Origin of the sequence: Sinosporangium siamense, from assembly GCF_016863435.1 — a bacterium.
Lineage (GTDB): Bacteria > Actinomycetota > Actinomycetes > Streptosporangiales > Streptosporangiaceae > Sinosporangium > Sinosporangium siamense.
On record NZ_BOOW01000041.1, the window covers coordinates 57,672 to 155,384 of the forward strand.

Annotated in this window: 85 protein-coding genes; 32 read left to right on the top strand and 53 right to left on the bottom strand. The window is 68.4% G+C overall.

Features of this window, described 5'->3' with window-relative positions; all coding sequences use genetic code 11:
- Positions 1 to 10: 10 nt before the first annotated feature.
- From Ssi02_RS40135 to Ssi02_RS30510, 11 genes are all read right to left on the bottom strand, one after another.
- The gene (locus tag Ssi02_RS40135; protein WP_204031015.1) at positions 11 to 901 is read right to left on the bottom strand and encodes an NAD(P)-dependent oxidoreductase; all 891 of its coding nucleotides are present in this window, start codon (positions 899 to 901) and stop codon (positions 11 to 13) included.
- 66 nt (positions 902 to 967) lie between these two features.
- Positions 968 to 1,948 (bottom strand): alpha-ketoacid dehydrogenase subunit beta, encoded by a 981-nt coding sequence (locus tag Ssi02_RS30465; protein WP_204031016.1) that lies wholly within the window; start codon positions 1,946 to 1,948, stop codon positions 968 to 970.
- Between the two features lie 173 nt (positions 1,949 to 2,121).
- On the bottom strand, positions 2,122 to 2,361 hold the full coding sequence (locus tag Ssi02_RS30470) for a biotin/lipoyl-containing protein (protein ID WP_239130103.1): 240 nt from the start codon (positions 2,359 to 2,361) through the stop codon (positions 2,122 to 2,124).
- An 87-nt stretch (positions 2,362 to 2,448) separates the two neighbouring features.
- A complete protein-coding gene (locus tag Ssi02_RS30475; RefSeq protein WP_204031017.1) occupies positions 2,449 to 3,441 on the bottom strand; it encodes a thiamine pyrophosphate-dependent dehydrogenase E1 component subunit alpha in 993 nt (330 codons plus the stop codon).
- Positions 3,442 to 3,449: 8 nt separating this feature from the next.
- On the bottom strand, positions 3,450 to 4,697 hold the full coding sequence (locus Ssi02_RS30480; protein WP_204031018.1) for a M24 family metallopeptidase: 1,248 nt from the start codon (positions 4,695 to 4,697) through the stop codon (positions 3,450 to 3,452).
- An 81-nt stretch (positions 4,698 to 4,778) separates the two neighbouring features.
- Complete coding sequence (locus tag Ssi02_RS30485) at positions 4,779 to 5,822, bottom strand: ABC transporter ATP-binding protein (RefSeq protein WP_204031019.1); 1,044 nt, start codon at positions 5,820 to 5,822, stop codon at positions 4,779 to 4,781.
- 44 nt (positions 5,823 to 5,866) lie between these two features.
- Positions 5,867 to 7,849, bottom strand: a complete 1,983-nt coding sequence (locus Ssi02_RS30490) for a dipeptide/oligopeptide/nickel ABC transporter permease/ATP-binding protein (RefSeq protein ID WP_239130126.1) — start codon at positions 7,847 to 7,849, stop codon at positions 5,867 to 5,869.
- A 2-nt stretch (positions 7,850 to 7,851) separates the two neighbouring features.
- Positions 7,852 to 8,796: an ABC transporter permease gene (locus Ssi02_RS30495; RefSeq protein WP_204031021.1), complete on the bottom strand. Its 945-nt coding sequence runs from the start codon at positions 8,794 to 8,796 to the stop codon at positions 7,852 to 7,854.
- Positions 8,793 to 10,157, bottom strand: a complete 1,365-nt coding sequence (locus tag Ssi02_RS30500) for an amidohydrolase family protein (protein WP_204031022.1) — start codon at positions 10,155 to 10,157, stop codon at positions 8,793 to 8,795. Before Ssi02_RS30500 ends, Ssi02_RS30495 begins: the two co-directional genes overlap by 4 nt.
- Positions 10,150 to 11,832, bottom strand: a complete 1,683-nt coding sequence (locus Ssi02_RS30505) for an amidohydrolase (RefSeq protein WP_204031023.1) — start codon at positions 11,830 to 11,832, stop codon at positions 10,150 to 10,152. Before Ssi02_RS30505 ends, Ssi02_RS30500 begins: the two co-directional genes overlap by 8 nt.
- A 70-nt stretch (positions 11,833 to 11,902) precedes the next feature.
- Positions 11,903 to 13,498 carry an ABC transporter substrate-binding protein gene (locus Ssi02_RS30510; RefSeq protein WP_204031024.1) on the bottom strand — a complete coding sequence of 532 codons (1,596 nt, stop codon included), beginning with the start codon at positions 13,496 to 13,498 and terminating at the stop codon, positions 11,903 to 11,905.
- Positions 13,499 to 13,745: 247 nt separating this feature from the next.
- Between Ssi02_RS30510 and Ssi02_RS30515 the strand changes: the two genes are divergently transcribed.
- Positions 13,746 to 14,564 carry a helix-turn-helix domain-containing protein gene (locus Ssi02_RS30515; RefSeq protein WP_204031025.1) on the top strand — a complete coding sequence of 273 codons (819 nt, stop codon included), beginning with the start codon at positions 13,746 to 13,748 and terminating at the stop codon, positions 14,562 to 14,564.
- 60 nt (positions 14,565 to 14,624) lie between these two features.
- Here Ssi02_RS30515 and Ssi02_RS30520 read toward each other — a convergent pair whose 3' ends face one another.
- Entirely contained in the window at positions 14,625 to 15,845 is a 1,221-nt protein-coding gene (locus Ssi02_RS30520; protein WP_204031026.1) for a cytochrome P450, read from the bottom strand.
- 473 nt (positions 15,846 to 16,318) lie between these two features.
- Between Ssi02_RS30520 and Ssi02_RS30525 the strand changes: the two genes are divergently transcribed.
- Entirely contained in the window at positions 16,319 to 16,492 is a 174-nt protein-coding gene (locus Ssi02_RS30525) for a DUF3073 family protein (RefSeq protein WP_204031027.1), read from the top strand.
- A 133-nt stretch (positions 16,493 to 16,625) separates the two neighbouring features.
- Positions 16,626 to 16,976 (top strand): ArsR/SmtB family transcription factor, encoded by a 351-nt coding sequence (locus Ssi02_RS30530; RefSeq protein ID WP_204031028.1) that lies wholly within the window; start codon positions 16,626 to 16,628, stop codon positions 16,974 to 16,976.
- A 98-nt stretch (positions 16,977 to 17,074) separates the two neighbouring features.
- On the opposite strand, the gene Ssi02_RS30535 is transcribed toward Ssi02_RS30530, so the two are convergent.
- From Ssi02_RS30535 to Ssi02_RS30560, 6 genes are all read right to left on the bottom strand, one after another.
- Positions 17,075 to 18,928, bottom strand: coding sequence for a tetratricopeptide repeat protein (locus Ssi02_RS30535; RefSeq protein WP_204031029.1), 1,854 nt, complete (start codon positions 18,926 to 18,928; stop codon positions 17,075 to 17,077).
- Between the two features lie 301 nt (positions 18,929 to 19,229).
- Positions 19,230 to 20,567: a serine hydrolase domain-containing protein gene (locus Ssi02_RS30540; protein WP_204031030.1), complete on the bottom strand. Its 1,338-nt coding sequence runs from the start codon at positions 20,565 to 20,567 to the stop codon at positions 19,230 to 19,232.
- 192 nt (positions 20,568 to 20,759) lie between these two features.
- Positions 20,760 to 21,200, bottom strand: a complete 441-nt coding sequence (locus Ssi02_RS30545) for an acyl-CoA thioesterase (protein ID WP_204031031.1) — start codon at positions 21,198 to 21,200, stop codon at positions 20,760 to 20,762.
- A 2-nt stretch (positions 21,201 to 21,202) separates the two neighbouring features.
- On the bottom strand, positions 21,203 to 21,835 hold the full coding sequence (locus Ssi02_RS30550) for a TetR/AcrR family transcriptional regulator (RefSeq protein WP_204031032.1): 633 nt from the start codon (positions 21,833 to 21,835) through the stop codon (positions 21,203 to 21,205).
- A gap of 112 nt (positions 21,836 to 21,947) precedes the next feature.
- Positions 21,948 to 23,300, bottom strand: a complete 1,353-nt coding sequence (locus Ssi02_RS30555) for a serine hydrolase domain-containing protein (protein ID WP_204031033.1) — start codon at positions 23,298 to 23,300, stop codon at positions 21,948 to 21,950.
- 27 nt (positions 23,301 to 23,327) lie between these two features.
- Positions 23,328 to 24,683 (bottom strand): serine hydrolase domain-containing protein, encoded by a 1,356-nt coding sequence (locus Ssi02_RS30560; protein ID WP_204031034.1) that lies wholly within the window; start codon positions 24,681 to 24,683, stop codon positions 23,328 to 23,330.
- Positions 24,684 to 24,821: 138 nt separating this feature from the next.
- On the opposite strand from Ssi02_RS30560, the gene Ssi02_RS30565 reads away from it, so the two are divergent.
- Positions 24,822 to 25,487 carry a TetR/AcrR family transcriptional regulator gene (locus tag Ssi02_RS30565; protein ID WP_204031035.1) on the top strand — a complete coding sequence of 222 codons (666 nt, stop codon included), beginning with the start codon at positions 24,822 to 24,824 and terminating at the stop codon, positions 25,485 to 25,487.
- A gap of 188 nt (positions 25,488 to 25,675) precedes the next feature.
- On the opposite strand, the gene Ssi02_RS30570 is transcribed toward Ssi02_RS30565, so the two are convergent.
- The 6 genes from Ssi02_RS30570 to Ssi02_RS30595 all read right to left on the bottom strand — a co-directional run bounded on the left by Ssi02_RS30570 (position 25,676) and on the right by Ssi02_RS30595 (position 32,269).
- A complete protein-coding gene (locus tag Ssi02_RS30570) occupies positions 25,676 to 26,380 on the bottom strand; it encodes an HAD family hydrolase (RefSeq protein ID WP_239130105.1) in 705 nt (234 codons plus the stop codon).
- A gap of 152 nt (positions 26,381 to 26,532) precedes the next feature.
- Complete coding sequence (locus Ssi02_RS30575; RefSeq protein WP_204031036.1) at positions 26,533 to 27,318, bottom strand: FadR/GntR family transcriptional regulator; 786 nt, start codon at positions 27,316 to 27,318, stop codon at positions 26,533 to 26,535.
- 160 nt (positions 27,319 to 27,478) lie between these two features.
- Entirely contained in the window at positions 27,479 to 29,146 is a 1,668-nt protein-coding gene (locus tag Ssi02_RS30580) for a SulP family inorganic anion transporter (RefSeq protein ID WP_204031094.1), read from the bottom strand.
- A gap of 250 nt (positions 29,147 to 29,396) precedes the next feature.
- Positions 29,397 to 30,062 (bottom strand): helix-turn-helix domain-containing protein, encoded by a 666-nt coding sequence (locus Ssi02_RS30585; RefSeq protein WP_204031037.1) that lies wholly within the window; start codon positions 30,060 to 30,062, stop codon positions 29,397 to 29,399.
- Between the two features lie 168 nt (positions 30,063 to 30,230).
- A complete protein-coding gene (locus Ssi02_RS30590) occupies positions 30,231 to 31,373 on the bottom strand; it encodes a PucR family transcriptional regulator (RefSeq protein WP_204031038.1) in 1,143 nt (380 codons plus the stop codon).
- A gap of 302 nt (positions 31,374 to 31,675) precedes the next feature.
- The gene (locus Ssi02_RS30595; RefSeq protein WP_204031039.1) at positions 31,676 to 32,269 is read right to left on the bottom strand and encodes a TetR/AcrR family transcriptional regulator; all 594 of its coding nucleotides are present in this window, start codon (positions 32,267 to 32,269) and stop codon (positions 31,676 to 31,678) included.
- A 76-nt stretch (positions 32,270 to 32,345) separates the two neighbouring features.
- Here Ssi02_RS30595 and Ssi02_RS30600 point away from each other — a divergent pair, with 76 nt between their 5' ends.
- Complete coding sequence (locus Ssi02_RS30600; protein ID WP_204031040.1) at positions 32,346 to 33,485, top strand: FAD-dependent monooxygenase; 1,140 nt, start codon at positions 32,346 to 32,348, stop codon at positions 33,483 to 33,485.
- Between the two features lie 157 nt (positions 33,486 to 33,642).
- On the opposite strand, the gene Ssi02_RS30605 is transcribed toward Ssi02_RS30600, so the two are convergent.
- Positions 33,643 to 35,391, bottom strand: coding sequence for a carboxylesterase/lipase family protein (locus tag Ssi02_RS30605; protein WP_307825830.1), 1,749 nt, complete (start codon positions 35,389 to 35,391; stop codon positions 33,643 to 33,645).
- Positions 35,392 to 35,754: 363 nt separating this feature from the next.
- On the bottom strand, positions 35,755 to 37,299 hold the full coding sequence (locus Ssi02_RS30610; protein WP_204031042.1) for a carboxylesterase/lipase family protein: 1,545 nt from the start codon (positions 37,297 to 37,299) through the stop codon (positions 35,755 to 35,757).
- A 495-nt stretch (positions 37,300 to 37,794) separates the two neighbouring features.
- On the opposite strand from Ssi02_RS30610, the gene Ssi02_RS30615 reads away from it, so the two are divergent.
- On the top strand, positions 37,795 to 38,241 hold the full coding sequence (locus Ssi02_RS30615) for a serine hydrolase (protein ID WP_204031043.1): 447 nt from the start codon (positions 37,795 to 37,797) through the stop codon (positions 38,239 to 38,241).
- Positions 38,242 to 38,295: 54 nt separating this feature from the next.
- Here Ssi02_RS30615 and glyA read toward each other — a convergent pair whose 3' ends face one another.
- Both glyA and Ssi02_RS30625 read right to left on the bottom strand, forming a co-directional pair.
- A complete protein-coding gene (gene glyA, locus Ssi02_RS30620; protein ID WP_275410766.1) occupies positions 38,296 to 39,603 on the bottom strand; it encodes a serine hydroxymethyltransferase in 1,308 nt (435 codons plus the stop codon).
- Between the two features lie 93 nt (positions 39,604 to 39,696).
- Positions 39,697 to 40,812, bottom strand: a complete 1,116-nt coding sequence (locus Ssi02_RS30625) for a M20 family metallopeptidase (protein WP_204031045.1) — start codon at positions 40,810 to 40,812, stop codon at positions 39,697 to 39,699.
- A gap of 71 nt (positions 40,813 to 40,883) precedes the next feature.
- Here Ssi02_RS30625 and Ssi02_RS30630 point away from each other — a divergent pair, with 71 nt between their 5' ends.
- Positions 40,884 to 41,876, top strand: a complete 993-nt coding sequence (locus Ssi02_RS30630; RefSeq protein ID WP_204031046.1) for a GlxA family transcriptional regulator — start codon at positions 40,884 to 40,886, stop codon at positions 41,874 to 41,876.
- 54 nt (positions 41,877 to 41,930) lie between these two features.
- Here Ssi02_RS30630 and Ssi02_RS30635 read toward each other — a convergent pair whose 3' ends face one another.
- The 6 genes from Ssi02_RS30635 to Ssi02_RS30660 form a co-directional block, all read right to left on the bottom strand.
- On the bottom strand, positions 41,931 to 42,650 hold the full coding sequence (locus tag Ssi02_RS30635; protein WP_204031047.1) for a DJ-1/PfpI family protein: 720 nt from the start codon (positions 42,648 to 42,650) through the stop codon (positions 41,931 to 41,933).
- 69 nt (positions 42,651 to 42,719) lie between these two features.
- Positions 42,720 to 43,247 carry a YbhB/YbcL family Raf kinase inhibitor-like protein gene (locus tag Ssi02_RS30640; protein ID WP_204031048.1) on the bottom strand — a complete coding sequence of 176 codons (528 nt, stop codon included), beginning with the start codon at positions 43,245 to 43,247 and terminating at the stop codon, positions 42,720 to 42,722.
- Positions 43,244 to 44,848 (bottom strand): monocarboxylic acid transporter, encoded by a 1,605-nt coding sequence (locus Ssi02_RS30645; protein WP_204031049.1) that lies wholly within the window; start codon positions 44,846 to 44,848, stop codon positions 43,244 to 43,246. The genes Ssi02_RS30640 and Ssi02_RS30645 overlap by 4 nt, the downstream gene beginning before the upstream one ends.
- A 4-nt stretch (positions 44,849 to 44,852) precedes the next feature.
- Positions 44,853 to 45,209, bottom strand: coding sequence for a DUF485 domain-containing protein (locus tag Ssi02_RS30650; protein WP_307825831.1), 357 nt, complete (start codon positions 45,207 to 45,209; stop codon positions 44,853 to 44,855).
- 180 nt (positions 45,210 to 45,389) lie between these two features.
- Positions 45,390 to 45,626 carry a hypothetical protein gene (locus tag Ssi02_RS30655; protein ID WP_204031050.1) on the bottom strand — a complete coding sequence of 79 codons (237 nt, stop codon included), beginning with the start codon at positions 45,624 to 45,626 and terminating at the stop codon, positions 45,390 to 45,392.
- Positions 45,627 to 45,964: 338 nt separating this feature from the next.
- Positions 45,965 to 46,114, bottom strand: coding sequence for a GPGG-motif small membrane protein (locus Ssi02_RS30660; RefSeq protein WP_204031051.1), 150 nt, complete (start codon positions 46,112 to 46,114; stop codon positions 45,965 to 45,967).
- Between the two features lie 148 nt (positions 46,115 to 46,262).
- Between Ssi02_RS30660 and Ssi02_RS30665 the strand changes: the two genes are divergently transcribed.
- On the top strand, positions 46,263 to 47,216 hold the full coding sequence (locus Ssi02_RS30665; RefSeq protein WP_204031052.1) for a TIGR03557 family F420-dependent LLM class oxidoreductase: 954 nt from the start codon (positions 46,263 to 46,265) through the stop codon (positions 47,214 to 47,216).
- Between the two features lie 18 nt (positions 47,217 to 47,234).
- Entirely contained in the window at positions 47,235 to 47,783 is a 549-nt protein-coding gene (locus Ssi02_RS30670; protein ID WP_204031053.1) for a hypothetical protein, read from the top strand.
- A gap of 111 nt (positions 47,784 to 47,894) precedes the next feature.
- Here the strand turns inward: Ssi02_RS30670 and Ssi02_RS30675 are convergent, their stop codons facing one another.
- Positions 47,895 to 48,116, bottom strand: coding sequence for a hypothetical protein (locus tag Ssi02_RS30675; protein WP_204031054.1), 222 nt, complete (start codon positions 48,114 to 48,116; stop codon positions 47,895 to 47,897).
- 448 nt (positions 48,117 to 48,564) lie between these two features.
- On the opposite strand from Ssi02_RS30675, the gene Ssi02_RS30680 reads away from it, so the two are divergent.
- Entirely contained in the window at positions 48,565 to 48,726 is a 162-nt protein-coding gene (locus Ssi02_RS30680; protein ID WP_204031055.1) for a hypothetical protein, read from the top strand.
- Positions 48,727 to 48,728: 2 nt separating this feature from the next.
- Positions 48,729 to 50,066, top strand: a complete 1,338-nt coding sequence (locus Ssi02_RS30685; protein ID WP_204031056.1) for a glycosyltransferase family 2 protein — start codon at positions 48,729 to 48,731, stop codon at positions 50,064 to 50,066.
- On the opposite strand, the gene Ssi02_RS30690 is transcribed toward Ssi02_RS30685, so the two are convergent.
- Both Ssi02_RS30690 and Ssi02_RS30695 read right to left on the bottom strand, forming a co-directional pair.
- On the bottom strand, positions 50,047 to 50,832 hold the full coding sequence (locus Ssi02_RS30690; protein ID WP_204031057.1) for an ABC transporter permease: 786 nt from the start codon (positions 50,830 to 50,832) through the stop codon (positions 50,047 to 50,049). The two genes, Ssi02_RS30685 and Ssi02_RS30690, sit on opposite strands and share 20 nt — an antisense overlap.
- Entirely contained in the window at positions 50,822 to 51,724 is a 903-nt protein-coding gene (locus Ssi02_RS30695) for an ABC transporter ATP-binding protein (RefSeq protein ID WP_204031058.1), read from the bottom strand. Before Ssi02_RS30695 ends, Ssi02_RS30690 begins: the two co-directional genes overlap by 11 nt.
- Positions 51,725 to 52,077: 353 nt before the next feature.
- On the opposite strand from Ssi02_RS30695, the gene Ssi02_RS30700 reads away from it, so the two are divergent.
- Positions 52,078 to 52,974: a CU044_5270 family protein gene (locus Ssi02_RS30700; RefSeq protein WP_275410767.1), complete on the top strand. Its 897-nt coding sequence runs from the start codon at positions 52,078 to 52,080 to the stop codon at positions 52,972 to 52,974.
- A gap of 355 nt (positions 52,975 to 53,329) precedes the next feature.
- Here Ssi02_RS30700 and metH read toward each other — a convergent pair whose 3' ends face one another.
- Positions 53,330 to 56,968: a methionine synthase gene (metH, locus tag Ssi02_RS30705; RefSeq protein WP_239130109.1), complete on the bottom strand. Its 3,639-nt coding sequence runs from the start codon at positions 56,966 to 56,968 to the stop codon at positions 53,330 to 53,332.
- 689 nt (positions 56,969 to 57,657) lie between these two features.
- On the opposite strand from metH, the gene Ssi02_RS30710 reads away from it, so the two are divergent.
- Positions 57,658 to 57,894 carry a hypothetical protein gene (locus Ssi02_RS30710; protein ID WP_204031059.1) on the top strand — a complete coding sequence of 79 codons (237 nt, stop codon included), beginning with the start codon at positions 57,658 to 57,660 and terminating at the stop codon, positions 57,892 to 57,894.
- Between the two features lie 870 nt (positions 57,895 to 58,764).
- Here the strand turns inward: Ssi02_RS30710 and Ssi02_RS30715 are convergent.
- On the bottom strand, positions 58,765 to 61,101 hold the full coding sequence (locus Ssi02_RS30715) for an ABC transporter permease (protein WP_204031060.1): 2,337 nt from the start codon (positions 61,099 to 61,101) through the stop codon (positions 58,765 to 58,767).
- Positions 61,102 to 62,149: 1,048 nt separating this feature from the next.
- Entirely contained in the window at positions 62,150 to 62,893 is a 744-nt protein-coding gene (locus Ssi02_RS30720; RefSeq protein ID WP_204031061.1) for an ABC transporter ATP-binding protein, read from the bottom strand.
- Between the two features lie 110 nt (positions 62,894 to 63,003).
- On the opposite strand from Ssi02_RS30720, the gene Ssi02_RS30725 reads away from it, so the two are divergent.
- From Ssi02_RS30725 to Ssi02_RS30740, 4 genes are all read left to right on the top strand, one after another.
- Entirely contained in the window at positions 63,004 to 64,212 is a 1,209-nt protein-coding gene (locus Ssi02_RS30725) for a sensor histidine kinase (protein WP_204031062.1), read from the top strand.
- Positions 64,194 to 64,844: a response regulator gene (locus tag Ssi02_RS30730; protein ID WP_204031063.1), complete on the top strand. Its 651-nt coding sequence runs from the start codon at positions 64,194 to 64,196 to the stop codon at positions 64,842 to 64,844. Before Ssi02_RS30725 ends, Ssi02_RS30730 begins: the two co-directional genes overlap by 19 nt.
- A gap of 161 nt (positions 64,845 to 65,005) precedes the next feature.
- A complete protein-coding gene (locus Ssi02_RS30735) occupies positions 65,006 to 65,197 on the top strand; it encodes a tetratricopeptide repeat protein (protein ID WP_204031064.1) in 192 nt (63 codons plus the stop codon).
- Between the two features lie 137 nt (positions 65,198 to 65,334).
- On the top strand, positions 65,335 to 65,805 hold the full coding sequence (locus tag Ssi02_RS30740) for a hypothetical protein (protein ID WP_204031065.1): 471 nt from the start codon (positions 65,335 to 65,337) through the stop codon (positions 65,803 to 65,805).
- 12 nt (positions 65,806 to 65,817) lie between these two features.
- On the opposite strand, the gene Ssi02_RS30745 is transcribed toward Ssi02_RS30740, so the two are convergent.
- Both Ssi02_RS30745 and atpB read right to left on the bottom strand, forming a co-directional pair.
- Entirely contained in the window at positions 65,818 to 66,267 is a 450-nt protein-coding gene (locus Ssi02_RS30745; protein WP_204031066.1) for an RDD family protein, read from the bottom strand.
- A 475-nt stretch (positions 66,268 to 66,742) separates the two neighbouring features.
- On the bottom strand, positions 66,743 to 67,516 hold the full coding sequence (gene atpB, locus Ssi02_RS30750) for a F0F1 ATP synthase subunit A (RefSeq protein ID WP_239130112.1): 774 nt from the start codon (positions 67,514 to 67,516) through the stop codon (positions 66,743 to 66,745).
- Positions 67,517 to 67,636: 120 nt separating this feature from the next.
- Between atpB and Ssi02_RS30755 the strand changes: the two genes are divergently transcribed.
- On the top strand, positions 67,637 to 68,368 hold the full coding sequence (locus tag Ssi02_RS30755) for a TetR/AcrR family transcriptional regulator (protein WP_204031067.1): 732 nt from the start codon (positions 67,637 to 67,639) through the stop codon (positions 68,366 to 68,368).
- Between the two features lie 244 nt (positions 68,369 to 68,612).
- Positions 68,613 to 69,410, top strand: a complete 798-nt coding sequence (locus Ssi02_RS30760; RefSeq protein WP_204031068.1) for an alpha/beta fold hydrolase — start codon at positions 68,613 to 68,615, stop codon at positions 69,408 to 69,410.
- Between the two features lie 42 nt (positions 69,411 to 69,452).
- Here Ssi02_RS30760 and Ssi02_RS30765 read toward each other — a convergent pair whose 3' ends face one another.
- Positions 69,453 to 69,797 (bottom strand): MmcQ/YjbR family DNA-binding protein, encoded by a 345-nt coding sequence (locus tag Ssi02_RS30765; RefSeq protein WP_204031069.1) that lies wholly within the window; start codon positions 69,795 to 69,797, stop codon positions 69,453 to 69,455.
- A 191-nt stretch (positions 69,798 to 69,988) separates the two neighbouring features.
- Between Ssi02_RS30765 and Ssi02_RS30770 the strand changes: the two genes are divergently transcribed.
- Together Ssi02_RS30770 and Ssi02_RS30775 are read left to right on the top strand one after the other, a co-directional pair.
- Entirely contained in the window at positions 69,989 to 70,534 is a 546-nt protein-coding gene (locus Ssi02_RS30770; RefSeq protein WP_204031070.1) for a flavoprotein, read from the top strand.
- A 4-nt stretch (positions 70,535 to 70,538) separates the two neighbouring features.
- Positions 70,539 to 71,756 carry a helix-turn-helix domain-containing protein gene (locus Ssi02_RS30775; RefSeq protein WP_239130113.1) on the top strand — a complete coding sequence of 406 codons (1,218 nt, stop codon included), beginning with the start codon at positions 70,539 to 70,541 and terminating at the stop codon, positions 71,754 to 71,756.
- 500 nt (positions 71,757 to 72,256) lie between these two features.
- Here the strand turns inward: Ssi02_RS30775 and Ssi02_RS30780 are convergent, their stop codons facing one another.
- Entirely contained in the window at positions 72,257 to 73,414 is a 1,158-nt protein-coding gene (locus tag Ssi02_RS30780) for an FAD-dependent oxidoreductase (protein ID WP_204031071.1), read from the bottom strand.
- Positions 73,415 to 73,470: 56 nt separating this feature from the next.
- Complete coding sequence (locus Ssi02_RS30785; protein WP_204031072.1) at positions 73,471 to 74,040, bottom strand: TetR/AcrR family transcriptional regulator; 570 nt, start codon at positions 74,038 to 74,040, stop codon at positions 73,471 to 73,473.
- Positions 74,041 to 74,185: 145 nt separating this feature from the next.
- Between Ssi02_RS30785 and Ssi02_RS30790 the strand changes: the two genes are divergently transcribed.
- The gene (locus tag Ssi02_RS30790) at positions 74,186 to 75,466 is read left to right on the top strand and encodes a cytochrome P450 family protein (protein WP_204031073.1); all 1,281 of its coding nucleotides are present in this window, start codon (positions 74,186 to 74,188) and stop codon (positions 75,464 to 75,466) included.
- Positions 75,467 to 75,512: 46 nt separating this feature from the next.
- Here Ssi02_RS30790 and Ssi02_RS30795 read toward each other — a convergent pair whose 3' ends face one another.
- The 3 genes from Ssi02_RS30795 to Ssi02_RS30805 form a co-directional block, all read right to left on the bottom strand.
- A complete protein-coding gene (locus tag Ssi02_RS30795) occupies positions 75,513 to 76,880 on the bottom strand; it encodes a sensor histidine kinase (protein ID WP_204031074.1) in 1,368 nt (455 codons plus the stop codon).
- On the bottom strand, positions 76,880 to 77,545 hold the full coding sequence (locus tag Ssi02_RS30800) for a response regulator transcription factor (protein WP_204031075.1): 666 nt from the start codon (positions 77,543 to 77,545) through the stop codon (positions 76,880 to 76,882). The genes Ssi02_RS30795 and Ssi02_RS30800 overlap by 1 nt, the downstream gene beginning before the upstream one ends.
- A gap of 144 nt (positions 77,546 to 77,689) precedes the next feature.
- On the bottom strand, positions 77,690 to 78,238 hold the full coding sequence (locus Ssi02_RS30805) for a hypothetical protein (protein WP_204031076.1): 549 nt from the start codon (positions 78,236 to 78,238) through the stop codon (positions 77,690 to 77,692).
- A 393-nt stretch (positions 78,239 to 78,631) separates the two neighbouring features.
- Between Ssi02_RS30805 and Ssi02_RS30810 the strand changes: the two genes are divergently transcribed.
- The 3 genes from Ssi02_RS30810 (at position 78,632) to Ssi02_RS30820 (ending at position 82,397) form a co-directional block, all read left to right on the top strand.
- Entirely contained in the window at positions 78,632 to 79,909 is a 1,278-nt protein-coding gene (locus tag Ssi02_RS30810; RefSeq protein WP_204031077.1) for an FAD-dependent oxidoreductase, read from the top strand.
- Between the two features lie 83 nt (positions 79,910 to 79,992).
- A complete protein-coding gene (locus tag Ssi02_RS30815; protein WP_204031078.1) occupies positions 79,993 to 81,012 on the top strand; it encodes a terpene synthase family protein in 1,020 nt (339 codons plus the stop codon).
- 158 nt (positions 81,013 to 81,170) lie between these two features.
- Positions 81,171 to 82,397, top strand: coding sequence for an FAD-dependent oxidoreductase (locus tag Ssi02_RS30820; protein WP_239130114.1), 1,227 nt, complete (start codon positions 81,171 to 81,173; stop codon positions 82,395 to 82,397).
- Here Ssi02_RS30820 and Ssi02_RS30825 read toward each other — a convergent pair.
- Positions 82,278 to 82,895 (bottom strand): LGFP repeat-containing protein, encoded by a 618-nt coding sequence (locus Ssi02_RS30825; protein ID WP_204031079.1) that lies wholly within the window; start codon positions 82,893 to 82,895, stop codon positions 82,278 to 82,280. The genes Ssi02_RS30820 and Ssi02_RS30825 overlap by 120 nt on opposite strands.
- A gap of 35 nt (positions 82,896 to 82,930) precedes the next feature.
- Complete coding sequence (locus Ssi02_RS30830; RefSeq protein ID WP_204031080.1) at positions 82,931 to 83,974, bottom strand: SH3 domain-containing protein; 1,044 nt, start codon at positions 83,972 to 83,974, stop codon at positions 82,931 to 82,933.
- 215 nt (positions 83,975 to 84,189) lie between these two features.
- Here Ssi02_RS30830 and Ssi02_RS30835 point away from each other — a divergent pair, with 215 nt between their 5' ends.
- The 4 genes from Ssi02_RS30835 to Ssi02_RS30850 all read left to right on the top strand — a co-directional run bounded on the left by Ssi02_RS30835 (position 84,190) and on the right by Ssi02_RS30850 (position 88,449).
- Entirely contained in the window at positions 84,190 to 84,552 is a 363-nt protein-coding gene (locus Ssi02_RS30835) for a response regulator (protein WP_204031081.1), read from the top strand.
- Between the two features lie 122 nt (positions 84,553 to 84,674).
- Positions 84,675 to 86,390, top strand: a complete 1,716-nt coding sequence (locus Ssi02_RS30840; RefSeq protein ID WP_204031082.1) for a sensor histidine kinase — start codon at positions 84,675 to 84,677, stop codon at positions 86,388 to 86,390.
- Positions 86,377 to 87,048 (top strand): response regulator transcription factor, encoded by a 672-nt coding sequence (locus tag Ssi02_RS30845; protein ID WP_239130116.1) that lies wholly within the window; start codon positions 86,377 to 86,379, stop codon positions 87,046 to 87,048. Before Ssi02_RS30840 ends, Ssi02_RS30845 begins: the two co-directional genes overlap by 14 nt.
- 174 nt (positions 87,049 to 87,222) lie before the next feature.
- Positions 87,223 to 88,449, top strand: a complete 1,227-nt coding sequence (locus Ssi02_RS30850; RefSeq protein WP_204031083.1) for a beta-ketoacyl-[acyl-carrier-protein] synthase family protein — start codon at positions 87,223 to 87,225, stop codon at positions 88,447 to 88,449.
- A 161-nt stretch (positions 88,450 to 88,610) separates the two neighbouring features.
- Here the strand turns inward: Ssi02_RS30850 and Ssi02_RS30855 are convergent, their stop codons facing one another.
- On the bottom strand, positions 88,611 to 88,892 hold the full coding sequence (locus Ssi02_RS30855) for a Fic family protein (protein WP_204031084.1): 282 nt from the start codon (positions 88,890 to 88,892) through the stop codon (positions 88,611 to 88,613).
- Between the two features lie 345 nt (positions 88,893 to 89,237).
- Positions 89,238 to 89,972: a hypothetical protein gene (locus Ssi02_RS30860; RefSeq protein ID WP_204031085.1), complete on the bottom strand. Its 735-nt coding sequence runs from the start codon at positions 89,970 to 89,972 to the stop codon at positions 89,238 to 89,240.
- A gap of 507 nt (positions 89,973 to 90,479) precedes the next feature.
- On the opposite strand from Ssi02_RS30860, the gene Ssi02_RS30865 reads away from it, so the two are divergent.
- From Ssi02_RS30865 to Ssi02_RS30875, 3 genes are all read left to right on the top strand, one after another.
- On the top strand, positions 90,480 to 91,697 hold the full coding sequence (locus Ssi02_RS30865; RefSeq protein ID WP_204031102.1) for an IS701 family transposase: 1,218 nt from the start codon (positions 90,480 to 90,482) through the stop codon (positions 91,695 to 91,697).
- Positions 91,698 to 92,233: 536 nt separating this feature from the next.
- The gene (locus Ssi02_RS30870; RefSeq protein WP_204031086.1) at positions 92,234 to 94,966 is read left to right on the top strand and encodes a DEAD/DEAH box helicase; all 2,733 of its coding nucleotides are present in this window, start codon (positions 92,234 to 92,236) and stop codon (positions 94,964 to 94,966) included.
- A gap of 7 nt (positions 94,967 to 94,973) precedes the next feature.
- A complete protein-coding gene (locus Ssi02_RS30875) occupies positions 94,974 to 97,133 on the top strand; it encodes a site-specific DNA-methyltransferase (protein ID WP_204031087.1) in 2,160 nt (719 codons plus the stop codon).
- On the opposite strand, the gene Ssi02_RS30880 is transcribed toward Ssi02_RS30875, so the two are convergent.
- Complete coding sequence (locus tag Ssi02_RS30880; RefSeq protein WP_239130118.1) at positions 97,117 to 97,347, bottom strand: transposase; 231 nt, start codon at positions 97,345 to 97,347, stop codon at positions 97,117 to 97,119. The two genes, Ssi02_RS30875 and Ssi02_RS30880, sit on opposite strands and share 17 nt — an antisense overlap.
- Between the last annotated feature and the right edge of the window lie 366 nt (positions 97,348 to 97,713).

Genomic DNA, 97,713 nt, shown 5'->3' on the forward strand with positions numbered 1-97,713 from the left:
AACCCCGGCGCTAGTCGCGCAGCGGGAGCCCCGCGGCGCGCGCCTCGACCTCGTAGAGGGCGGCGTAGTCCTCTTCGGCGAAGCCGTGGCCGATGGCCGTCTGGATCAGCTGGTGCACCATCGAGCTGAGCGGCATGGGCACCTCAAGCGTGCGCGCGGCGCCGAGCCCGAGGTCGTAGTCCTTGCGCAGCATCTTGTTGTTGAACGTCGGCGTGTAGTCGCGGGCGACGATGGCGCGCGACTTGTGCTGGATGAACGTCGACCCGAGCACCGACCCGTTGATGAAATCGGTGAACGCGGCGCGGGTGACGCCGCCTTTCTCGGCGAGGGCGGTGACCTCGACGAGCGCCTGGGTGATCATGCCGAGCAGCAGGTTGTGGCAGATCTTGACGAGGCGGCACTCCTCGCCGGGGCCGGCCCAGACGACGGTGGGGGCCATCACGTCGAGGTACCGGCGGACCTCGTCGAAGGTCTCCTTCGGCCCGGAGGTGACGATGGCGGCGCGGCCCTCGGCGACCATGTGCGGGTTGCCGCTGATGGGCGAGGCGAGGAAGGCGACACCGGCGGCCTCGGCGGCGGCGCGCACCTCGGCGGAGGCCTCGGCGGACACCGTCGAGCAGTCGACGATGACCTTGGGCTTCTGATCGGCGGTGAGCAGGCCGCCGTCGCCCTTGGTGACGGCGATCAGGTCGGCCGAGGCCGACACCATGACGAAGACGATGTCGCGGTCGGCCAGCTCGGCCACGGTGCCCGCGACTTTGGCGCCCTTGGCGGCCAGCGGCTCGGTCTTGGCCACCGTACGGTTCCAGACGGTGACGTCGGCGCCGCTGTCGAGCAGCATGCCCGCCATGACGGCGCCCATGCGGCCAGTGCCGAGCCAGCCGATGCTGTGGTTACTCAAGGTGAACTCTCTCTCCGGTCGCGCGGTGCGCGCTCTTGGTTTCGTACGGTAGCGGTGCGGTGCGCCCTAGCCCTTGAGGGCGGCGGCGACGGTGTCGGCGATGCGCCGGGGCGAGGGAAGCGCGAGGTCTTCCAGGCTGTCGGCCGACGGCAGCGGGATGTGCGGCGTGGTGATGCGGATCGGCGGGCCGTCCAGGGCGCCCCAGCGCTCCTCGACGGCGATCGACACGATCTCGGCGCCCCAGCCGCACAGGCGCGGGTTCTCCTCGACGGTGAACAGGGTGCCCGTCTTCTCCACCTCGTCGAGGATGGTCTGGGTGTCGAGCGGCACGAGGCTGCGCACATCGACGACGGTGGCCTCGATGCCGTGCTCTTCGGCGAGCAGTTCGGCGGCCTTGAGCGACTTCGGCACCATGGCGGCCAGCGCCACGATCGTGGCGTCACGGCCCTCGCGGCGCACGACGGCCTTGCCGAGCTCGTCGACGATCTCCCCGTCGGGCACTTCCTCCTTGGAGGCGTAGAGCGCCTTGTGGTTGAAGAAGATCACCGGGTCGTCGTCGCGTACGGCCGCCGCCATCAGGCCGACCACGTCGCGGGGGGTGGCGGGGGCGACGACCTTGAGGCCGGGGATGGACATGGCCCAGTTCTCGATGGACTGGGAGTGCTGGGCGCCGAACCGCAGCCCCGCGCCGTTGCCGCACTGGATGACCAGCGGGAACGACACCTGGCCGTCGGACATGTACCTGCTCTTGGAGATCTCGTTGGCGACGAGGTCCCAGCAGACCGCGAAGAAGTCGCTGTACATGATCTCGGCGATGGGCCGCAGCCCGGTCATGGCGGCCCCCATGGCCGCGCCGAGGATGGCCTGCTCGCTGATCGGGGTGTCGCGGACCCGCAGCGGGCCGAACTCGTCGAGCAGCCCGACCGTGGTCTTGAACACGCCGCCGGCGGCGGCGACGTCCTCGCCGAGGAATACCACGTTGGGGTCCCGGCGCATCTCTTGGGCGATGCCGCGCGCGACCGCGCTGCGATATGTCAACAAACTCATTGGATCTGCCACTTCTTTCCTGAGATCGGGATATTTCCCCTCTCCGCCGCCTGCGCGGAGCACCGCGTGCCGCCCGCCCTCGCCCTCGGGAGGTGGTGGACCCGCCCCGCGACCACTGCCGGTCGCGGTGCGGGTCGTCCTCCGGGGCGCCGTACGGCGAGGCCCGCCGGTCGTCAGGCGGGGTCGATGAGGGCGATGACGGTGCCGACGTCCACGGTCTCCCCCGCCTGCACCAGGATCTCGCGGAGGACTCCGGAGACGGGGGCGGGCACCTCCGTGTCGATCTTGTCGGTGCCGATCTCCAGCAGCGGCTGGCCGCCTTCGACGCGGTCCCCCACGTTGAAGTACCAGGAGTTCACCGTGCCGTCGTCGACGGTCTCCCCCATACGCGGCATGATCACTTCGACGCTCATGTTGTTCACCCCCCATTCACGCGATCGGCCGGCTTTCGCCGTACAGTGGTGTTCGATGTAGCGGACTTGGAACGCTCCACGCCCGGGTCAGTTGCGCCACTCGGCGCCGCCGTCGGCCCAGACGTTGGTGTAGAGGCGCTCGGGCTTCGGCCACTCGCCGGCCTTGGCCACCTCGGTGGCGGCGTCGACCTCGGCCGCGATCTCGGCGTCGATCTTGTCGAACAGCGCCGGGTCGATGCCGCGGGCGGTCAGCCGGGCGCGGTAGGCCGGGATCGGGTCCTTCTTCAGCCACTCCTCGACCTCGGCCGGGTCGCGGTACTTCGCGGGATCGGCCCGCGAGTGGCCGCCGTGCCGATAGGTGACCGCCTCGATGAGGGAGGGGCCGCCGCCGGTGCGCGCCAGGTCGACCGCCTTCTTCGCGGTGAGGTAGACCTCGTCCACGTCGTTGCCGTCGACGACGATGCGGGGCAGGTTGTAGCCCGAGGCCCGGTCGGCCGCCGGGTGCTCGACCGCCGTGATTGTGTCGGTCTTCGTGTATTCCATGTAGAGGTTGTTCTCGCACACGAAGACGACGGGCAGGTTCCAGATCACCGCGAAGTTGAGTGCCTCGTGGAAGGCGCCGATGTTCGTGGCGCCGTCGCCGAAGAAGCAGACGGTGACCTGGCCCGTGCCGCGATACTGCGCCGACCAGGCGGCGCCGTTCGCGATGACGAGCTGCGCGCCGATGATGGCGTAGGACCCGAGCACGCCGCGTTCGGCGTCGATGAGGTGCATCGACCCGCCCTTGCCGTGCATCAGGCCGTTGTCGCGGCCGAGCAGCTCGGCCATGAGCGGCGCGAGCGGCGTGCCCCGGGCGACGAGGTGGTTGTGCCCCCGGTAGGTGACGAACGCGTAGTCGTCGTCGGCCATGGCGGCGGACACGCCGGTGGCGACCGCCTCCTGGCCGATGCCGAGGTGGGTGGTTCCCTTGACCAGGTTCTGCATGAACAGGTCGTAGGCCCGCTTCTCAAACTGGCGGGCGGTGCTCATCGAGCGATACAGCGAGATCGCGAGCTCGTCGGAGATCTCCGCGGTGGTCATGGGTCTCCTCAGTACTTGTTCGTGACGAACAGCTCGTCGGCAGGGAACTTCGTCAGCACCTCGCAGCCATCGGCGGTGACGACGACCTCCTCCTCGATGCGGGCCGCGGAGACGCCGTCGGTCGCCGGGCAGTAGGTCTCCAGGGCGAAGACCATGCCCTCCTGGATCTGCATCGGGCTGTCGAGGGAGCTGAGCCGGCTGATGATCGGGCGCTCGTGCAGGGCGAGACCGAGACCGTGGCCGAAGAGCAGGCCGAACGCCTCCTTCTCGTCGTTCATGCCGATCTCCTGCGCGGTCGGCCAGAGCAGGGCGACGTCGGAGGTGGAGACACCCGGCTTGATGGCCTGGATGGCGACGTCCATCCACTCACGGGCGCGCACGTAGGCGTCGCGCTGAGGCTGGGTGGACTTGCCGACCGCGAAGGTGCGGTAGTAGCAGGTCCGGTAGCCGTTGAAGGAGTGCATGATGTCGAAGAACGCCTGGTCGCCCGGGCGGATCATGCGGTCGGAGAAGTTGTGCGGGTGCGGGTTGCAGCGCTCGCCCGACACGGCGTTGATGGACTCCACGTCGTCGGAGCCCATCTCATAGAGCCGCTTGTTGGCCAGCGCGACGATCTCGTTCTCGCGCACGCCCGGCTTCAGCGCCTCGACGATGTCCTGGTAGACGCCGTCGACCATCGACGCCGCCATCGACAGCAGGGTGATCTCGTCGCGGTTCTTGATCTGGCGCGCGTCGAGCATGGTCTGCTGGCCGTCGCGTACGTCGATGCCCTGCCGGCCGAGCTCGGTGAGCATGGGCAGGTCGACGATGTCGACGCCGATCGGCATGCCGCCGACGCCGGCGTCCTCAAGGCGGCCCTTGATCTCGCGGACGGCGTTGGCCATCAGGTCGCCGGGGGGAACGGCGCCGCGCATCGTCGTCCACGAGGACAGGCAGTTCTCCGGCTTCATCCACGGGGCGTACATGCGGTTGTGCACGGCGGCCGAGCCGAAGTCCCACAGGATCAGCTCGCCGGTGCGGGTGTAGATCGCGTAGCGGGAGAGCTTCTCGCGCGTCCACTCACCGATGGCGATGCCGGTCAGGTAGCGGATGTTGTTGTTGTCGAAGACCAGCACCGCGCCGAGCTCGGACTGCTCCAGGGCCTCCTGGATGCGACCGATGCGGTAAGCGCGCAGCCGGTCGAAGTTCACACGCTCCTCGAAGTCGACGAACATGTTGCCGGGGGCGGGGGCAACGGGGAGCCTCGGGATGGTCATGGGTTCCTCCTGGATATGTTGTGCCGTCGGCTCGCGCCGGGATCGCTCCGGGGGCGGCGCGAGCCGACGGTGTTCGGGGGCTCAGCCACGCAGCGTGGCGGCGTTGTGACAGGCCACCCGCTGGGTGGGGGAAAGCGGGGTGGTGAGTTCCGGCACCTCGGACTTGCACACATCGGTGGCGAAGGCGCAGCGGGTGTGGAACGAGCAGCCGGGGGGCGGGTCGAGCGGGCTCGGCGGTTCTGAGACGGGTCCGAGGCGCCTGCGCTCCGCCGTACGCTCAGCCTGCTTGTCGGGGTTCGCCACCAGGGTGGAGGCGAGCAGGGTCTGGGTGTAGGGGTGCGAGGGCGTGCCGTAAACCTCGGTGGCGGGCCCGAGCTCGGCGAGCCTGCCGAGGTAGAGCACGCCGATCGTGTCGCTCACGTGCCGCACGACGTCGAGGTCGTGAGCGATGAACAGATAGCTCACGCCGAGTTCGCGCTGGAGCTCCATCAGCAGGTTGATGACCTGGCTCTGGGTGCTGACGTCGAGCGCGCTGACCGGTTCGTCGCAGACGATGAGCCGCGGCTTCGGCGCGAGGGCCCGCGCGATCGCCACACGCTGCCGCTGCCCTCCGGACAGCTCGTGCGGGTAGCGGTCGGCGTGGTAGGACGGCAGGCCGACGCTGTCGAGTACGGCGACGACCTCCTTGTCCCGTTCCCGCGCCCCCATGGGCCGGTGGCGCTGGATGGCCTGGCCGAGGGTGGTGCCGATGGTCTGCCGGGGGTTGAGCGAGGAGATGGGGTCCTGGAAGACCACCTGCACGTCGCGATGGAACGACGAGGGGGCGCGGCGGCCGAAGCCGCCGACGTCCATTCCGTCGAACTCCACCTTGCCCTCGGAGATCGGCGCGAGCCGCAGGATGGCGCGGCCGATGGTGCTCTTGCCCGAGCCGGACTCCCCCACGAGGCCGAGCGTCTTGCCGGCCTCGATGGAGAAGCTCACGTCACGGACGGCGGCGAGGCTGGTGGTGCGGCCGAGGATGCTCCGCCCGAGGGGGTAGCGCACCGTGAGGTGCTCGACCGACAGCAGGGGCCTGCCCTGCGGCGGGGCCGCGGGCTGCTCCTTCAGCAGCGGTTCACCGTTCATCGCGCGCTCCCTTCCGGCTGGGCCCGCCGTCGGCGGACGCGGGGTCATCGGGCACCTTCCAGCTTCAGTTCGACCGCCCTGCGGCAGCGCACACCGTCGTCGAGGGGGATGAACCCGCTCTTGCAGTCGTCGACGGCGTAGGAGCAGCGGGGGTGGAACCGGCAGCCCTTCGGCCAGTCCCAGGCGGGCGGCACCCGGCCGGGGATGGTCGCGAGGGTCTCGCCGCTGTCCTCGCCGTGCGGCATGGCGGCCAGCAGCGCCTCGGTGTAGGGGTGCTTGGGCGAGGTGAACGCGCCCCTGACGTCGCGCACCTCCACCACCTGGCCGGCGTACATGACGCCGACGCGGTCGCACAGGTCGGCCACCACGCCGAGGTCGTGCGTGATCAGCAGCAGCGACATGTTGAGCCGGTCGCGCAGCCCCGCCAGCAGGTCGAGCACCTGGGCCTGGATCGTGACGTCCAGCGCGGTGGTCGGCTCGTCGGCGATGAGCAGCTCGGGGTCGCAGGCCAGAGCCCCGGCGATGACGACGCGCTGCGCCATGCCGCCGGAGAACTGGTGGGGGTAGTCCAGCATGCGCTTGCGCGGCGCCGGCACCCCGACGAGGGAGAGCAGCTCGATCGCGCGCTCCTCCGCCTGCGCCTTGGACAGGTCGCTGTGGGCCCGGATGGCGTCGGTGAGCTGCCGCCCCACGGTGTGCACCGGGGACAGGGCGGAGATCGGGTCCTGGAAGACCATGCCGATGCGGCGGCCGCGGATCTGGCGGAGCCGCTCGCCGCTGAGCGAGGTCAGCTCGGTGCCGTCGAGCGTGACCGAGCCGCCGGTGACGCCGACGCCCTTCGGCAGCAGGCCGAGGATGGCGGCGGCGCTGATCGACTTGCCGCAGCCGGACTCGCCGACCAGGCCGAACGTCTCACCCTTGCCGATGTGGAACGACACCTTGGAGACGAGTTCCGCGCCGGTGGCGGTGGAGACGGTGAGGTCCTTCACGGTGAGCAGCGCGTCCGCCGGGGCGGCCTCGGGGGCCGCGTGGCGGCCGGCGGCCTTCGCCGTGCCGTTCACGGCGCCGCCGGCGGCCGGGGCGTCGTCGCCTTCGACCGTCTTGGGGCGCTTGACCTTCTTGCCGCCGACGCCGCGCGGCGAGCTGGCGTCGCGCAGGCCGTCGCCGAGCAGGTTGAACACGAGCACGCTCAGCGTGATGGCGGCTCCGGGGAGGATCGCCAGCAGCGGCTGCTCGCTCACGTGCTGCCGGGAGGCGTCGAGCATGGAGCCCCAGCTCACCGCGGTGGCGTCGACGCCGATGCCGAGGAAGCTCAGCGTGGCCTCGATAAGCAGCGCCGTGCCGAGGGCGATGGACGCCTGCACGATCAGCGGCGGGGCGATGTTCGGCAGGACCTGCCGGAACATGATGGACGACGATCGCAGCCCCAGCACGCGGGCCGCGTCGACGTAGAGGCGTTCGCGTTCGGCGAGCACCACGGCCCTCGCGACCCGCATGAAGCTGACCGCGAAGATGATGCCGACGGCCAGCATCGCCTTGCCGAGGCCGTTGCCGATGACGGCGACCAGGGCGAGGGCGAGCAGCAGAGCCGGGATGGACTGCATGACGTCGGCGATGCGCATGCCGATCCGGTCCCACCAGCCGCCGCGGTAACCCACGAACAGGCCGAGGCTGACGCCGAGGACCAGACCGATGGCGACGCTCTGGGCCGAGGCGATGAGCGCCGTGCGGGTGCCGTAGAGCAGGCGGGAGAACGTGTCGCGGCCGAGGTCGTCGGTGCCGAGCAGGAACTCCGCGCCCGGCCCTTCGAACCTGTGCTGCACGTTGGGGTGCAGCGGGTCGTGCGGCGCGATCCAGGGCGCCGCCAGCGCCACGACCACCTGCAGCGCCAGGATGGCGAGACAGATGAGCGTGATGGGCTGGCGGATCGCCCGGTGGAACATCCCGGTCTTCTGCCGGGCGCTCGGGGCGTCGTCGGGTGCCTCGCCTCCCGCGGTGGCCGGGTCGGCGAGAGCGACGGGTTCCATGGTCACTGTGGCCTCACCTTCGGGTTGATCAGGCCGTACGCGATGTCGGCGGCGAGGTTGACCAGCAGCACGATGATCGCGACGACCACGATCGTGCCCTGGAGGACCGGGTAGTCGGCCCGCACGACGCTGTCCATGAGCAGTGTGCCGAGACCGGGGATGGCGAAGATGCGCTCGATGACGAAGCTGACCGCGACCAGCACCGACATCTGAATGGCGACGACCGCGAGGACCGGCACCATCGCGTTCTTGGTGGCGTAGCGCAGCACGATGGAGCCGCGCTTGACGCCCCTGGCGAGCAGGGTCTGCACGTAGGGCGAGTCGAGGGCCTCGATCATCGCGCTGCGCACCTGGCGGGCGATGACCGCCGCCGTGTGCACGCCGAGGGCGAGCGACGGCAGCACCAGACTTAGGAACCAGCCGACGGGGTCCTCGAACAGCGGCGTGTAGCCGATGACAGGGAACCAGCCGAGGTTCACCGCGAACACGAGCGCCAGCAGCAGCGCCAGCCAGAAGCTGGGCACGGCGAGGCCGGCGGCGACCACGATCGTCAGCATGCGGTCGGCCGCGGTGCCGGGGCGCAGCGCGCCGAGCACCCCGAGGGGGATGCCGACCACCAGGGCGACGCCCATGCCGGCGAGGGCCAGCGACAGCGTGATGCCGATGCCGTCGGCGATCGACTCGGAGACCGACAGGCTGGTGTAGAGCGAGGCGCCGAGGTCGCCCTGGAGCGCCGAGACCAGCCAGGAGACGTATTGCTCGGCGACGGGCCTGCCCAGGCCCAGTTGCTCGGCGAGCTGGGCCTTGGCCTCGGCCCCGGCCCCCTCGCCCAGGATCTGCGCCACCGGGTCGATCGGGGTGGCGTGGATGAGCAGGAACACGAAGACCGAGACCAGCAGAAGCGTGGGCAGGACCGAGAGCAGCCGTCCGGCGACGAACTTGATCACGCCGCCGGGACTTTCCTGAGGTGCGGTGGCATGGCGGGGTGCTCCTCTCCGAGCACGCGGGTGCGGACGCGCTGGATGGCGGCGCCCGCGTCGCCCGCGTCCAGGTCGGTGAGACGGCCGTCCTGCTTGCGCACGACGCCGCCGATGACCACGGTGTCCACGTCGGCGGGAGCCGTACGGAGCACAACGTGGTTGGCCGGGTCTCCGAGGGCCATGCCGTACGGGCCCGGGTCGACGATCACGAGGTCGGCCAGGTAGCCCGGGGCGAGCCGGCCGAGCTGATCGCCGAGGCCGACGTGCTGGGCGGCGTTGACGGTGGCGAACTCCAGCATCTTGCGGGGCTCGACCTGCGGCGCGCCGGGGCGGCGCACCAGCGGCCAGCGGTCGGCCTCCCGCTCCTCCTGCGCCTGCAGGTAGCGCATGATCGTGAAGGTGATCCGCATCTGGCCGAAGATGTCGACCTTGGTGCGGGCGGCGGTGTCCACGCCGAGGCTCGGCGTAGCGCCCGCCTTGAGGGCGCGGCCGATGACGGTCATGGAACGGCCGCCGACGAACTCCCCTTCCGGGGTGAAGGAGATGCCGCCGCCGCAGTCGGCCAGCAACTCCAGCTCGTCGTCGGCGGCGACATTGGCGTGCGCGGGCAGCAGGTCGCCGCCGAGCAGGCCGAGCCGGTGCAGCTCGCGGATCTGGCCGCCGGTGTTCTGGTGGAACGTCATGCGCAGGCCCAGCTCGCGGGCGAGCGCGACCTCCGCCTCGACCTGCTCGATCGGGCGGAACTCCATGGAGGACACCGCCATGCCGAGGCGCAGCAGCGACGAGGGGTCGCCGCCGAGCTCGGCGTGCAGGGAGCGCACCTTGTCGAGGCGCCACTGATGGTCGACGCTCAGCTCGTCGAAGCTGCCGAGCATGCCCATCGCGAACAGCGCCCGCTGGCCGTTGTCCCGGTGGGCCCTGATCGACTCGTCGGCGTGCTCGGGGGACATGGTGTTGTGGCAGAAGTTCAGCACGGTGGTGACACCGGCGTCGATCATCTCCACACCCGCCGCGAAGGTCGCGTCGTACATGTCCTTGGCGGTGAAGCTCTCGCGGAGGTTGAAGACGTTCTCGTAGTAGTCGGCGTTGCCCCACCCGTGGGCGTAGGCGCCCCTCAGGGGCGCCTGCCACGAGTGCATATGGGTGTCGAGCAGACCGGGGATCACGATCTTGCCGCGGGCGTCGATCTCCGTCGCGCCCTCGGCGGTGAGGTTCGCCCCGACCGCGGCGACGCGGTCTCCCTCAATGAGAACGTCACCCAGCACGTCCCCGAGGAGGGGATCCATAGTGATGACGAACCCGTTTTTGATCAAAAGGCGTTCAGGCACGGGTCACTCCCAGGGGTCGGGTGACGGTGGTGACGGGGAGGGCGTCGAACGGCTCGGCAGCGTGCACGACGCGTCCGCCCACGAAGGTCAGGACGGACTCGATGAGGGGGATGCGCTCCACCTCGACCTCGAAGTAGTCGTCGCTGAGCACGGCGATGTCCGCGAGCATGCCCGGCTCCAGCCGGCCGCGCTCGTCCTCCTCGAAGCTGAACCACGCGCCGGACGCCGTGTAGCCGCGCAGCGCCTCCTCCCTGGACAGGAGGTTGTGCCCCGCCAGCGTCTCCCTGCCGTGCACGGTGCGCCCGGTGAGGAACCATGCGAGCGTCGTGAACGGGTTGTAGGACGCGACGCGCATGGCGTCGGAGCCGAGGCCCACCCGCATGCCGAGGTCGAGCATCTTGCGGAACGGCGGAGCCTCCGCGACGACCTCCTCGCCCCAGATCTCCAGCGCGTCCTCACCCTGGAAGCGGAACAGCCCCTGGGCGAGCACACCGCCGCCGAGCGCCTGCAAACGCTCCAGATCGATCGGCTTGAGGGGCTCGGCGTGCACGAGCGACCAGCGCAGCCCGCTGATGTCGAACTCGGCGTGCACCTTCTCCCAGGCCGTGAGGATCGCGTCGATCGTCTCGTGCTGGTGGGCGTGGGCGTGGATGGTCCAGCGGTTCTTGGCGAGGTCGCGGAACATCTCCAGGAACTGGCTCTGCGCCTCCGCGCCGACGTCGGCCGGCTGGCCGATCTTGTCGAGCGACCGGTAGAGGATCAGCTCGCCCGCGCCGAGCACACGCAGCATGCCGTCGCCGAGGTCCAGCGGGGTGAACCGCTGGTAGCCCGCCATCTCCTCGAACTCGCGGCCCGCCGCCGACGCGTGCAGCGTGAGGCGGGTGCGCACGGTGAGCTCACCGCGGCGCCACGTCTCGTACATCGCACGGTAGGTGTCGGGGCCGCTGTTCATGCCGCCGCCGTCGATCGCGCCGGTGATGCCGAGCCGGTTGAGCTCGCGCGACATGGCGGCGGTCGAGGCCACCTGCTCCTCGAAGGTGGGGGCCGGCATGCGGCTGTAGAACCACTTCATCATCTCGGTGCCGCTGACCTTGCCGGTCAGCTCCCCGTCGGCGCCGGTCTCGAAGTGCTCGGCGCCGAGCTCGGCGACGAGGCCGGCGTTCACGTCGATCGCCTGCATGGCCGCCGTGTTGAGGACCGCCCAGTCGTACAGGAACTGCACGTAGACGGGGTTGTCCGGGGCGACCGCGTCGAGCTCCTCACGCGTCGGGCCGCGCCCCTCGGGGAACTGGCCGGGGTGCCAGCCGCCGATGGTCCTGATCCACGCACCGGGCGGGAGCGACTCGGCGCGGCGGCCGATGGCCGCGAGGGCGGAGGCGAGCGTCGGCTCGTTCTCCCACCGCACCTCGTCGTTCCAGGTACGGCCGGCCCGCATGATGTGCACGTGCGAGTCGATCAGGCCGGGGATGACCCGGCGCCCCGCGAGGTCGACCACCTGGGTGGCCGGGCCGGCCAGCTTCCCGATCTCCTCGCTCGTGCCGATAGCCGCGACGCGGTCACCGGCGATCGCGAGGGCCTCCGACTCGGCGGTCGTGTCATAACCCGCCATCGTCGTGATGCGGCCGTTGACCAGGATCAGGTCGGGTGTGCTGTGCTTTTCGCGGGGTTGGGCCATGGGGATCTCCGTAGTGGCGTTCTTTCCGGGGGCGGGCTTGGGGTGTGAGAGTGGTGTCCGCTGTTCGCGGTCACTCCTTGACCCGGGCTTCCTTGTAGCGGAAGACGGCGACATCGTTGTTGGTGGAGACGATGTTTTCGACCTTCTTGGAGTCGTATGCCCAGAAGCCGGTGTAGCTGAAGTAGCCGCAGTCGAGCGCCTCGTCATTGACGATCTTGGTGACCTCGCGCCAGGCGGCGTCCCTGGCGTCCGGGGTCTTGGCGTCGAGGCCCTTCTCGATGGCGGCGGTGATCTCCGGGTATTCGATCTTGAGCGGGTTGCCGGAGGCGTCGGGGGCGAACTTCTTCGTGTAGTACTCGTAGGCGCCGGCGCGAGAGCCGTCCGAGAGGATCGCGACCGGATACTTGCCGCTCTGGTAAGTGCTCAGGAACTGCGGGAAGTTCGGCAGCTCGACCGTGACGTCGATGCCGATCTCCTTGAGCTGACTGCGGAACAGCTCGGCGATCGGCCGCTGGGTGTCCCAGCTGATCAGGGTGAAGGCGACCTTGGGGTTGCCGAGCTCCTGCATGAGCTGCTTGGCCTTCGCCACGTCGTACGGGTAGCCCTTGACGTCGGGGTTGAAGCCGGCCTGGCCTTCCGTGAAGCGCTGAAGCTGGGTCTGCCCCTTGCCGCCGAGCGCGGCGTCGATGTAGTCCTTCGTGTTCAGCGCGTAGCACATGGCCTGGCGCAGCTTCTTGTCCTTGAGCGTGTTCTTCGTGTCGAACATCTGGACGTGCCAGAGCACCGACGGGAAGTTCTCGGACTTGAAGCCCTCACGCTCGGCCTTGGCGGCCAGCGCGGGCGTGGTCCAGACGACGTCGAACTGGCCGGTGCGCATGGCGTTGTACAGGCTGTCGGCGTCGTTGATGTAGGTGACCTCGACGTTGCGCGGCCCGACGCTGTTCGGGTCGTAGTACTTGTCGAAGAACTTCAGGGAGACCTTGAGGCCCCTGACCGTACCCGCCGTGTCGACCTTCCAGGGCCCGGTGCCGCTGGGCGTGGTCTTGTAGCTGCCGTCGTCCAGGGCCTTCGGCGAGACGATGTAGGTGCCGAGCCGGGCGAGGTCGGACACCAGGCTCGGAGCGGGCCGCTTGAGCTTGATGACCACCTCGGTGGGGCTCTTGGCGGTGATGCTCTCGACTTCCTTCATGCTGCCCTGGTAGGAGCTCGGCGTCTTCCGGACCCGCTCCAGGTTCTTGACGACGGCGTCGGCGTTGAACGGCGTGCCGTCGTGGAAGACGACGTTCTCGCGGAGGGTGAAGCTCAGCTCCTCGTCGCTCTCCTTCCAGCTCGTCGCCAGTTGCGGCTGGATCGTGAAGCCGTCCTTGGCCAGCGACAGGAGGCTCTCGTAGACGAGGGCGGTGTACGTCGCGTTCTGCTTGGTGATGGTCTCCCAGTCGTCGAGACGCTGGTTCGTCCCGAAGTTGAGCGTCCCACTGGGACCGGAGACGGAGCCGCCGGCGGATCCCGCCGAGGTCTTCTCCTCGTCTCCGCTGCCTCCGCTGCCTCCGCTGCCTCCGCATGCGGCCAGGACAGCAGCAGCGAGCAGGCCGCCCAGCCCGGTGGTCAAGGCCCGGCGGGCACCGCCGACCCGCCGTGAGGGGTGTGAAATGTTCTTGTTGTGCACGGTGTGAAACCTCCGCAGTGCCGTGGACCCGAGTGTGACCGCGGCAACACTCTGTGCGTTATGATGAACATATGTGCAGTGAGACTGTCAACGGTTCCTGCAGATTACGTCATCATCTTGCACAAAACGTAACGTTTGGTGTTCTCTATAGACGCAGGTCAGCACAGTTTGCCCGTGTACAGTGCGATCATTGTTCAACGCCGCACGATCGTCGTTCACCGTGTACACAGGTCACGAGGGGGCTTCAATGAACTCTCCCAAGCCCGGTGCCAGCCCCGGGCTCGGTGCCAGGCTACGAAAGATACGGACAGAGCGTCGACTCTCGCTCCGTGAACTCGGTCAGCGCGCCGGATGCTCCGCCAGCCTCATCTCGCAGGTCGAACGCGGGCAGAGCGCACCCTCGGCGGGCGTGATCTACGCACTCGCCAACGAACTACAGATCTCCCTCGACTACCTGTTCGGCGTCGCCGACGCCGAACCCGCGACCGTGCCGATGCACGAGGCTCCCGCCGTACCCTGGGGCGAGTTCCCGCGCTTCGCGGCAAACCACACCGTGCACCACCCCAGCGCGGCAAACCACACAGCGCACCACCAGAGCGCGTCAAACCACTCCGCAGGAAACGGACCGGTGCCACCCCCCCCGGACCAGGCCGCCGAAGGCCCCCTGCTCACCGAGGCCCCGCGGCCGGAGGCCCCCGCGGGCCCCGCCCTGCCCCCGGCGGTGCCGGACATCCTGCAGCGCCAGGCCACCCGCCGCACCATCGACCTGGCCAGCGGGGTGCGCTGGGAGCGGCTCACCCCGCAGGCCGACGGCAGGGTCGACTTCCTCGAAGTCGTCTACGCGCCCTTCGGGCGCTCCACCGAGTCGCACACGATGATCAGGCACGAGGGGCGTGAATATCAGCTTGTCCTGGAGGGCACCCTCCACGCCGACATCGGCTTCGAGACCTACGTCCTCGAAGCGGGCGACTCCCTGGCCTTCGACCCGTCAACCCCCCACCAATTCCGCAACATGACCGATCGCACGGTCAGGGCCGTGTCGGTCGTGGTCCACCGGGCCGACTGACACCGCTCCCTCGGGGCCACCGGCCGCCCGGCTCACGTGCCGGACCGGTGGCCGGGCCCGTTACCAGACGAGCCGCAGCGCCCCCGGCGCCCGGTGGATCAGCGTCGGCACCATGGCGACGGGCGCGACGGGGTCCAGGCGCAGCCCCGGCAGGCGTGCCGCCAGCGTCTCCAGCGTGATCTTCACCTGCTCCCTGGCCAGATGCGATCCCGGGCACCCGTGCACACCGTGCCCGAAGGCGAGATGACGCGCCGGAGGCCGGGTGATGTCGAACGCGTCGGGCCGCTCATAACGCGCCCCGTCCCGGTTCGCCGAGCCGAACGCCACCAGCACATGCGTCCCCGCCGGCAGCGTCGTGCCCGCCAGCGCTACCGTCCGGGTGGTAATGCGGCGGAACGCCTGCACCGCCGCGTCGTAACGCGCCGCCTCCTCCACCGCCGACGGGATCAGCTCCGGCGACGCGCACACCGCCTCCCACTGGTCCCGGTGGTTCAGCAGGTGCAGCAGCGTGGTGCCGATGAGCGCCGTCGAGGTCAGATGCCCTGCGATCAGCAGATTTTGCAAGTTGGACACGATCTCGCCGCGCTGCTCCAGGGTGAGCTCCCCCGTGCCGGGCGCGAGCCCCAGCACCATCTCGGTGCACAGGTCCTCCCCCGGGCTCGCCCTCCGGGCACGCGCGTAGCGGTCCAGCATGTGCTGCAGATCCACCACGTCGCGCGCCGCCGCCACCTTCTCCTCGTCGGTCAGCGCGCGAAACAGCAGCGCCTCCGCCTGATAGCTGCCGTGTACGGCGAAGGCCACATCACTGGGGTCGAACCCGATCAGCCGCCCGATCACCTCCCCCGGCAGCCTGCGCGCGTAACTCGCCATCAGCTCGACCCGGCCGTCCGCCGCGAAGGCGCCGACCAGCGCCTCGGCCCTCGCACGGATGAACGGGATGATCTCGGCGACCCGGCCCGAGGACAGGCCCCTGTTGAGCGGCCGGCGGTAACGTTTGTGGGCCTCGCCGTCGGCGGTCACCACGGTCGAGCCGCCGCCGATCCCCCGGGCCAGCTCGGCGAGCACGGCGGCGGAGGGGTGCACGTCGGCGAGCAGGGCGTTGGCCGAGGAGAAGTCCTCCGGCCTGCGCAACACCTCCCGCACGTCGGCGTGCCTGCTGACCAGCCAGGCGTCGACCTCGGGGAGGTAGGTCAGGCCCTCGGCCTCGCGGGCGCGGGCGTAGTGGGGGTAGGGGTTCGTGTACAGATCGACATACGGTGCGTCCAAAGCATCATCGGTCACGATATTTCCTCTCAGACACCCGCATACTTGATCTTCACCAACATGGTGACAGTTCGGGGTTGGGCTCGCAGCCGCTCCTATCAGGTCGGGAGATTCCCGCTGTCCCGCCTGCCGTCGGCCCCGCGGCCCGGTTCACAGCCCATGTGCACAAGAGCATGTACACGCGATGTGTGCCGTTGTGCACGGCACTGCACACGGGTGGCGCTACCGTCGTCCTCACTGCCCGGCAGAGCAAATCGTGAAATGGCAAATTGCGAGATTCTTTAACTCGCAAGACTGTTGGGTAGAGTGTTGCTCTGTCGGCGGATAGCGGTTTGCGCGGGCGGCGGCACCTCGGGCCCGATGGCCACTCTGATGGCCACCGAGGGCGGCCCGGCAGGCGGCAGCCAGACGGCAATGCACAGGAGCGCTCCGGTTGCGCCGGTCGCGCGTGGGGATGGGCCGGGCACGGCCCAGACGAAGGAGTGGAGTCCATGGGGCGAGGCCGAGCCAAGGCGAAGCAAACGAGGGTGGCTCGCAAGCTCAAATATGACAGCCATGTCATAGATCTCGATTCGCTCCGTCAGGAGCTCAACGTAGACGTAGCCGAGGACTCCGAGCCGGACGACGACGTCCAGGCACCGGTTGACAGACAGGAAGGCCGATAACCCACCTGTGTTCCGCGGACCCCTCCGTCGTCTCCGGGCCGCCGCCTGGCACACGGAGGGTCCGCAGGGACGCCGAAGGCCAGGAGCCTCCGGGATTCACCCCGTCCCATCGGGGCATGGAAAGGAGATCGTATTGACCACGCCGCTCTACCAGTTGAAGGCCGAGTTCTTCAAAACGCTCGGCCACCCCGCGCGCATACGGGTGCTGGAGTTGCTGAGCGAGCGTGATCACTCGGTCTCGGAGCTGCTCCCCGAGGTGGGCATCGAGGCCGCCCACCTCTCCCAGCAACTGGCGCTGCTGCGCCGGTCGAACCTCGTGGTGTCCCGCAAAGAGGGCTCCACCGTGCATTACTCCCTGACCAGCCCGCTGGTGGCCGATCTGCTGGACATGGCCCGGCAGATCCTCACCGAGATGTTGTCGGGCCAGGCGGAGATGCTGCACGACCTGCGGGCGACCCCCCGCGCCACCTCGGCTCGCCACTAGCGAACCGCACTACTCTTGATCATCGAGGGGGACCTCCAACCGCGAGGCCTCCGCCGTACTCCTGCGCGGGGAGACGGGCCGGTGTGAAGAGGCGGCACTCACCCCCGGCCCTCGCCGGCCTCGCCCTCATCACCCGCGTCGTCCCCGTCCTTCTCGTCGTCCCCGTCCTCCTCGCTGAGCACGACCGAGGCGAGGTTCAGCACGTCCGGCACGACGTCCGGGGTGACGCGGACGAGCAGGGCGAGGTTCGGCAGGATGGTCACAGGACGCGAGCCCGCGGCGTCGAAGGCGGCCATGAAACGCCAGCCCACTAGGCCGGCCACCTCGGCCCGCACCTCGGGCCGCACCCAGGCGGTCGCGACGAGGGCGAACAGCGCCGCCTCGCTGATCCAGTCCTCGGGCCCGAAGGCGAGATCGACGAGCACCTCCCGCCGGGTCGAGCTCTCCCACGGCTCCTCGGGCCGGAGGTGGGCGATGCCGAGGCAGGCCCACGCCTGCACCGCGCGGATCCACGTCGGCCACCCGACCGGCTCCACATAGGGCGACTCCGGCGGATGCACGAGCACACCCAGAAGGTCCGCGAGGCCGGCGTCGGCGAGTGCGGCGGCGTGGTTGTAGGCGGCGGGCAGGTGAGGCCACCGCTGTTCGGCCAGCCGCGCCACCGCGTCGCTCACGTCCGGCGCGGGCGGGCCGGCCATGGGGTGGGCCACATTGCCGGTGTAGCTCCACACGCGCCGGGTGACGTTCTTCACCGGCCCGTGGAAGTAGACCTCGGGCACGGTGAGCCGCGGGTCGGGGTCGAGCACGGCGTCGACCTCCACCTCGAGCCGGGGCAGGGCGCGGCGCACGGCGAGCAGCGCGCTCGGCGGCTCCAGCACCGATAAGGACACGGTATCGGTCCAGGTGGCGGTGTCGACCCCCTGCTCCACCACCCTGAACATCAACGCGGTCAGCGCCTCGCCGGGCGCGGGCAGCGGCCCCAGCCAGAAGGACCGGCGCGAGCACATGGCCAGCACGTCGCCGGCGTGCCGGTTGCCGGGGTTCCTGCGCAGATAGTCGGCCAGTGCGACGAGGTGGCGCAGATCCTGGTCCATGCCGTACCTCAGGCTGCACGCCGTGGGGAACGCGCTCTCATGCTCGGGCTCGACGGCGAGCGCCCGCTCGACCCACGCCAGCGCGTCCTCGTGCCTGCCGCTGAGCTCCAGCAGCTCGGCGATGTCGGTGAACAGCGCATAGTTGTCGGGCTGGTGCGTGAGCGCCTGCACCATGGCGCGCTCGGCGCTGTCCCACTCCCCCAGGTTGCGATAGGCATAACCGAGCGCGAGCGACGCCTCGAACGACGGCCGCATCCGCTCCGACCGCAGCGCCAGCTCGACCGCCTCCTTGGGCTCCCCCACCCGCCGCGCGAGCAGCGACGCCACCCAGAGCACCGTCGCACTGTCCGGGTGCGCCGCGGCCGCCTCGCGCATCAGCGCCATGTACGGCATGAGCGCCGGCCTGCCTTCCTCCCGGACCGGGTCGGCGAGTGCCGGGAGAAGCCCGCTGATCGCGAGGCACAGGTGATCCGGTGCGATCTTCGTCGCCAGCTCGGCGTCGAGAACCCACGGCACGTGCGCGAACCGGGCGGCGGGCTCGTGCCGCTGGGCCTGCACCAGCAGGTCGAGCGCGTCGGAGTGCCGGCCCAGCGAGGCGAGCACGTGGGCGCGGGCGACGACCGTGCCGAGGAAGGTGCGCTCCTCCAGCGCGAAGAGCTCCAGCCCGCCGTCCGGGTGGGAGGCGAGCAGGGCGAGCAGTTCGTGCGCCTCGGGAAGTGTCGGCTCGTGCAGCAGGGCGTCGGCGACGTGCTGGGCGGCGTGCGCGAGGTCTCCGCTGTCGAGGGCGAGCAGAGCCATGCTCACCTCCCCTTCGGCCTCCAGGCGGGGATCGTCGACGCCCTCGTGCGCATGTGCCATCGGACACTCCAGGTAGATCGCAACTACGATCTTCCACGATCCCACAGCGGACTCGCCGCCAGACGTGAAACAACCGGGTACACCCTCGCAATCGCGGGTGTACCCGGTGTTTCCCGGGATCGGACCGGGTTGTGGAGCGGCTGCCGGGTGGCGGGGGGCATGGGCTCCGCCGGCCGTGAGGCGGGTCCTTCCCGGGGGTCGCGCCCTGCCCTCCGGCTTTGAGATCGGGGCCCTCCGGCTTTGAGATCGGGCCGAGGATCCCTCCGCCGCCTTCCCGAGCCCGGATGGCCCGGCCCGGTGACTAGGAGACGCGGGGCAGGGACCGGCTGTTGAACAAATGGGTCGCCTTGCCGTCCACGACCGTGAACACCACAGGACGGTCACTCTCGACGTCGAGGAAGACGTGATCGTGGACGTGCACGTAGCGGGACGTCGACGGCTCCATCCCCAACTTGGCGGCCAGCTCGCCCGGAGTGAGCGTCACCTTGAGCGCGCCGCCGTCGCCGACGATGTCGTAGCGCATGGCCGGGCTCTCGAAGCCACCGACATAGGGCGCGGTGTCGACCGACTGCGGGTCCGCCGGCGGCACCAGGCGAGCCGGCGGCGTCAGTTTCGCGATCCCGGCGATCAGGTCCCGCATGTCGGCGAAGACCTTCCCGGCGTCCTCACTGTTGACGGCCAGCGCCATGACCACACCGGTCTCAGGGGCGATCCACCAGGTGGTGGCGTTCCCGGTGGTGCCGCCGTCGTGCCCGTAGGCCCCGCCGCCCCACCCGAGGAGCCCGATCCCGAGCCCCCACTGAGCGTCGAGCCCCGGCAGCGGCGGCACGTCGACGTTCGGCGTGAGCATGGCGCGGACCGACTCCTCCGACAACACCCGGGTGCCGTCCTCGGCGACGCCGCCCGCCATCAGCATCCGCCCGAACCGCACGAGCTCCCGCGGAGCCAGGCACAACGTCGACCCCGCCGGCGCGTTACTGCGCGGCGCGAGCCACGGCCGGAGCACCTTGTTGCCCTCCGGCGTCCTGCCGTGCCCGGCCGCCGCGCGGAACAACACCGTCTCCTCCGGCAGCAGGCCGATGTGCGTGCACCCGAGCGGAGTGGCGAGATACTTGCGCATGGCCTCCTCCCAGGTGCAGCCGCGCAATCTGGCGACGATCGCGCCAAGCACCACATAGCCCGAGTTGCAGTAGGAGAACGCGGTGCCCGGCGGGTCGATCTGCTTGAGATCTCCGAGCGACTTCACATAGAGATCGACAGAGTCGTCCCCCCGCCCGGTGTCGGTGAAGATGTCACCGTCGAACCCACCGGTGTGCGTGAGCAGGTGCCGTACGGTGACCCGCGCGGCGGCCTCCTCGTCACCGAGCACGAACTCGGGAAGGTAGGCGCGCACCGGCTGATCGAGGTCGAGCAGCCCTTCGTCGACGAGCTGCATGATGAGCACGGACGTCCACACCTTGGTGGTGGAACCGACCTGGTGAAGAGCGTCGACGGTGGCCTCCACCCCGGTCTCGACGTTCAACACCCCGGTGGCCGCCTCCAGCGTCTCGCCACCGGCGTAGACGGCGATAGACGCGGCCGGCACGCCGTGCGCGGCGACGGATGTCTCCAAGGCCTTAAGCAGCTCATCGCGTGTCATTCACCGATCTCCTCACACCCATGCGCCTCCGCCTGCCCCTCGCCCGCCCGGCGCGGTAAAGCAGCGGAGAACTTCTAACGTGTGCTGCACGTTATCCGCGCCCATTCAACCCGGACAATGGACGATCCCCCAAATGCACCGCCCACTTTCGTCCACCCGGACATGCCCCCACCACTCTGCCCCACAGGCTCCTCAGCATGCCGCCGCCGCTCGGCGGAGCAGGGGTTCGGCGGTCGCACGCAGTTCGTCGCTGAACGGCGCGGGCCGCAGTGTGGCCGGGTCCAGATTGACGTTGACGCGATAGCCCTCGGCGTGCACCACCGCGCGATCGGCCGACAGCACGCGGAAGCCGTAGACGCCGCTGGTGCGGCCCATGCGCTCGATCCAGAAGTGCACTAGCGCCGCGCCCGCCCCCGCGATGGGCACGTTGTAGGTCACCTTGAACTCGCGCACGGCCAGGAACACGTCCTTGAACGCCGACCCGGCCGGATCCGGAGCCCAGCCCAGGCGCTGCCAGTAGGCCCCGATCGCCCGCTCGACCAGCAAGGCGTACCGGGAGTTGTGCAGCAGACCCATGGCGTCGAGATCGTCGAAATACACCTGGACCGGTTCGTGCACGCCGTCTTCACTCATGATCAATCCTCCGGGAGAAGCGTCGGGTCGGGACATAGCGCGCGCAGGCGTTGCAGTACGGCGCGGCGAGCGTGCACAAGGGAGGCCGGCCCGTCGGCCAGGCGGGAGTGGATGATCACCATCTCCCCGAGGGCGTCGATCTCGTAGGCGAGCTGGGCCACCTCCACGCTCTCGGCGAGCTCGCCCAGAGCCATGGCCTCCGCCACCTGCCGCCGGATGAACTCCTGCCACTCGCGCATGGCGCGCGCGACGCGATCGCGCAACGTCCCGGGCCGGTCGTCGACCTCGGCCTGAACGGCGAAGAAGAAGCACCCCCCGGGAAGCACGCCCTCGCCGTAGAACCTCAGCCGCGCCTCGTGCAGCGCGAACAGCCGCCGCACCCCGGCCGGGGCCTGCATAGCGGGCACCACCACCCGCTCGGTCCACTGACGACTGGCCCACTCCACGGCATCGAGCTGTAGTTGCTCCTTGTCACGCCAGTGGGCAAAAAATCCGGACTTGCTGGTGCCGGTCGCCGCCGCCAGTCGCCCCAGGGAGAGTCCGTCCAACCCTTCGACGGAGGCCAGGCCCACCGCTTGTTCGAGGATCGCCTCGCGGCTGCGCAACCCGCGCAGCCGCCGACCGTCTTGTGTCATGGACGCAAACTACATTAACGACCGATCGTTTGTATAGTTGCCCAAGCCGAAACACGTGTGACCGCGAACCGCCCAAGGCCGGTCCGCGGTCACATGCAGGAAGAGGAAAGGGTCAGACCCGGGGCAGCGACCGAGTGTTGAACAGGTGGGTGGCGCGGTCTCCGTCCATGAGGAACTTCGCCACCTCGTACATCCCCTCACGAGCGGTGTCGCAGATGAACGAGTGGTCACCGCGCCACACGAAGCGGCGGACCTCGGAGGCACCCCCCATGTCCGCGCCGATGCCAAGGGGCGTGGTGGTCACCTTGAGGAAACCGTTGTCGTCCTCAAAGTCGTAGCGCCCCATCGAGCACTCGTAGCGGCCGATATACGGCGTCGTGTCGACCGGCTGGGGGTCGGCCGGAGGGACGGCGGCGGGCTCGGGTTCGAGGCCGGCCTCGCGGGCGATGGGGTCGAGGACGTCCTCGATCATGCCCATGAGGTTGCCGCCGTTGGCGTTGAGGGCCGCGACGACTCCGGTCTCGGGGGCGACCCACCAGATGGTGGACTGCCCGGGGGTGCCGCCGCTGTGCCCGAAGGCGCCGGCGCCGAGGCCCATGATGATGAAGCCGAGGCCCCAGTGGCCGGAGAACATTGGGTAGTCGGGGATGGGGAACTGCGGGGTGATCATCGCCCGCACCGACTCCTCCGACAGGATGCGGGTGCCGTCCTCGGCCACGCCGCCCGCGAGGATCATCCGGCCGAAGCGGACGAGTTCCCGCGGCGCGAGCGACATGATGGATCCGGCCGGGCCGAGGCTGCGGGGGAACATCCACATCTTGGACACGACCTGCTCGGAACCGCCGGGCGGGGTCACGTGACCGGCCGCGGCGCGGAACAGCACGGCCTCCTCGGGATAGAGCGCCGCCTGGGTGCACCCGAGCGGGTCGAGGAGGCGCTCGCGCAGCACCTGCTCGTAGACCGCGCCCCGCAGTTTCGCCACCAGGGCGCCGAGGACGACGTATCCGGAGTTGCAGTAGGCCAGCGCGGTGCCGGGCGGGGTGACCTGAGGGGCGTCCTTCATCGTGCCCAGGTAGATCGTGACGCAGTCGTCGCCACGCCCGGTGTCGGTGAAGATGTCCCCGTCGAAGCCGGGGGTGTGGGTCAGCAGATGCCGTACGGTGATCGCCTTGGCCGCCTCCTCGTCCGCCAGCACGAACTCCGGCAGATAGGTGCGCACGGGGGCGTCGAGGTCGACCAGCCCCTCGTCCACGAGCTGCATGACCAGCGCCGCCGTCCACACCTTCGAGGTGGACCCCACCTGGTAGACGCTGTCGGGCGTCGCCTCCACCCCCGTGTCCACGTTCAACACGCCGGTGGCGGCCTCAAGCAGCTCGTCACCCGTCCAGACGGCGACCGCCGCGCCCGGCACGCCCCTGGCGCGGGCCGAGGCGTCCAGGCTCTTCTGCAGATCTTCGAGGTTCATCGGGGACATCCCTTCGATCAGTGTGGGTCAGGCTCGGGGAAGCGTGCGGCCGTTGAACAGGTGGACGGCTCTGCCGTTCTCCACCTCGAAGCCGACGACGGCGTGGCGGCCGGCGAACTTGTCGACGGCGATGAAGTGGTGCTCGCTCAGCGGCACGTAGCGCACGGTGTCGCGGGTCATGCCGAGTTCGGCGGCGAGGGGGCCGGGCACGGTCGTCACGTCGAGGTGGCCGCCGGCGTCGGCGACCTCCAGGCTGAACAGCGGCCCTTCGAAGTTTCCAAGGTAGGGGGCGGTGTCCACCGGCGCCGGCTCGGCCGGCGGCACAGGACGGCGCGGGACGTCGAGGCCGGCGACGTCGCGGGCGATCGCGTGCACCAGGTCCTCGTGCAGGCCGGGCACGTCGCCGCCGTTGGCGTTGAGGGCGAAGACGACTCCGCGTTCCGGCGCGATCCACCACTCGGTGGTCTGCCCGATGGTGCCGCCGTCGTGTCCGAAGGCTCCGCGGCCCCACCCCATGAGGTGGAACCCGAGTCCCCAGTGCCCGCCCAGCCCGGGGAAGTCGGGCACCTTGACCTGCGGGGTCAGCATCGCCCGCACCGACTCCTCCGACAACACGCGTGTGCCGTCCTCGGCCACCCCGCCCGCCAGGATCATCCGGCCGAAGCGCACAAGTTCACGCGGGGCCAGGCCGAGCACGCCGCCCGCGGGACCGCTGCTGCGGGGCAGCTGCCAGGTGCCCGCCACCACGGCACCGGACCCGTCGGGCGCGGGCACATGCCCGGCGGACGCCCGGAACAGCACGGCCTCCTCGGGATAGAGGGACGCGTGCGTGCACCCGAGGGGCGTGAGCAGATGTTTCCGCAGCGCCTCCTCCCAGACCATCCCGCGCAGATTCGCCACGAGTGCACCGAGCACGTTGAACCCGGCGTTGCAGTACGACAGCGTGGCGCCCGGCGGGGTGATCTGCTTGGCGTCCTTCAGCACCGCGAGGTAAAGGTCGACGCAGTCGTCGCCACGCCCGGTGTCGAGAAAGATGTCCCCGTCGAAGCCGGGGGTGTGCGTCAGCAGGTGCCGTACGGTGACCCGCGCCGCAGCCTCCTCATCGGCCAGCACGAACCCCGGCACATGGGTGCGCACAGGGGCGTCGAGGTCGACCAGCCCCTCCTCCACGAGTTGCATCACCAGCGCCGCCGTCCACACCTTCGTGGTCGACCCCACCTGGTAGACACTGTCGGCGGTCGCCTCCACCCCGGTGTTCAGGTTGAGCACACCGGCGGCTGCCTCGTGCAGCGTGCCACCGTCCCAGACGGCGACCGCCGCCCCCGGCACTCCCCGGGCGCGGATCACCTCTTCGAGATTCTTCTGCAGGTTGTCGAGCGTCATGGGGTGGTTCCTCCTGCGGGGCCGGTGGGAGCATGCCCGGAGCTATAACGTACCCTGCACGTTATGCTGACCGGGATGGCGGCGCTACGGTCGATCCACCGAAGGACGGGTCGCCTTTTGTGTAAGGAGACAATGCGCATGCCCCCTCAGAAACGCACGCGGGTACGGCGTGGCACCCTTAACCGCGACCTCATCGTCGACGCGGCGATCGGCGTGCTCGACCGCGACGGCGTCGAAGGGTTCACCATGCGCGCCGTCGCCGCCGCCCTGGGCGCCCAGCAGATGTCGATCTACAACTACGTGACCGGCAAGGACGACCTGCTCAAGGCCGCCTCCATGCACCTCCACACCTCCGTGAAGCCGCCGCCGTCCGACAGCTCCTCCATCGAGGACTTCATCGGCGTCTACCGTGAGTTGTGGGTGTTGCTGAAGTCCCACCCGTGGCTGGTGCATGTGGCGGTCCCGCCGGACAGCAAGGAGTTCCTCCAATTGGTGGAGCCGACCTACCGGGTGCTCTTCCGGCTGGGGTTGTCCGCGCGGGAGGCCGCCGTCTTCGTCACCGCCGTCAGCAACCTCGTCGTCGGATGCGCCGCGCACTATGCGGCGATGCAGCAGAGCGCCGCAGGCGAGGATGAGCGCATCGCCGCAGACCACGCGGCCATCGCCGCCCTCCCGGAGAAGGAATATCCGGCACTGCAACGCCTCGTCGAGGAGCTACCCGCGGTGACGCCCGAGGCGGCACTGGAACACGGCTTCGCCGCACTGGTGAGCAGCCTGGGACTCCCACGCGAGCGCAACCCCTGAGGCGCTTGTCGCCGCACGTCCGGTTCCAACCCGCTGCTCCCGGCGGCCAGGGCGGCATCGCGGCCTTCTACGCTTCCACCGTGAAGGGCTCGTCCATCACCAAGGCCGAACCGACCTACGCGAACTGACCGGAGCAGCAACCGTTCACGACTTCCGCGGGAGAGCCCCCGCCCGAGAAGTTCGACAGGTCAGAAGTGGTCGAGCAGCTCTGTGAAGGCGGCGATGTGGAGCACTCCCGCGTCGGTGAGGTCGAGCTCGTCGTGCTCCAGCGCCCATGTGTGGGTGTGCGGGATGAAGACGGCGTTCATCCCCGCCCGCCGCGCCGGAAGGATGTCCGACTTGGGGGAGTTGCCGATCATCCAGGTCGTGGTGGGCACGAGGGCCTGGTCGGCGGCGAGCCGGAGGTAGGTGGCCACGTCCTTCTCCGGCACGATGTGCACGCTGCGGAAGTGGTGCGCGAGGTTGGACGCCTCCAGCTTGCGCTGCTGCTCGGCGACCTCCCCCTTGGTCAGCAGCAGCATGTCGTGCCGCCCGCCGAGGTCGGCGAGGGTGTCGGCCACGCCCGGCACCAGCTCGACCTCGCCGCGGTGTGAGAGCGCGAGCGCGAGCTCGTCGATGTGACTCCGCTCGGCCGGGGAGGCGGGCCTGCCGCGCAGCCGCTCGAAGCAGTCGCGCAGGCTGCGGATGAACACCAGCGTGCCGTAGCCGTGGACCGCGATGTTGGCCCGCTCGATGTCGTCGAGCACGGCACGGCGGGCGGGCATGGTGAGGTCGGGACGGCCGACCCACTCCAGGAAGGCGTCGATGATCCGCTCGAAGATGATGTTGTTCTCCCACAGCGTGTCATCCGCGTCGAAGATCAACACTTGCCTGCCGCGTCTCATCGCGCTCATGGAACCCCCTTGTCGCCGCGACGAGATTACGGAGCAACCGGAGTCCCGCGCCACCGAATTTTCGCACGACGGCCGGCGAGCGTGAGCGCCCCTTGACTGAACGCGAGACGGGCATCTACCTGAGGAAGCGGTGTCGCTGAACGTAAGCCGGGCTACTTGCGAGACCCCCGGCGCTGGAGGTGGTCCAGCATCACCTCGTGGTGGCGGAGCACCGCCTCGAGTGCCGCCTCCTCGTCGCCCTGCTCCAGCGCCTGCATGATCGGCTCATGGATGGCGATCAGCTTGGCCGCCGCGCTGGGCTTGAGCCAGGCCGGCACCTTCTCACTCTGGATCCACGGGTCGTATTCATAACGGATGACCGCCGTGTGCACACTCTCGTAGATCGAGGCCAGGAAGGGGTTGCCCGAGCGCCGCACGACGGTCGCGTGGAACACCGTGTCGGCGGCGATCCACGCCGACGCGCTGCCCGCCCCGTCCTTGAGCCGCTCGAAGGCCGCCCGCACCTCGGTCAGGTCGCCGCCGGCGCCGCGGCGCACCGCCTCCTGCACGCCGATGGTCTCGAGCCACAGCCGCAGCTCGGCGAGCTCGGCCACCGACTCCTTGTCGAGCTCCAGCATCAGGCTCACCGACGCCGTCATACTGCGGTCGGGCCGGTGCACCACATAGGCCCCGGAACCCGGCCGGATCTCCACCAGCCCCATGAGTGACAGAGTGCGCAGGGCCTGGCTCACCGTGGGGCGGCTCGCCCCGAACCGCACCGCGAGGTCGCGTTCTGAGGGCAGCCGGGTGTTCTCCGCGAGATCCTCGCTCACGATGAAATCACGGATCTGCTCGGCCACGAGCTCCGAAAGGCGGCTGACCGCCACGGGGCGGACGGGCCCGAGGTCGACGGGACCCGACCGGCCACTGCCGGCGGCCGAGCCCTTGGCTGCCATCATCGTCGAACGCTCCTCCGTTGTGAGATCCACCGGCGAGTCTAGGCCGTCCGGTGCCGTCACGTCCCGGCGCGGCAAGACTAAGGCGGCGGTCCCGCGCCGGCTGTGCCGTACGCATGGGACCGCCGCCCCTAAAAGCATGGAAAATCCGGCTTTGAAACCTCTAGACCCCGGTGGAGGCCACCGCCGGTATCTGGTCGGAGGTGAGGCGGCGGGCGTGGGCGAGGGCGGAGGGAGTGTCGGCGAAGACCAGGCCGTCGCGGCGAAGGTGCTCGGCCACGCCGAGAGCTTCGAGCACCTTGCCGTGGCCGGGCAGTACGCCCGTCAGGAGCACGGTGATGCCGCGCTCCTCCAGCTGCGTGATCACGTCTCCGAGCACGCCCGCCCCCGTCGTGTCGACCGTGGTCACGTGCGACATGCGCAGGACGACCACCTGCACGTCGGTGACGCGCGACAACGCCAGCAGGAAGCGGTGGGCCGCGGCGAAGAAGAGCGGCCCCTCGAAGCGGTAGACCACGATGCGCTCGTCGTCCCCGAGCTCCTCGGCGGGCAGCGGCACCCGGCCCACCTGCACGGTGCGGGCGACCGCGCGCACCGCGAGCACGACGGCGACACCGATGCCGACGAGCACCGCGGTGGTGAGGTCGAGGGCGACGGTGACCACGAAGGTGAGGCCCATGACCGCCCCGTCGCTCCTGGTGGCGCGGGCGATCGCGCGCAGCGAGGGGATCTGCACCATGCGCACGGTCGTGCCGAGCAGCACCCCGGCGAGTGCCGCCAGCGGGATGCGCGACACCAGGGGCGCCAGGAGGAACACGATCACCGCGAGCACCAGCGCGTGGACCAGGGCCGACAGCCGCGACCGGGCTCCGGCGCGGACGTTGACGGCGGTCCGGGCGATGGCCGCGGTCGCCGGCACCCCGCCGAACAGCGGCGTCACGAGGTTGGCTATCCCCTGCCCGAACAGCTCCCGGTTGGGCTCATGGCGCTCCCCGCCTCTCATCTGGTCGGCGACCGAGGCGCAGAGCAGGCTCTCCAGCGCGGCCAGCATGGCGACGGCGAGGGCGGACGGCAAAAGTACGGCGATCGCCGCGGTGTCCAGGAAGTCCAGCGAGGGCATGGGCAGCGTGGCGGGAAGTGCGCCGATCCGCGTCACAGGCAGCGTCAGCAGCTCGGCCGCCACCGTGGCCAGCGCCACGCCGATCAGGGAGAACGGCACACCAGGCCGCCACCTCATGCCCGTCAGCATGAACACCGCGACCAGCACGGCGACCACCGGCGCGGCCCACTGGGGGTCGCGGGCGAAGGCCATCGCGGCGTCGGCGGCGATCGCCCAGACCCGCTCGCCGTCCACACCGGTGACGCCGAGGGCCGCCGGCACCTGCTGCAGGGCGATCACGACGGCGATGCCGGCGGTGAAGCCCTCGATCACCGGCGTCGGCATGAAGGCGGCGAACCGCCCCACCCTGGCCAGCGCAAGCACGACCAGCAGCACTCCGGCGAGGAGGCCGACCAGCAGCACCCCGTTGACGCCGAACTGCGCCGTGATCGGCACCAGCACGACGGTCATCGCCCCGGTGGGGCCCGACACCTGCAGGTTGCTCCCGCCGAACACGGCGGCGAGCGCCCCGGCCACGATCGCCGTGACCAGGCCCGCCGACGCGCCCGCGCCGGAACTCACCCCGAACGCGAGCGCCAGCGGCAGCGCCACCACCGCGACGGTGATGCCGGCCAGGAGGTCCCGCCGCGGATCCCGGCGATAAGCCGTCCAATCCGCCTTGCCGGGCAGCAGGCCGCTGAAAAGGGCCGTGAGCCTCACCCGGAGCTGCATAATCGCAAGGGCAGTGGTCACCCCGGAATCTCCCCTCAGTCATGTCTGCGGTGTCAGGGCTGGTGGGCATGCTTGAAGCGGGCATGCTTGAAGCACGCTTGGACCTGACGAAGTGGACACGTCGCTTGAACCGCGCATTCCACATGAACCAGCGATACACCGAATCATGTGACTAAGTGTGACCGCTTGATTACCTACAGTACAGTCCCCCGGCATGCCTCCGGAGCGGAATTCCCCTAGACCTCAGGCGTCACAGCTCCACGCGGATGCGCCGGCCGGTTATCTGTGTGTGGGTCACTTTGACGAACAACTGCCGGTCGCCGCCCGCCCACGGCCGCACTCCCAGCCCCAGCACCGCCTCGCGCTCGCTGTCTGTGACAAGGTGCGCCCCGCCCCGCACGAGCACGCTCCACCCTTCGCGGTTCACGTCGTCGATCCGGTCGACCTCGAAGGCGACCTTGAACTCCAGCCCCTCCACCCCCGTGCGCAGTCCCCGGTCCAGCGGCCCTCCGAGCGCGGTGCGGAAGTAGACGGCCTCTTCGTGCAGCACGTAGTTCACCGGCAGCACGGAGGGCCCGTCCTGGTCGTTGAACCCCACCCGCCCCACGCCGCCGGGCGAGATCAGCCGCAGGCACTCCCGCACATCCAGTTTGTCCAGTACGGCCACCCCCGCGGATTCGCCACCGGTGTGCCCTGGCGGCGAATCGGCCCGGCAGCCGAGCAGGTCGTCCACACTCGTCGCCAGGGCCGTGGCGAGCCGCCGCAACGTGTCCCCGCCCGGATGCGCGGCGCGCTCCTCCAGGTAGGCCAGATAGCCCGGGTCCATCTCGGTGCGCTCGGCCAGCTCCTTCCGGCTGAGCCCGATGTCCTCCCGGCGCCGGGCGAGCCGCCGCCCAAGATCACTTCGTTCGCCCATGGGAACCCCTCCGCGGTCCTCCCGCCGTGTCCGCGCGCTGTCGCCGACTCCGCCCGGAAGGCCTCATCTCTCCCGTGAGCCCCCCGACCCGAATCATTCTCGGACTTCCCCCGACTCTCCTCCGCTAATCCCCCATAGGCGCCTAGAGCGGGCATTGTTCCCTATACCTCAGTGCGGTGTGCGGGTGGCGGCCAGCGCCGCCGCGATCCGCTGCATGTCGGTGTCGTCGGTCGGATCAAGCCCCGTCAGCTGGGCCACCCGGCGCAGCCGGTAATCCACCGTGTTGGGGTGCACATGAAGCGCCCTGGCCGTCAGTTTGCGGGCCCGGCCGTGCCGCAGATGCGTCTCCAGCGTGGCCAGCAGATCGGGATGCCCGTCCAGCGGCGCGATGAGCGCGGCCAGCCCTGGGGTGGCCGCCGTCAACCGGGTCAGCTGATATTCCACCAGGATGTCGGCCAGGCGATAGAGTCCCGGCCCGCGGCCGAACCAGCGGACCACGTCGAGGATCTCCCTGGTCTGCCGCACCTGCTCGGGCACCTCCCCCGGCGCCGCCTGCCCGGCCGCCGCGGTCACCGCCGTGCGCCCCACCTCCGACAACCTGGCGACGAGCCCCTCGACCTCCTCCCACGACCCCGGCCACGGCACGAGCACCGTGCCGCCCGCCCCGTCGATGAGCGTCAGCGCGGGCCCCTCGCCGAAGGTGTTCAGCTCCCTGACCATGCGGTGTACGGCGAGAGCCGTGCTCTCCTCCATCGACAACGTCATGACCAGGTAACTCGACGCCAGCCTCACTCCGGCCCGGGCCGCCAGCCCTTCCACCGGCTCCCCGCTCATGAGCGCCGACGCCAGCCGGTAGCGCATGTCCTGGTCCTCGGCGCGCTCATCGGAGTAGGCCGTCACGACCACCTCGGTCACGCGGTGCAGATAGGCCAGCACGAGCTCCGTGCACGCCAGCACATCAGGCAGATCCCCCGGCTCGGCCCGCGCCGTCATCATGCGCCAGATCTCGGCGAAGGCCAGATGGTAGACGTCCATCAGCGTGGTGGGCGGCATGCCCTCCTCCGCGCCCCGCACGGCCATCTCAAGCATGCGCCGCTGCGGCGCCGCCGGCACCTCACGGCGTCTCAGCACCTCGGCGAGAGCGCCCAGGTTGTCCTCCACCACGGCGGTCAGGTCGAACGGCAGCCACCGGTGCCCGTCGGCCGCCAGGGCCATCCGCTGGGTGACATCGGTGGCGAGCCGGGTGCGCTCTCGCAGCAGCCACCGGTGCGCGGGGATCCCGCCGATCACCAGGGGGTTGGAATTCGTCACGGCAACCTCGGATTGATTGTGCGGGTTCTCCGCTGGATTCCCAGGTCAGACGATCCAATCATGCTGCTTGCGGCGGGTGCCAGGCTCGGATTGCAGGTTATTGGACCCCGGAGATCCACACGCGATCGTTGCCCGGCGGCAGCCGCACGGCAGAGCACAACTCGCGCCGGCGCCCGGGACGCGGGCGGGTCGGAGCTTTGCCGTACCGCACGCACAACTCGCGCCGGCGCCCCGGACGCGGGCAGGGCGCAGGCTTTTCAGGCGGCAGCCGTACGGCAGAGCACATCTTGGCTTGGGAAAGTTCATGGCAGGTCGTCGAGTACGGCTTGCAACATGCGGCGGGACACCCAGGTGAGCTCCTCCATGTCCGGGCGTGGGCCGATCTCGGCGAGTGCGCCCGCCAGGCGGTCGTAGAGGATGCCCTCGACGCACGCGGTGAGCAGATGGCCGGCGGCGCGGGCGTGCGGCACCCCAAAAGCGGTCAGCATCGCCGTGACCTGCTCGCGGGCGGCGAGGCCCGCGGCGTGGAGCTCCGCGCGCAGTTCGGGACGGCGGGCGGCCTCCAAGGTGAGCTCGAAACGCGCGAGTTGCCGTTCGCGGCCCTCGGTGAGCCAGTGGTGCAGCAGCGAGGCGAGGGCCTCGGCCGCGGTGTCGAGAGTGAGACCGGAAAGGTCGCGGGGTCCGTGCCGCCGTATGTCGGCCAGGTCGAGCTCGCTCAGACGGCGGTAACAGGCGCCGATGAGCGCGGCGCGAGTCCTGAAGTAGTAAGACGTGCTGCCGACGGCCAGCCCCGCGGCGGCGTCGACCGCCCGGTGGGTGAGACCGCGCAGGCCGTGCGTGGCGACGGTGCCGATGGCGGCGTCGGCGATGAGAGCGCGGCGATCGGAAATTGACACGGCGTCACTCTACAGGTGTAGAGTGACGCCGATTCCTCTACAGATGTAGAGTCCGACTTGGGGGAGAGTGGGGCAAGTGAGCACTCGGCACGCTGTCGTGGCAGGCGGCGGCATCGGAGGTCTGACCGCCGCGATCGCGCTGCACCGGCGCGGGTGGCGGGTGACGATCTGCGAGCAGGCACCCGAGCTGACCTGGGCGGGCGCCGGCATCGTGCTCGCCCCCAACGCCCTGCACGCGCTGGCGTCGATCGGCCTCGGGCCCGCCGTCTGGAAGGGCGCCCTGCCGAGCCACCTCGGCCTGCGCCGCCCCGACGGCAGATGGCTCAACCGCTCCGACAACGAAGCCCTGGCCGCGAGGTACGGCAGTGCCGCACTGGCCGTGCACCGGGCCACGGTGGTGTCGGCCCTCGTGGAGGCTTTGCCGTACGGCACCGTGTCGCTGGGTGTCACCGTGGAGGACGTGGACGACACCGGGGACCACATGACCGTGCACACCTCGGCGGGCACCCTGACCGCGGACGTCGTGGTGGCGGCCGACGGCATCCACAGCGCGCTCAGACGGCAATGCTTCCCTACGCACCCGGGCCTGCGCCACTCCGGCGAGGCCGCCTGGCGCTCGGTCGTCCCCGGCGCCGGCCTGCCACCTCTGGCGGCGGCGGAGACGTGGGGCCGCGGCGAGCGCTTCGGGGTGGTCCCGCTGGCGGACGGCCGGGTTTACATCTACGCGACCATGCTCGCGGCGAAGGGAGAGACACCCGACCACATGGCGGAACTGACCCGGCGATTCTCGTCCTGGCACGACCCCATTCCCGCGCTTCTCGAAAGAATCGACCCCGCCACCATCCTTTTTCACGACATGTGCGACCTAGCCCTCCCCCTCCCCCGGCTCCACCACGGCCGCATCGCCCTCATAGGCGACGCGGCCCACCCGATGACCCCCAACCTCGGCCAAGGCGGCTGCCAGGCCATCGAGGACGCCGTGGTCCTGGCCCACCACCTGGGCGAGGGCCAGGTGAGGCCATGCCTCACGGCGTATACGAGGGATCGGCACACCCGCACGGCCAACCTCAGCCGCAGATCACGCCAGATGGGACGCCTGGTCCAGCTCACCCACCCGGCCGCGGCGGGCTTGCGCGACCTCGCCGTACGGCTCACGCCCGACACGGTGATGATGCGCGCCATGGACACCGTCCTGACCTGGCGCCCGCCTCGCTGACGGGCTCATGCGGGCGTCCGTCCCTGACCTGGCGCCCGCCGCACCGGTCCGCGCTCTGACGCCACCTGGCGGAATGGAAGCGATCAAGGTGCGCTGACTTTTTGAGCGCGGCGAGCGTGAGGCCGCCTACGCCCTCCAGTGCGCGAGCACGAGGCGTCTAGTAAAGCCGGTCCCAGAACCCGCACTTGTGGCGGGCTGAGAAGTCGATCGGCTGGATGCCGCCCGGTCCCGGCTCGAACGCCTGCACCGGTTTGGCCTGGTCGCGGAACCTCGGCCAGTGCGGTGTGCCGTGGCCGTTGGGGTTGCCGGTGCGGGCGAAGCGGGTCCAGTAGGCGATTATCTGGCGCGACATCGTCCGCTGGGCCTCGGTGAGGCGGTCGGCGACTAGGGGGAAGAGGAAGAGCAGGTCGGAGCCGTGGTAGGCACCCCAGGGAAGTTCGGGCATCTCCGGACCGAGCGTCGGGACAGTGCGGTCGGCGAACTCAAAGCCGTAAACCGGGGCTCGCTTCGCGGCGATGCGGTCGGCGGTGAGGGTGGGGCAGCTCCAGACCCGGTCCGTGGCGAGTGTCGACCATGCCACTGCCGGCGACTCATAGTCAGACAACGGATATTGTGCGGTCACCTTGGCGGCATTGTCCCCATAGGAGTCGGCGACAAGAGAGGCATACTGGGCCGCGTCGATACCGCCCGGGCGGGTGAAGAGCACGAACAGCCGCTCCTCGTCCCGGGTGGTTCCCATCATCAGCGGCATCCGGTGGAAGCGCCCGGCGGTGAAGGCTCGCTTGGGGTCTTCGGGGAGTACGGCGGTGCCGTAGACGGGGCGGCTCAGCAGCTGGGCGGTGGGATCGTCCAGCAATCCGTTGGCCCCGGCCGCAGGGATGGCACGCAGGCAGTCGATCGACTGACACCCGCGGCCGGCCATCAGTTGAGTGGCGATGCCCGCCGCTTCCTCAGGGGAGGAGAAAAGGGTCGCGCCCTCAGGAGTGCCGGGGTAAAGGCCGTTCTTGGGCCAGTTGACGGTGCAGGTGCCGCTCTGCATGATCGCCCGGTGGAACAACCCGGCCGCACTTGGTGAGGTGAGCTGGGCGCAGATGCTCAACGCACCCGCCGACTCGCCGAAGACCGTCACGTTGCGCGGGTCACCGCCGAACGCCCGCGCGTTGCGCTTAACCCAGCGCAGCGCGGCCTGCTGGTCCTCCAGGCCGAAGGCGCCGGAACCGGGCAGATCGGGGTGGCTGAAGGAGCCGAACACGCCGAGCCGATAGTTCACGGTCACCACGACGACGTCGCCCTGGTTCACCAGCCACGAGGCGTCGTAGAAGTCACCGGACCCGCTGGTGAAGCCGCCCCCGTGCACCCACACCATGACCGGCAGCGGCCGATTCGTTCGCCTCGGGGTGGTGACATTGAGATAGAGGCAGTCCTCGGACTCGCTTCTGACGCTGCCGAGCTGGGGGAGCTGGGCGCAGGTGTTGCCGGGCCGGGTGGCGTCGCGCGGCTCGGTCCAGGGGGTCACCGGCTGAGGTGAGCGCCACCGCAGGTCGCCGACCGGCGGCGCGGCGAAGGGGATGCCCTCGAACAGACGCTTATCGGCGGTCACCGTGCCCCGAACCGGACCGCTGTCGGTGCGTACGACCGAGTCTCGGCTGGTGACCTCTGCAATTGAGGCATGTAAGGGTATGGCTGAGCCACCGACCATGGCCCAGACCATCGCGAAGACCGCAGCTCTTCGCGCTGTGATCAGACGCACCTTGTGATCCTTTCTCAGTGAATGCTTGACATGTGCCGAACACGATGGGATGGCGGCCGATGCCTGGCTCCACCCCGAAGGTGATCTTCTGCCCCTGACCTTAGAAGACCCGTCCCATCTCCTGCATCCCATTAAAAAAATCTTCTTGAAATCCATCCGACGTGCATTTATCCACTACAGAGATTGGAACGTTCCACACAAGTCGGAGAATCAGATGAACTACTGGAATTCTCAACGAGACCACTTACACGCTCACCTGCGCCCCCTCCTCCAGCTCGCGGTCAGCGGAGCTACTTAGCGCACAAAACCAACATCACCCTATGAAATCCACAATCACCGAGAGAACGTAGCGTATCCAGCCATGTGAAAAGCACGTCGATTGTGCTTTTACAAATCGCCAAACGCCCGAGGCCCAGATGTCCCCTGACCCGACCACCGGGGCCACGTCACACAGGCACGCGGCCCCGGCCAGGCTCATGCCGTACGGCGAGGGGCCTTCCTGGCGGGGCCGGATACGGTTCAGGTGAGCCCGTCCCAGAAGGAGCACTGGTGGCGGGAGGCGAAGTTGACCGGGTGGATGCCCTGTAGGCCGGTGGTGAAAGTCTGGGCGTTGTTTCCGCTGAAGCGGGCCCAGTGGGGGGAGCCGAGGCCGTTGGGGTCGCCGGTGCGGGCGAATCTGGTCCAATATTTCGTGACCTGTCGGGAAAGCACGGCCTGTGCCTGGTTCAGGTCTCCGCCGGGGACCGGGAACAGGTAGGGCAGCTCCGAGCCGTGATAGGCGCCCAAGGGGAACCCGGGTGCCGTTACCCGGGGAAAGAGGTTGGGCGCCTGTCTGTCGGCGAACTCATAGGCATATGTCGGCACATGCTTGGCCACGGAGCGATTGCCACTTAAGGTGGGGCAGCTCCAGATCCGGTCGGTCATGGCGGACGCCCAGGCCATGCCGGGTGACGGGTAGGCGTGGACCGGGTAACGCTCGGCGACCAGGGGGGCCTTGTCGCCGAAGGACGTGGCCAGCAGTGAGGTGTAGCGGGCCTCGTCGATGCCGTTGCCGTACATCCAGGACACATAAAGCCGGTGCTCGTCCCGGGTCGTCCCCATCATGATGGGTACGCGGTGGAACCGCCCGGTGGTGAGTGACACCCCGGGGTGCTCGGGGAGCACGGAGGTTCGGTAGGCGGGCCGGGCGAGGCCGGGTGCGAGCGGGTCGTTCATGATGGCCGCCACGGGCACCCGGCGCAGGCAGTTCACGGTGGTGCAGCGCTGTGAGGCCATCAACGCCGCCCCAAGATTGTTGATCTCGTCGACGGGTGCCCACTGGCTGCCCTCGGGGATGCCCGGCTGCAGGCCGCCGCGCGGCCAGCTGATGGTGCAGGCGCCGCTCTGGATGATGGCCTTGTGGAACAGCCCCATCGCGCCGGGCGAGACGAGTTGCGCGCACGTGCTCATGCCGCCGGCGGACTCGCCGAGGAGGGTGACGTTGCGCGGGTCACCGCCGAAGGCGGCGGCGTTGCGCCGGACCCACCGCAGGGCGGCCTGCTGGTCCTGAAGGCCGAACGTGCCAGAGCCGGGAAGGCCCTGGTGGCCGAAGTAGCCGAGCACCCCCACGCGGTAGTTGATGGTCACCACGACGATATCGCCCTGCTCAACAATGCGTGCCGCGTTGTAGTCGCCACCCGAACCGGAGACGAACCCACCTCCGTGCACCCACACCATGACCGGCTTGGGATGATCGGTCCGGCGCGGGGTGAAGACATTGAGATAGAGGCAGTCCTCCGACTCGCTGCCCTCCGCTCCCCTAAGCGGCGCCGGCAACTGGGCGCACACGGCTCCGGGTTTGGTGACGTCGCGTGTCTCATGCCACGGTGCGGGGGGCTGGGGGGCACGCCAGCGCAAATTGCCGACGGGGGGCGCTGCGTAGGGAATGCCCTGGAATCGCCGGTGGGTGCCGGCTACGGTGCCCCGGACCGGGCCGGCGTCGGTGCGCACGACGGCGCTGACCGCGTCGTCGCCGGAATCGGGTTCGGCGAGGGCAGGTAGGGCTAGCGCGTTCGACGTCGGCACGGCCAACACCGCCGTGCACGCCATTGTGATCGCAATGGCGGCTCGTCGTACGTACGTTCGCACCTTGCTCTCCTCTCGCGCTGGCGCCTATCCGGCAACCCTCGCGACAAGGTTCGAACGCCCCACATGTCCCGTTCATGACACGAGCCAAGAAATATGAGCAAGTTTCGCGAATCCAGATTTATCGTGAAATAAGTGGACCAAGGGTACGCTCTTATACACTTAGCGTCACAGCCGAAATCGGGGGATACGACCGCTGCTCCTCCCTCGGGGAGAAGGGCTCCTCCTCCCCCGGCGGGAACCGGGGTGACCATTTGACCGATGTGACGCCTGAGGCGTTCACACCAGGCTCTGAGCATGAGCATACGCAAGATCGCAAGAGTCCTGACGGTGACAACGGCGTTGGACTCAGCGATGGCGGCCCTGACAGCCGCGGCGTAGGCGGCCCCGGCCCGCTGCGACAAGGCGGCGCGGCAGAGCAGGCTCGACGCCCTGGTGCGCGGCGGGGGCGTGCCGGGCGCGACACTTGCCGTCGACCTGCCCGACGGCACCACGCTGCACGAGGTCACCGCGTGGAACGCGACAAGTGCGGGCGCCTCGGGGGCCCTCATCTCGACCCCCGCCGACGTCAACCGCTTCTTCGCGGCCCTGCTGAACGGCAGGCTCCTGCGCCCCGCCGAACTCTCGGCGATGCGCTCGACCGTGCCCGCCGACCCCGCCCGCATGTGGCCGGGCGCCCAATCCGGGCTCGGCGTCTACAAAACAGCCCTCCAAGGCTGCAAGGGCGAGTGGTGGGGGCACCGCGGCTCCTTCTTCGGATATCGCACCATCTCCGCCACCACTCCCGACGGCAGACAGGCGACAATCGCCCTCAACCAGCACCCCACCCCATCACTCGGCGCAGCCCAGGAACTGATCACCACCACCCTCTGCGACCTATAACCGATACGGCACGAGCCGAAGAACACGGCTGTGCCGTATGCCGCTCGGGACCGGTCACGCCGAGGAGCCGAGCCCGGGGTAGAGCGGGTGCCTGCGGGCCAGCTTGCGGACCTCGGCGCGGAGCGCCAGGACGGCCGGGTCGTGGGCCGGCGACTCGGCGGGCAGCACCAGGGCGCGGGCGATGATGTCGGCGACCTCGGCGAACGCCTCGGCCTCGAACCCGCGTGTGGCCAGGGCGGCGGTCCCGATGCGCAGCCCTGAGGTGACCATCGCCGGACGGGGGTCGAACGGCACGGCGTTGCGGTTGACCGTGATGTCCACCGCGGCGAGCCGGTCCTCGGCCTGCTTGCCGTTCATGGCCGACGCGGTGAGGTCGACCAGCACCAAATGTACGTCGGTGCCGCCGGTGAGCACTTTGATCCCGGCGGCGGCGGTGTCGTCGCATGTGAGCCGGTCGGCGATGATCCGGGCGCCGGTCAGGGTCCGCCGCTGACGCTCGGCGAACTCCGGCCGGGCCGCCATCAGGAACGCGGCGGCCTTGGCCGCGATCACGTGCTCCAGCGGCCCGCCCTGCTGGCCGGGGAAGACCGCGGAGTTGACCTTCTTCGCGAGGTCGGAGTCGTTTGTGAGGATGAACCCGCCGCGCGGGCCACCGAGCGTCTTGTGCGTGGTCGACGTGGTGACGTGCGCGTGCGGCACCGGTGAGGGATACAGGTCCGCGGCGACAAGCCCCGCGAAATGCGCCATGTCCACCATCAGGAAGGCCCCCACCTCATCGCAGATCGCGCGGAACCTAGCGAAGTCCAGCTGCCTGCAATAGGCCGACCACCCGGCGATGACGAGCCGAGGCCGGTGCTCGCGGGCAAGCCGGGCCACCTGCTCCATGTCCACCTGAAGGTCGTGCTCGGTGACCTCGTACGGAACGACCTTGTAGAGCAGCCCCGAGAAGTTGATCCGCATTCCGTGGGTGAGATGCCCGCCGTGGGCGAGCGACAGGCCGAGGATCGTGTCCCCGGGGTCGATCAGCGCCTGCATGGCGGCCGCGTTGGCCTGCGCGCCGGAGTGCGGCTGCACGTTGGCGAACTTCGCCCCGAACAGCCCGGTGACGCGCTCGATCGCGAGCCGCTCGATTTCGTCGACGTGCTCGCAGCCGCCGTAGTAGCGGCGCCCGGGATAACCCTCGGCGTACTTGTTGGTCAGCACCGAGCCCTGCGCCTCCATCACGCCGAGGGGGGCGTGGTTCTCCGAGGCGATCATTTCCAGGCCCGTCTGCTGGCGGGCGAGCTCGCGGTCGATGAGCTCGGCCACCTCCGGGTCGAGCTCACGCAGGGAGGCGTTGAGAATCGAGGCGGTTGATTGAATCATGGTCTTCCTTAGTTCGCAGCTTCGCGGCACAGTGACCGGCGGCGTCGATGGTCTCACCGATCCGCCTCCCGACGGCGGTGAACCCACCGCCTACAACTCACACCAGGACCGGCAGATTTGCTCGACGATCGCTACCGACTCGGCGATCCGTCGCATCGAACACCATTCATCGGTGACGTGCGCCTGGTCCGGTTCGCCGGGCCCGCAGATCACCGTCGGCACGGATCCGAGCGCGGGCGCGAGCACCGCGGCGTCGGTGAAGAACGTCATCGCCCTCGGCTCACCCTGCGGCACGCCGGTGATCGCCTGAACGGCGGCGGCCACAGAGGCCGCCCACTCGCCGTCCGGGTCCGTCCACACCGCGGGCACGTCGACCAGCGGCTCCCACTCCACATACGGCCCGGCGCAGGCAGCCAGCTCCTCCGCCACGACGTCGTGCCGCTGCCCGGTGACGGTTCGCACGTCGAGCGTCATCTCCGCCCGATCCGGTACGGAGTTCGTATTGAGCCCGCCGTGGAACGTGGCGACGTTGAGCGTCGGGGCGCCCATCACCAGGTGCGGCGCGTCGGGAAACGTGTGGCCGTCCAGCCGCACGGCGGCGTGCGCGAGCCGTACGACCGCGTTCACACCGAGCGACGGCATCGATCCGTGCGCGGTGACCCCGGCGGCGTGGCCTTTGAGCCACAGTGCTCCCTTGTGGCCGTAGGCGACGGAGTTGCCGGTCGGCTCGGTGATCATCAGCGGCCCGCCGGGCCGGCCCCGCAGGAGCGGCACCGCGGCTCGTGCGCCGTCGCACCCCGTCTCCTCGGCAGCGGTCAGCACGATCCGGATCCCGGCCCGGCGGGCGCGCCCGGACGTAAGCCGGGTGGCCGCCGTCACGATCGCGGCCACTCCGCCCTTCATGTCGCTGGTGCCGCGGCCGTAAAGGCGGTCGCCGTCCGCCTCGCCCGCGTGCGGGTCGTGCCGCCATGGCCGGGCCCCGAGCGGGACGGTGTCCAGATGCCCGGAGAGGCAGAGCGGCGGCACATCCCGGTCGATCGCCCACTCCGCGACGAGACCGCCCCGGCCTGGCGCGTGTTCGACGGTCCGCACGTCGAATCCCGCATCTCCGAGCAGTGGGGCGAGTACGGCGACGGCCTCGTTCTCCCCGTGCCCGGCGGTGTCGAGCGCGACAAGGCGCCTGGTCAAGGCGACGGCTTCACTCATGCCCCGATCCTCCACGGCGTCCCGCTCCTGGAGGGAGTGGCGCAAGTGACATTCTGTGATACTTTCCCGCCATGCATCGAGTTGTCGTCCTCGCTCTCGACGAGCTGGTCCTGCTGGACTTCGGTGCGGCGTCGCAGTTCTTCGGGCATCGGCACCGTGATCCCGATCCGGCGCAATACGAGTTCCAGGTGTGCACCGCAGGCGGCGCGCCGGTGCGCACCGCCTGCGGCGTGACCGTCACCGGCCAGGGCGGACTAGAGCTGCTCGGCCACGCCGACACCGTGATCGTCCCGGGCTACGGCCCCATCACCGACCCGCTGCCCACCGCCACGGTGTCGGCGCTCCGCGGGGCCGCGGCCAGGGGCGCCCGGATGGTGTCGATCTGCACCGGAGCCTTCGCCCTGGGGCACAGCGGCCTGCTCGACGGCAGGCGCGCGACCACCCACTGGGCGGTCGCCGACGACATGAGCCGCCTGTTCCCGGCGGCGAAGGTCGAGGCGAACGTCCTCTACGTCGACGACGGCGACGTGCTCTCCTCGGGAGGTGTCGCCGCGGGCATCGACCTGTGCCTGCACATCGTGCGCAACGACTTCGGCGCCGAGGTGGCCAACAGGATCGCCCGGCGCACCCTGGTCGCGCCGCACCGGGCCGGTGACCAGGCCCAGTTCGTCGAGCACCGCCTCCCCCACCCCGTCACGCCCACCATCGACATGGCGCGGCTGCTGAGCTGGCTCGACGACCGGCTGGAGCGGCCGTTGAGTGTCGCGGAGATGGCCGGCCACATCGGCTACAGCACCCGTTCCTTCGGGCGCCACTTCCGGGCGCAGTTCGGGACCTCGCCGTGGAAGTGGGTCGCGCGCCAGCGCGTCCTGCGGGCGCAGCGGCTGCTTGAGGCGTCCGACCTCACGGTCGCCCAGATCGCCACCCGATGCGGGTTCGAGTCGACGGTGGCCTTCCGGCGGAGGTTCCGCGAGCTTGTGCACATCTCCCCGTCGGACTACCGCCGGGCCTTCCGCACCACACCGAACGGCAGCGCGCACGCGTCAGGGCACACGCCGGCCTGACATGGCGGAGTACGGTGCCCCTGGCGCATGGCCGGGGGCACCGTACCCACCCGATCAGCCCGCGGTGTCCGGAAGGTCCACCCCGAGCCTCTTGGCGGCCCGCCGCGCGGTCTCCTCGCGCTGAGCGGTCAGCTTCGCCACCGAGACCCGGGCCGCCTCCAGCACCTCGGCGGGCGCGGACTGCGGTGTCCCGCTGTCGAACGGCGGCTCCGGCGCATATTGCATGGCGAGCTGGATGCGTTCGGCGGCCCGCCTGCCGCGGAGTCCGGCGGCCAGGCGCAGGGCACCGTCGATGCCCGCCGTGACGCCGGCGGCGAAGACCCAGTTCCCGTCGACGACGACACGCTCGTCGACGGGGGTCGCGCCGAAATAGGGCAGCAGGTGGAACGCCGACCAGTGCGTCGTCGCGCGCCGACCCACGAGCAGGCCGGCGGCGCCGCAGATGAGCGCTCCCGTGCACACGGAGAACACGGAATGCGCGCCCAGGGCCTGGCGCCGGACCCAGTCCAGCACCTCGTCGTCCTCCATCAGCGCCTCCTGCCCGAAGCCGCCGGGCACGTGCAGCACGTCGAGCTGCGGCGCCTCGGCCAGCGTGGCGTCTGCCGTCAGCTTCAGACCGTGGATGTCCCGGACGGGGTCGGTCGTCTTGCCGAACACCGAGTAGGTGGAGTTCGGGATCTGGGAGAGCACTTCGAACGGCCCGGTCAGGTCGATCTGGTCGAGGCCCTCGAAAAGAAACGACCCGATCTTCAGGTGCCGGTCGTGCGGAATCATCGGTTTTGGGCTCCGTTCGCCTTGGTGGTCATGGTTGGTTATGCCGGTCACGCTGCTCCCGGCACCCGCTCAACGCGAGTACACGGGGACGACGATGCCTCTGGCGAGGGTGTGGAAAAGAAGGGTGAACGCCGCCGCGGCCGGTGTGACGTCGGGCGTGAGGTCGAGGCGCTCGACGCCGACCGCGTGCACGGCGAAGTAGTAGCGGTGGTCGCGGTCACCGGCCGGCGGCGCGGCTCCGCCGTACGCGTGGGTGCCGAAGTCGTTGCGGATGTGAAACGCACCAGGTGGGAGCGTCTCGTCACCTGTGCCCGCGCCGGTGACCAGCTCGGTTGTCGCGCCCGGGATGTTCACCGCCGTCCAGTGCCAGAAACCCGACGGGGTGGGCGCGTCCGGGTCAAAGCAGCTGATCACAAAGCTGCGTGTCGCCGCCGGGAATCCCGACCAGCTCAGCTGCGGGGAGAGGTCCGCCCCGTCCAGGGTGTGCGCGTACGGCAGAGCCTTCCCGTCGGCGACGTCCGCCGACGTGAGCGGGAAGGACGGGACCGGCGGCAGGAGGCAGTAGGGGTCGGGAGCGGGCGGACGGTCGAGGTTCATGCGCTTCCTTTCGTGGCGGTGGCGTGCTCGGCGCCCAATCCCGTCAGCGCGCGGACTTCCATCTCGGCGTGTTTCACGGCGTCGGGCCGCTCGGCGGACAACACGGTGCCGAGGTAGCCGAGCAGGAAGGACAGCGGAATCGAGATGATGCCGGGGTTGGACAGGGGGAACCAGGCGAAGTCGGCCGAGGGGAAGATGGAAGTCGGGCTGCCGGAGACGACGGGCGAGAAGACGATCAGCGTCATGGTGGTGGCCAGGCCGCCGTAGATGCTCCATAGTGCGCCGGTCGTGGTGAAGCGCCGCCAGAACAGCGAGTAGAGCAGCGTCGGCAGGTTCGCGGACGCGGCCACCGCGAAGGCCAGGGCCACGAGGAACGCGACATTCTGACCGTTGGTCACGATCCCGCCGGCGATCGAGACGAGGCCGATGACCACCACCGCCCAGCGGGCGACGGTCAGCTGGGACGCGCCGGCGTCGCGTGCGTTCCTTTTGATGACGTTCAGGTAGATGTCGTGGGCGAACGACGCCGCAGCGGTGATCGTCAGCCCGGCGACGACGGCCAGGATCGTCGCGAACGCCACCGCGGCGACCAGGCCGAGCAGTGCCGGTCCGCCGAGTTCGGCGGCCAGCAGCGGAATCGCGGAGTTGGCCTTGCCGGGGGCGCCGAGAATGCGCTCCGAGCCCACCAGGGCCGCGGCGCCGTAGCCGAGCACCATCGTCATCAGCAGGAACCCGCCGATCAGGCCGATCGCCCACACGACGGAACGCCGGGCCTCCTTGGCGTCGGGCACGGTGTAGAAGCGCATCAGCACGTGCGGGAGGCCGGCTGTGCCAAGCACGAGCGTGATGCCGAGCGAGAGGAAGTCTGCCCTGGTGACGTCGGTCGCGCCATACATTTTGCCCGGGGCCAGCATGGCTTCGCCGTTCTCCCCGCCGAGGCGCACCACGTCGCCGAGCAGGGCGGAGAGGTTGAAGCCGTAGCGGCCGAGGATCCAGACCGCCATCACGAACGCCGTCGCGATCAGCAGCACCGCCTTAATGATCTGGACCCAGGTGGTGCCCTTCATGCCGCCGATCAGCACGTAGACGATCATCACGACGCCGACCACCGAGACGGTCACGGCCTGTCCCACCTCGTCGACCACGCCGAGCAGCAGGGCGACCAGGCCGCCCGCGCCGTTCATCTGGGCGAGCAGGTAGAAGAAGGTCACGGCGAGGGTGGAGAGCGCCGCCGCCGTGCGCACCGGGCGCTGACGCATGCGGAAGCTGAGCACGTCGGCCATCGTGAAGCGGCCGGTGTTGCGCAGCAGCTCGGCGACGAGCAGCAGCGCGACGAGCCAGGCGACGAGAAAGCCGATCGAGTAGAGGAAACCGTCGTAGCCGTTCAGGGCGATGGCGCCGGTGATGCCGAGGAAGGCCGCGGCCGACAGGTAGTCGCCGGCGAGGGCGACGCCGTTCTGCCTGCCGGTGAAGGCGTTGTCACCGGTGTAGAAGCCGGCGGCGGAACTGGGGCCGCGGTTCACACGGAACACGACGACCAGGGTGATGGCGACGAACACGGCGAAGATCCCGATGTTCACGACCGGATTGCTGTTGTCCATGTGATCAGACCTCGACTCGCTGCCGGATGTCGTCGACGACCGGGTCCAGCCGGCGATTGGCGAACCACACGTAGGCGGCGCTGATCAGGAAGGTGGACACGAACTGCAGGAGACCAAGCACCAGGCCGAGCGTGATGTTGCCGACGACTTTGGTGGCCATGAATTCGTGTGCGTAGTCGGCCAGCAGCACGTAGAGGAGATACCAGGCCAGGAAGAACGCGGTCAGTGGAAAGGCGAAGCCGCGCTGCCTGCGGCGCAGTTCGACGAACTCGGAGCTCCTTTGGATTTCCTGCCAACTGGTCTCCGGCCTTTGTCTGCCGGTCTCCGGCCTGGACTCGGTGGTGTCTTCGGCGATGTCCACGGTGCCTCCGAGTGGATCCAACCCCTGGTGGCCCACACGGGTGGGCCGCCGCCGACCGGGAAAGCGGGGTCGTTGCTGGTCGGCGAGCTTGGGAGTCAGTGTCCGCGCTGCGGAGGGAGACCAGCGAGTGGCTGGCGGGACACGTGGCGATACTTTTCAGCCAGAAAGACAGGGAACGGCTCAGCGTGGAAGCACGAGCACCGACACCGGGGGCGTGCCCACCGGCACACGCCGGTGGATTTTCCCGTCTGCCGTGCCCACGAAGGTCACCTCGCCGGCGGGCCGCAGCATGACGATCAGGCCACCGGGATGCGATTCGCCGCGTTCGCCGCAGACGGCGTCGGGAGCCGTGGCGCCGCTCCCCTGCTTGCGCGGCGCGACCTCCATGCTCATGCCGGTGGCGAGGTCGAGCGCCACGCCCGCCCGGGCCTCTGGCCGCGCAACCTCTGGGTCAACGAAGCCCCTCCCGTAACCTCCGGCGGAAGCGGAGACGCACGAGATCAACCGGTCACGGGAGAAGGTTACCCCTGACGCCCCACGTGCGGCCGGTACTCCGGCATGTACGGCAGAGCCTGGTACGGCATCGGCCGGTACGGCTTCTGCCGTACCGACCGATCGTCGTGGTTTGTGTTTGATGTGGTCGTTGCGTCTGGTGTTGCCTTCAGCTCAGGCGGAGGGCGCACAGACGCTGGGCCGCGTGCCGCGCTCTTGGGGACGGCGCGGCGGGGGTGCGGTGGTGAGGACGGCATGGGGGGTCAAGGGTGGAAGATGCTCACGCCACCGGGTCCGACGAGGAACCCTAGGACGATCAGCACGATCCCCCAGAGAAGTTGACGACGGGCGATGATCACGTAGATACCGCCGATGACCAGTGCGACTGCGATCAGCCAAAGCAATGTACCCATAATGGCGACCTGCCCAGCTTCCTACCTATCTATCCCTATTTGGCGTCAACGCTCCGGAGATACCCGCCTAGGTGAGGCTTTGTCCGCACGTCACGGGGTAGGGCACACCACTCCCGACGGACCGCTCCAAACTGGAAGGAGTGCCCCCATGACACGCTTCGGCTACTTCCTCGCCGCCGAGGAACACGGACCGAAGGAACTACTCCACCAGGCCCGCCTGGCGGAACGGGCGGGTTTCGAGGGGCTCTGGATATCCGACCACTTCCACCCATGGCTTGACGAACAAGGGCACAGCCCCTTCGTGTGGGCGGTTATCGGGGCGATCGCCACCCATACGTCGCTCCCGATCACCACGGCGGTCACATGCCCGCTGATCCGGATCCACCCCGTGATCGTCGCCCAGGCCGCGGCGACCTGCGCCGTCATCAGCGACGGCAGGTTCCGGTTGGGCGTGGGCACGGGTGAGAACCTCAACGAGCACATCCTGGAGTCGCGCTGGCCACCGGCCGAAGTACGGCTGGAGATGCTGGAGGAAGCCATAATCCTCATGAAGCGCCTGTTCACCGGTCAGCTGGTGACACACCACGGCAAGCACTACAACGTGGATACCGCCCGCCTCTACACCCACCCACAGGAAGCCCCGCCCATCTACATGTCGGCCTTCGGGGAGAAGGCGGCAGTGGTGGCCGCGCAGGTCGCCGACGGTTTCGTGTCGACTGCCCCGAACGCCGAACTGATCGAGCAGTTCCGCAAGGCAGGCGGACGAGACAAGATCACCCAGGGCGGCATCAAGGTCTGCTACGGGCAGGACGCGGCGCAAGCCCGCAAAACCGTGCACCGGCTGTGGCCCACCCAGGGCATCAAGGGAGAGGCTTCGCAGATCCTTCCGCTTCCCCGCCACTTCTCACAACTCGCCGAGATGGTGACGGAGGAGTCCGCAGTGAACGGCTCCCCCTGCGGTCCCGACCCCGAGGTGCACGTGGCGGCGATCCGGGACTACGTCGACGCGGGATACGACGAGATCTACATCAACCAGATCGGCCCCGACCAGGAGGAGTTCTTCACTTTCTACGCCAACGAGGTCCTGCCTCGACTCCGCTGACCGACAGGAGGAGTGCACATGTCAACCGTCCAAACATCACTGCAGTCCCGCGTTCTCGCGAACGCGGCGCGTGGAGCGAGCGACGGCGTGATCGCCACCGCCGCCATGAGTGCCGTCATGGAACTCGGCCGCCGCATGGGGCTGCTGCCTGAGCACCCGCCGAAACACGTTATGCGTGCGGGACTACCCGGGCACAAGCGCCGGCCCAAGAAGTACGAGAGCCCTCTCGCGATTCTCGCTCACTTCGCCTTCGGAGCGGGTCTGGGCGGCCTGTTCTCAATGGCCGCCGGGAAGCGGCGGGTTCCCGTGTCCCTGGGAGTGGGGTATGGCGTAGCCATCTGGATCGCCGGATATCAAGCCGGGTTGCCCGCCCTGGACATTCTTCCGCCGATCTCCGAAGACCGGCCCGGACGGCCCCTGGTGATGGGCCTCGGGCACGTGGTCTTCGGTGCCTGCCTGGCGATCCTGCACAACGACCAAGTGCGCGGCCAGAGGCTCGTCCCCCGCCTTGAGGAAGAGGCCGAGCCCCGTCCCGTGCCCGTGCATCTCGGTGCCGGCATCGGCTGACCGGCCGGTGCGCGGCCGATCCGGCTGTGCCGTACGGCTCCGGCTGTGCCGTACGGCTCTGGCTGTGCCGTACGGCGAAAGCCACGGCGGTCGGCGTATCCCGGCTTCGCCCTATCCGGCCTCGCCTGATGCGTGCCACGATGCCAGGGTGATACCGACGGCCACGGCGACGAAGGCCACCGCGAGGACGATGGTCAACCAGTAGACCCCGGCGACCCAGGTGAGCACCCCCAGGCCGAACAGCAGGACCAATGCGAAGGATCCGATCCTGATGCGGGCGACTTTGCGGGGTGCCGCCACTTCGGTCTGCGGACGTGGTCTGTGCTCGGACATGATCCTTCCTCTCTGGCGGCCCCTGGCCTCGGGTGGCGCTGCCGCCGGGAACACGTCCTGTCGCTATACCGCACTAAGCACCGATCTATCCCCTTATTGCGATGAAAGCGCGACTTTCGTCATCGCCACATGCTCTGACCAGGGAATTTCCGCCCCGGGGATCAAGGGGTGCGGCTCACGGGGCAGTCGTGCCTCATGGGACAGAGTCGGCAAGCGCTTCCGGTGGCGTCCCGCGGAACCCAGCGGCGCTCCCGCCTGCCTCCACTGATCTGCGATTCCCCGCATCCGCCCCCCGCCGGAGCCGCCCGCAAGAAGCCTTTTCCCTTCCTTCACTCTCCCCCAGAGATTGGACCGGTTTTTTAGATTTTTAGGAAAGGTATTCAGCCCTAATCCCAGCTCCCGATCGATACTGGCGGACGCACACCACAGGTTGAGCAGGAGAAATCCGATGGACTACTACGAGAGTTTCTCGACGGTCGGTGCCGGTGTCGGCATCGCCGGCATGGTGCTGGAACAGACGTGGCTGTTTGGGATCGTGCTGGCGATCGTGGGCATGGCCGCGCTGCTCCTGAGGCTCGCGTGGCGCCGGGACATGCAGATCAGCGACTGACGATGAGAACAGCCCGTCGTGCGGGGCGGGGCAGTGTGGCCATCCCCGCCTTACTGCTGCTGGTCGTCGCGGCCTGGGGTGCCACGCATGTCGTGTCCCTCGCCGACCTCCCGGAAGGGAGGGGGTGGAAAATCGTCTTTCTCTGGATGTTCGTCTATCTGGCCTGGCAACTGCTCCTCGCCTCGCTTGAGCGGCCCTTAGCAGGAGAGGGCGAGGTCAAGGGACCCATCCTCGTCAGCGTGCCCGTCTACAACGAGGACCCGGCGCTGCTGGAGGAATGCCTGCTCACCCTGCTGCACCAGACCCGCCCGCCCGACCTGGTCTATGTCGTGGACGACGGCTCCGACGCCGCGGACTACACGGCGGTGCACGGCAGGCTGCAGGCCGAGGCCGCCGCGGCCGGTATCCACCTCGTCTGGGTCAGGACCCCCAACCGCGGCAAACGCCACGCTCAGATCGCGGCCCTCACCGCGTGCCCAGACGCCGAGTTGTTCATCACGCTCGACTCCGACACGCAGCTCACTCCCACGGCCATCGCGGAGATCGTCAAGCCTTTCCGCGATCCGAAGGTGATGTCGGTGGGCGGTCTGGTGCTCACCGCCAACCACGACCGCAATCTGATCACCCGGCTGATCGACCTCTGGGCCGTCAGCAGCATGCTCACCCAGCGTTCGGCGCTGTCGGCGATGCGGAGCGTCATGGTCAACACCGGCTCGTTCGCGGCCTACCGGGCCGGCCTGGTGCGCGACCACGCGCACGGCTATCTCAACGAGCGGTTCTTCGGCCGCGAGGTGCGTTTCTCCGACGACTCCATGCTTCCGCTCTACGCGCTGCGCCGCGGCGCGAGCGTGCAGCAGCCGACGGCATTCGCCTTCACCGCGATGCCGGAGACCGTGGGCCACCACGTCCGGCAATATGTCCGGTGGATGCGCGGCTCCTTCATCCGGAGCTGGTGGCGTTTCCGCTATCTGCCGCTCCGCTCATATGCCTACTGGGCCCACTTTTTCACCTGGCTGCACCTGCTGGTGTCGACGACCGCGTTCGTCGCGGTGGTCCTGCTGCGCCCCGCCGAGGTGCTCGCCATCATGCCGTGGCTGGCGCTGGTGCTGGTGCTGCTCAGCTACTCGCAGGCTCTGCGGTTCCTCACCGTCCGCCGCTCCGACCAGACCTTGGCCGAGCAGCTGGCCACCTTCGCTCTCGCGCCGCTGGTGACCGTCTGGTCCCTCACCGTGCTGCGGGTGCTGCGCTGGTATGCCATCGCCACCTGCCTGAACGTCGGCTGGAACACCCGCCGCACGGTCGAGGTCACCGCCCCCTCCTCTAACGCGGCTGCCAGGTGATCTTCCGGCCCACCGCCCACAGTACGGCTGCCGCCAGCCCGGCGAGCACCGCCAGGTCTAGCCAGAGCCTCCCGGTGACCGGCCCCACCATCGCCTGCCGTAGCGCCGAGGCGGCATAGCCCGACGGGCTGACATGGCCCAGGGCGAGCAGCCAGTCGGGCAGGGTCACCGGTGGCAGCACCACGGGCCCGAGGAAGAGCAGCACGATGGTGAGGAGCAGGGTGAACGGCCCCACTTCCTGCGGGCTGGGCGCCGTCAGGCCGATCAGCGCCCCGATGCCCGCGAGCGGCAACGCGCAGAGGGGGATGACGACCAGGGCCAGCGGGCTGATCTGAAGCGGAACCCCGAGCACCAGGACCCCGAAGACGAGCGTGACCAGCAGCGACGGCACGGCCATCAGCAGAAAGGCCAGCACGGTCGCGATGATGAGCAGGAACCGGTAGACGGGAAGCGTGGCGAAGTAGTCCAGCATGCCCATCGCCTTCATGAAGGAGAAGTTGTGGGCGACCTGGTTCATGATCTGGAACATCAACGACAACACGATGCTGCCGACCAGGACATAGGCCAGGGCGTCCGTGCCGTACTGCTTCGCCGGCAGGCCGACCGCGACAAGGGTCATCAGCGGGGCTGCCACCCCGGTGACGACCATCCCCCGCCACGACCACCGATAGTTCGACAACTGGATGAGGAGCAGGTCGGCAAGCTGGATGTGTACGGCCTGCCTTTTGCGGTCAAGAGAGACGGCGCTGTTCGGACTAAGAGACATAGTGAAGGTAGAGATCCTCAAGTGTGGCGGACTGCAGGCGGATGTCGACGACGTCGGTGTAGTCGAGCTTGGCCATGAAGGGCGGCACCTCCCCCTGGTCGATGGAGATCGACCAGGTGTCCGCGGCGACCTGCCGCGGCTCGAAGCCCGCCGGTAACTCGGCTTGAGCGCCGGGCGCGAACGTCAGCTCCACGTGCACCTGGAGGGCGATCCCGGCGCGCAGTTCAGCGGGTGTGCCGAGCGCGATGAACCTGCCGTCCCGTACGATCGCCACCCGCTGGATCGCCTTCTCCGCCTCCACCGCGTCGTGCGTGATGAGGACGACGGTGGTCCCGTAGCTGGTGTTCCACTCCCGCAGCACGTCCCAGACGTGCTTTTTGTTCACTGGGTCGAGGTCGTTGGTCGGCTCGTCCACGACCAGCACCGGCGGTGAGCCCGCCATCGCGACCGCGAGCTGCATCAGGCGGCGCTGGCCGCCCGACAACTGGCCGCTCCACTTGTCCTTGACCTGCTCGATCCGCCACACCTCCAGCAGCCGGTCGCGCTCGGCCCGCGCCGCGCTCCTGCTCAGCCCCCGCAGGTGGGCGGTGAAGTAGACGGCCTCCCCCACGGTGAGCCGGTTGAGCGCCGCCCCGCTCTGCGGCATATAGCCGACGAGACCGGACACGTAGTCCGGCTCCTCCCGGATGTCCTTGCCGAACAGCATGATGCGGCCGGAGTCCGGCTGGAGGAGGTTAACCATCTGCCGCACCAGTGTGGTCTTGCCCGCTCCGTTGTCGCCGAGCAGGCCGAAGATCTCCCCTTGAGGGATCTGGAAGGTGATGTCATCCGTGGCGGGGCGGGTTTGCCGCCGGTAGGTCTTTCTCAGGTTCTGGATATTGTAGGCAATCACGTCTGTTGCAAACCCCCGTTCTCGTGCTTGTGACATCCAACACGAAGCAAGGGCTCGCCTACCGGAAAATCCGGCCATATCCCCGCATGGCGCGTACTGCAGGGCCTCCGTTTCCGAGCCTCAGAGCAAGATCTTCTGTAACAACCGCCCCTCCCGCACCACTACCTCATGACAGCTACATCCGGGACGAAAGGGCGGGACGGTGACGGATGATTCTCAACGGTTCACCGCCATGTACGACGAATGCCGACAACGCGTGTGGGCCTACGCGGTCGCACGGGCGGGGCAGCAGATCGCCGACGAGGTGGTGAGCGAGACTGGACACGGCGCCCTCACGTGCGCCCGACATCGCGCTGAGCACCCCGGTCGCGAAGCTCTCGGCGCGGGAGCTGCTGCTCGCCGCCGCGACCGAGTCGGCCCGCCAGCCCGTGGGCGAGGGCACCTACTGGCGGATCGTCTCCTCTCATGAACTGATCTTCAACGCGGGGGACTACAACGTGGTCCGGCGACACGAGAGTGAGGACTGGGTCCCCGGTGTGCCGGACAAGGACCGGGTCGGCGTGATGCGGGATCTCGGGGCGCGTCCCTTCCAGGCGGCAGACGAGGCGGCCTGGAAGGCGGCCGGATCCCCCAACGAGATCAAGGTGACCGTGGGGGACAGCAAGGCAAAGACGGCGGCGCTGACCATCCGTCCTACCCCGGAGCGGGTCCAATATATGGCCCCGCACAATGGCGGCGCGGTGTTCTGGCTCGGTGAGAACGTGACTGTGGAGGACCTGCGAAACCTGCCCGACGACCCCGCGGAACTCAAGCGGTGGCTGCTCAAGTCCTACAAGGGCACCGCCACCGAAGGGGACCGCAAACAGGACTCCGACGGGTGGCTGTTCGCGGTCAGTCTGGGCCTGGTCACCTCTATGCCGATCACTCCGAAGGTGGGCGGCGCCGCATTCGAAATGCTCGCCGAACTCGACTCGATCACGTCACTGGGCGAGGTGACCGACGCCAGGGGCCGCACAGGTGTCGGGGTCGCCATCAAGGACCCGCGCCGCGAAGGCGGCGTGGTGCAGAGCCGTCTGATCATCGACCCCGCGACCGGCCAGGCATTGGCCTCAGAGAACACCGTGCTTGAGCCCGGAGGCAACTTCAGCCACCTGGAGAAGGGCGTGCGGGCGACCTCAAGCGTCGTCGTCAAGGCCGAGTGGACCGACGAGACGCCGCCGGCCGCCACGGAACCGCGTCGCGTGCCGTAGGGGGAAGAACGAGAAGAGCCGACAGCAACCATGACCGCTCTCAGCTCTCTCAGAGTCGAGCACCTCAACGTGCGCACCCTCAAACCGCGCACCCTCAAGTCCGTCCCGCCCGACCAGTCCCCGGTCGGGCGGGGCACCCGCGTCCGGGGCCTCGGCGTCGGGCGGTGGCCTCATCTGAACGCCCGGCGGTCGGATGAGGCAGCCGTGTCCAAGCGCTCGGATGCTGAATAAGACCCCGCGCCTCCCAGGGGCTTGGCCTCCGGGCAGGGCGCTCGTGTCCTGGGGTGCTCGTTGTCCGGGGGTGCTCGTGTCCTGGGGTGCTCGGCCGCCCGAGCGAGGCCGCCCCCCCTTGGGCTTAGTCGGGGTCGTAGGCGAGGTTGGGCCGCAGCCAGCGCTCCATCTCGGCCACCTCAAGGCCCCGCCGGCCGGCGTAGTCAACCAGCTGATCCTTACCGATGCGCCCCACCGTGAAGTAGCGCGATCCGGGGTGGGCGAAGATCAGGCCGCTGACGCTGGCGGCGGGGGTCATGGCGAACGACGTGGTGAGGTCCATGCCGACCGCCTTGGCGTCGAGCAGCTCGAAGAGCTCCTGCTTCAAGCTGTGGTCCGGACTCGCGGGATAGCCAAGAGCAGGACGGATGCCACGGAACCGCTCGGCGTGCAGGTCTTCCATCACGGGATCGGCTTCCGGCTCGAACCAGTCCCGACGGGCCTGAAGGTGGAGATATTCCGCGAAAGCCTCGGCAAGCCGGTCCGCCAGCGCCTTCACCATGATCGAGCGGTAGTCGTCATGGCGGGCCTCGTAGACCGCGGCGAGCTCCTCGGCCCCATGGACCGCCACCGCGAACCCGCCAAGGTGGTCGCCCGACGGTGCGATGTAGTCCGCCAGGCAGCGGTTGGGCCGCCCCTCCGGCTTAAGCGTCTGCTGCCGCAACATCGGGACCCGCAGCCCCTCGCCGTCGAGCAGGATGTCATCGCCCTCGGAGTGCGCGGGCCAGAATCCGTAGACACCCTTCGCCTGGAAGTCACCGTTCGCGATGATCTGGTCGAGCAGCGCGTTGGCGTCGTCGAAGAGCTCACGGGCCACCGGCTGGTCGAGGATGGCCGGATATTTCCCCTTGAGCTCCCATGCGAGGAAGAAGAACTGCCAGTCGATCATCTCCCGCAACGCGGTCAGATCCGGCTCGACCACCCGCAGACCGGTGAAGGCGGGCGTCGGCAACTCGTCGAACTCGACCTTCTCCGGGTTGCCGCGGGCCTGCTCGACGGGCAGCAGCGGGCGGCTCTCCCGGTTGGCGTGCTGCTCGCGCAGCCGCGCCTGCTCGACGCGGTTGGAGACGGCGAGCTCCCCCGCCCGCTCCGGGTCAAGCAGATCGGAGACCACACCGACCACCCGGGACGCGTCCAGCACGTGCACCGTCGTGCCGTCGTAGGCCGGCGCGATGCGCACCGCCGTGTGCTGCCGCGACGTCGTCGCACCGCCGATGAGCAGGGGCAGCTTCAACCCGCGCCGCTGCATCTCCGAGGCGACACTCACCATCTCGTCCAGCGACGGGGTGATCAGTCCGGAAAGGCCGATCGCGTCGGCGTTCTCGGTCACGGCGGTGTCGAGGATGACCGACGCCGGCACCATCACCCCGAGGTCGACGACCTCGTAGTTGTTGCAGCCGAGCACCACACCCACGATGTTCTTCCCGATGTCGTGCACGTCGCCCTTGACGGTCGCGAGCACCACCTTGCCCTGCCCACGCACGGTCTCCTCGCGGCCCGCGAGGCGGGCCGCCTCCTTCTCCGCCTCCATGAACGGCTCGAGGTAGGCGACCGAACGCTTCATCACCCGGGCGCTCTTGACCACCTGCGGCAGGAACATCTTGCCCGATCCGAACAGGTCGCCCACGACCTTCATGCCGTCCATGAGCGGGCCCTCGATCACGTCGAGCGGGCGGGCTGCCTGCTGCCGGGCCTCCTCGGTGTCGGCCTCGATGAAGTCGACGATGCCGTGCACCAGCGCGTAGGAGAGCCGCTCCTTCACGGGGTTCTCACGCCACGACAGGTCCACCGTACGGCGAGTGCCGGACCCGCTGACCGTCTCCGCGAAGGCCACGAGCCGGTCGGTCGAGTCGGGCCGCCGGTCGAAGATCACATCCTCGACGAGCTCCAGCAGGTCGGCCGGGATGTCCTGGTAGACCGCGAGCTGCCCCGCGTTGACGATGCCCATGTCGAGTCCCGCCCGCACCGCGTGCAGCAGGAACGCCGAGTGCATCGCCTCACGCACGACGTCGTTGCCGCGGAAGGAGAACGACAGGTTGGAGATGCCGCCACTCGTGCGCGCACCCGGGCAGCGCTGCTTGATGAGCGGCAACGCGTCGATGAACGCCTTCGCGTAACCGTTGTGCTCGGCGATGCCCGTGGCGACCGCGAGCACGTTGGGGTCGAACACGATGTCCTCTGCCGGGAACCCGGCCTTCTGCGTCAGCAGGTCATAGGCCCGCCCGCAGATCGCCACCTTGCGCTCGGTCGTCTCGGCCTGGCCGAGCTCGTCGAAGGCCATGACGACCACGCCCGCGCCGTATTCCCTGATGAGGCGGGCCTGCTCAAGGAACGGCTCCTCACCCTCCTTGAGGCTGATCGAGTTGACCACGCCCTTGCCCTGCACGCACTTGAGCCCGGCCTCCAGCACGCTCCACCGCGAACTGTCGACCATGACCGGGATGCGGGCCACCTCGGGCTCGGTCGCGATCAGGTTGAGGAACGTCGTCATGGCCCGCTCGCTGTCGAGCAGATCGGCGTCCATGTTGACGTCGAGAAGGTTGGCCCCGCCGCGCACCTGCTCCAGCGCCACGTCGACCGCGGCCTGGTGGTCGTCCCCCTCGATCAGCCGGCGGAACTTCGCCGACCCGGTGACGTTGGTGCGCTCACCGATCATCACGAACCCGGTGTCCGGCCCGATCTCGAACGGCTCAAGCCCGCTGAACCGCGTCCGCGCCTCCGGGGACGGCACCGCACGGGGCTCCATGCCCGCGACCGTCTCCGCGATCTTCGCGATGTGCGCCGGCGAAGTGCCGCAGCAACCTCCCACGACATTGACCATGCCGGCCTCGGCGAACTCGCCGAGCAGCCGCGCGGTCTCCTCGGGCGTCTGGTCGTATCCCCCGAACGCGTTGGGCAGACCCGCGTTGGGGTGACAGGCGACGTGCACACCCGCGATGCGCGACAACGCCTCCACATGGGGGCGCATCTCCGCCGCGCCCAGCGAGCAGTTGACCCCGACCATCAGCGGGTCGGCGTGCTCCACGGAGTTCCAGAACGCCTCGACCGTCTGACCCGACAGAGTGCGGCCCGACAGGTCGACGATCGTCACCGAGATCCACAAGGGCAGATGCGGCGCCACCTCACGGGCCGCCGCGATCGCCGCCTTCACGTTGAGCGTGTCGAAAATCGTCTCGATCAGCAGCAGATCGACCCCGCCCTCGGCCAGGGCCGCGATCTGCTCGGCATAGGACGCCCGGACCTGGTCGAAGGTCACCGCCCGGTAAGCCGGGTCCTCCACCTTGGGAGACAAGGACAAGGTGACGTTGAGCGGCCCGATCGACCCTGCTACAAACCGCCCGCCCGCCTCGTCGGCGGCCTGCCGGGCGAGCTGCGCCCCCCGGACGTTCATCTCCCGGACGAGCGACTCAAGGCCGTAGTCGGCCTGGCCGATGCTGGTGGCGGTGAACGTGTTGGTCGTGGTGATGTCCGCACCGGCCGCCAGATATTGCCGGTGAACGTCGAGGATCACATCCGGCCGGGTCAGGTTGAGCAGGTCGGGGTCGCCCGTCACGTCCGTGGGATGATCGACGATCAGATCCCCACGGTAATCGGCGGGCGTCAGCCCGGCACCCTGCAACATCGTGCCCCAGGCCCCGTCCAGCACCACGATGCGCCGCTTAAGCAGATCGCGAAGGGCTTGGACACGCGCTGCCGCGTCACTCTGGGTAACGACGATGGTCACCTGACACCTCCCGCTCGTGTGGGAGGCGCCCTTTAGGTAAGCAGTCCCGGCCGAGCGTGGCGGACCTCGGGGCCCGTTGCAGCGCCTCTCGACCTTGATACGAGGGTAGCAAGCACGGGGCGCTCGTGGGAAACGCTTACGCCCCTGGGCACACCACATCAAGCGTATTCCAGCACTTCACCGCCCCTTTATCGACATGCACCCCAAATCCCCCGGCCTTGACCACTGTTGTGGAACTATCGCCCGCCACACTGTGGCGGACCGACCTCCGAGCCCGCCACACCCCCACCAGACGCCACTCACCACAAGCCCCACAGCGATCAGCAGACCACGGAAGGTCGCGAAGACCCCGCATACCAGCATGGCCCCCACTTACTGGCGCGGCCCCACTTACCGGCGCGCAAAGGTCACTGCGCCATAGCCCACCCCTCCCCAAGTCCTCCACACCACAACGCCACCCCCGCAGCGACCAACAGATCACTGAATGTCATCGCGTAGGCCCCGCTTGTCAGCCTGGAACGATCGCTAAGCTGTAGCGGACCGCCCTCCACGCTCCCTACAGCGACCAACAGACCACTCAGCGTCGCGAAGACATCACATACCCGGCCGGCATACGAAGCTCCTCTCCCGCGCCATCCCCAGCGGCTCCGCCGCCTCCTCAACCTCCTGGCCCACAACAGCGTGCACGGGTGCCACAGGGAGACCGGGCGCCAGACCTGCAGGCCACCGCATCCGGCGCCGCCACAGCAGTACGGCGAAGCACAGTGAGCCCAGCCCCCTCACACGGCCGACCGGGTCCCCGGCCACTCGCCGCTTACGCCCACGTCCACATCCACGTCCACGTCCACGTCGGCGTCGGCGTCGGCGTCGGCGTCGGCGTCTGGGTCTGGGTCTGGCTCAGCGTCGGCGTCTGGGTCAGCGCCTGAGGTTCCAGGAGCAGGCGGGCAGGCTGTCCGCCTGACAGGCCGCCGAGGAGCCGGTCGCGATCGAGGCCGACCAAGCCGAGGCCGTGCAGCTTCGAGGGCGCCGCCCAGCACTAGCTGCGGTCTCGGGTCGAGGTCGAGGCCGGCTGGGCCGAAGTCGTGCAGCGGCGTCGGCGTCATCGTCGGCCTAACAGGGGCGTTCCGGCTCAGGCCGCTGATGCCGTACCAGCACCGAAGCCGAGCGGTTCGCCGAGAGGCGCACGCATGCGACGCGGAGGAACCCGGCGGACAGGGCACACGGGTCTTCCCCGCGTAGATGAGTGCGCCGCCCTTGCCCACCCGCGTTTTTCACGGCCGACGAACCGATTTTCACACGAGATGCCGATTTCACAGCCGCTATGACGAGCGGAGTAGGGCTTGCGCCCATGCCCGCGTGTCACTCCGATGCCTTGCCTCACGCCGCCACCCCCAACGGACCTATCACACGGAGACCACCAATGAGGGATAGCGAGTAGCGAACTCTCGTGTTTCCCCACGAATCCAGTTATCGCCATGCACTGCCACCATCCTTGTCATGCCATGCTCCTTGCCGCCGCAAGACACGGTGATGTAAGAATCACGGTGTCATCGCAATAAACCGGAGCACCGGGCTGTCGTGCACCACGGGACACCAGGCCACGTTGAAACTCGGACACATCCGCATTTCCGCAGGTTGCGGACACCATAGCCGGCACCGGAAACCAATCTCCCCGCTCAGACGGAACACATCGCACGAGATCAGACGCTCCTTGAGGGATATCCCCTTGCCACAACATAGGCGTAGAAAATAAACACACCATTTCGGATATCCCTCACCCCGGCAAGAACGATTATTTAGTCCGCCTTCACCTCATCTCGTATGGCACGCCCCGCAGCCACGGCAGCCGCAGCGGCGGACACCACCAGACACGTGACGATCGCCCCGAGCACGACCGGCATCGGCACCACCAAAGGCACGTGCGCGTTCAACTCCTCCGAGAGCCCGGCACGCATGCCCAGGAGTGCGGGGAGCGCCACAGCGACACCGAGCAGGGTGCCCAGCAGGACGACGAACACAGCCTCGATCGCGACAGTGCGCAGCACCTGCCCCTTCAGCGCGCCGGACAGGCGCAGCACGAGCAGGTCGCGACGGCGGCTCACAGCGGCCATCATCTGCGTGTTCGCAATGGCGACGCCCGTGTATCCCACCGTCACACCCGCGAGTAGCAACGTATAGATCCACACCAGGCGGTCTTCCTCATCCTGGCTTTCCTGGGTCAGGTCGGCCGCCGAAACGATCCTCGCCCCGAGGCCGGCCACAGGCCCGGCCGCGGGAGTGCCACGCACGATGTAGCCCTGATCGGCCAGCACGACGGGGTCGTGTGCGCGCACAGTCTCACGCGATATCAACACATGCGCGGGTGCGTCCTTAAGAACGGCGATGACAGTCAAAGGCACGGTGCGCCCGTCCTCAAAGACCACAGGGACGGTCTGTCCCAATCGCCACCCTTGTAGCTCGGCCGCCACGGTGTCGACGGCGACAGCCGTACCACCGAAATCCGCCAGCGAGCCGGAGACCACCTCAAGCTTGTCCTTTTCATGCGCGAGCAGCTCGTCGTCGACCCCGTAGACGGGAAGCGTCTCCCCGCTCGGTGCATAAACGCCCGTGAACAAGAGAGACATCGCGCCACTCCCCCGCAACGCCGCGTCGGACAGACCGGGCGTGCCGTCCGGCACCATCACCGCCTGCGCCTGCACCGTCGAGACACGTGCCGCGGATATGGCGCCCGCCGTCGTCTGCACCATGCCGGTGATCAGTACGGCGAAGCCCACCGTGACCAGAACCGGGGCCGCCGTCGCCGCCGTGCGCCGCACCGAGACCATCGCGCTCTCTCGCACCAGGATCCCGGTGGCCCCGCGCATCCGCGTCAACGGCCAGGTCACCGCCCACAACACGGGAGGCACGATCAACGGAGCCAGCAGTGCCATGCCCAGAATCAGCGCCATCGCCGTGTAGAGGGCGTAGACCACAAGCTCGTCTCCGCCGGCTGAGGATGTGAGAACCACCCCCGCCGTGCCCGACAGGCAGAGCAGCCCACCCGTGATCCAGCGAAGGCGCGGCATAGGCCGTTCGTCCACCGACGCCTCGCGAAGCGCTTCGATCGGGGCGACGCGTGCCGCGCGTCGTGAAGCCGACCAGACTCCGACGAGCGCCACCAACACCCCCACTGCAAAGGCCCCAGCGATGGGCAGCGGATGCAGCTGCACCTCGAACCCACGCGGTTCGATCCCCAGGTTCACCAGCACCTGCCCGAACGCGGGCGCCACCAACGCCCCGACCACGACACCGCTTAATGCGGACAAACATCCGACCGCGAGTGCTTCGCCGTAGACCATCCCACGCACTTGGCGCGGCGTCGCCCCGACCACCCGGAGAAGCCCGAACTCGTGCCGCCGCTGCGCCACACCGAACGCGAACGTCGACGACACCACGAACACAGCGGCGAAAGCCGCCAAGGCCGACATCGCCGTGAGAATCTGCATGCCCATCCAGCGAATACGAGCGTCGGCGAGCGGCTCCAACTCCACTCTGGCATCCCCGGCAAAAACCCTGTCCTGCTTTCCGATGACAGAGCGAACCTTGCCAGCCACCGCCTCAGCATCGGCTCCCGGATTGAGCACCAGCCCGATCGTCCGCACTCCCTCAGCCATCGGAAGCGCCTCGCGGTCGCTCAAATAGACGCCGGGACCGTCGATCGTGCCCGTCACCGTGTAGGACGACGGCCCACGTGCCGTCAGCACCTCGACCCGAGCCCCGACGGCAACCCCCGCCTCCCGCCCGAGCGCCACCTCGCCGGCGTTTCGCGGCGCCACCCCTGAAACCAGGGAGTACGGCGCGAGCCCGGCAGTCGACCAGGCGTAGCCACGATCCTCTTCGAGTGGTTTGCCTTCCTTGACCACCTGCGCGTAGAAAGCTCGATCCGGCAGCGCCTCTTTAACGCCAGGCACCTTCCGCAACGCGCCGACCAGCGCCTCAACCCGCTCCGGCGCCCACGGCCGATCCGGCGTGAAGTTGCCTTCCGGCCTCTCCCGCTCGTGCACCCCCACCAGAACCCCCGCCCCCGCGAGGCGCTCCGGCAACTGAGGGCCGGCCGAGAACAAGGCGGTGGTCGTCACCGTGACAGTGGCCACGCCGAGAAACAACGCGAGAAAGCTCCCTACAAAAGCAGGCCACCTCTCCCGCCACGTGCTGAGCCCAAGCCGCACACCGCCGCCCGAACCCCTCTGTCGCCGGAACATGTCCTATCTTCCCTTCCAGTTCTCAGGACCGGTCGGCGCGCTTCTCCAGACACGCACCAACCACGCTTGACAATTCAGAACCGAGCACAAAAACCTCAAAAACGTCACGCCCGAAGGACGGTGGGATCCCACAGGCGATCAGCAGTCCGTAGCCGAACCCCCCCGGCACCCACCCCGCCGTGGTCAAGTCCATGACCGACCACCTCTGCGGCACCGCCGACCTCGGCACCGTTGGCAATCTCTGCGACACCACGACCCCGCAGGCGCCCTCGCCTCGCCCCCTTTGAGACGGCACCGAACTCACGAGTGCAGGCCCGCGAACCCGCAGCCCCACCAACCCACCGCGCTACGAACCGACAGCTCCGCCAGCCCTCTGGCCTACAAACCCACAACTTCGCCAACCCACAGGCTCAGCCCCCTTGGGTGCGCCCCCGGGAGGGCGTGTGCCCAGCCGGGTCATCAGCCCGGTCCGCCCATGAGTGCGCAGGTAAACGGGCTGCCCGGACGGGGTACGCACCCATGCCAGGGATGTGGAGCAGTAGCGGCAGGAGAGCTGCGAACAGGTAGGCGGTGGCGAAGCGCGAACTAGGCAAAGGTGGGCGGTAGCGGCGGAGAGTGCCGGGGAGGCAGGGAGAGCTGCGAACAGGTAGATGGTGGCGAAGCGCGAACTAGGCAAAGGTGGGCGGTAGCGGCGAAGAGTGCCAGGGAGACAGAAGAGAGCTGGAAAGAGGCGGACGGTAATGAATTGAAAGTTGAGGGATGGCGGCAAACTGCGAACCGGGTAATGGTGGGCGGTGGTAGCGGTGAGGGACAAGGGAGGGCGGGGCGTTGACGGCGGTAAAGGCCAAGGAGAGGTGGACATTGGCAGCGGTGAGAGCTGGGGAGCGGTGGTGAAAGGCGTCAAGGGGAGCCGGCGGTGAGGGCGGCCCGGGTTGGTGGGTCATGAGGCACTGGCTTCCAGGCCTGCCATGCGGGCGGCGACGTCTTCGGGGGTGACAGGGCCGGGAACCTCCTCAATCAGTTTGCCGTCGGCAAGGAACAGAACGCGGTCGGCGTATGAGGCCGCGACGGGGTCGTGGGTGACCATGATCACTGCTAATTCGTGGCGGGTGACCAAGTCGCGAAGCAGGCCGAGGACGTGGCGGGAGGTCTTGATGTCCAGCGCGCCGGTGGGCTCGTCGGCGAAGACGACGGCGGGGCGAGTGATCAGGGCTCGGGCGATGGCGACACGTTGTTGTTCACCGCCGGACAGCTGGCTTGGTCTGTGGCCGGCGCGGCCGGAAAGGCCGACCTCGGCCAAGGCCTGGCGCACCTCGGCCGACTCCACGCGACGACCGGCGAGGCGGAGGGGGAGGGAGACGTTTTGCTCGGCGGTCAGGGCCGAGACCAGGTTGAACGCCTGGAAGACGAATCCGACCCGCTCGCGGCGGAGCAGTGTCAGCTCGGTCTGGCCGAGCGTGCCGAGATCGCGGCCGTCGATGATCACCGAGCCGCCGGTCACCCGGTCGAGACCCGCGGCGCAGTGCAGGAGGGTCGACTTGCCCGAGCCCGACGGCCCCATGACCGCGGTGAACGTGCCGCTGGGGAAATCGACGGTCACGCCGTCGAGGGCGGTCACGGCCTGGCGGGCTGTGCCATACGTCTTGTGCACCGCTTGGAGGTGCACGGCTGCTGTGGTTTCCACGGCACCCAAGCAAAGCCGACCGCGAGCCGGGAGACATTGGCGCTGGGGCGAGAGGTAATGGTAGACCCAGCTCTACTGCCATGGCCTGCGACGTTGGGTAACGTCGGGGCGTGCCTGTTCCAACTGCCTTGGAGGCGCTCACCCAACGGCCGACGGCCTTCCTCCGGTCGTCATGGCCGTGGCGCTCGCTGGCTTACCTGATCTGCAGTGCCCCCACCGCTGTGGTGGCCGTGGGTGTGCTCCTGCTGGGAGGCCATGTCGGCGTGCCCGTCGCGGGCGCGGTCGGCCTCGCCCTCTTTATAGCGCTCGGGCTGCCGGTGGCGGGGCTCGAGCGCATGAAGCTGCGGCTGGTGGACAACTCCCGTGCGGTCGTGAACCGCCGACCGCCCAGCGGCACCGGTCCGCGCGCCCGCTGGATCAGTCGGCTTCGCGACCCGTCGGTGTGGCGTGACTACGGCTTTGCCATGCTCGCGTTCACGGGGCTCTGGATGATCGACTTCGGGGTGATCGCCTTGGCGGGCTGGCTGCCGCTGATGCTCATCTCCGCCCCGATTCAGCCGGACATGCACGTTCTCCTCGGCCTGCCCGTCGCATTGGTCGGGTTCCTACTCCTGCCCGTCGCCGCATATCCCGTGACGGCCTGGGCCGGTGCGCGGGCGATGATCACGCGTCCGGTGCTCGCGCCGCTCGAGGCGGAGATCATCAGATCCCGTGCCCGGCTCGTCGACGCCTATGAGAGCGAGCGCCGCCGCATCGAGCGCGACCTGCACGACGGCGCTCAACAGCGCCTCGTCACACTCACCATGCGGCTCGGCCTGGCCCGTCTCGACCTGCCCCCCGACTCCCCCGCCGCCTCCCAGGTCGAGCAGGCCCTCCGCGAAGCCCAAGCGGCCCTAGCCGAGCTGCGCGAGCTGGTGCGCGGCGTGCACCAGCAGGTGCTGACCGACCGCGGCCTCCCGGCCGCCGTCCGCGACCTCGCAGGCCGCTCCCCCATCCCGGTCGACGTAAACTTCGCCCTCCCCGGGCGACTCCCCGACCAGATCGAGGTCACGTCTTACTACGTCGTCAGCGAGGCACTCACCAACATCGCCAAGCACAGCGGCGCCACCCGGTGCCGCATCGACGGCAGCCTCAAGGGGGACGCTTTCATGCTCTCGGTGCGCGACGACGGCCGCGGAGGCGCCGACCCATCAGCCGGCTCGGGCCTGGCCGGCCTAGCCGACCGCCTATCAGTGATCGACGGCACCATCACCTTGACCAGCCCAAACGGCGGCCCAACCCACCTACTCGTGGAAATCCCATGCCCGGCCTTCGCGTAGTCCTCGCCGAAGACGCCGTCCTGCTTCGTGAAGGCCTGGTCGGCCTGCTGGAACGGTTCGGGCACAAGGTCGTGGCTGCCGTAGGAGACGCCGAGGCGCTCCTCAGCGCCGCTGCCACGCACCGGCCCGACATCGTCGTGGCCGACGTTCGCATGCCGCCCGACTACAGCGACGAGGGTGTCCGTGCCGCTCTCAAGTTGCGCGAGACCCAGCCCGACCTCGCAATCCTGATCCTCAGCCAATATGTGGAGCAGACTTACGCCGCTGAGCTCCTCGACGCCGGTCACGGCTCTGGCGTGGGTTACCTGCTGAAAGACCGCATCGGAGATGTGCGGGAGTTCGTCGACGCCTTGGAGAACGTCGCCGACGGCCGCACGGTCATCGACCCCGACGTCGTCCGCCAACTCCTCAACCGCCACCGCACACCGCTGGCCAGGCTGACCCCACGTGAGCACGAGGTGCTCGGTCTCATCGCCGAAGGCCGCTCCAACGCCGCCATCGCCCGCCGCCTCGTGGTGACCGAGGCCGCGGTCTCCAAACACATCGCCAGCATCCTCACCAAACTCGACCTGCCCCCCGCCGAAGACGACCACCGCCGTGTCCTGGCCGTCCTCGCCTACCTCCGGTCTTAGAGCATCCCGCGCGCATGGGTATGGGATGACGGGCTGAGGCGGCGTAAGGGAAACCGTTCACCGGGCTACCGATGGAGCCGCCCCCGACACCTCCTGAAGGTGGTGCACAGGCTGAAGCTGGCAGACGGGCGAGCCAGCGGCAGGCCAAGCAGCGGCTGACCATGGGCCTTGCGCGTACCGGCCGGTCGGGCATTCCCGGGACAAGGTCCGCCTACGCCTATGAGTCAGTAGGGGACCTGGGGCGGGCCATCCCCATGTACGAGACCACGCTGGCCGACTGCGAGCGGATCCTGGGCAATGACCACGCCCTCACCAAGACGGTGAGGGACAACGCGGACACGGCCACGGGATAAAGGCGTTCACGGCTTCCGTGTGCCCTCCGTTGAGACGCCTGCCGGACGATGCTCACCACGTCCTGAAATGTAGGCAAACACCCAGTTGGCAATCCACGATCAAGTCATTTGAAATGCGCCCGTGGTTGACTCTGCGCATGCGAGTGAGATCGAAGTGGCCGCTGATCGTAGCCGCGGTGTTGTGCTGGGCGCTCGCCCCTCTCGTCTATCTGTGGCCGCATTGGGTGGCGGTCTGGGACGACATGAACCAAGGCCGGACCGTCAACGAGGTCAGTCTCGTGAAAGGTGTGAAGTTCGAGGTCGCGGCGTACGGCGCGGGCCCCGCCGCCGGCCAGGCATTCACCTGCGTGCTGAAGGACCTCTCCTCGGGCACCGAGACCACCGTGCATGTGAGCGGGGGTGCCGTCCCCGAGCGGTATGTCGACGGCACCTTCGTCTCACCTGTGGCCGGCGTGCACAGCTACGAGTGCGACCCCCGCGCGGTCGGCACGGTCATCCGCCGTGAACCCGGCCATTCGGAGGTGTTCTGGATCGTTCTCGGGGTGATGCTGATGGTGTGGGCGTTCATCCCTGCGCGCGGGAAGGTGAAACGTCCCGCCAAGCCGTGACACGGGCGGGTGTCAGTGGTGGACGGCGCGCAGGTCGCGTGTGCGCACGACTCGCAGGTCCGACCGGCGATCCTCGCCCACGAGCATGTCGAAGAGGTCGCCGCGCGCGTCGCTGAGGAACCCGAGCGGGGCTCTGACGGCGAAGAGCAGTCCCCTGCCCCAGTCGCGTACGAGCGCGCCACGCGCCGGTGTCCCGCCCTCCTCCTCGTTGACGAGTCGCAGTCCGGTGAGACGCTTGCCGACACTCGCCCCGCCGAGTAGGACGTGGTTGGCGTAGGAGACCAGGAAAATCGAGAGCACGACGCCGATGAGGATGCGGCCCAGGAGTCCGTTGAGCGTTCCAATGACGAACGCGCCGGTCACGCCGATCACACCGCCGCCCACCAGCGCCACGAGTTTGTCGGCCACCACGGCCAGGACATAGCGGAAGCCCGTTTCAGCGGGGGGAAGCTCACTGTTCATGGGTGAATCATGGCGTCTTCTCGGCCATGCACGGAAACCAACGGGCCTTTCACGGGATTACCCCCCGAAGGGGCGGCCAAGCGAAATGTCCCGCGCTCCTCCTCAGAAGACAGCTCGTCGCCGGACAAAGGTGCGACTGCCCCACATGCCGAGGTTCCAGCGGCGGGCAGGAGGACGGCCGGCGTGCCGCAGGCGCAGAGTGCTTGCCCTTGCCCGCGAGATCGGCGAGTGCGGCGAGTGCGGCAATCGCACGCGCAGGGTGCTTGCGAGTGCGGCAATCGCAAGCACCCTGCGCAAGCGCGGCGGTGGGTTTCGACACCCTGACGGCGAACCGGCTGCGGCCGGTCCCTGCCCTGGGTGAAGGCCGGCATGGTGACGCTGCCGGAGGGCTATGTCCACTGCGGCTAGGTTTGCACCGTTCCGAAGGTCGCCGACGGCTGAGCAATGCCGGACGGCGGACCGCCCGATGGGTGGTCTAGTGCTCGGGATGCATGGCGTTGCCGATGTACATCGCGGTGAGCATCGTGAACAGATATGCCTGCAACAGCATGATGAAGATTTCCAGCGTGGTCATCGCGATGGCCATGGCCACGCTGAGCAGCCCCAGCGGCACACCCACGAAGGTGGGCCGCTCGAAGAGGAACCAGAAGCCGACCGAGCTGAAGAAGGCCAGCAGCAGGTGTCCGGCGAACATGTTGGCGAACAGCCGTACGGCATGCGTGAAGGGCGAGGTCACGAAGTTGTAGATGAGCTCCAGCGGCGCGTAGAGCACCAGGGCGAGGGGCTTGGGCAGCCCGGGAGGGAACATCATGCCCTTGAAGTAGCCGACCAAGCCCTGGTGTTTGACGCCCAGATAGATCTTGATCACGTAGGCGACGAGGGCGAAGAACGCGGGGAAGGCGATATGGGCCGTGACCGGGAACTGCACGCCGGGCACGACGCCGAAGAGATTCCACACCACGATGAGGAAGAAGAGCGAGAGCAGCAGCGGCATCCACCGGTCGGTGTCCTTGCCGAGGAACGGCCGGGCCACCTGGTCGCGCACGAAGAGATAGCCGATCTCCCCGACGTTCTGAATCCCCCTAGGCACGAGCTTCGGGCGGGCGAAGGCCGCCCAGGCCAGCACGCACACCAGGATCGTGCCTAACAGGGCGAAGAGCACGGATTTGGTCAGCCAGAACGGTGCTCCCGGCCAGAGTGTGGGGAACTCGAAAAGTCCCAGGCCAGGCGCCTGGTAGCGGTCGTTCACATCGCACACCTCTCTCGACGGCAAAAACTGCGTATGGTGTACCTGGTTTCGATCCGAACCCTAAATTACCCGGTACCGTGTACGCAATACAGGCGAGGTCAACGAGCGAGGACGAGAACGATGGCGACCCACGAGAACCTGTGGCTGCGGTCCGAGCGGCAGGGGACCCGCGGGCCGAAACCCAGCTTCAGCCGCGAGGCACTCACCGAGGCCGCGATCCGGATCGCCGACGCGGAGGGCATCGAGGCGATCTCTATGCGGCGCCTCGCCCTGGAGCTGGGCGCGGGCACGATGAGCCTCTACCGGTATGTGTCCGGCAAGGACGACGTGATCGAGTTGATGATCGACACCGCCGTCGATGGCTACATCCCGGAAGGCACCGTCATGTCCGGCGACTGGGTGACGGACATGCGCGACCTGGCGCAGCGGTCACGGCAGACGATGCTCCGCCACCCCTGGCTGGCCCCGCTCGCGGCGAACCGGCAGCAGACGGGCCCCAACCGGTTCAGGCTGATGGAGGAGACCCTGGCCATCTTCGACGGGCTCGGCCTGAGTCCCGACCGGATGCTGACGGTCGTAGGCAGCGTGATCGCCTACGTCAACGGGTTCGTGCAGAGCGAGCTCGCCTACGCCGAGGCGATGCGCCGCACCGGCCTCGACATGCGGCAGTGGATGGCCCTCCACACGCCCTTCATCGAGTCGATGCTGGCCACCGGCCGATTCCCGAGGTTCGCCCGCATGACCGCCGAGGCCGGCCGCGAACTCGTGGGCAGCGACGCACGTTTCCTCTACGGCCTCGACCGCCTCCTGGACGGCCTCAAATCCGACATGCCACCCCGACCGCCGGCATAGAAGTCCGACATGTCAGATACACGCCACTATCGATCTTCCGTACATGACACCCCGGTCACCTGCGTCAACGTGGTCGTGTCCCCCGCGGCTGGAGGCACCGGGCCCGGTGGTATCTAGAATGTCCACCGCGCCGGACGGCATCCGCCGTCACCCCTGACCGCAAGTCCAGGTCCGTCCGGTGTGCTCCAGCCGCGCACCGCGCCGCGGGCGCGGTTCAGGAACGCCTCTCACAAGGAGTGCCGCGGTGGCGAACGTCAACGTCAACGGCCGATCTGTCACATACTCCGACAGCGGCGGCGACGGGCATCCCGTGATCCTCGGACACGGTTTCTTTCTGGACCACACCGTTTTCGCCGCCCAGGCCGAGGCTCTCGGCGAGCGGTGGCGGGTGATCGCGTGGGACGCGCGCGGGCACGGCGGCACGGCGGACGACGGGGTGCCCTTCACCTACTGGGACCAGGCCCGCGACGTGCTGGCGCTCATGGACGCGCTCGGCGTGGAGCGCGCGACCGTGGGAGGGGTGTCGCAGGGTGGGTTCATCGCGTTGCGCACGGCGCTGCTGGCCCCCGACCGCGTCTCGGCGCTCATCTTGTCCGACACCGAGGCGCAGGCGTGCGATCCCTACGACAAGGTCCGCTACGAGGGCCTGTTCGCGGCGCTGAGCGAGCGGGGGCCGGCTGAGGAGCTCATCGGCCCGCTCGGCACGCAGATCATCGGCGACCATCCGCAGGCCGAGATCTGGCGCGAGCGGTGGCGGAGTTCGCCGCTGCCCCTCGGCTCGCCGGTCGACTGCCTGCTCGGACGCGTCGACGTGACCGCGCGCCTCCCCGAGATCACCTGCCCGGCGCTGCTCATGTGGGGGTCGCAGGACCGCTCGCTACCCGTTGAACGCATGGAGGTCCTCAGGGACAGGCTGCACGACGCCACCCCCATTCACGTGATCTCCGGCGCGGCGCACAGCCCGCCGCTCACCCACCCTCATGAGGTCAACCGCGTCATGTCCGACTTCCTGTCGGCCCTGGCCCCCGCCCGGCTGCGGTGACGGGCCTGCGAGGCCCGTGCCGTACGGCATGAGCCTCGCAGGTCAGCCGGTGTCCGCGTCCAGCAGCTTCAGCAGCCGCTTGGGCGCGGTCATCCGCCAGGCCTCGGTGATCAGCTCAAGGAGCTCGTCGTCGCCGAGTGAGCCTGCGCGGACCAGCATGTACGGATAGTTCTCGTAGTGCGGGGTGACGACGAAGACGTCGGGCCGCTCGGCGGTGAGTGCTGCCCGCTCGTCCAAGGCCACCTTGACGACCAGGAACTCGGCGTCCTCATGCAGACGGACGATCATCCTGCCGCCGACCTTCAGCGACGGAGTGCCCCACGACTCAGACTGCTCGACTCCCGGCAGATCGCTCGCGAGGTCGCGGACACGGCTAAAGTCGATCATCGTTCAAGCATGACACGCTCCCGGGCGGCCAGGCGAGGGAATCGTTGAAAAATCAACGGATTCCCGTCCGCCGAGACTCTTCGAGATTCGCTGGAATGCCACCGGAAATGCGGAGAATTCCGCTGAACGCGGCCCGGCATAATACGCCGCGGCAGGCTCGCCACAAAGAGGATTCAATAAAATGGCGTGACATGGAACCCCTCAATCATCAGGGCCGGGTGCTCTACGTGGTCGCCTGCGCCGCGCCCGCCGCAGCCGGCCTGCCCCGCCTCGTCACCCTGGCCCAGACATCAGGCTGGCAGGTGCACGTGGTCGCCACCCCCATGGGGGAACGCTTCATCGACATCCCGGAGTTAGAGCGCTTAACCGGCGACCTGGTCCGCAGCGCCTTCAGAATGCCGGACGCCCCCAAAGGCCTCCCCCCGGCCGATGCCGTAATCGTCGCCCCCGCCACGTTCAACACCATCAACAAATGGGCGGGCGGCATCGCGGACACTTTCGCCGTAGGGCTGCTGTGCGAGATGATGGGCTTCGGTGTGCCCATCGTCGCCGTGCCACTGCTGAAGGACGCCCTCGCCCGCCATGTCGCGTTCGGGCGCAGTGTGGCCGCCCTCCGGAAGATGGGGGTGCACGTCCTCTTCGATCCCGCCGCGCCGCCCGAGGCACGCATGCCATCCTGGGACAGGGTGATGCAGGAACTGCACTCCGTGGTCAGGGGGCGACAGACACAGGGGTGACCGCGTGGACTCCCGCAAAGAGATCGGCCGCCGGATCGCTTCGGCCAGGTGCCGCAGAGGATTGTCGCAGGCGGTCCTCTCCGGGCTCGTCGGGCGCTCCGAGAGCTGGCTCAGCCAGGTCGAGCGGGGACAGCGGGCCGTCGACAGCCACACGGTGCTCAACGCGCTGGCCGAGATCCTCGGTCTGTCCGTCGACGAACTCACCGCGAGATCGGGCGGCTGCCCGTCGCGCTATCGCGCGGCGTCCTGCATAAGGCAGGCCATGATGAGCTACGACGGGTTGTCGTGCCTGATCGACCCCCGGCACACCGAGGCGTCCATCGAGAGTGTGGCCTGGCTCCGGCACGAGATCCGCCGGGTCAACGAGCTCTACCAGGCCACACGCTACGACGAGGCCGGTGCCCGGCTGCCCCGGCTCATCGTGGCGGCCGAGCTCGGCAGCCGGCACGCGCCCGCCGCTCAACGTGAGCCCTACCAGGTGCTCCGCGCCCTGACCTACCACGCGGCCACGACCACGCTGCGGCGCGTGGGCGAGGCCGAGCTCGCCTGGTGCGCCGCCGACCGTTCGCTGGCCGCGGCGCAGGAGGCGGGCAGGCCGCTCCTCGCCGCCGTGAGCGCATACCGGCTGGGGCACGTGCTGATCCGGCTGCGCGAGACGGGCAAGGCGCTCAACCTGCTCCTGGACGCGGCGGACGCGCTGCGGCGCACCGTGCGCGGCTCCCTGCCGCCGCGCATCGCGCCCGTGGTGGGCGCGCTCCACCTGGCCGCCGTCACCGCCGCCGCCACCGCCCGCGACCACGCCGCGACCGCCGACTTCCTGAAGGGCGCGCGGCGGATCGCCGAGCAGCTCGGCGGCGACCGCAACGACTTCTGGATGGCCTTCGGCATGTCCAACGTCGCCATCCACGAGATCTCGGCCGCGGTCGAGTTCGGGGACGCGCGCGAGGCGATCGGCAAGGGCGAGTCACTCCACCTGGACGCCCTGGCGGCCGGACTGGTGGGGCGGCGGTCCCAGGTGCACCTCGACCTGGCGCGGGCCTACGCTCTGCAGCGCAAGGACGCGGCGGCGGTCAACATGCTGCTTGAGGCCGAGCGCCTGTCACCTGAGCTGCTGCGTTACGGCATGCGCCCGCGTGAGCTGCTCACCCAGCTTCTCAAGCGTGAGCACCGCGCCAGCACACCGCAGCTCCGTGCCCTGGCCCGCCGGGCGGGTGTCGTCTGACCCGCACTTTAGTGCGGCTTCTTGACCTTTACCGGTGTGCGGGTCGGTGGGCGCGGCCTGCCATACGGTTCCCCTTGCCTCACCGATGTCTCCCCGGCCGGCGACACGTGACCGGGTGGCCCATGTGCCGGTGCGGCGGCGCGGCGAGAGCCACGGTCCATCGGGTGACCGCGGCAGAGGGGCTCCCGCGTTGCCGCACCCTACGGGGTCCCGTCCCGGCCGGGGAGGCACACCCCCTGAGCTCGACCGTCTGCTCAAGTCCCCGCTCCGGCCACTCGCCGACAGGGAACACCGGCCCCAGCCGGACGCCGGGCGGCACCGCGACCTCACCACCGACACCACCACCGCCCCGCCGACTCCCGCCGACTCCCGCCGACTCCCGCCGACTCCCGCCGACTCCCGCCGACTCCCGCCGAAGGCGGCTTATCATCGGCTTGGATGTCGAAGCTGGGGGCGCCGGGCCCAGCCGGACGCCGATCGGCACCGCGGCCCGCAAGCGGCTACGCCGTCACCACGCTGCGCGCGAGCCCGCGCATCGAGCGGCCCATCAGGGCGGCTCCGCCGGGGAGGGCGCCGAGGCCCATCACCGTGTTGCGGACGTTGATCTCCCACTGGCGGGCGGGCACCATCCAGCGAGCCGTGTTGCGCCCGATCTCCTGCTTCTGCGCCACAAACGGCGCCATGCGCTGCTCGTAGCGCGCCAGCGCGGCGGGCATGTCGCGCCATCCCCCTGAGGCGAGCTCCTCGGCCAGCACGTAGGCGCCGCCCATGGCCATCGACGAACCCTGGCCCGCCATGAGGGAGACGGCCTGGCAGGCGTCGCCGACGAGTGTGGCGCTGCCCCGATGCCACCCGGTGAGCCGGATCTGGGCGACGGTGTCGTAGTAAGGGTCGGCGGGGCAGTGGCGCAGGGCACGGTCGACGAGGCCGCCCATGCCCGCGTAGACCTCGCGGATGCGCCGGCGGGGGTCCTCGGGCAGGTCGCCCGGGTCGGCGTGGGTCAGCGAGGCGGCCAGGCGGCCGGGGCCCGCCGGGTAGAGGCCCACCATTCTGCCGGGCAGAGCCACCATGGCGAACTTCCTGCCGATGCGGTCGGCGAGCCCGGCGTCCTCGAACATGTAGGACGCCGTGTGGAAGCCGAGCGGCCGCAGGAACCGCTCCTCGGGGCCGAAGAGCTGCGCACGGACGGTCGAGTGGATGCCGTCGGCCCCCACGAGCAGGTCGAAGCGCTCCACGGCGCCGTCGGTCGTGGCGACCTCCACGCCATCCGGGTGGTCGGCGAACTCCGCGACGCTCATGCCGTACCGGATCTCGGTGTCGAGTGCGATGCGGAGCATCCGTTCGAGGTTGCCGCGCATAATCGAGACGACCCGGTTGTTGAACACGCGGCGGAACGCCGGATACGGCAGGCCGCCGGCCGGCCGTCCCGCCGGGGTGAGATATTGCAGCCCGCTGAAGTCGCCGGCGATGGCGTGCAGTTCGTCGAGCAGTCCCATACGTTCGACCACGTCGTAGCCCGAACCGAAGAAGTCCATCGCGTAGCCGTCCGACCGGGGGCCGGGGGCCTTCTCCACCAGCACGACCTCGCCGCCCTGCCGGCGCAACCACCACGCGAGCGTGAGCCCGGCGATCCCGGCACCGCAGATCAATGTGCGCATGTCACGTCTCCCTCTCAAAGTGATAGCGGCGTGGGTGCCGGAACTCGGCACGCATGTCACGTCTCCCGCTCGATGTGCTCGGCCAGCCGCGCCATGGCCGCGTGGCTGTCGAGTTCCGGATCGACGAGCCGGTGCAGCACCAGCCCGTCGCAGGCCGCCATGACGGCGGCGGCGAGGTCGGCGGCGCCCCGGCCGTGACCGATGCCGGTCAGCCAGCCGGCGAGGACGGCGCGGGCCCTGGCCAGCGCGGGGGCGACCGCCTCGGCCACCTCGGGGTTGCGTGCGGCTTCCATCGACACCTCGATGAACAGCCGGGACTCGGGGGTGAAACGCTCCATCGGCCCGGTCAGGGCACTCATGCCCTCGCCGAGGTCGCGGACGCCGTGCAGCGCCTGGTCGACCTCGTCGTTCAGCCCGTCGAGCAGCGGCACGACGGCGGCGATCAGTAGTGCGGTGAGCGAGTCGAAGTGGTAGTGCACCAGCCCCACCCGCAGGCCGGCGCGATCGGCGATCAGCCGGGTGCTGACGCCGCGCCACCCGACCTCGGCGATGAGCTCCAGCGCCGCCTGCCGGAGGCGGGCCCGGGTGACTTCCCCTTTAGAAATTTGGTCGTTCGCCTTGGACACTCGACCAATTTATCCGCATGACGTTCCGGCGGCAACCCGCTTTCCGCGGCGAAGATCGGTTTTCAAGATCTATGCTGCAACCGCATCGCCTCCGTGAACCACGACCACGTCCGTGCACGACAGCCGACGAGGAGAGGAGACGCCCGTGAGCGTCACCCAGAGGAAGGTTCCCGCCCACGTCCCGGACTCCCTGCGCGACGAACTGTGGAGCCCGGGGTTCGAGGACAACCCCTACCCGACGTACAGCCGGCTGCGCGACGACGCCCCCGTGCACCGAGTGCCCGCACCGCTCGGCATGGACATCTGGCTCGTGACCCGTTATGAGGATGTACGGCAGGCATTCAACGACCCCCGCCTCAGTCGTGACCTGCGCAAAGTCCCCGAGATCATGCGCGCGCTCAAGCTGGACGACATCAGGGGCGCCATCTCCGGGCTCAACATGCTCGCCACCGACCCGCCCGACCACACCCGGCTGCGCGGACCGGTGGCCAAGGCGTTCACGCGGCGCAGGGTGGAACTCCTGCGTCCCCGCGTCCAGGAGATCACCGACGAACTCCTCGACCGGATACCGGGCGGTGAGGAGGTCGACTTCATCGGCGACTTCGCCTTCCTGCTACCGGTCACGGTCATCTGCGAACTGCTCGGCGTGCCCGTGGAGCACCGCGACGACTTCCGCGCCTGGTCCACCGAGGTCACCGCACCCACGCTCACTGAGGAGGGGGCACAGCGCGCCCGAGCCGGCAGCGCCAGACTCCACGACTACTTTCGCGATCTGGTCGGCGAGCGGCGCCCCGCCGTCGACCTGTCGATCCCGCCCGGCTCCCAGCCCGACCTGGTCAGCGCCCTCATCGCCGCCTCCTGCCAGGAGGAACGACTCAGCCTCGACGAACTCGTGGGCACCCTCACGCTGCTCCTCGTGGCCGGGCACGAGACCACGGTCAATCTGATCGGCAACGGCCTGCTCGCCTTCATCAGGCACCCGGGCCAGCTCGCGCTACTCCGGCGGCGGCCCGAGCTGATGCCGAACGCCGTGGAGGAGATCCTCCGCTACGACGCCCCCGTCGAACGCTCGACTCCCCGCTACGCCCTGGAGGACGTCGAGATCGGCGGCCTCACCATCCCCAAGGGCTCCTTCGTCTTCCTGGTGATCGGCTCGACCGGACGCGACGCCGGCCAGTTCGCCGAGGCCGACGACTTCGACATCACGCGTGAGGACAACCAGCACATCGCCTTCGGCCACGGTGTCCACTACTGCCTCGGGGCGCCTTTGGCACGGATGGAGGGCGAGGTCGCTTTCGAGACGCTGCTGCGCCGGTTCGCCAAGATCGAACTTGCCCGCCCGGACGAGCCTCTGGCCCTGCGGCGCGGGGCCGGCGGCCTCATCAGGGGAATCGTCTCCCTGCCGGTCCGGCTGAGCACGACCTGACCGGGATGTACGGCGAAGCCCGGCATGGCTTCGCCGTACACCCCCGTCAGGCGATCGCGGGATCCGCGCGGGGCGGCAGGTCGACGTGGACGGTGGTGCCGGACGGGCCGGAGGTGATCCAGCAGCGTCCGCCGTGGGCGTGGGTGACGGCCCGCACGATGGCCAGGCCGAGGCCGGCGCCGTCGGAGCCGCGTTTGTGGAACCGGTCGAAGGCGCGCTCGGGGTCGGGCATGCCGGAGCCGTCGTCGGCCACCTCGATGAGCGCGCCGCCGTGGTGCGGGCGTGACAGGCGGACGACGGCGACCGTTCCGCCCGGGGTGTGGGCGCGTACGTTGGCGAGGAGGTTGACGAGGACCTGCCGGACGCGGGCCTCGTCGACCACCGCGGGCAGGGTGGCGGGCGCGTCGACGACCACCTCGGCGCCGGGGGCCACAGCCTGCTGGTCGCCGGCCACCTCGCGGGCCACGGCGACCAGGTCGGTGGGGGCGAGGCTGAGGCCGGCTGCACGGTCGAGCCGGGCGAGTTCGAGGAGTTGCCCGACCATGTCGCCCATCCGGGCGGCCTCGTCCTCGATGCGCTTCATGATTTTGGGAAGGTCGTCAGCGGGAATCGCCCCGGTGCGATAAAGCTCCGCGTATCCCCGGATCGCCGACAGCGGAGTGCGCAACTCGTGTGAGGCATCCGCGGCGAACTGCCTGACCCGCTCCTCCGACGCCCACCGGTCGCGGAAGGCACCCGCGATGCGTTCGAGCATCAGGTTGACCGCGCTGCCGAGCCGCCCGATCTCGGAGCCGCCCTCAGGCATGCGCACCGACAGATCACCGCCCATCGCCACTCGGTGCGCGACTCCCGCCATCTTCGCGAGGGGGGACAGACCACCGACGATCAGCACGTGGCCGCTGAGGGCGAGCACCAGGATGAGCACACCGCCGGTGACGAGTTCGGCCACGATGAGCCTGCGGACCGGCGCCTCCACCGAGTCCATCGGCACGGCGACCACGACGATCCGGTCGGGGTTGCGGTCCTGCGCGCGTGCCCTGGCCATCATGCCGTTGGCGAGGTTGAAGGTCTCCTCCCGCGCGGCATATCCCACCAGAGCCTCCCGCCCGGCCCGCTCCACCAGACCGGGTACGGCGAAGGCCTCGGCGGCGTCGCCGTTCACCAGCCTGGCCCTGCCGGTGCCGGCGTTGAAGACCGCGGCGGCGTAGTCCGAGCCGGTCAGGGTGCGGTCCAACCGGCCGCCGGGGGCCGCCGCGACCCGGTGGGAGGTGGTGGCGGAGGCGGTGATGAGCTGATCCTCCAGCCTCTGGGTGAGGTGGCCGCGCAGGACCAGCACGCTCACGGCCGACAGGGTGACCAGCAGGGTGGCGCTGACCACCAGCAGACCGGCGAACAGGCGGGCCCTGAGCGACATCACTGGGCTCGGAGGACGTAGCCCACACCCCGCCGGGTGTGGATGAGCGGCTCGCCGAGGGGGTCGAGCTTGCGGCGCAGGTAGGAGATGTAGGTCTCGACCACCTGGGACTGCCCGCCGTATCCCCACACGTGTTCGAGAAGCTGCCGCTTGGTGAGCACCTGCCCCTCGTGCGCCATCATGAACGCGAGCAGCCGGAACTCCGTGGGCGACAGGTCCACGAGTGTGCCGCCCCGCCGCACCTCCCAGCGTGCCTCGTCGAGCTCCAGGTCGGCGACCTTCCTGATCAGGTCGATGGTTCTGCGGGAGCGGCGCAGCACGGCTCTGACCCGGGCGACCAGGGCCTCCACGGAGAACGGTTTCGTCACGTAGTCGTCGCCGCCCAGGGTGAGCCCGTGCACGGTGTCGGCCGGGGTGTCCCTGGCGGTGAGGAAGATGACGGGGATCTGCCGCGCGCCGAGCCTCCTGCACACCTCGAACCCATCGATGCCCGGAAGAAGCACATCGAGCACGATGAGATCCGGCGAATTGCGGTCGACCTCGGCCAGCGCCTCCTCGCCGCTGCCCACACCTGTGACCTGGAATCCGTGGAAACGCAGAGCGAGTTCTACGATATCGCGAATGTGAGGTTCGTCCTCGACGACCAGAATGCCTTGCTCGCTCATGGTGCCCCATTCTCACCCAACCGTTGTCCTGGAGCGGAGCCACCTCGCACAGGTCGGATCTCCCCGGAGTACGGCGAAGCCGGGACCGTGGCGGGCGCGGCCGGGGGGAATGCGCCGCGGCCCGCCACGGGGTCCGGTCAGGCTTTAGCCGGCCGGGGCCGACGGCGCGTCCAGGACGGCGCGGTTCTTCGGCACGAAGACGGCGGCGGCGGTCGGAGCGGCGGCGCCGGGGACGCCGAGGGCGAACACGCCGTCACCGACGACGAGCTTCGACAGGTCCGCGCGCTTGGCGAGACGGCGGAACCTGGTCGTGTCGTGCAGGGTCCAGGTCTGCACGTAGCCGTCCTTGCTGGTCACGGTGACCGAGGTGTCGGTCTTGGCGGTGAGGGTGCCTCGCTGCCAGGTGTAGTTGATGAACTTCGAGCCCTTGTCGCGCACCGTGGCCGTGCCGCGCAGGCCGACGACCCACAGGTTGTAGTGGGTGCGCAGCCCGGGGCCGCGCAGCGTCTGGTCGGCCTGGAGGATGGAGTCGGCGATGTTGCCGACGGCGTCGGGGACGGTGGGGGCCGCGGTAGCGGTCGGCGCCGGTGTCGCGGCAGGGGTCGACGGGGTTGCCGCCCAAGCGCCGGAGGACGTGGCCAGCGTCACCGAGGCCGCCACGGCGGCCAGGCCCAGCAGGGTGGACCTCTTCATGATCTTCTCCTAGATACGGTGCTGCCCGAGGGGGCGAAGATCATGAAATCGGCCTTAGTTGTGATGTCTGGGGGAGAAGTATGAGAAATACATGAGAGCCGGGCGTCACGCTCCGCTACCGAAAGCTCACATGGCAGACACAGTTCAGCAACATGTCCTGAACATGTGTATCCCTCGCAACTCTTGACGCATATGGTGCGAAACCGGAATGGTCAAAGTAGGGGACGGAGCCACCGGCACGATCCCGTCACGACCTGACCATGCTCGTTGCCCGGGTCGCGCCCGCGTGCGTGACCACCGCTTTCCCTTGTGCCGCCCCACCGCCCGGGCACCGCGTGCCCGGGGCGCGGCGACTCACCGGCCCGCCGATCACGTGAGCGAAAGGACGAGACCATGGCAAGGCAGAGGGTCGCGGTCATCGGGGCGGGCGGCTCCGGATTGACCTCCGCCTATCTATTGCAGCGTGCCTTCGACGTGACCGTCTTCGAAGCGGAGCCACGCGTGGGCGGCCACTGCGACACCCACCGGGTGACCACCCCCGACGGCGAGACGGTCTACGTCGACCTTGGCTTCTCCATGTATCACGACGGTTCCTACCCCGTCTTCACCCGGCTGCTGAGAGAACTCGGCATCACCGGCGAACCCATCGCCGTCACCAACGACACCGTCTGCACCACCTGCGGTTTCGAGCGACTGGGCGCGGGCCCTTTCTTCAGCGTCGAGGTCCCAGAACGCCCGCCTGGCGCCTCCCCTTTGGAATGGCGTCGCTTCCTCGACGACATGAACCGCATCGGCGGCGACCTGGTGGGGGCCATGGCCGACCTGTCGTCGCTGGACCCGTCCCTCACGGTGGGAGACTGGCTCGCCGGCAAGGCGTATTCGCCATACTTCCTGCGCCACGCCGTCTTCCCGGCCCTGTCGGTCTGGCTGCTGAACACACCCCACGACCTGCATCGGCTCTCCATGCCGATGCTGCTCGGCATGATGGCCCGCAAACAACTGCTGGGCGGCCCCGACCCGGATGCCAGGTGGTTGTTCATCCCCGGCGGCAGCCGTACCTATGTGAATCGCGTCGCGGCGAAACTGACGGCGGTGCGGACCGGCACCCCCGTGCTTGAGGTACGGCGGGAGCGGGGAGGTGTGACGGTGCGCACCGAGGCCGGCGAGGTGTGTTTCGACAAGGCGGTAGTGGCGGTGCCCCCGCCGGCGGTGCGGGAGATTCTCGCGGACGCGACCCCGGCAGAACGCGAGGTCTTTTCCGCCTTCGAGTATGTCGCGAACACCCTGACGCTCCACACCGACGGCTCGATCTATTGGGACAAGAGCGGCTCGCAGAGCACGGCCTGCTTCCCGGTGACCTGCGCCGGCACAGGCACCAGCGTGTCCGGGCACTGGGACTACAACGCCGCGGTGGGGCTGCGGACCTCCACCCGGCACTACGTCAGTTTTATAGCCGAGGGGGTGGATCCGGCGAGGATCCTGTCCCAGGCGCACTATTGGCACCCCGTTTTCACCCCGGCCGCCTTCGCCGCGCAGCAGCGCCTTCCCGGGCTCTCGACCGATGTCCTCGCGTTCGCGGGCGCGCATCACGGCGACGGGTTCCACGAGGACGCGTGTGTCTCGGGAGTGGAGGCGGCCAAAGCCCTTGGAGTCGAGTGGGAGGAGGGATAGTCACGATCACATGACGGCCCCGGCCGTCGATCACCCGGCAGGAGATTGCGGACCGCGCCCCCACAAGGAGATGGATCTGCACGATGAGCGCCAAGGACCACCTAGATCAGGCGACGATCACTGTCGATTTGCCACACAGGACGAACCCCGAACTCACGCGAGCCCGCGAACATGTGCGCGAGTGGTGCCTGTCCTACGGCTTCATGAACAGCACGACCACCGCACGCCGCTTCACCGACGCCGATCCCGCGAAGATCGTCTGCTACGCCTACCCCGAGGCGCGCGGCGCGGATTTGGACGTGGCACTCGACATGATGTGCTTCTTTGCCGCGTTGGACGACTGTTTTGAAAGTGCTTTCTGGAGGTCCCCCGCCGACGGAATACCCTTCATCCGCACCTTGACCTCCCTTCTCCACGAGGACCTTCCGCCCGCCTCCCTCTCCCCCATCGCGGCGGCGTTCGCCGACATGTGGCGCAGGAGCACGGCGGGCATGTCGTCGGCGTGGAAAACGAGAGCGGCCCACCACTGGAACCAATACATGTGGGCCTACATCTCCGAGGCGACCTCCCGAAAACGCGGATTCGAACCCGACCTGGACAGCTATCTCGCCATGCGCAGGCCCGTCAGCGGGATCCAGTGCTGTTTCGACATGCTTGAACGCACCAACCATTACGAGGTCCCCGCCCAATCGTGGTTCCACGCGCATCTGCGGAGACTGGCCGACCTCGCCATGGACATCTGCATCCTCTGCAACGACCTGGCCTCGGTGACGAGGGACGAGGTCCGCGGCGACACCTCGAACGCCGTTCTGGTGCTCATGGCCCACAACCTGGGCCGAAAGGCGGCCGAACGGAAGGTCCGCAAGACGATCTCCCAGCTTGTCGAGGAGTTCCGTACGGCGCACCGCAGGACGCGGCGGCTCTGCGAACAGCTACGGCTGGACGAGCCCGGCCGGCGCGACACCCTGCGCTGGACGGACGAACTCCTGGAGTTCGCCGGGGCCAACCTCGCCTGGCAGGGCGAAGTGGCGCGGTACGGCGAAGCCTCGGCACCCCTGGCCGACGCCCACCATATGGCGGCATTGGCGCATCAGAGCGGGTGAGAGCCGGACGGGAACGGGGTCCGCGGGCATTTGCCCGCGGACCCGCCCCCGAACCCCTTGCCCCCGGCTTCGTACCGTGCTGTGGCGGGACCGCCCCACCCCCCAGGGAACACGGAGGCGCTGGGAAGCACCGGCCGCCGCCCGGTGTTGCGGCTGATGTGACCGAGGAGCGCATCAATCCGGTTTTCACCGACGTCGTGGTGATCGGCGCCGGCCAGGCGGGCCTGTCCAGTGCCTATTTCCTGCGGCGTGCCGGGCTTGCCCCCGGCAGCGGCTTCGTCGTGCTCGACGGGGAGGACGGCGCGGGAGGTGCGTGGCGGCACCGCTGGCCCTCCCTGCGGCTCGACGGTGTACACGGCATCCACGACCTGCCGGGTATGCCGTTCCGCTCCCCCGACCCCACCCGCCCCGCCGCGGAAGTCGTGTCCGGATATTTCGCTGAATATGAGGACCGTTTTGGGCTGCCCGTCCTGCGCCCGGTTCCCGTCACAGCCGTACGGCATGGCCCCGGCGACCGGCTCCTCGTCGAGTCCCCCGGCCGCCGGTGGGCGGCCCGCGCCGTGATCAACGCGACGGGCACGTGGCGTAAGCCGTTCGTTCCCTACTATCCCGGCGTCGGCGACTTCCGGGGCCGCCACCTGCACACCGCCGACTATCGCTCCGCCGAGGAGTTCCGCGGCCGGCGTGTGATCGTCGTGGGCGGAGGCATCTCGGCGATCGAGCTGCTGACGGAGATCTCGACCGTCGCGGCCGAGGCCACCTGGGTGACCAGGCGTCCGCCGGAGTTCACCGGCCGCGAGTTCACACCCGAGTACGGCAGGGAGGTGGTGGCGGAGGTCGACCGTCGTGTGCGTGCCGGGCTGCCTCCGCGCAGCGTCGTCAGCGTCACCGGGCTGACGGAGACAGCCGCGATCAAGCGGGCGCGTGACCGCGGCCTGCTCGACGGCCGCCTCCCCATGTTCAGCCGTGTGCTGCCCGGCGGCGTTGTCTGGGCCGACGGCAGGTTCCTGGCCGCCGACACCATTTTGTGGGCTACGGGATTCCGCGCGGCCATCGACCATCTCGCTCCCCTTCGTCTCCGTGAGCCCGGCGGCGGCATCCGCATGGACGGCACCCGGGTCGTGGCCGAACCCCGCCTCCACCTGGTCGGCTACGGGCCTTCCGCCAGCACCGTCGGCGGCAGCCGCGCCGGCCGCCTCGCCGCCCGCGAGGTACACGCTCTGCTGCGGGGGGAGGGACCGGCTGGCTCTGCCGTACGCCATTTGTCACAGTCGCATCGAGATGGGGAGGGACCAGCCCTGCCGGCAGGAAGAGCGGCCGAAGAAGGTGCCGTCGCAGCCTTCGACCTTGAACGCGAAGCCCGCCGTCTTTCCGTCCGAGGATGAGCGGCCGACGCCGGGTTCACCGCGCGGGAAGTCGACGGTGAGGCGCCCGCCGGTGCGGGAGCCGCCGGTCACCTTGACCTGCTGGTCGGGGCTTACGGGGAACCCCCACGCCCGGCTCCAGCGGACGAGGAAGAAGTCGTAGTTGAACGGCGCCGTCGTACTCCAGCGGAAGACGACCTGCCGGTCGCGCCTGTGCATGCTGAGCAGGAGGTTGGGGCCCTGATTCGGCGACCAGACGATCTTGCCGTTCCGGAACTCCTGCCAGGAGCCCCTGACGCCCGGGATGCCGAACTCCCGGGTGGTCGGGCAGCCGAAGACGCCCGACCCGCCGCCGTTCGCGCGCCACATATTGCCGATGAGGCTGCCTGTCGGGGCGATGAGGGCGGGGTCGCACGCGATGCCCCGGGTCGCCGCTCCCGTCGCGGCGGGAGCGGCGAGAAGCGCGACGACGGCGGTTGCGGCGGCCAGGCCTTGCAGGGCGCGTTTGAAGAGGTGCATGTGTCGGCTCCTGTCTGGAAGAGGGCGGGATCGGTTCAGCCGGTGCCGCTGGAGGGGTCGTCGGTGGTCGGTTCGGTGGGAGTCGGCTCTTCGCTCGGCGGTTCCTCTGCCGGCGGCTCCTCCACGGGCGGCTCCTCTGCGGGCGGTTCGTCCGGTTGCCCGGGTTCCTCGGGCACGTCCGAACAGGTCCCGGCGTCGCCGGCGTTGTCGAGGTACGGTTCCCACAGGTAGCCGGTGACGCCGTTGACCTTGGCCTTCACCCACCGGTCGCTGGTGGTGCGGTCGGTCGAGACCGTGCCGCCCGCGGTGTGGCACAGCACGGTGGCCACGCTGCCGAAGGGAGCGGTGCCGAGCCGGGTGCTGCTGCGGTAGGGCCCGCTCCGCACGGCTACCACGTCGGCGTTGACCGTGGTGCGGTCGCTCGCGTCGGCGCCGTAGTGGTCGGCGATGGCGTCGCACATGCGGGTGGAGGAGCCGACCCACATGACGGTGTAGCCTCTGCCGTCGCGGGTGGTGCGCAGCATGTTGAAGCACGGGCGGTCGGCGGGCGCGTCGGCGGCGACGAGTCCTTGTCCGCCGCTGCGCCCGAACGGGAGCTCAAACTGCTTCAGCAGGACGCAGCGCGCCGTGTCGACCACGGCGTCGGCACCGCCGCGGACGACCACGACCGCGCCGATCGACCAGCGGGGCCGCCGGTGCTGGTAGAACCGTACGGCCAGCCGGTCGGTGCGGTAGGCGCACTCTTGGACGTCGGTCAGTTTGTCGAGCCGGCCGGCGAACTTCGTGACGCCTCTCAGGAATCCGTTCTTTTTTAATCTGCCCTCGTCCGCGGGGGAAAGGGCGCCGACCACTTTGGCGACCAGTTTCGCGACGCCGAGACAGGGGTTCTCCACCGTGGTGGCGTCTCTGACGGTCGGCAGCACACCGACGGTCAAGGCACCGGCTTTACGGCAGTTGCCGGCATTCGACTTTTTGTTTGTGCCGGAAGACACCGCCTCGACGTCCATGCATCCGGTCACGAGCAGTGCGGCAGCCGCCAATGCGGCGATCAGCCGTGTACGGTTGGGTGACCCTTTCACCCCGCTCACCTCGTTGTTCCGCGCCTTGCTTGTTCGTGGGCCAAGGTTCTCCCGGAGCGGTAAGCGGGCACATCCGTGCAGACACGTAAATATCTGGGGACTTGAGTGGCTGCACCGATGCCCCCGGCATGCCCGATGGGCGACAGTGGTGGGGAAGGGATCTCAGTCCGGCCACACAGGCGTCGCGGCGACCGGCGCCCAGATCGGAGGCGGGCGTGACCGCCAGACGCAGGCTGCTGATCGTGGACGACGACCCGGCGTTCCGTGCGGTCGCGCGCGAACTGCTCGACGGCGAGGCGTTCCACGTGGTGAGCGAGGCGGCGACCGGTTCGGCCGGCATCGGCGCGGCGAACGGGGTGCGCCCGGAGGTGGTGCTGCTCGACGTGCAACTGCCCGATGTGAGTGGATTCGACGTGTGCCTGACACTGATGCGTTCGCACGCGGAGATCAGTGTCGTGTTGTGCTCGGTGAGGGACGCGTCCGACTACGGGCCGCTCGTGGCGGAGTGCGGGGCGCGTGGATTTGTCGCTAAATGGGCTTTGTCGACCGAGGAGCTAATCCGTGTCCTCGACGGCTGAGGTGCGTCGTAGAGTTCTATCGTGAAATCGCGTTGACCGGGATCCTGGCGCCAAGAGAGACTCTGCATGTGGAGCCGGGAAAAACTGGCGAAATATCACCTTGGTGGCACCGACATGGCGCAATGTGGGGACTTGCCCTGTTTGGGGTGGTGTTTGGCGTCGCGACCACAACCATCGCGGCGAACGACCCGAACGCCGACCCCTTCCGGGTCACGGTCCACGCGATCAGCGGATCGCTTTACTTGGTTTCCGGAATGCTGGCGCATTATCGGCGTCCCGCCAACCGGATCGGCCTGCTTATGCTCGCCGTCGGCATCAGTTTTCTCTCCGAGGATCTTCAATTCTCCCCGACCGCCTGGATTCACACCCTCGGCCAGCTGACCGCGTCCACCTCAAGTGCGTTTCTCGCGCATTTGGCGCTCGCGTTTCCCACGGGCCGCCTCGAAACGCGCCCGCGGCGGGCACTGATCATCACCGGCTATGCCGGAGTCGTCACCATGGGCTTCTCGACGGCGCTGTTCAGCGACCAGGCCGCCCATTTCCGCGGCAACGCGCCCGGCCTTCTCCTCATAGTCGATCTTCCCTACTTCAACCACGCCGTCCAGACCGCAGGACGTTTCCTCGCGGCCTTCATCGCCGCCGCGATCGTCATCATCTTGATTCGCCGCTGGTGGCGGGCCAATGCCGTACTGCGGTCCCTGCTCACGCCGGTCATCGTCGTCATGCCCGCCACCGGCGTCATCACCGCCGTGGGGCTGGCGCTCCGCGACATCGTGCCGACGCATGACGCGTTCGTCCGCGCCTACGATGTGCTGTTCGCCGCGCTGCCGCTGATGCCGCTGATCTGGATGCTGCACTATTTCGTCGGCCGCGGCACCGTCAACAGGCTGGCCAGGCGGCTCAACGAACCCCTGCGAACGGCCGAGATGCAAGACCTCCTCGCCCGCACACTCCGCGACGATTCCCTGCGAATCGCCTTCTGGAGCGAGGCCGGACTCGTCGACATCCACGGCGTGCCCCTGGCCATGGGCTCCGGGCGGCCACCCCGGACGATCACCGTCATCGGCCGCAGCGGCAACCGGCAGGCGGTCCTGGTGCACGACCCCCTGCTGTCCGAGGACCCCCATGTGCTGGAGTCCGTCACCGCCGCGACCGGCCTCGCCCTGACAAACCAGGACCTGTCCGCCCAGGTCGCCGCCCAGCTCGCCGAGGTACAGGCGTCGCGGGCCCGGATCGTCGAGGCGGCCGACGCCGAACGCCGCCGCATCGAACGCAACCTGCACGACGGCGCACAGCAGCGCCTGGTGACCGCGCTGCTGTGGGCCAACGCCGCCCGCCGCCGCCTCGGGCAGGGCGAACCGGCGATCCAGGAGCAGCTCACCAGGATCGCCGCCCAACTGGAGGCGGCGCTGACCGACATCAGGGAACTGGCGCGCGGCCTGCACCCGGCGATCCTGACCGAGGCCGGGCTGGCCGCCGCCGTCAAGGAGGTCGTGGGCCGCCTCCCGCCGGAGGTGCGGGTGCGGACGGAGATCGGGCCGCTGCCGAAGCTGGCGACGAACATCGAGTCGGCCGCGTACTTCGTGGTGTCCGAGGCAGTGACGAACGCGCTCAAGCATGCTCATGCCGTACACGTCGAGGTTGCCGTGGCGTGCGCCGACGGCGTGTTGTCGGTGTCGGTGCGCGACGACGGCAGAGGCGGCGCGAACGCGAGTGGCGGCTCCGGGCTGCAAGGACTGCTCGACCGCGTCGCGACGGTCGGCGGCACCCTCACTCTGAACAGCCCCGAGCAGGGGGGAACCACGATCAAGGCGGTATTGCCCGTTGACCACACCTGACAGAGCGCCGCTGCGCGTGGTGCTCGCCGAGGACGCCGTGTTCCTGCGCCAGGCCATCGCCGAGATCCTGCGCGCCGAAGGGGTGGACGTGGTGGCGGAAGTCGGCGACGTCCCGGCCCTGCACGCCGCCGTCGACCGGCACACGCCGGATGTGGTGGTCGTCGATGTACGGCTCCCGCCGACATTTCAGACCGAAGGGCTTCGCGCGGCCGCGGAGCTGCGCCGCACCCACCCCGGCACCGGAGTGCTGGTGTTGTCCGCGCATGTGGAGACCCGCTACTTGTTCGCCCTGCTGGACGGGGCTCCACGAGGGGTCGGTTATCTGCTTAAGGACACGGTGAGCGGGGTCGATGCCTTCGTCGACGCCCTGTATCGGGTGCGGTCGGGTGGCTATGTGGTGGATCGGGCGGTCGTGGACGCGATGCTGGCGGCACCACGCCAACCGGCTGAGGTACTCAGCCCGGCGCAGCACGCCGTACTGGCCTTAATGGCGCAGGGGTTGTCCAACCAGGCTATCGGTGCGCAGCTCTTTCTTACGTTGCGTACGGTGGAGGCTCATATCCGGGGCATCTTTGTGCGGTTGGATCTGCCGCCGGCGCCGGACTACCATCGCCGGGTGCTGGCGGTGCTCGCCTATCTGCGGCCTGAGTCTTTGTAGGGCTGGGGCTCGTCCGCGCGGAGCTGTTCCGGAGCTGTTCCGGAGCTGTGAACGGACAAATCTTCTACGACTTTTTCGTTGATCAGGTCATATGTCTTGGGGCATTTCCCCTGGCAGCGTTGTATCGGGACCAATACCTGACAGGTCTCCCAAAGCACAACGAAGGGGTCATCGATGCTGAACGGAGTACAGACCGGTGCGGCCATCACCGGGCTCGGCGCCACCACTCCCCTGGGCGGAGACGTAGCCTCCACCTGGGCCGGGCTGCTGGCGGGACGCTCCGGCATCACCCTGATCGAAGAGGAATGGGCCGAAAACCTGCCCGTACGGATCGCCGGACGCCTCCAGGTCGACCCCGCCGAAGTGCTCGGACGCGTCACCGCCCGGCGACTCGACCGCTGCCAGCAGGCCGCCCTCGTAGCCGCACGGGAAGCATGGGCCGACGCCGGAGCCCCCGAGGTAGAACCCGAACGCCTGGCCGTCGTCATCGGCACCGGCGTAGGCGGCGCCCTCACCATGCTGGCCCAGGACGACCTCCTGGAGACCTCCGGCGCCCGCAAGATCTCGCCCTACACCATCCCCATGCTGATGCCCAACGGCCCGGCCGCCGCCGTCAGCATCGAGTTCGGCGCCAAAGGCGGCGCGCACACCCCGGTGAGCGCCTGCGCCTCCGGAGCCGAGGCCATCGCCCTCGCCCTCGACCTCATCCGCCTCGGCCGCGCCGACGTGGTGATCGCCGGCGGCGCCGAAGCATGCGTACACCCCCTCACCCTCGCCGGCTTCGCCCAGGCCCGAGCTCTCTCCTCACGCAACGACGCCCCCGAGGAAGCCTCCCGCCCCTTCGACGCCGACCGCGACGGCTTCATCCTCGGCGAGGGCGCCGCCCTCATGGTCCTCGAACGCCGCGAATTCGCCGCCGCCCGCCGCGCCCGCCCCCACGCCGTCCTCGCCGGCGCCGGCGTGACGTCCGACGCCCACCACATCACCGGCGCCGACTCCGCCGGCCAGAAGCGCGCGATCCGCCTGGCCCTGAACTCCGCCGACCTCACCCCCGAGGACGTAGGCCACGTCAACGCCCACGCCACCTCCACCCCAAGCGGCGACCTCACCGAAGCCCAGTCCATCACCGAAGCCCTGGGCACCCACCCCGCAGTGACCGCCGTCAAATCCATGACCGGCCACCTCTGCGGCGCCGCCGGCGCCATGGGCGCCCTGGCCACCACCCTGGCCCTCCGCGACGGCACCATCCCCGCCACCCTCAACCTCACCCAACAGGACCCCAAGGTAGACCTCGACATCGTCACCGGCCACCCCCGCCAGGGCCGTTGGACCGCCGGCATAGCCAACTCCTTCGGCTTCGGCGGCCACAACGCCTCCCTGGCCTTTATTACGGCCGATTAGCTTCAACGTGGGAGTGCCAGACTGTCTGGCAAAACGGCGGTGAATCTGTGCCGCTTGATCGGATCCAGTGAGTAACGGAGCAAGACCTCTCACGTGAGCCTGGACCCTCGACGCCGTCCTGCTCGACCGACCCCCGGCCTGATGACCTCCTCAGCCGTTCGTCAGGGCCCGGAGGCCGGGCCGCGCCGTTGCGCCGTGCGGATAAGGATGTCGACCAACTGCACGCGATCGACCGCACCCGCCGAGTCGTCGCCGAACCTGGCGACCTGAAGGGGGCCGACCTGGTCGAGGAGCACGCCTTCCCGCAGCAGGACGAAGTCCAGCGCCAGCAGTGCCGCTCGCCCATTCCCGTCAACGAAAGGGTGGAAAACGCAACGTCCATGTAGGTGCGCGCCGCCCGCGCCTGCAGGGGCACGGCCGGATCGGCGCTGTCGCTCAGGCATCGTTCCAAGTCCGCCTGGGTGGACGGCGTCAGGCCGTGGCGCTCACGACCGCCTTTCGCGTAGGCGACACCGTGCCGGAAGTGGGCCTCGGGCACGTTCAGGACCACCCGCTGCCACCGTGCCATTAGCTCGAACGCGAGCGGCGCCCTCCGGTCGGCGTCCGCGCGGGCCAACGCCACAGCCGACAGCAACCTGTCGGCACGGTCGGAGTCACGGCGGCGGACCGTCCCATCGCACCAGGCCGCGAACCCGTCCACGACCCCCGCGACGGGCCCGGTGACGGTCGTGCCGACGCTCGCCGACCAGTCGACGTGCCGCCTGACCTGCCGCCAGTCCTCAAGCGCGTCACCGGTCACTGTACGGCTGCCGCCCGGTCACCCTCACCGCCAGATCCGTGCCCACGGCGTCGAGGACCAGGCGTTCAGGCCCGACCCAACTGTGGAATCGCCCGCCGATCGCCGCCTCCACCACTTCCTCCGCTGCGGCCTGCTTCACCCCGGTCGAGGTGAGGAACCACCGCAGCACCTGCTCGCGGTGCCCGTACCAAGCGCTCTCGGCTTGGCTACGATCCACCACCACCGTCACTAAGCGAACCGTCGCCCGTTCCACGTGCCAACTGCGGTGCTCCTCATCGGACTGCGGTGCCGAAGCCAGGTCCGCGAAGCGCTCGGCGAGGTCCTCCAACCGGCCTCGCCACTCCACCAGCGACTCCGCGACCATCTCGGCAGTCTCGTCCGGCTCGATAACCCAGTGGGACCGGCAGCACCAACTCGTCACCACGCCGCCATCTACATCGGCCTCACCGACGCTCCAGTTCCAGCCGCACGCCCACCGCCCGTAGCGCGTGACCAGGAAGTCGGTCACTCCGTCGAGAAATCGAAACCGCTCGCTCTGGTCTGCTCCCCGCGGCGGCACCATGGCGGCGACCACCCTGGTGACCTCGATCTTCTCGATCTCATCCCACGCGAAGGGATGGCGCGCCGGGTCAGCTTCCGGCCAGGTCAAATGTCGCGGATGGCGCGGCCTGTCGCACAGGTTGCTGGACGTGATGGCCCCCAGATCGAACAGCACCGATTCCATCTCGAACCCTACCGAGTCTGGATCAGCCACTCAGGAAATCCAGGTCTCGTACAAATGCGCCCGAGGATCGTCCTTACAGGCAGTTGGCGAGCACGGCGGCCAGTAGAAGCTCGCCCCACGGCGATAGAACGGGCAGGGTGGGCGTCGGGGCTGCCTGATGATTTGGTGCGGCCGGTCCTTTGGAGCAAGCCATCTGTGGCGTGATATCGGGGATGCGGCAGGTAGGGCATCGTTGTGGTTGGGACGGTGGCGGTGTAGTTCGGCGGTCCAGTTCGGTGAGGTGGTGGCGTGCAGGAGCAGTGGTCCGCCGCACTGAGCGACCAGGGTACGTACGTTGCGGCCGTTGGCTAGTACTCCAGCTGTAGATCGTTGCCGGGGTCCTGAACTGGGGGAAACGAGGACGGCCACCGCCGATCATCCTTGTTTGTGAAGACAAAAGAAGATCACACGGTGGCCGCCGACCACAGCCTAGTACGCGCACGGTGGCGCACGCTGACCGATGACCTGATGGGACGGATCGCAGGCCGCTTCACACGGGTGGAGACCCGGCGGCGGACCCGCACCCTGGTGGAGGCCATGCGGGCCGAACTCCCGCGCAAGAACTGCTGGACCCTCGCCGAGCATGCGGGCGACACCTCCCCCGGCGGGATGCAGCACCTGCTGTCGCGGGCGAGCTGGGACACCGACGGAGTACGCGACGACCTGCGGGACTTCGTCGTCGAGAACCTGGGCGGCACCGGGACGGTCCTGATCGTCGACGAGACGGGCGATCTGAAGAAGGGCACCCGCTCGGTCGGAGTGCAGCGGCAGTACACCGGGACCGCGGGGCGGGTGGAGAACAGCCAGGTCGCGGTCTACCTGGCCTACTCCACCGAGGCCGGGCACACGTTCATCGACCGGGAGCTGTACCTGCCGGCCTGCTGGACCTGCGCCCCCGGCCGGTGCCGGGAGGCCGGCGTCCCCGCAGGGGTCGGGTTCGCGACCAAGCCCGACCTCGCCCTTCGGATGATCGTGCGCGTGCTGGGGGCGGGGGTGCGGGCCGGATGGGTGGCCGGCGACGAGGTCTACGGGCAGAGCCCGGCGCTCCGAGGGGAGCTGGAGCAGCGGGGGGTCGGCCACGTGCTCGCGGTCGCCGCCCGGCATCGGGTGGACACCGGCACCGGCGGTGTGCGCGTCGACGAGCTGGTCGCGAGGTTGCCGGGGCGGGCCTGGCAGCGCTGCTCGGCCGGGCGGGGCGCCAAGGGCCACCGCTTCCACGACTGGGCGCTGGTGGCCGTGGAGCCCGGAGAGGCGGGGTGCCGGTGGCTTCCGGCCAGGCGCAGCCGCCGCACCGGCGAGTACGCGTTCTACCGGTGCCGGTCGCCCTGCCCGGTTCCGCTGCGGGTTCTGGTGGGGGTGGCCGGGCGGCGCCGGGCTGTGGAGGAGTGCTTCCAGACCGCCAAGGGGCTGTGCGGTCTGGACCAGCACCAGGTGCGCACCTGGACCTCTTGGCGGCGCTGGACCGTGTTGGCCATGTGCGCTCACGCGCTGCTGGTTGCGGTGGCGGTGGCTGTGCGGCCGGCGGTGACCGGTGAGGGTGCGGTTCCCTATTCCGCGGCTGAGGTTCGGCGCCTGGTCGGTTCACGGGTGGATTCGCATGTTCAGAGGTGGTCTGACTGGCGCCGTCGTCATCAGGCGCGTGCTCGGGCGAGTCATTACCGGCGGCAATCTGCCTACGAGCCGTAGAAATCACGATCTACAGCTGGAGTACTAGGGGAAGCAGGGGGTCATGGCGAGTCATGTGTTGGGGCTGCCACTGGTCGTACCACTTGGATCCATGAATCATGAATGCACGCTATCGTCCGACGACCCCATCTATTTGGCATATTTAATATGCGATAATACTTTCGAAAACTGCCACCCTCGCCCTGTGGATGTATGCATAGACGCACCCTGATCTCAGTCTCGTCATTGCGCGGTTCGCAGGGTGCGTAGTTGTGTAACCAATCTGATATGACCATAACGCTAGCTATTCAAATGTCATGAAAAAGATTCATGTAGGGATCTGGCCTCGCGTTGAGGCATACGCCTGGCGAATCAGGCTATTTTCGGTCGGGCCCAATATCCTATTTTGTCCCAAAAGGGGACCTATCGGATTGGTGAATACTGTGTCAGTATCGCGATCTATCGATCATTAAGGTAAGTGTCAACTCTCATGAATCGAGCTCCGATCCACGAGGCCTTCTTGGCGTGCGCGACGAACGGGCGCGGAGGAACTGGCGTTGAAATACGAGTTATTCGACTACCAGGAGTCCGCGGCAGCGGTGGTGTCGAAGTATCTGGTCAAGGCTGCTCATGACCATGCGGACGACGCCGACGAGCGCACGGCCGTGGTACTTGCCGCACCAACGGGCTCAGGCAAAACGGTCATTGCCACCTCAGTGATCGAAGCGTCCCTCGATGGTGACGAGGCCGCTCCGGGCATCGTGGACGCGACGTTTCTCTGGGTCACTGACGACCCCTCGCTGAATCGACAGACTTTGCACAAAATGATGGCCGCCTCCTCGGCGTTAGCTCCAAACCGCCTGATCACAATCGAGAACGATTTTGACGAGGAGGTCTTTGCTCCCGGTCGGGTCTACTTCCTCAACATCCAAAAGCTCAGCTCATCAGCCACCTTGTCCAAGTCACTAGTCGACGGACGAACCTACTCTTTGTGGGAGACCATCAGTAACACGGTGTCCAAACGGCCGTACGGATTCGTGGTGGTGGTCGACGAGGCGCATCGCGGCATGGCCACGGCCCGTAGGACCAGAGACACGATCGTCACACAGATCATCGGCGGCGGCGCCACTGGCCGCACTCCGGTCCCGGTGGTATGGGGGATCTCGGCGACTCCGAAGCGGTTCTTGTCGGCCATGTCCGAACTCGGCCGCACGACGAAGACACATCCCGTCCGGATCGAGGACGTCCGTGCTTCGGGGCTGCTGAAGGATCAGATCATCCTGGGCCATACGCGTGGAATCGATGCAGCCGAATCCACCTTGGTTCGACACGCGATAAAGCGTGTGCGTGAGTACGACCACAAGTGGGCTGACTACACCGCGTCGATGTCTGAACCACCGGTGCACCCTGCGCTGGTCGTTCAGGTCGCTGACAAGCCGAGCAGCAAAGATCTCGGTGATCTGGTGGGCACCATCATCGAAGAGTGGCCGGATGTCACGCCGGCTAACATCGTGCATACGTTCGCCGACCACACCCTCGCAGATGCGGGAACGTACCAAATCGCTTGGTGTCCTCCGGAAGACATCCAAGACCGAATAGACATCCGCGTCGTACTATGCAAGACAGCGATCACGACTGGCTGGGACTGTCCTCGAGCTGAAGTTCTGCTGTCGCTACGCGTGGCCAAGGACATGGATTTGATCACGCAGGTCATGGGTCGCATGGTGCGTACCCCTTTGGCCCGACGCATCTCTACGGACGAGGATCTCAACGCTGTTCACTGCATCTTGCCCAAGTTCGATCAGGCCGCCGTTGATGCCATCGCGGAGCGGTTCAAAGCCGGTGACGACGAGACGCTCGCGACGGGAACCAAGGTCGTCACTAAGCCCGTCGAGTTGACGCGTAATCCGAGCCTGAGCTACGCGACAAAGTCTGCTGTGTCAGTTACCACCGCCGTGATGGACGACGAGCCGGGAACCGAGTTCACGCTCCGGGGAGAGCATGAACCTGTGAATCCATCTTGGACTGTTACGCCCACGACGACGCCTAGTCAATCGACCGGACTCCCAGTCGGGCAAACGCCGACGGAGACGGGGGAGCTCCCTAAGGACGGGCTATTCGCCGACCCTGCACCAGACCAGGCGCTGACCCCGACAGGGGACAAGAGCGCGTTCGACGTCATTGAGTCCCTGCCTTCCTACACCATTCCACGCCGGACGCGCTCGCGATCACCGATCCTTCGGCTGTTCAACCTGGCAATCCTGCTGGCGGCAGAGCACAACGGGCAGTCGATCGATCCTTATGCCCTAACGCGCGCCAGGAACGCCCTACTGGCCGTCATAGACGCCCATCGCGTCGACTTAGAAGCCACAGGAGAACTCGCGACTCTGCGAGAGAGTGCCGCCAGTGCCCGGCTGTTCGAACGCTCTGTCAGCTTGGCCAACATCGGTGAAGGCCAAGCTGAGACTGACACGGTCCTTCACCTCGACGCCCGCGGGATTGGCATTCTCATGGACCGAGCCCGCGCCGCTCTTCCTCAAGGCCTGGCCAATGAGTATGTGGATCGCCTGGCTACAACAGACGAGGAAGTCACCGAAGCGATGATCACCACCATCGCCGTGGCCAGTGATCCGAAGCTGCCTGGGCAACTGGATCAACGGGCTTCCCAACTTGTTGAGGAATGGTTCACCTCCTACGGTTCGGCGATGACTCGGCTCCCAGACGGAGAGAAGGACCGCTTCGACCGCATTAAGGAAGAGTCTGACCGGCCACTTCCGACTTCGATTAGCCTGCCTACCCGTCGAACTGACGACGCCGAAGGAACGGTGTGGGAGCGCCACGTTCTCTCGGATGCGGACGGCAATTACCAGGTCAAACTCCATGACTGGGAAGAACACGTGCTTCGTACCGAACTCAAGGCCGGGGCCGTTGCTTGGTACCGCAACCCGTCCAGCGGCCGGCACTCTCTGCAGATCCCATACGCAACCGCGATGGGAACCGCCGGGCTCGCGCCAGACTTCATCTTCGTCAGCCGCGTTGGCGACGAACTGGTCGCCGAGCTGATCGACCCACACGGCACCCACCTGGCCGACGCGGTGCCCAAGCTCAAGGGCCTGGCCGCGTATTCGAGCAAGCATGGCTCACGCTTTCACCGCATCCAGTCCATCGCCAAGATCGAGGGCGACTACTGGATGCTCAACCATCTCAACTCGAAGGTAAGGGCAGCCATCGAGGCGTACCAGGGCACTGACGCGGCAGAACTGTTCCGCTGGCACGCGATCAACTACTGAGACGACCATGGCGCACATCGACAACCTGATCGACGCAGTCAAGGATCCGCAACTGCGCGATGCTCTTCGTGCCGAGTATGACAAGGTAACCAAGACCCGGCGATTCGGCCTCGTCTACGACCGGCACCAACCCGAGACCGTCATCCTCCCGAAATTTCCCGTCCGCGCCGGGGACAAGGTTCAGGTTCTCCAGGGAGACACCCGTGACCGCACTATGGTCGAGGGCACGGGAATCTGGACGATCATTACGACCAATCGTGATGACGGCAAAGCTCTGCTGAGTGACTCCGAGGGCAACACCCGGAGCGAATCACTCGATCGGCTCGTCGTCATCCGGGAGTTTGGCGACCCCATCTATCCCGGGCTGAAGTCGACTGGCCAGATAATCCGCGGAGGAGGCGTTGAAGGCAATACCGGTGGCAAGCCGTTCCACACTGTCATCAATGCCGAGAACTATCATGCCCTTCAAGCACTGTTGTATCCCTATGAAGGCCGAGTCGACGCCATTTATATCGACCCGCCCTACAATACCGGCGCCCGTGACTGGAAGTACAACAATAACTACGTCGATGACAAAGACCCCTACCGCCACAGCAAGTGGCTTTCCTTTATGGAAAGACGCCTTCAGCTCGCGAAGCGCCTTCTAAACCCCGCCGACTCGGTCCTCATCGTCACCATCGACGAGAAAGAGGTCCATCGCCTCGGCCTGCTGATCGAGCAGACCTTCCCAGCGCAACAGGCCCAGATGGTCTCCATCGCCATCAACCATCGCGGTGTGGCCCGTGCTAAGGAGTTCACGCGGGTCGAGGAGTACGCCTTCTTTGTCTTCATCGGCGACGCGGGGCCTTGTCTGACCGGAGACGATCTGCTCACCGGAGAGGCCAACGACTCCCAAAGGGCGGAGGCCGTACGTTGGGAACGGCTGATCAAGGGCAGCAACAACGCCCTGCGCCGCGATCGCCCTAACCTCTTCTACCCGATCTTCATTGACCCTGCGCACCGCAGAATCGCCAAGGTCGGTGACCCGATACCCATCGACGCCGACCGAAACAGCGTCCCGGGTGAACTCGGCTTGGTCGCTGTCTGGCCCATCAGCATGACAGGGGAAGAGAAGCGCTGGCAATGCTCGGCCGCCACGCTCCGTGACCTCGTGGCCCACGGGATGGCGAAGGCCGGCGCGTACGACCGAAAGAATGACCGGTGGAGCATCCTTTACCTCAACCGAGGACAACGCGAGCGCATCGACCGGGGCGAAATCGTCGTCACAGGACGCGATGAGAACGGTGTCCTGGAACTGCAGATGAACGAGCGCCCCATGCGTGCGGCGATGAGCATCTGGAACAGGTCCGCACACAACGCCGGGTACTACGGTTCGGGAGTCCTCTCAGCCCTCCTCCCCGACCGGAAGTTCCCCTTCCCAAAGTCTCTCTACGCCGTGGAGGACTGCTTGCGGTTCGCCGTGGGTGCCAAAACCGACGCCCTGGTTCTCGACTTCTTCGCGGGTTCCGGAACGACGATGCACTCGGTCGCCCGACTGAACCATGCGGATGGCGGCCATCGTCGAAGCATCCTTGTGACCAACAACGAGGTGTCCGCGAATGAGGCCGTTCAGCTACGCGATCAGGGCCTCAACCCTGGCGACCCTGCCTGGGAGGCGCTGGGTATCTTCCAGCACGTGACCATGCCCCGGGTCCGTGCAGCCCTCACAGGTGTGGATTCAACCGGGAATCCGGTGAAGGGGGGCTACAAGTTCGTCGATGAGTTCCCGATGAGTGACGGCCTTGCCGAAAATGTCGAGTTCTTCGACCTCACCTACGAGGACGTAGCCTTGGTTTCCCTTGGCCGTCGTTTTGAATCAATCGCACCACTGCTCTGGCTCAAAGCTGGCGCCCTTGGCGAGCGCATCGACAGCGTCGACAGGACGCGCGGTTGGGCATTACCTGACGCAGCAACCTACGGCGTTCTGTTCGACACTTCGACCTGGCCGAGCTTTATCAGCGCAGTCGCGAATCGCAGCAGCGCGGCTTTACCGCTCACGCACGTGTTTATCGTCACGGACTCGACCGTTGAGTACCAGCAGGTTGCAGGCCGTCTAGATCGACGCTTGTCGATCACCAGGCTCTACGCCGACTACTTGCGCAGCTTTGAAATCAATCTTTTGCGATAAGTGAACCGCATCGGGATCGGTAGGGGGTATCAGCCTCCTGTGGTGCATGTTCGGAAATCGATGAGAGCCTGCCGTAGGGCAGGAAGTCCCACTGGCAGCCGGTCCGGCTCTGATAGAGGATCGCGTTGACGATCTCCCGTATCTCGTAGCCGCCCTGATGGCCGCTGACCGAGGCGTGTGCGGTCTTCCACGCCGTGATGACCGGCTCGATCAAGGCCTACCGCTCGTCGGATAGGCGCTCGGGTACGGCTTACGCTCGCCCGCCGAACCATCCCAGCAGATCCGGGCCGGTCAGCCAGGCATAACGTTCCAGATTCGCTCGATTATAGTCCGACACGACGGGGCATCAATTCGCGAACCGCCCTCTTCGGAGGGCATCAAGGATGAATTAGCACGGTTCCAAGGCATGCGTCCACTGCCCGAAGTACGCCGATTGAGCAAAGCACGATGAACCCGGGGTGTTGAAGCCGGCATGCCTGCACTTTGTCCGACCGATGTCACGCTTCCCGTCCGATCTCAAGTTGGGGCGGAAACGCCTGGATCTCAAGGACGCGGGCGTGCGGCTCCCGGGTCTGCTGGT

What these genes read in the sequence shown, in the direction of transcription:
- Ssi02_RS30570 (WP_239130105.1), bottom strand. Translation starts at nt 26,380, where the DNA reads ATGAGCGCGATGAGACGCGGCAGGCAAGTGTTGATCTTCGACGCGGAT.
- Ssi02_RS30535 (WP_204031029.1), bottom strand. Translation starts at nt 18,928, where the DNA reads ATGGCACATGCGCACGAGGGCGTCGACGATCCCCGCCTGGAGGCCGAA.
- Ssi02_RS30565 (WP_204031035.1), top strand. Translation starts at nt 24,822, where the DNA reads ATGCCCCCTCAGAAACGCACGCGGGTACGGCGTGGCACCCTTAACCGC.
- Ssi02_RS30585 (WP_204031037.1), bottom strand. Translation starts at nt 30,062, where the DNA reads ATGGGCGAACGAAGTGATCTTGGGCGGCGGCTCGCCCGGCGCCGGGAG.
- Ssi02_RS30640 (WP_204031048.1), bottom strand. Translation starts at nt 43,247, where the DNA reads ATGAACCTCGACCGTCCGCCCGCTCCCGACCCCTACTGCCTCCTGCCG.
- Ssi02_RS30795 (WP_204031074.1), bottom strand. Translation starts at nt 76,880, where the DNA reads ATGTCGCTCAGGGCCCGCCTGTTCGCCGGTCTGCTGGTGGTCAGCGCC.
- Ssi02_RS30730 (WP_204031063.1), top strand. Translation starts at nt 64,194, where the DNA reads ATGCCCGGCCTTCGCGTAGTCCTCGCCGAAGACGCCGTCCTGCTTCGT.
- Ssi02_RS30675 (WP_204031054.1), bottom strand. Translation starts at nt 48,116, where the DNA reads ATGTCCGAGCACAGACCACGTCCGCAGACCGAAGTGGCGGCACCCCGC.
- Ssi02_RS30560 (WP_204031034.1), bottom strand. Translation starts at nt 24,683, where the DNA reads ATGACGCTCGACAACCTGCAGAAGAATCTCGAAGAGGTGATCCGCGCC.
- Ssi02_RS30470 (WP_239130103.1), bottom strand. Translation starts at nt 2,361, where the DNA reads ATGAGCGTCGAAGTGATCATGCCGCGTATGGGGGAGACCGTCGACGAC.
- Ssi02_RS30855 (WP_204031084.1), bottom strand. Translation starts at nt 88,892, where the DNA reads ATGCCTGAGCGACAGCGCCGATCCGGCCGTGCCCCTGCAGGCGCGGGC.
- Ssi02_RS30770 (WP_204031070.1), top strand. Translation starts at nt 69,989, where the DNA reads ATGGAACCCCTCAATCATCAGGGCCGGGTGCTCTACGTGGTCGCCTGC.
- Ssi02_RS30685 (WP_204031056.1), top strand. Translation starts at nt 48,729, where the DNA reads ATGAGAACAGCCCGTCGTGCGGGGCGGGGCAGTGTGGCCATCCCCGCC.
- Ssi02_RS30465 (WP_204031016.1), bottom strand. Translation starts at nt 1,948, where the DNA reads ATGAGTTTGTTGACATATCGCAGCGCGGTCGCGCGCGGCATCGCCCAA.
- Ssi02_RS30740 (WP_204031065.1), top strand. Translation starts at nt 65,335, where the DNA reads ATGCGAGTGAGATCGAAGTGGCCGCTGATCGTAGCCGCGGTGTTGTGC.
- Ssi02_RS30755 (WP_204031067.1), top strand. Translation starts at nt 67,637, where the DNA reads ATGGCGACCCACGAGAACCTGTGGCTGCGGTCCGAGCGGCAGGGGACC.
- Ssi02_RS30525 (WP_204031027.1), top strand. Translation starts at nt 16,319, where the DNA reads ATGGGGCGAGGCCGAGCCAAGGCGAAGCAAACGAGGGTGGCTCGCAAG.
- Ssi02_RS30645 (WP_204031049.1), bottom strand. Translation starts at nt 44,848, where the DNA reads ATGGACAACAGCAATCCGGTCGTGAACATCGGGATCTTCGCCGTGTTC.
- Ssi02_RS30665 (WP_204031052.1), top strand. Translation starts at nt 46,263, where the DNA reads ATGACACGCTTCGGCTACTTCCTCGCCGCCGAGGAACACGGACCGAAG.
- Ssi02_RS30605 (WP_307825830.1), bottom strand. Translation starts at nt 35,391, where the DNA reads ATGGATTTCAAGAAGATTTTTTTAATGGGATGCAGGAGATGGGACGGG.
- Ssi02_RS30540 (WP_204031030.1), bottom strand. Translation starts at nt 20,567, where the DNA reads ATGACACGCGATGAGCTGCTTAAGGCCTTGGAGACATCCGTCGCCGCG.
- Ssi02_RS30865 (WP_204031102.1), top strand. Translation starts at nt 90,480, where the DNA reads ATGGGACGGATCGCAGGCCGCTTCACACGGGTGGAGACCCGGCGGCGG.
- Ssi02_RS30670 (WP_204031053.1), top strand. Translation starts at nt 47,235, where the DNA reads ATGTCAACCGTCCAAACATCACTGCAGTCCCGCGTTCTCGCGAACGCG.
- Ssi02_RS30555 (WP_204031033.1), bottom strand. Translation starts at nt 23,300, where the DNA reads ATGAACCTCGAAGATCTGCAGAAGAGCCTGGACGCCTCGGCCCGCGCC.
- Ssi02_RS30825 (WP_204031079.1), bottom strand. Translation starts at nt 82,895, where the DNA reads ATGCACCTCTTCAAACGCGCCCTGCAAGGCCTGGCCGCCGCAACCGCC.
- Ssi02_RS30690 (WP_204031057.1), bottom strand. Translation starts at nt 50,832, where the DNA reads ATGTCTCTTAGTCCGAACAGCGCCGTCTCTCTTGACCGCAAAAGGCAG.
- Ssi02_RS30765 (WP_204031069.1), bottom strand. Translation starts at nt 69,797, where the DNA reads ATGATCGACTTTAGCCGTGTCCGCGACCTCGCGAGCGATCTGCCGGGA.
- Ssi02_RS30480 (WP_204031018.1), bottom strand. Translation starts at nt 4,697, where the DNA reads ATGACCATCCCGAGGCTCCCCGTTGCCCCCGCCCCCGGCAACATGTTC.
- Ssi02_RS30805 (WP_204031076.1), bottom strand. Translation starts at nt 78,238, where the DNA reads ATGAAGAGGTCCACCCTGCTGGGCCTGGCCGCCGTGGCGGCCTCGGTG.
- Ssi02_RS30735 (WP_204031064.1), top strand. Translation starts at nt 65,006, where the DNA reads ATGGGCCTTGCGCGTACCGGCCGGTCGGGCATTCCCGGGACAAGGTCC.
- Ssi02_RS30580 (WP_204031094.1), bottom strand. Translation starts at nt 29,146, where the DNA reads ATGCAGCTCCGGGTGAGGCTCACGGCCCTTTTCAGCGGCCTGCTGCCC.
- Ssi02_RS30575 (WP_204031036.1), bottom strand. Translation starts at nt 27,318, where the DNA reads ATGATGGCAGCCAAGGGCTCGGCCGCCGGCAGTGGCCGGTCGGGTCCC.
- Ssi02_RS30875 (WP_204031087.1), top strand. Translation starts at nt 94,974, where the DNA reads ATGGCGCACATCGACAACCTGATCGACGCAGTCAAGGATCCGCAACTG.
- Ssi02_RS30800 (WP_204031075.1), bottom strand. Translation starts at nt 77,545, where the DNA reads ATGAGCGAGCAAGGCATTCTGGTCGTCGAGGACGAACCTCACATTCGC.
- Ssi02_RS30860 (WP_204031085.1), bottom strand. Translation starts at nt 89,972, where the DNA reads ATGGAATCGGTGCTGTTCGATCTGGGGGCCATCACGTCCAGCAACCTG.
- Ssi02_RS30780 (WP_204031071.1), bottom strand. Translation starts at nt 73,414, where the DNA reads ATGCGCACATTGATCTGCGGTGCCGGGATCGCCGGGCTCACGCTCGCG.
- Ssi02_RS30850 (WP_204031083.1), top strand. Translation starts at nt 87,223, where the DNA reads ATGCTGAACGGAGTACAGACCGGTGCGGCCATCACCGGGCTCGGCGCC.
- Ssi02_RS30635 (WP_204031047.1), bottom strand. Translation starts at nt 42,650, where the DNA reads ATGATTCCGCACGACCGGCACCTGAAGATCGGGTCGTTTCTTTTCGAG.
- Ssi02_RS30545 (WP_204031031.1), bottom strand. Translation starts at nt 21,200, where the DNA reads ATGAGTGAAGACGGCGTGCACGAACCGGTCCAGGTGTATTTCGACGAT.
- Ssi02_RS30515 (WP_204031025.1), top strand. Translation starts at nt 13,746, where the DNA reads ATGAACTCTCCCAAGCCCGGTGCCAGCCCCGGGCTCGGTGCCAGGCTA.
- Ssi02_RS30625 (WP_204031045.1), bottom strand. Translation starts at nt 40,812, where the DNA reads ATGAGTGAAGCCGTCGCCTTGACCAGGCGCCTTGTCGCGCTCGACACC.
- Ssi02_RS30485 (WP_204031019.1), bottom strand. Translation starts at nt 5,822, where the DNA reads ATGAACGGTGAACCGCTGCTGAAGGAGCAGCCCGCGGCCCCGCCGCAG.
- Ssi02_RS30840 (WP_204031082.1), top strand. Translation starts at nt 84,675, where the DNA reads ATGTGGGGACTTGCCCTGTTTGGGGTGGTGTTTGGCGTCGCGACCACA.
- Ssi02_RS30660 (WP_204031051.1), bottom strand. Translation starts at nt 46,114, where the DNA reads ATGGGTACATTGCTTTGGCTGATCGCAGTCGCACTGGTCATCGGCGGT.
- Ssi02_RS30550 (WP_204031032.1), bottom strand. Translation starts at nt 21,835, where the DNA reads ATGACACAAGACGGTCGGCGGCTGCGCGGGTTGCGCAGCCGCGAGGCG.
- Ssi02_RS30680 (WP_204031055.1), top strand. Translation starts at nt 48,565, where the DNA reads ATGGACTACTACGAGAGTTTCTCGACGGTCGGTGCCGGTGTCGGCATC.
- Ssi02_RS30810 (WP_204031077.1), top strand. Translation starts at nt 78,632, where the DNA reads ATGGCAAGGCAGAGGGTCGCGGTCATCGGGGCGGGCGGCTCCGGATTG.
- Ssi02_RS30490 (WP_239130126.1), bottom strand. Translation starts at nt 7,849, where the DNA reads ATGGAACCCGTCGCTCTCGCCGACCCGGCCACCGCGGGAGGCGAGGCA.
- Ssi02_RS30745 (WP_204031066.1), bottom strand. Translation starts at nt 66,267, where the DNA reads ATGAACAGTGAGCTTCCCCCCGCTGAAACGGGCTTCCGCTATGTCCTG.
- Ssi02_RS30505 (WP_204031023.1), bottom strand. Translation starts at nt 11,832, where the DNA reads ATGGCCCAACCCCGCGAAAAGCACAGCACACCCGACCTGATCCTGGTC.
- Ssi02_RS30630 (WP_204031046.1), top strand. Translation starts at nt 40,884, where the DNA reads ATGCATCGAGTTGTCGTCCTCGCTCTCGACGAGCTGGTCCTGCTGGAC.
- Ssi02_RS30475 (WP_204031017.1), bottom strand. Translation starts at nt 3,441, where the DNA reads ATGACCACCGCGGAGATCTCCGACGAGCTCGCGATCTCGCTGTATCGC.
- Ssi02_RS30815 (WP_204031078.1), top strand. Translation starts at nt 79,993, where the DNA reads ATGAGCGCCAAGGACCACCTAGATCAGGCGACGATCACTGTCGATTTG.